The 112,733-nt window shown below is 75.0% G+C and carries 99 protein-coding genes and 1 tRNA gene; 61 read left to right on the top strand and 39 right to left on the bottom strand.

The window, feature by feature from the left end; all coding sequences use genetic code 11:
• Positions 1–363 precede the first annotated feature (363 nt).
• The 4 genes from ACFC0B_RS28395 (at position 364) to ACFC0B_RS28410 (ending at position 3,529) form a co-directional block, all read left to right on the top strand.
• On the top strand, positions 364–1,332 hold the full coding sequence (locus ACFC0B_RS28395) for an ABC transporter ATP-binding protein (RefSeq protein WP_376091736.1): 969 nt from the start codon (positions 364–366) through the stop codon (positions 1,330–1,332).
• Positions 1,329–2,051: an ABC transporter permease gene (locus ACFC0B_RS28400; protein ID WP_376091739.1), complete on the top strand. Its 723-nt coding sequence runs from the start codon at positions 1,329–1,331 to the stop codon at positions 2,049–2,051. Before ACFC0B_RS28395 ends, ACFC0B_RS28400 begins: the two co-directional genes overlap by 4 nt.
• 8 nt (positions 2,052–2,059) lie before the next feature.
• Positions 2,060–3,304, top strand: a complete 1,245-nt coding sequence (locus tag ACFC0B_RS28405) for a sensor histidine kinase (protein ID WP_376091742.1) — start codon at positions 2,060–2,062, stop codon at positions 3,302–3,304.
• Between the two features lie 84 nt (positions 3,305–3,388).
• Positions 3,389–3,529 carry a hypothetical protein gene (locus ACFC0B_RS28410; protein ID WP_376091745.1) on the top strand — a complete coding sequence of 47 codons (141 nt, stop codon included), beginning with the start codon at positions 3,389–3,391 and terminating at the stop codon, positions 3,527–3,529.
• Here ACFC0B_RS28410 and ACFC0B_RS28415 read toward each other — a convergent pair.
• Together ACFC0B_RS28415 and ACFC0B_RS28420 are read right to left on the bottom strand one after the other, a co-directional pair.
• The gene (locus ACFC0B_RS28415) at positions 3,489–4,340 is read right to left on the bottom strand and encodes a GNAT family N-acetyltransferase (RefSeq protein WP_376091748.1); all 852 of its coding nucleotides are present in this window, start codon (positions 4,338–4,340) and stop codon (positions 3,489–3,491) included. The two genes, ACFC0B_RS28410 and ACFC0B_RS28415, sit on opposite strands and share 41 nt — an antisense overlap.
• Positions 4,341–4,467: 127 nt before the next feature.
• Complete coding sequence (locus tag ACFC0B_RS28420; protein ID WP_376091751.1) at positions 4,468–5,415, bottom strand: MerR family transcriptional regulator; 948 nt, start codon at positions 5,413–5,415, stop codon at positions 4,468–4,470.
• Positions 5,416–5,480: 65 nt separating this feature from the next.
• Here ACFC0B_RS28420 and ACFC0B_RS28425 point away from each other — a divergent pair, with 65 nt between their 5' ends.
• Both ACFC0B_RS28425 and ACFC0B_RS28430 read left to right on the top strand, forming a co-directional pair.
• Positions 5,481–6,110 carry a hypothetical protein gene (locus ACFC0B_RS28425; RefSeq protein WP_376091754.1) on the top strand — a complete coding sequence of 210 codons (630 nt, stop codon included), beginning with the start codon at positions 5,481–5,483 and terminating at the stop codon, positions 6,108–6,110.
• Between the two features lie 20 nt (positions 6,111–6,130).
• Entirely contained in the window at positions 6,131–6,754 is a 624-nt protein-coding gene (locus ACFC0B_RS28430) for a response regulator (protein WP_376092158.1), read from the top strand.
• A gap of 12 nt (positions 6,755–6,766) precedes the next feature.
• On the opposite strand, the gene ACFC0B_RS28435 is transcribed toward ACFC0B_RS28430, so the two are convergent.
• Both ACFC0B_RS28435 and ACFC0B_RS28440 read right to left on the bottom strand, forming a co-directional pair.
• Positions 6,767–7,648, bottom strand: coding sequence for a transglutaminase family protein (locus ACFC0B_RS28435; RefSeq protein ID WP_376091757.1), 882 nt, complete (start codon positions 7,646–7,648; stop codon positions 6,767–6,769).
• A 59-nt stretch (positions 7,649–7,707) separates the two neighbouring features.
• Positions 7,708–8,697 (bottom strand): GNAT family N-acetyltransferase, encoded by a 990-nt coding sequence (locus tag ACFC0B_RS28440; RefSeq protein WP_376091760.1) that lies wholly within the window; start codon positions 8,695–8,697, stop codon positions 7,708–7,710.
• A 187-nt stretch (positions 8,698–8,884) separates the two neighbouring features.
• On the opposite strand from ACFC0B_RS28440, the gene fdxA reads away from it, so the two are divergent.
• On the top strand, positions 8,885–9,211 hold the full coding sequence (fdxA, locus tag ACFC0B_RS28445; RefSeq protein ID WP_030061559.1) for a ferredoxin: 327 nt from the start codon (positions 8,885–8,887) through the stop codon (positions 9,209–9,211).
• A gap of 20 nt (positions 9,212–9,231) precedes the next feature.
• Positions 9,232–10,395, top strand: a complete 1,164-nt coding sequence (gene dapC / locus ACFC0B_RS28450; protein WP_376091763.1) for a succinyldiaminopimelate transaminase — start codon at positions 9,232–9,234, stop codon at positions 10,393–10,395.
• 70 nt (positions 10,396–10,465) lie between these two features.
• Here dapC and ACFC0B_RS28455 read toward each other — a convergent pair whose 3' ends face one another.
• The gene (locus ACFC0B_RS28455; RefSeq protein WP_376091766.1) at positions 10,466–11,251 is read right to left on the bottom strand and encodes a hypothetical protein; all 786 of its coding nucleotides are present in this window, start codon (positions 11,249–11,251) and stop codon (positions 10,466–10,468) included.
• A gap of 301 nt (positions 11,252–11,552) precedes the next feature.
• Complete coding sequence (locus ACFC0B_RS28460; protein ID WP_376091769.1) at positions 11,553–12,581, bottom strand: hypothetical protein; 1,029 nt, start codon at positions 12,579–12,581, stop codon at positions 11,553–11,555.
• A gap of 182 nt (positions 12,582–12,763) precedes the next feature.
• On the opposite strand from ACFC0B_RS28460, the gene dapE reads away from it, so the two are divergent.
• Both dapE and ACFC0B_RS28470 read left to right on the top strand, forming a co-directional pair.
• The gene (dapE, locus tag ACFC0B_RS28465) at positions 12,764–13,837 is read left to right on the top strand and encodes a succinyl-diaminopimelate desuccinylase (protein WP_376091772.1); all 1,074 of its coding nucleotides are present in this window, start codon (positions 12,764–12,766) and stop codon (positions 13,835–13,837) included.
• Between the two features lie 99 nt (positions 13,838–13,936).
• Positions 13,937–14,746, top strand: coding sequence for a TIGR00730 family Rossman fold protein (locus ACFC0B_RS28470; RefSeq protein WP_376091775.1), 810 nt, complete (start codon positions 13,937–13,939; stop codon positions 14,744–14,746).
• A gap of 15 nt (positions 14,747–14,761) precedes the next feature.
• Here the strand turns inward: ACFC0B_RS28470 and folP are convergent, their stop codons facing one another.
• Positions 14,762–15,574, bottom strand: coding sequence for a dihydropteroate synthase (gene folP, locus ACFC0B_RS28475; RefSeq protein WP_376092161.1), 813 nt, complete (start codon positions 15,572–15,574; stop codon positions 14,762–14,764).
• Between the two features lie 156 nt (positions 15,575–15,730).
• On the opposite strand from folP, the gene ACFC0B_RS28480 reads away from it, so the two are divergent.
• Positions 15,731–16,180 carry a DivIVA domain-containing protein gene (locus tag ACFC0B_RS28480; protein WP_376091778.1) on the top strand — a complete coding sequence of 150 codons (450 nt, stop codon included), beginning with the start codon at positions 15,731–15,733 and terminating at the stop codon, positions 16,178–16,180.
• Complete coding sequence (locus ACFC0B_RS28485; protein ID WP_376091781.1) at positions 16,177–16,770, top strand: DNA-3-methyladenine glycosylase I; 594 nt, start codon at positions 16,177–16,179, stop codon at positions 16,768–16,770. Before ACFC0B_RS28480 ends, ACFC0B_RS28485 begins: the two co-directional genes overlap by 4 nt.
• Positions 16,771–16,783: 13 nt before the next feature.
• Here ACFC0B_RS28485 and ACFC0B_RS28490 read toward each other — a convergent pair whose 3' ends face one another.
• Positions 16,784–17,584, bottom strand: a complete 801-nt coding sequence (locus ACFC0B_RS28490; RefSeq protein ID WP_376091784.1) for an enoyl-CoA hydratase-related protein — start codon at positions 17,582–17,584, stop codon at positions 16,784–16,786.
• 297 nt (positions 17,585–17,881) lie between these two features.
• Between ACFC0B_RS28490 and ACFC0B_RS28495 the strand changes: the two genes are divergently transcribed.
• On the top strand, positions 17,882–18,049 hold the full coding sequence (locus ACFC0B_RS28495; protein ID WP_014137929.1) for a DUF3117 domain-containing protein: 168 nt from the start codon (positions 17,882–17,884) through the stop codon (positions 18,047–18,049).
• Positions 18,050–18,173: 124 nt separating this feature from the next.
• Here ACFC0B_RS28495 and ACFC0B_RS28500 read toward each other — a convergent pair whose 3' ends face one another.
• Positions 18,174–18,806, bottom strand: coding sequence for an O-methyltransferase (locus tag ACFC0B_RS28500; protein WP_376092164.1), 633 nt, complete (start codon positions 18,804–18,806; stop codon positions 18,174–18,176).
• 330 nt (positions 18,807–19,136) lie between these two features.
• Between ACFC0B_RS28500 and sigE the strand changes: the two genes are divergently transcribed.
• The 4 genes from sigE (at position 19,137) to ACFC0B_RS28520 (ending at position 22,336) form a co-directional block, all read left to right on the top strand.
• Positions 19,137–19,874, top strand: coding sequence for an RNA polymerase sigma factor SigE (sigE, locus tag ACFC0B_RS28505; protein WP_376092167.1), 738 nt, complete (start codon positions 19,137–19,139; stop codon positions 19,872–19,874).
• Entirely contained in the window at positions 19,871–20,875 is a 1,005-nt protein-coding gene (locus ACFC0B_RS28510) for an anti-sigma factor family protein (protein WP_376091787.1), read from the top strand. The genes sigE and ACFC0B_RS28510 overlap by 4 nt, the downstream gene beginning before the upstream one ends.
• A gap of 139 nt (positions 20,876–21,014) precedes the next feature.
• Positions 21,015–21,461 (top strand): sec-independent translocase, encoded by a 447-nt coding sequence (locus ACFC0B_RS28515; protein ID WP_376091790.1) that lies wholly within the window; start codon positions 21,015–21,017, stop codon positions 21,459–21,461.
• 200 nt (positions 21,462–21,661) lie between these two features.
• Positions 21,662–22,336, top strand: a complete 675-nt coding sequence (locus ACFC0B_RS28520) for a hypothetical protein (protein WP_376091793.1) — start codon at positions 21,662–21,664, stop codon at positions 22,334–22,336.
• 70 nt (positions 22,337–22,406) lie between these two features.
• Here the strand turns inward: ACFC0B_RS28520 and ACFC0B_RS28525 are convergent, their stop codons facing one another.
• The 4 genes from ACFC0B_RS28525 to ACFC0B_RS28540 all read right to left on the bottom strand — a co-directional run bounded on the left by ACFC0B_RS28525 (position 22,407) and on the right by ACFC0B_RS28540 (position 26,283).
• Complete coding sequence (locus tag ACFC0B_RS28525; RefSeq protein ID WP_376091796.1) at positions 22,407–23,567, bottom strand: Mrp/NBP35 family ATP-binding protein; 1,161 nt, start codon at positions 23,565–23,567, stop codon at positions 22,407–22,409.
• A gap of 56 nt (positions 23,568–23,623) precedes the next feature.
• A complete protein-coding gene (locus ACFC0B_RS28530) occupies positions 23,624–24,259 on the bottom strand; it encodes a DUF1003 domain-containing protein (RefSeq protein WP_376091799.1) in 636 nt (211 codons plus the stop codon).
• 3 nt (positions 24,260–24,262) lie between these two features.
• Positions 24,263–25,534, bottom strand: coding sequence for a magnesium transporter MgtE N-terminal domain-containing protein (locus ACFC0B_RS28535; protein ID WP_376091802.1), 1,272 nt, complete (start codon positions 25,532–25,534; stop codon positions 24,263–24,265).
• Positions 25,535–25,722: 188 nt separating this feature from the next.
• A complete protein-coding gene (locus ACFC0B_RS28540; RefSeq protein ID WP_376091805.1) occupies positions 25,723–26,283 on the bottom strand; it encodes a hypothetical protein in 561 nt (186 codons plus the stop codon).
• A 184-nt stretch (positions 26,284–26,467) separates the two neighbouring features.
• Between ACFC0B_RS28540 and ACFC0B_RS28545 the strand changes: the two genes are divergently transcribed.
• The gene (locus ACFC0B_RS28545; protein WP_376091808.1) at positions 26,468–27,409 is read left to right on the top strand and encodes a DMT family transporter; all 942 of its coding nucleotides are present in this window, start codon (positions 26,468–26,470) and stop codon (positions 27,407–27,409) included.
• A 29-nt stretch (positions 27,410–27,438) separates the two neighbouring features.
• Here the strand turns inward: ACFC0B_RS28545 and corA are convergent, their stop codons facing one another.
• Positions 27,439–28,563: a magnesium/cobalt transporter CorA gene (gene corA / locus ACFC0B_RS28550; protein WP_376091811.1), complete on the bottom strand. Its 1,125-nt coding sequence runs from the start codon at positions 28,561–28,563 to the stop codon at positions 27,439–27,441.
• A gap of 496 nt (positions 28,564–29,059) precedes the next feature.
• On the opposite strand from corA, the gene ACFC0B_RS28555 reads away from it, so the two are divergent.
• Complete coding sequence (locus tag ACFC0B_RS28555) at positions 29,060–29,701, top strand: suppressor of fused domain protein (protein ID WP_376091814.1); 642 nt, start codon at positions 29,060–29,062, stop codon at positions 29,699–29,701.
• 29 nt (positions 29,702–29,730) lie between these two features.
• Here the strand turns inward: ACFC0B_RS28555 and ACFC0B_RS28560 are convergent, their stop codons facing one another.
• The 5 genes from ACFC0B_RS28560 to ACFC0B_RS28580 form a co-directional block, all read right to left on the bottom strand.
• A complete protein-coding gene (locus ACFC0B_RS28560) occupies positions 29,731–30,591 on the bottom strand; it encodes a PHP domain-containing protein (protein ID WP_376091817.1) in 861 nt (286 codons plus the stop codon).
• 100 nt (positions 30,592–30,691) lie between these two features.
• On the bottom strand, positions 30,692–31,330 hold the full coding sequence (locus ACFC0B_RS28565; protein WP_376091820.1) for a DUF6758 family protein: 639 nt from the start codon (positions 31,328–31,330) through the stop codon (positions 30,692–30,694).
• A gap of 375 nt (positions 31,331–31,705) precedes the next feature.
• The gene (locus ACFC0B_RS28570) at positions 31,706–31,852 is read right to left on the bottom strand and encodes a hypothetical protein (RefSeq protein WP_350563393.1); all 147 of its coding nucleotides are present in this window, start codon (positions 31,850–31,852) and stop codon (positions 31,706–31,708) included.
• A gap of 371 nt (positions 31,853–32,223) precedes the next feature.
• Positions 32,224–33,129, bottom strand: a complete 906-nt coding sequence (locus ACFC0B_RS28575; protein ID WP_376091824.1) for an alpha/beta fold hydrolase — start codon at positions 33,127–33,129, stop codon at positions 32,224–32,226.
• 259 nt (positions 33,130–33,388) lie between these two features.
• Complete coding sequence (locus ACFC0B_RS28580) at positions 33,389–35,137, bottom strand: DEAD/DEAH box helicase (RefSeq protein ID WP_376091827.1); 1,749 nt, start codon at positions 35,135–35,137, stop codon at positions 33,389–33,391.
• A gap of 655 nt (positions 35,138–35,792) precedes the next feature.
• On the opposite strand from ACFC0B_RS28580, the gene ACFC0B_RS28585 reads away from it, so the two are divergent.
• Positions 35,793–36,524, top strand: a complete 732-nt coding sequence (locus tag ACFC0B_RS28585; protein ID WP_376091830.1) for a ferritin-like fold-containing protein — start codon at positions 35,793–35,795, stop codon at positions 36,522–36,524.
• Between the two features lie 21 nt (positions 36,525–36,545).
• Here the strand turns inward: ACFC0B_RS28585 and ACFC0B_RS28590 are convergent, their stop codons facing one another.
• The 3 genes from ACFC0B_RS28590 to ACFC0B_RS28600 all read right to left on the bottom strand — a co-directional run bounded on the left by ACFC0B_RS28590 (position 36,546) and on the right by ACFC0B_RS28600 (position 38,070).
• The gene (locus tag ACFC0B_RS28590; RefSeq protein WP_376091833.1) at positions 36,546–36,878 is read right to left on the bottom strand and encodes a hypothetical protein; all 333 of its coding nucleotides are present in this window, start codon (positions 36,876–36,878) and stop codon (positions 36,546–36,548) included.
• Between the two features lie 170 nt (positions 36,879–37,048).
• The gene (locus ACFC0B_RS28595; protein WP_376091836.1) at positions 37,049–37,276 is read right to left on the bottom strand and encodes a DUF3107 domain-containing protein; all 228 of its coding nucleotides are present in this window, start codon (positions 37,274–37,276) and stop codon (positions 37,049–37,051) included.
• Positions 37,277–37,407: 131 nt separating this feature from the next.
• Entirely contained in the window at positions 37,408–38,070 is a 663-nt protein-coding gene (locus ACFC0B_RS28600; protein ID WP_376091839.1) for a TetR/AcrR family transcriptional regulator, read from the bottom strand.
• A 233-nt stretch (positions 38,071–38,303) separates the two neighbouring features.
• Between ACFC0B_RS28600 and ACFC0B_RS28605 the strand changes: the two genes are divergently transcribed.
• The 5 genes from ACFC0B_RS28605 (at position 38,304) to moeZ (ending at position 44,604) form a co-directional block, all read left to right on the top strand.
• Positions 38,304–39,233, top strand: coding sequence for an alpha/beta fold hydrolase (locus ACFC0B_RS28605; protein ID WP_376091842.1), 930 nt, complete (start codon positions 38,304–38,306; stop codon positions 39,231–39,233).
• 406 nt (positions 39,234–39,639) lie between these two features.
• Positions 39,640–41,208 carry a DUF3492 domain-containing protein gene (locus tag ACFC0B_RS28610; RefSeq protein WP_376091845.1) on the top strand — a complete coding sequence of 523 codons (1,569 nt, stop codon included), beginning with the start codon at positions 39,640–39,642 and terminating at the stop codon, positions 41,206–41,208.
• Positions 41,208–42,044, top strand: a complete 837-nt coding sequence (locus ACFC0B_RS28615; protein WP_376091848.1) for a hypothetical protein — start codon at positions 41,208–41,210, stop codon at positions 42,042–42,044. The genes ACFC0B_RS28610 and ACFC0B_RS28615 overlap by 1 nt, the downstream gene beginning before the upstream one ends.
• Positions 42,045–42,171: 127 nt before the next feature.
• Positions 42,172–43,173 carry an NAD-dependent epimerase/dehydratase family protein gene (locus tag ACFC0B_RS28620; RefSeq protein WP_376091851.1) on the top strand — a complete coding sequence of 334 codons (1,002 nt, stop codon included), beginning with the start codon at positions 42,172–42,174 and terminating at the stop codon, positions 43,171–43,173.
• Between the two features lie 252 nt (positions 43,174–43,425).
• The gene (moeZ, locus tag ACFC0B_RS28625; RefSeq protein ID WP_376091854.1) at positions 43,426–44,604 is read left to right on the top strand and encodes an adenylyltransferase/sulfurtransferase MoeZ; all 1,179 of its coding nucleotides are present in this window, start codon (positions 43,426–43,428) and stop codon (positions 44,602–44,604) included.
• 74 nt (positions 44,605–44,678) lie between these two features.
• Here the strand turns inward: moeZ and ACFC0B_RS28630 are convergent, their stop codons facing one another.
• The gene (locus ACFC0B_RS28630) at positions 44,679–47,570 is read right to left on the bottom strand and encodes a flippase-like domain-containing protein (RefSeq protein WP_376091857.1); all 2,892 of its coding nucleotides are present in this window, start codon (positions 47,568–47,570) and stop codon (positions 44,679–44,681) included.
• 134 nt (positions 47,571–47,704) lie between these two features.
• On the opposite strand from ACFC0B_RS28630, the gene ACFC0B_RS28635 reads away from it, so the two are divergent.
• The 4 genes from ACFC0B_RS28635 (at position 47,705) to ACFC0B_RS28650 (ending at position 56,370) form a co-directional block, all read left to right on the top strand.
• Positions 47,705–48,061, top strand: coding sequence for an MGMT family protein (locus ACFC0B_RS28635; protein WP_376091860.1), 357 nt, complete (start codon positions 47,705–47,707; stop codon positions 48,059–48,061).
• Positions 48,062–48,186: 125 nt separating this feature from the next.
• Positions 48,187–51,615 carry an ATP-dependent helicase gene (locus tag ACFC0B_RS28640; protein ID WP_376091863.1) on the top strand — a complete coding sequence of 1,143 codons (3,429 nt, stop codon included), beginning with the start codon at positions 48,187–48,189 and terminating at the stop codon, positions 51,613–51,615.
• A gap of 95 nt (positions 51,616–51,710) precedes the next feature.
• Entirely contained in the window at positions 51,711–54,923 is a 3,213-nt protein-coding gene (locus ACFC0B_RS28645; protein ID WP_376091866.1) for a UvrD-helicase domain-containing protein, read from the top strand.
• Positions 54,924–55,113: 190 nt separating this feature from the next.
• Positions 55,114–56,370, top strand: a complete 1,257-nt coding sequence (locus tag ACFC0B_RS28650; protein WP_376091869.1) for a PP2C family protein-serine/threonine phosphatase — start codon at positions 55,114–55,116, stop codon at positions 56,368–56,370.
• 73 nt (positions 56,371–56,443) lie between these two features.
• Here ACFC0B_RS28650 and ACFC0B_RS28655 read toward each other — a convergent pair whose 3' ends face one another.
• Positions 56,444–57,415 carry an endonuclease/exonuclease/phosphatase family protein gene (locus tag ACFC0B_RS28655; RefSeq protein WP_376091872.1) on the bottom strand — a complete coding sequence of 324 codons (972 nt, stop codon included), beginning with the start codon at positions 57,413–57,415 and terminating at the stop codon, positions 56,444–56,446.
• Positions 57,416–57,509: 94 nt separating this feature from the next.
• On the opposite strand from ACFC0B_RS28655, the gene ACFC0B_RS28660 reads away from it, so the two are divergent.
• From ACFC0B_RS28660 to ACFC0B_RS28685, 6 genes are all read left to right on the top strand, one after another.
• Entirely contained in the window at positions 57,510–58,160 is a 651-nt protein-coding gene (locus tag ACFC0B_RS28660) for a PadR family transcriptional regulator (RefSeq protein WP_376091875.1), read from the top strand.
• 155 nt (positions 58,161–58,315) lie between these two features.
• Positions 58,316–59,089 carry an ABC transporter ATP-binding protein gene (locus tag ACFC0B_RS28665; RefSeq protein WP_376091878.1) on the top strand — a complete coding sequence of 258 codons (774 nt, stop codon included), beginning with the start codon at positions 58,316–58,318 and terminating at the stop codon, positions 59,087–59,089.
• Positions 59,086–61,968: an FtsX-like permease family protein gene (locus tag ACFC0B_RS28670; RefSeq protein ID WP_376091881.1), complete on the top strand. Its 2,883-nt coding sequence runs from the start codon at positions 59,086–59,088 to the stop codon at positions 61,966–61,968. Before ACFC0B_RS28665 ends, ACFC0B_RS28670 begins: the two co-directional genes overlap by 4 nt.
• 136 nt (positions 61,969–62,104) lie before the next feature.
• Positions 62,105–63,517 carry a dipeptidase gene (locus ACFC0B_RS28675; protein ID WP_376091884.1) on the top strand — a complete coding sequence of 471 codons (1,413 nt, stop codon included), beginning with the start codon at positions 62,105–62,107 and terminating at the stop codon, positions 63,515–63,517.
• A 105-nt stretch (positions 63,518–63,622) separates the two neighbouring features.
• Entirely contained in the window at positions 63,623–64,573 is a 951-nt protein-coding gene (gene nudC, locus ACFC0B_RS28680) for an NAD(+) diphosphatase (protein WP_376091887.1), read from the top strand.
• Positions 64,574–64,792: 219 nt separating this feature from the next.
• A complete protein-coding gene (locus ACFC0B_RS28685) occupies positions 64,793–65,647 on the top strand; it encodes a GntR family transcriptional regulator (RefSeq protein ID WP_376091890.1) in 855 nt (284 codons plus the stop codon).
• Between the two features lie 132 nt (positions 65,648–65,779).
• On the opposite strand, the gene ACFC0B_RS28690 is transcribed toward ACFC0B_RS28685, so the two are convergent.
• Entirely contained in the window at positions 65,780–66,037 is a 258-nt protein-coding gene (locus ACFC0B_RS28690) for a mycoredoxin (protein ID WP_376091893.1), read from the bottom strand.
• Between the two features lie 292 nt (positions 66,038–66,329).
• On the opposite strand from ACFC0B_RS28690, the gene ACFC0B_RS28695 reads away from it, so the two are divergent.
• The 4 genes from ACFC0B_RS28695 to ACFC0B_RS28710 all read left to right on the top strand — a co-directional run bounded on the left by ACFC0B_RS28695 (position 66,330) and on the right by ACFC0B_RS28710 (position 70,244).
• Entirely contained in the window at positions 66,330–68,588 is a 2,259-nt protein-coding gene (locus ACFC0B_RS28695; RefSeq protein ID WP_376091896.1) for an ATP-dependent DNA helicase UvrD2, read from the top strand.
• Between the two features lie 250 nt (positions 68,589–68,838).
• Complete coding sequence (locus tag ACFC0B_RS28700; RefSeq protein WP_376091899.1) at positions 68,839–69,315, top strand: hypothetical protein; 477 nt, start codon at positions 68,839–68,841, stop codon at positions 69,313–69,315.
• Between the two features lie 168 nt (positions 69,316–69,483).
• Positions 69,484–69,849 carry a WhiB family transcriptional regulator gene (locus tag ACFC0B_RS28705; protein WP_376091902.1) on the top strand — a complete coding sequence of 122 codons (366 nt, stop codon included), beginning with the start codon at positions 69,484–69,486 and terminating at the stop codon, positions 69,847–69,849.
• Positions 69,850–69,998: 149 nt separating this feature from the next.
• Positions 69,999–70,244: a hypothetical protein gene (locus ACFC0B_RS28710; protein WP_376092170.1), complete on the top strand. Its 246-nt coding sequence runs from the start codon at positions 69,999–70,001 to the stop codon at positions 70,242–70,244.
• Positions 70,245–70,382: 138 nt separating this feature from the next.
• On the opposite strand, the gene ACFC0B_RS28715 is transcribed toward ACFC0B_RS28710, so the two are convergent.
• From ACFC0B_RS28715 to ACFC0B_RS28725, 3 genes are all read right to left on the bottom strand, one after another.
• Positions 70,383–71,903, bottom strand: a complete 1,521-nt coding sequence (locus ACFC0B_RS28715; RefSeq protein WP_376091905.1) for an ABC1 kinase family protein — start codon at positions 71,901–71,903, stop codon at positions 70,383–70,385.
• A 126-nt stretch (positions 71,904–72,029) separates the two neighbouring features.
• Positions 72,030–73,574, bottom strand: coding sequence for an FAD-dependent oxidoreductase (locus ACFC0B_RS28720; protein ID WP_376091908.1), 1,545 nt, complete (start codon positions 73,572–73,574; stop codon positions 72,030–72,032).
• A gap of 703 nt (positions 73,575–74,277) precedes the next feature.
• Positions 74,278–75,366 (bottom strand): ThiF family adenylyltransferase, encoded by a 1,089-nt coding sequence (locus ACFC0B_RS28725; protein WP_376091911.1) that lies wholly within the window; start codon positions 75,364–75,366, stop codon positions 74,278–74,280.
• 255 nt (positions 75,367–75,621) lie between these two features.
• On the opposite strand from ACFC0B_RS28725, the gene ACFC0B_RS28730 reads away from it, so the two are divergent.
• Positions 75,622–76,341: a SprT-like domain-containing protein gene (locus ACFC0B_RS28730; RefSeq protein WP_376091914.1), complete on the top strand. Its 720-nt coding sequence runs from the start codon at positions 75,622–75,624 to the stop codon at positions 76,339–76,341.
• 69 nt (positions 76,342–76,410) lie between these two features.
• On the opposite strand, the gene ACFC0B_RS28735 is transcribed toward ACFC0B_RS28730, so the two are convergent.
• Entirely contained in the window at positions 76,411–77,001 is a 591-nt protein-coding gene (locus ACFC0B_RS28735; protein WP_376091917.1) for an NUDIX hydrolase, read from the bottom strand.
• Entirely contained in the window at positions 76,998–78,551 is a 1,554-nt protein-coding gene (locus tag ACFC0B_RS28740; RefSeq protein ID WP_376091920.1) for a zinc-dependent metalloprotease, read from the bottom strand. Before ACFC0B_RS28740 ends, ACFC0B_RS28735 begins: the two co-directional genes overlap by 4 nt.
• 209 nt (positions 78,552–78,760) lie before the next feature.
• Between ACFC0B_RS28740 and ACFC0B_RS28745 the strand changes: the two genes are divergently transcribed.
• From ACFC0B_RS28745 to ACFC0B_RS28760, 4 genes are all read left to right on the top strand, one after another.
• Positions 78,761–79,909, top strand: coding sequence for an NAD-dependent epimerase/dehydratase family protein (locus ACFC0B_RS28745; protein WP_376091923.1), 1,149 nt, complete (start codon positions 78,761–78,763; stop codon positions 79,907–79,909).
• Positions 79,910–80,046: 137 nt separating this feature from the next.
• On the top strand, positions 80,047–80,487 hold the full coding sequence (locus ACFC0B_RS28750; RefSeq protein WP_376091926.1) for a molybdenum cofactor biosynthesis protein MoaE: 441 nt from the start codon (positions 80,047–80,049) through the stop codon (positions 80,485–80,487).
• A gap of 185 nt (positions 80,488–80,672) precedes the next feature.
• Positions 80,673–80,861 (top strand): hypothetical protein, encoded by a 189-nt coding sequence (locus ACFC0B_RS28755; protein ID WP_376091929.1) that lies wholly within the window; start codon positions 80,673–80,675, stop codon positions 80,859–80,861.
• A gap of 64 nt (positions 80,862–80,925) precedes the next feature.
• Entirely contained in the window at positions 80,926–82,002 is a 1,077-nt protein-coding gene (locus tag ACFC0B_RS28760; RefSeq protein ID WP_376091932.1) for a PDZ domain-containing protein, read from the top strand.
• Positions 82,003–82,015: 13 nt separating this feature from the next.
• On the opposite strand, the gene ACFC0B_RS28765 is transcribed toward ACFC0B_RS28760, so the two are convergent.
• Positions 82,016–82,579 carry a PPA1309 family protein gene (locus ACFC0B_RS28765; protein WP_376091935.1) on the bottom strand — a complete coding sequence of 188 codons (564 nt, stop codon included), beginning with the start codon at positions 82,577–82,579 and terminating at the stop codon, positions 82,016–82,018.
• A 223-nt stretch (positions 82,580–82,802) separates the two neighbouring features.
• Between ACFC0B_RS28765 and ACFC0B_RS28770 the strand changes: the two genes are divergently transcribed.
• From ACFC0B_RS28770 to ACFC0B_RS28780, 3 genes are all read left to right on the top strand, one after another.
• Positions 82,803–85,793: a UPF0182 family protein gene (locus ACFC0B_RS28770; RefSeq protein WP_376091938.1), complete on the top strand. Its 2,991-nt coding sequence runs from the start codon at positions 82,803–82,805 to the stop codon at positions 85,791–85,793.
• A gap of 69 nt (positions 85,794–85,862) precedes the next feature.
• Positions 85,863–85,936, top strand: a tRNA-Met gene (locus tag ACFC0B_RS28775).
• Positions 85,937–86,293: 357 nt separating this feature from the next.
• Positions 86,294–88,264, top strand: a complete 1,971-nt coding sequence (locus ACFC0B_RS28780; RefSeq protein WP_376091941.1) for a sel1 repeat family protein — start codon at positions 86,294–86,296, stop codon at positions 88,262–88,264.
• Between the two features lie 55 nt (positions 88,265–88,319).
• Here the strand turns inward: ACFC0B_RS28780 and ACFC0B_RS28785 are convergent, their stop codons facing one another.
• Positions 88,320–88,742 carry a Fur family transcriptional regulator gene (locus ACFC0B_RS28785; protein WP_376091944.1) on the bottom strand — a complete coding sequence of 141 codons (423 nt, stop codon included), beginning with the start codon at positions 88,740–88,742 and terminating at the stop codon, positions 88,320–88,322.
• Positions 88,743–88,846: 104 nt separating this feature from the next.
• Between ACFC0B_RS28785 and ACFC0B_RS28790 the strand changes: the two genes are divergently transcribed.
• Positions 88,847–90,325, top strand: coding sequence for a catalase (locus ACFC0B_RS28790; protein ID WP_376091947.1), 1,479 nt, complete (start codon positions 88,847–88,849; stop codon positions 90,323–90,325).
• A 100-nt stretch (positions 90,326–90,425) separates the two neighbouring features.
• Here the strand turns inward: ACFC0B_RS28790 and hisN are convergent, their stop codons facing one another.
• From hisN to ACFC0B_RS28815, 5 genes are all read right to left on the bottom strand, one after another.
• Complete coding sequence (gene hisN / locus ACFC0B_RS28795) at positions 90,426–91,223, bottom strand: histidinol-phosphatase (RefSeq protein ID WP_376091950.1); 798 nt, start codon at positions 91,221–91,223, stop codon at positions 90,426–90,428.
• Positions 91,224–91,284: 61 nt separating this feature from the next.
• On the bottom strand, positions 91,285–91,608 hold the full coding sequence (locus ACFC0B_RS28800) for a DMT family transporter (protein WP_376091953.1): 324 nt from the start codon (positions 91,606–91,608) through the stop codon (positions 91,285–91,287).
• A gap of 129 nt (positions 91,609–91,737) precedes the next feature.
• Positions 91,738–92,793 (bottom strand): ribosome small subunit-dependent GTPase A, encoded by a 1,056-nt coding sequence (gene rsgA / locus ACFC0B_RS28805; protein ID WP_376091956.1) that lies wholly within the window; start codon positions 92,791–92,793, stop codon positions 91,738–91,740.
• Positions 92,794–92,809: 16 nt separating this feature from the next.
• Entirely contained in the window at positions 92,810–94,141 is a 1,332-nt protein-coding gene (aroA, locus tag ACFC0B_RS28810; protein WP_376091959.1) for a 3-phosphoshikimate 1-carboxyvinyltransferase, read from the bottom strand.
• A 122-nt stretch (positions 94,142–94,263) separates the two neighbouring features.
• A complete protein-coding gene (locus ACFC0B_RS28815; protein WP_376091962.1) occupies positions 94,264–94,980 on the bottom strand; it encodes a M50 family metallopeptidase in 717 nt (238 codons plus the stop codon).
• Positions 94,981–95,115: 135 nt separating this feature from the next.
• On the opposite strand from ACFC0B_RS28815, the gene ACFC0B_RS28820 reads away from it, so the two are divergent.
• The 8 genes from ACFC0B_RS28820 to def all read left to right on the top strand — a co-directional run bounded on the left by ACFC0B_RS28820 (position 95,116) and on the right by def (position 103,075).
• Entirely contained in the window at positions 95,116–95,874 is a 759-nt protein-coding gene (locus ACFC0B_RS28820) for an SOS response-associated peptidase (RefSeq protein ID WP_376091965.1), read from the top strand.
• A 30-nt stretch (positions 95,875–95,904) separates the two neighbouring features.
• Entirely contained in the window at positions 95,905–96,591 is a 687-nt protein-coding gene (locus ACFC0B_RS28825) for an alpha/beta family hydrolase (RefSeq protein ID WP_376091968.1), read from the top strand.
• Positions 96,592–96,838: 247 nt separating this feature from the next.
• The gene (locus ACFC0B_RS28830; RefSeq protein WP_376091971.1) at positions 96,839–97,582 is read left to right on the top strand and encodes a sigma-70 family RNA polymerase sigma factor; all 744 of its coding nucleotides are present in this window, start codon (positions 96,839–96,841) and stop codon (positions 97,580–97,582) included.
• Positions 97,579–97,950, top strand: a complete 372-nt coding sequence (gene rsrA / locus ACFC0B_RS28835) for a mycothiol system anti-sigma-R factor (RefSeq protein ID WP_376091974.1) — start codon at positions 97,579–97,581, stop codon at positions 97,948–97,950. Before ACFC0B_RS28830 ends, rsrA begins: the two co-directional genes overlap by 4 nt.
• 370 nt (positions 97,951–98,320) lie before the next feature.
• Positions 98,321–99,754 (top strand): HD-GYP domain-containing protein, encoded by a 1,434-nt coding sequence (locus tag ACFC0B_RS28840; protein WP_376091977.1) that lies wholly within the window; start codon positions 98,321–98,323, stop codon positions 99,752–99,754.
• 104 nt (positions 99,755–99,858) lie between these two features.
• Entirely contained in the window at positions 99,859–101,151 is a 1,293-nt protein-coding gene (locus ACFC0B_RS28845; RefSeq protein WP_376091980.1) for an HD-GYP domain-containing protein, read from the top strand.
• Between the two features lie 271 nt (positions 101,152–101,422).
• On the top strand, positions 101,423–102,412 hold the full coding sequence (locus ACFC0B_RS28850; RefSeq protein WP_350549846.1) for a hypothetical protein: 990 nt from the start codon (positions 101,423–101,425) through the stop codon (positions 102,410–102,412).
• 51 nt (positions 102,413–102,463) lie between these two features.
• Positions 102,464–103,075: a peptide deformylase gene (def, locus tag ACFC0B_RS28855; protein ID WP_376091983.1), complete on the top strand. Its 612-nt coding sequence runs from the start codon at positions 102,464–102,466 to the stop codon at positions 103,073–103,075.
• Positions 103,076–103,140: 65 nt separating this feature from the next.
• On the opposite strand, the gene ACFC0B_RS28860 is transcribed toward def, so the two are convergent.
• Positions 103,141–104,154, bottom strand: a complete 1,014-nt coding sequence (locus ACFC0B_RS28860) for a LacI family DNA-binding transcriptional regulator (RefSeq protein ID WP_376091986.1) — start codon at positions 104,152–104,154, stop codon at positions 103,141–103,143.
• A gap of 183 nt (positions 104,155–104,337) precedes the next feature.
• On the opposite strand from ACFC0B_RS28860, the gene ACFC0B_RS28865 reads away from it, so the two are divergent.
• The 5 genes from ACFC0B_RS28865 (at position 104,338) to ACFC0B_RS28885 (ending at position 111,436) form a co-directional block, all read left to right on the top strand.
• A complete protein-coding gene (locus ACFC0B_RS28865) occupies positions 104,338–106,149 on the top strand; it encodes a glycoside hydrolase family 13 protein (protein WP_376091989.1) in 1,812 nt (603 codons plus the stop codon).
• Positions 106,146–107,552 carry an alpha/beta hydrolase gene (locus ACFC0B_RS28870; RefSeq protein WP_376091992.1) on the top strand — a complete coding sequence of 469 codons (1,407 nt, stop codon included), beginning with the start codon at positions 106,146–106,148 and terminating at the stop codon, positions 107,550–107,552. The genes ACFC0B_RS28865 and ACFC0B_RS28870 overlap by 4 nt, the downstream gene beginning before the upstream one ends.
• Positions 107,553–107,623: 71 nt before the next feature.
• The gene (locus ACFC0B_RS28875) at positions 107,624–108,928 is read left to right on the top strand and encodes an extracellular solute-binding protein (RefSeq protein WP_376091995.1); all 1,305 of its coding nucleotides are present in this window, start codon (positions 107,624–107,626) and stop codon (positions 108,926–108,928) included.
• Positions 108,929–108,977: 49 nt separating this feature from the next.
• The gene (locus tag ACFC0B_RS28880; protein WP_376091998.1) at positions 108,978–110,579 is read left to right on the top strand and encodes an ABC transporter permease subunit; all 1,602 of its coding nucleotides are present in this window, start codon (positions 108,978–108,980) and stop codon (positions 110,577–110,579) included.
• Positions 110,576–111,436: a sugar ABC transporter permease gene (locus ACFC0B_RS28885; protein ID WP_376092001.1), complete on the top strand. Its 861-nt coding sequence runs from the start codon at positions 110,576–110,578 to the stop codon at positions 111,434–111,436. The genes ACFC0B_RS28880 and ACFC0B_RS28885 overlap by 4 nt, the downstream gene beginning before the upstream one ends.
• A gap of 21 nt (positions 111,437–111,457) precedes the next feature.
• On the opposite strand, the gene ACFC0B_RS28890 is transcribed toward ACFC0B_RS28885, so the two are convergent.
• Complete coding sequence (locus tag ACFC0B_RS28890) at positions 111,458–112,528, bottom strand: ferritin-like protein (protein WP_376092004.1); 1,071 nt, start codon at positions 112,526–112,528, stop codon at positions 111,458–111,460.
• Positions 112,529–112,733: the final 205 nt, after the last annotated feature.

Consider the following 112,733-nt stretch of genomic DNA (forward strand, 5'->3'; position numbering starts at 1 on the left):
CCGCACGGGCCCGCGCCCCTCCCGCCGTCCGGGCGCCGGCGAGTGCTTCAGCCGGTGAGCTCGCGGGCGCGGGGGGCGGGGGGGCGCCCCGCCGGGGGGGGGGGGGGGGGGCCGGGGGCGGGGTCGGACCCGCGCCGGTCGAGCGCAAACACCCAGGAAAGCCCCCGGGCGGGGCGCGGGGGCGCCGGGGGGTGGGGGGGCGCGCGGGGCCGGGGCTGGCCGCGGGCGCCCGGGGGGGGGGGGGGGGGCGCCCCCCCCCCCCCCCCCCCCCCCCCCCCCACGACGGCGGCCACTGCCGCCGCACCCGGGACCGGCGGGACTCTGGTGGTGCGGGAAACAGCACCGGCAGGGAGGACCAGGGACATGGACACGGGAGAGGTCGCCGCCTTCCGGGGCGTCACCAAGAGTTACGGACGGGTACGGGCCGTGGACGGCCTCGACCTCGTCCTGCGGCCGGGCGAGACCGTCGCCCTGCTCGGCCCGAACGGCGCCGGCAAGTCCAGCAGCCTCGACCTGCTGCTCGGCCTGCGCGAGCCCGACCGCGGCAGCGTCACCCTGTTCGGCGGCGCCCCGCGCGCCGCGATCACGGCGGGCCGGGTCGGCGCGATGCTGCAGAGCGGCGGCCTGATGGCCGACGTCAAGGTCCGCGAACTGGTGCGGCTCGCCTGCGACGTGCACCCGCGCGGCCGGGCCGTCGCCGAGGTGCTCGACGACGCGGGGATCACCGAACTCGCCGAGCGCCGGGTCGACCGGCTCTCCGGCGGCCAGGAGCAGCGGGTCCGCTTCGCGCTCGCCGTCGCGGGCGCCAACGACCTCATCGTCCTGGACGAGCCCACCACCGGCATGGACGTCTCGGTCCGGCAGGCCTTCTGGGCGAGCATCCGGGCGCAGGCCGACGCCGGGCGCACCGTCCTGTTCGCCACCCACTACCTGGAGGAGGCGGACTCGATCGCCGACCGCGTCCTCGTCCTGCACCGCGGCCGGCTGATCGCCGACGGCAGCTCCGCCGAGATCAAGGCCCGGGCCGGCGCCCGCCGGATCACCTTCGAGTTGCACGAGGCGGACGGCGCGTTCGACGAGGCCCCGCTGCGCGGGCTGCCCGGTGTCCAGGGCCTGGACGTCGCGGCCCGCGTCCCCGGCGTGCGGACGGTGCGGATCCGCACCGCCGACGCGGACGCCGCCGTCGCCGCGCTCTACCGGACGGGCCTGTACCCGCGCGGCCTGGAGGTCACCGGCCTGGGCCTGGAGCAGGCCTTCCTGACCATCACCGGCGAGCAGGACGCCACCGGGTCCGCACCGTCCGCCGAGCCCGCCCTGGAGAGTGCGCGATGACCACCCTGATCCGCCTGGAGATCCTGCGGACCTTCCGCAACCGCCGCTACCTGCTCTTCACGATCGCCTACCCGGCGCTGATGTACGTCTTCTTCATCCACGCCTACGACAGCGCGAACTTCGCCGGGGGCCTGCCGGTGCAGACCTACTTCATGGTCTCGATGGCCACCTTCGGCGCGGTCGGCGCGGTGCTGACCGGCAGCGCGCAGCGGATCTCGCTGGAGCGCGGGAGCGGCTGGGTGCGCCAGCTGCGGCTGACCGCGCTGCCCGGCCGGGCGTACACCCTCGGCAAGATCGCGGCGAGCTCGGTGACGACGCTGCCCGCGATCCTGGTGGTCTTCGCGGTCGGCGCGAGCCAGGGCGTCTCGCTGGGCGCGGGGCAGTGGATCGGCCTGGCCGCCGCCCTGTGGCTGGGCAGCTTCGTCTTCGCGGCGCTCGGCGTGGCGCTCGGGTACGCGGCCGCGCCGGACTCGGTGCAGACCATGGTGATGATCACCTACATGGTGATGGCGCTGTTCGGCGGGACGTGGTTCCCGGTGAGCGGCTCACTGGAGAGGTTCGCCCGCTTCGACCCGGTGTACCTCTACAACCGGCTGGCCACCTTCACCCGGCCCGGGCACGCCCTGGACCTCGCCGCCGTCGCCGGGCTGGCGGCCTTCCTCGCGGTGTTCGTCGCCGCCGCGGCGGCCCTGTACCGCCGCGACACCCGGCGGGCATGATGATCGGTATGAGCGACCCGCGCCGGACCGGCCCCGCCGACGAGCAGGCTCAGGCGGGTCCGGCGCGGGCGTCGTTCATGAACGTCCCCGGCGCCCCGGTGGAGACCGGGCGGCAGCTGCTGGTCAAGGTCGCCTGGATGCTGCTCTGGATGATCTACCTGGCCTACCCGGTGGGCAACCTGCTGGACGGCGGCCACGGCACCGGCGCCAGGGTGCTCGGCTGGAGCTGCCTGGCGGCCTTCGTGGCCGGCTACGTCCTGCTGGTGGTCTTCCGCTCGACGGCCGGCATGCGGCCGAGGGCCTGCCGGGTGGTCGTCGCGGCGATGGTGGTGCTCGCCATCGCGTCCGCCTTCGTGCTCGGCGACGCCTTCCTGACCCTGTTCATCTACGCCTCGGTGTGCGTCGCGATCATCACGCCGGCGCGCCACGCCCTGCGCGCGCTCCTCGCGATGGCGGCGCTCACCGCCGGCGTCGGCCTGCTGACCCACGCCGACGCCGGCAACGTGGTGACCTTCACCCTCAGCGCGTTCCTCTCCGGCGCCGCGATGACCGGCCTGCAGCGCCTGGTCGCCACCATGCGGGAACTGCGCGAGGCCCGCGCCGCCGTCGCGCAGCTGGCCGCCTCGGAGGAGCGGCTGCGGCTCGCCCGCGACCTGCACGACCTGCTCGGGCACTCGCTGTCGCTGATCACGCTGAAGAGCGAGCTGGCCGGCCGGTTCATGGACGCGGGCAAGGACGAGGCGGCGCGGGCGCAGGTCGCCGACATCGAGACGGTCGCCCGGCAGTCGCTGATCGACGTCCGGGAGGCGGTCACCGGCTTCCGCCGGCCCACCCTGCCGGTCGAGCTGGCCGCGGCCCGCACCGCGCTGGCGGCCGCCCGGGTCAGGCTGGAGGTCGCGCCGGAGCTGCTCGACGCCTGGCCGGGCCTGGCCGGCGAGGAGGCGGGCGCGCTGGCCTGGGCGCTGCGCGAGGCGGTCACCAACGTCGTCCGGCACGGCGAGGGCGCCACCGTCTGCACCGTGCGGGCCGACGAGACCTGGGAGGGGAACGGCGAGCGGTACGCCGTCCTGGAGATCGCCGACGACGGCCCCGGCCCGGGCAAGTCCCACCCGGGCAACGGGCTGTCCGGCCTGCAGGAGCGGCTCGCGCTGGTCGGCGGCCGGCTGGAGACCGGGCCGGGGGAGCGGGGCAGGGGTTTCCGGCTGCGGGCCTCGGTGCCGCTGCGGACGGCCTCCGTCACCACCACGCCCTGAGGGCTGGTCCGGGCGGAGGAACTCGGCCGCCCCGACCGCCCCGGAGCGGCGGCGCCGGTTCCGGCCGCGGGCAGCATGACGGGCATGCCGAAGCCTGTCGCGCTGGTGCTCGTCGTCCTGCTCCTCGCGCTGATCCCGTGCGCCGCCCTCACCGAGGCCCGCGGCGCCGTCGCGGGGGCGGCGCCTACGGACGCGCGAACCGGGCCCGCCGGGCGACCCGGGTGAGCCCCAGGCCCCGGAACAGCGCCGCCGACGCCGGGTTGTCCACGTTCACGTCCAGGAACACCTCCGCGTCCCCGGCCGCCCGCAGCCGCTCCAGCGCCGCCACCGCCAGCGCCCGCCCGAGACCCCGCCGCCGCCACGCGGGCACGGCCCCGACCTGCACCAGGAACCCCTCGGCGCACACCACGAACCCGACCGGCGTGCCGTCGGCGTCCCGGGCGAGCAGCGAGGCCCCGGGCCGGAACCCGTCGTCGACCAGCCAGGCCGCCCACTGGGACCGCGTCCGGCCCGGGAACCCCGGCCGGTCGGCGAAGGACCCGCGGTACGCCGCGTGGAAGGCGTCCGCGGTCCCGTCGCCCCACTCCTCGGGCCACTCCTCGATCCGTGCCCCGGCCGGCCACCCGACCGCCGGCAGCGACACCTCGGGCCCCAGCCGGAACACGTCCTCCGCGAAGACCTGCCGCAGCCCCCGCGACCGGAACAGCTCCTCGGCGGCGGGCGTCAGCGCCTCCGTCTCGACCTGGACGACGGTCTCCGCCGCCGTCATCAGCCGGTCCAGCAGCTCCCCGCCGAGTCCCCGGCCCCGGAGGTCCGGGTCCACCGCCCCCACCAGCGACCAGTGGCCGGCACGGGGCCGCGCCGCCCCGCAGGCCACCAGCCGGCCGTCCTCGTACGCCCCGATCCGGACGGTCCCCGGCCCGGCGTAGCGCCGGTCCACGAAGAAGGGCTCGCCCGCCACCGGCAGCCCGCCGTCCACCGCCAGGCAGCGCCGCACCACCTCCAGGACCGCCCCCAGCTCACTGTCCGGGAGCATCTCCCGCCACTCCACGCCCATCCCCGGCCGCCTCCCTCTGTGGTCCCTCCCGCATGCCACCCCGAAATCCCGGTGAGCGCAACCGGGTTGCGGCCGTGCGGAGCGGGAGGTCGGCCGGTCCGACGTCCTACTCCAGCGAGGCCCGCAGGGCGGCGGTGAACCAGGCGACGACGTCGTGGAGGCTCTCCTGGACCGGCCAGCCGTTGATGATGGCGAGGAGGTGCCAGTAGCGCTCGGCGCGGGGCTCGTCGGCGGTCTCGACGCGGTCGAGGATCCAGGCGCGGAGGGCGGCGTCGTCGGGGCGGGCGAAGGTGGCGGCGTAGGCGGCGGTGAGGGAGTCGAGGACCGGAGCGGCGGCGGGGGAGCCGGGGTCGATCCCCTCGGTGACGGCGGCGGTCACGGTGGTGCGGACGGTCTCGGAGAGGGCGGCGTGCAGACCGGTGTCGTCGCCGGCCGCCCGCTCGGCCGCCTGGTGGACGGCCATCCGTCGGACCGCGCCGCGGAAGTCCTCGTCCTGCACGAGTTCGCCCAACTCCACCCAGGCGTCGATCTGTTCGGGGGTCGGATCGTCCGGCAGCTCCGGCATGGCGGAGCGCATCATGGCGACGAACGCCGGATTGGCGTCCAGGCCGCCGAAGACGGCGTCGATGAAGTCGTGGACCAGGCGCCGGCGTTCGGCGTCGGACAGCTTCGCGAGTTGGTGCATGCGTCTCATCTCCTCGGTCGTGGAGCCGCGTTCGGCGATCGCCCGCAGCACCGTCCGGCGCAGCCGGAGCGTGCGGATCTGCACGTCCAGCGCGTCGGCGTGCGCGGCGGCCACCTCGCGCAGCGGGGCGGAACGGTCCAGCACCCGCCGGACCGTGGCCAGGTCCAGCCCCAGTTCCCGCAGGGTGCGGACCAGGTCGAGCCGGGCCAGGGCGTGCACGTCGAAGCGGCGGTAGCCGGCCGGCGTGCGGCCGGTGGGCGGGACGAGCCCGGCGTCGGCGTAGAACCGGACGGCCTTCACCGTCAGACCGGTGCGCCGGGCCAACTCGCCGATGGAGTACAGGGTGGTGTCGAGCTCGTCGTCCCGCATGGCCCCAGCTTGGCGTCTCCCCCGGGGGGAGACTCAAGGGGCCGCCGCGAGTAGGCTGCGGCGGCATGGGGGTGGACGAACGAGCCCGGCGCGCCGGGCTCTCAGGGATCCTGCTGGTGGTGCTGTCGGGGGCGGCGGGCTGCGGCTGGTCGCGGCCGGAGGCCGGGCCACCGCCGACGGCCCCGGCCGCGGTGAGCGCCGCGCCCGCGCCGTCGCCGACCCCGCACTGGGACGGCGAGCGGCTGCCGGGCCCGATCGCCGGGGTCCTGGCGGGACAACTGCGCTCGCGGTGGGGCTTCGAGGTCCACTCGGCCGTGCTCACGCCGCCGCCGTCGGCGCCCGGCGGTCCTCCGCGGCACGTCGAGTACGAGGGGCGGACGGCGCGACCCGGCGGGTACGAGCTGGCCTTCATGATCACGGCGGAGCCGGAGGGCCGTTCGCGCTTCGTGCAGTTCACCGTGGCCGGCGCCATGTCCGCGGCGGCGGCGAACGACCTCGCGGACGCCGTGGACCTCGCCCTGGACGGGAGGCTGCCGGCACCGGAGCGGGCGTCGCTGATCGCTCGGTTCACCGGGGCGCCGGAACAGGCCCCGGCCCGGCCGGCGGTGGTGGACGGGACCGAGATCCGGCTGGACGTCACCGGCCGGGAACCGGGGGTGTATCTGGTCCGGCCGCTTTCCGCCGGAACGCCGTAGGGTCGGGCGCCATGAGTGACATGCGGAACGACCGGCCCTCCGTGCGGGTGCTGCTGGCGGAGGACCAGGGGATGGTCCGGGAGGCGCTGGCCGCGCTGCTCGGGCTGGAGGGGGACATCGAGGTCGTCGCCCAGGTGGGGCGCGGCGACGAGGTGGTCGACGCGGCGGTCGCGCACGACGTGCAGGTGGCGGTGCTGGACATCGAGATGCCGGGGATGACCGGCATCGAGGCGGCGGCGCTGCTGCGCGAGCGGCGGCCGCAGACCAAGGTGGTGATCGCGACCACCTTCGGCCGCCCCGGCTATCTGCGGCGGGCGATGGAGGCGGGCGCGGACGCCTTCCTGGTGAAGGACGCGCCGGCCGCCGAGCTGGCCGAGGCGATCCGCCGGGTGCTGCAGGGCGAGCGGGTGATCGACCCGGTGCTGGCCGCCGCCGCGCTGGCCGAGGGGGCGAACCCGCTGACCGCCCGCGAGCGGGACGTGCTGGCGGCCGCGGCGGACGGCGCGGTGAACGCGGACATCGCCGGGCGGCTGCACCTGTCCGAGGGGACGGTCCGCAACTACCTCTCGATGGCGATCCGGAAGACCGGGGCCCGCAACCGCACCGAGGCGGTCCGGATCGCCCGGGAGAAGGGCTGGCTCTGAGGGGCGAGGGGCTCAGTTCAGCCGGTGGCGGGCGGCCCGGGCCTCCTGGCGGACCTTGGCGGCGGAGTCCGGGTCGAAGGCGTCCAGGATCCCGGCGTACTCGTCCATCTCCGCCGCCCCGCCCAGGAAGTCGCCGGTGCGCACCAGCAGCTCGGCGCGTTCGAGGCGGAGCTGGGCGGGGTGGCGGGGGAGCAGCAGGGCGAGTTCGGTGGCCCACAGCTGGGTGCGGGCGTGCTCGGGGCGGTCGGCGGCCCAGCCCCGGATGTTGCCGAGCACCCGCAGCACGACGTCCAGCGGCTGGGCGGGCGTGAGCAGCTCCGGCGTGAACACGTTCCCGGCGGCGCGCACCAGCCGGGCCACGTCGTCGAGGTCGAGCAGCCGGCCGCCGTGGAACGGGTCGGCCAGGACGAACTCCTCGCCGTCGGCGGGCCCGCCGACCGCGACGATGAAGTGGCCGGGCAGGGCGACGCCGTGCACGGTGAGCCCGGCCCGCCGGGCGACCGCCGACCAGACCAGCGCGAGCATGATCGGCAGTCCGCGGCGGCGCCGCAGCACGTCGGGCAGCAGCGAGGACTCCAGCCGCCGGTAGTCGGACTGCCGCCCGTGGAACCGCTCGCGCCCGCCGAGGACGGCGGCCAGCAGCGCCGCGGTCTCCTCGGGCCCGGCCGGGGCCCGGTCCGCTACGGCGCGCCGGACGGCGGCCGCGTGCCGGTCCAGGGCGGCCGAGCAGGCGGCGAGCAGGGCGTCGACGGAGGGCGGGCCCTGGAGGCCGTCCGGGTCCGCCGGGTCGGGGGCGGGGAGGTGCTCGGCGGCCGCGAGCAGGCAGAGCAGCACCGGATCGGGGTGCTCGGCCCGGGCCTCGGTCCGGAAGCGTGCTCTGCTCTGCTCGGTCACGGCGGTGGCGGCGGCTTTCGTAGGGCGGGCGGACAGACAGGCGGTTCCAGGGCGGCGCCCTAGCCCTGGGGCAGGAGCGCGTAGTGGTAAGTGTGACTGGTCGTGAAGCCCAACCCGTCATAGAGCGCGATCGCCCCGGCGTTCTCCGCCTCCACCTGGAGGTAGGCACCGGTCGCGCTCTCCTCGGCGGCCCGGGCGGCGAGCACCGCCATCACCGCCGTGGCCAGGCCTCGGCGGCGGGCCGGCGGCGCCACCTCGATGGCGCCGAAGCAGGCCCACGGCCCGTCGATGACGCAGCGTCCGATGGCGAGCACGGGCGGGGTGCCGCCGTCCCCGGCCCCGCCGCCGCGGGTGTCGTGGACGGTCGCGAACCAGACCGAGGGGCCGCCGTGGATCACCGCGCGGGCGGCCTCCTCCACCGCCGGGTCGCCGGTCACCCGCCGGTAGAGCGACATCCAGTCGGCGGAGGCGGTCCGGGCCAGCCGCACCCGGTCCCGGCCGGCCGGGTCGCCGATCCTGGTCAGCGGCGCCAGCTCGGCCACCCGGACCAGGGTGGGCGCGTACGCGGCGCCCAGCCGGTCCAGCTCGGCGCGCAGCGCCTCCGGCGAGCCGGGGGTGGTGACCTCCACCCAGGCCGGCAGCCCGCGCGCCGCGTACCACCCGCGCGCGGTGGCGAGCGCCTCGTCGAGCGGCACACCGGGGTCGCCGAGCGCCTGCACGGAGTTGGCGCGCCGGGTGAAGCCGGCCGAGGCGCGCAGCGTCCACGCGCCCAGCGGCTCCTGTTCGACGGCGGGCCAGCCGCGGGCGGCGATCCGCTGGAGCTCGGCCGGACCGGCCTGGGGCAGCGGCGCGCGCCGGGCCGGGAAGAGCGGCACGGTCTTGCCGGCGACCAGCAGTTTCTCGTCGAAGGAGACCGGCTCGCCGCTCCTGGGCACCACCGTGAGGCCGGAACCGTCCCAGGATGCGAGCACACCGATCACATCGCGGAACACTGGCCGGTTGTCGTCGGCGAAGCCGTCGAGCCGCCGGACAGAGACCCTGCGGCCCACGTCAGAGCGGTCTATCCGGACCTCCGGACGGTCCTGAACCGGCCCTTCGGCGGCCATCTGGGCACCTCCTGTGCATTTGCGGTCTCCGACCCGCGATACTAGGGGCGGGCATCGACGACGCCGCGCTCACCCGCGCACGCGAGAAAACAGAATGGGCCGCCGAGCCCTTCCGAGGAGGAACGACAGCGTGACCTACGTCATCGCGCAGCCTTGTGTCGACGTCAAGGACAAGGCCTGCATCGAAGAGTGCCCGGTTGACTGCATCTACGAGGGCGAGCGATCGCTCTACATCCACCCGGATGAGTGTGTCGACTGTGGCGCTTGCGAGCCGGTCTGCCCGGTCGAGGCGATCTTCTACGAGGACGACACGCCGGAGGAGTGGAAGGACTACTACAAGGCCAACGTCGAGTTCTTCGACGACCTCGGCTCGCCCGGCGGTGCCTCGAAGCTCGGTCTGATCGAGCGCGACCACCCGTTCATCGCCGCTCTGCCGCCGCAGAACGCCGACCACTGACGACTGGTGGCAACTGAGCTGTGAGTACCAAGAACAGCACGCACGCGCCGTTCCCGGGCCACCCGGGGGCGGCGCGCCGCGTTTCGGATCTGCTGCCGGTGTTCCCCTGGGACAAGCTGGAGCCGTACAAGGCGACCGCGCTGGCCCACCCCGGCGGGCTCTGCGACTTCTCCGTCGGCACCCCGGTCGACCCGGTCCCCGAGGTGATCCAGAAGGCGCTCGCCGCGGCCACCGACACGCCCGGCTACCCGACCGTGTGGGGCCCGCTGGAGCTGCGCGAGGCGATCGCCGGCTGGCTGCGCCGCCGGCTCGGCGCCGAGATCGGTCCGCAGGCCGTCCTGCCGACCGTCGGCTCCAAGGAACTGGTCGCCTGGCTGCCGACCCAGCTGGGCCTCGGCCCGGGGGACCAGGTCGCCTACCCGCGGCTGGCCTACCCGACGTACGAGGTGGGCGCGCGGCTGTGCGGCGCCGAGCCGGTCGCGTACGACTCGGTGGACGAGCTGGACGGCTCCCGGGTGCGCCTGCTCTGGGTCAACTCCCCGTCCAACCCGACCGGGCGGGTGCTCGGCGCGCCGGAGCTGCGGCGCGCGGTGGAGTGGGCGCGCGAGCACCGGGCGCTGCTGGTCAGCGACGAGTGCTACCTGGAGCTCGGCTGGGAGGCCGAGCCGGTCTCCGTGCTGCACCCCGAGGTGTGCGGCCACGGCGGCCACGAGGGCCTGCTCGCGGTGCACTCGCTGTCCAAGCGCTCCAACCTCGCCGGCTACCGCGCGTCCTTCGTGGCGGGCGACCCGGTGGTGGTCAAGGAGCTGCTGGAGGTGCGCAAGCACGGCGGCATGATCGTGCCGGCCCCGGTGCAGGCGGCGACGGCCGCCGCGCTCGGGGACGACGCGCACGTGGCCGAGCAGCGGGAGCGCTACGCGGCCCGGCGCGCGGAGCTGCGGGCGGCGCTGGAGGCGTACGGCTTCCGGATCGAGCACTCGGAGGCGAGCCTCTACCTGTGGGCGACCCAGGACCGGCCGTGCTGGGAGACGGTGGCCGAGCTCGCGGGGCTGGGCGTCCTGGTGGCGCCCGGTGACTTCTACGGTCCGGCCGGCGACCGGTTCGTGCGGGTCGCGTTCACCGCGACCGACGAGCGGGTCGCGGCGGCGGTGGAGCGGCTGCGCGCGGCGGCCGCCGCGCGGTAGCCCGAGGAGCGCACGAGGGGCCGGCGTCCGGAACACCGGACGCCGGCCCCTCGCCGCTGCGCGGGCGGGCTCAGCCGATCGGCAGGCCGCCGAGGCCGCCGCCGTTGACGCCGCCGAGCAGGCCGCTGAGCGGGCCGAGCGCGCTGGTGAGGCCGGACAGGCCGTTCAGCGGGCTGTTCTGGCCGAGGTCGGCGCCGCCGAGGCGGTTGGCCGACCCGTGCTCGGCGAGGCCGAGCACGTCGGCGGCGGGCAGGTCGGCGGGCAGCGCCCGGGTGACCGAGCCGATCGGCAGCGCGTCGGTGACGGTGGTGGTGCTGGGGATGGCCTGGACGACCCCGCTGCCACCCGGCACGGCGCTGGTGAGGGCACCGGCCGGGGCGATCTCGCCGACCGGGCCGAGGCCGGCGTGCGAGCTGCGCTGCGGGGTGGCGCTCTTGCCGGTGACGGCCTCGCCGAGCTTGCCGGCCAGGGCCCGGGCGACCTTCGGGGCAACGCCGGAGAGCTCGCCGGTGGTGGCGGCGGTCTGGTCGATCGGGGCGGTCAGCGAGCCGGCCTTCTCGTTCGCCTCGGGGAGCTGCTGGGCGACGATGTTGCCGGTCGCGTCGGCGGCGGCGGGCACGCCCGCGGCGACCGTGGCGGCGCCGGTGTTCCCGGCGGCCTGGCCCAGCTGGTGGGTGGTGTGCTGCAGAGTGGAGCCCGCGTCGGTGTTGGTGAGCTGGCCCAGCGGGGCGGCCAGGTCGCCCTTCGGCAGCAGGGAGTCGGCGGCGGACGCGGAGCCGGCCGCGACCAGCGGGGTCGCGCCGGCCGCCACGAGAAGTGCGGCCTGGGCGATCCGGCGCGTGAGGGGGTGAGACATGGGGCTCCTCGGAGGGTCTGGGTCCGTCCCGTCCGCCGGGCGGACGACGTTGTTACCGCTTGAGAAGCCAGAAGGTTGCGGCCCGCGCAAGGAAAGCGTCGGCGCGACGATCGGATGGTAGGACCGCACGGAGGCGCGTCCCGGGCGCCGGGCCGGGAGGCGGAGGCACGGCGGGCCAAGGGGAGTGACGGTTCTGCGCCCCGCCCGCCCCGGCCGGCCCGCCGTCCACCCGGATTGACGCGAATCACCCGGGCGGCGGCAACCCGGACACCAGTGCGTCAACGGTCCGGGGCCGCCGGTTTCAGCCCTTCGCCGGGGCGGTCAGCGAGACCAGCACCAGCTTGGTCGACGTCCCGGTCGGCTGCGGCTTCCAGCCGTCCTCGGACTTCGCCTTCCGCCAGATCTTCCCGTCGTAGGCGACGGTCTCGATGCCCAGCCGCTGAGCCTGCGTCACCGCCCAGTGCGCCACCGCCCAGCCGTTCTGCCGCTCGGCGTCCGGGCCGGAGTCGGTCGACGCGGTCGGGTCCGGGGTCAGCGAGACGGCGTTCTCCGCGCCCTTGACGGTGGACGTGTAGCCGGCGGCCGGGGTGACCGTCCGGCCGAACTCCCGGCGCACCCGGTCGCTCAGCACCTGGGCCCGGTCCGGGCGGGCCGGCGCCGCGGTGCCGGTGGCGGGCGCGGCCCCGGCCGGGGCGGCCGACGGGGTGCTGTCCTCGTCGGTGTCCGGCTCGGCGAAGTCGTGCACCACGCAGTTCAGCGAGGCCGCCTCGCGGCCGGTCAGCGCGGAGGCCAGCAGGGTGGCCTTGGTCTCGTGCTTGGCGTAGGCCTGCGGGTAGCCGCTCTTCTGCACCTGCTGGGCCGCGTCGGTCAGCGGCAGCCGGGTGTAGCCGGGCACCTTCACCAGGCCGTCCAGGAACTTGTTGGTCGCGTAGACCGGGTCCATGATCTGCTGCACGGTGCCCCAGCCCTGCGAGGGCCGCTGCTGGAACAGGCCCACCGAGTCCCGGTCGCCGCCGGACAGGTTGCGGATCTTGGACTCCTGCATCGCGGTGGCCAGCGAGATGGTCACCGCCCGGTCCGGCAGTCCGCGGGCGTGCGCGACGGCGGCGATGGTCGCCGCGTTGGCCGCCTGCGGGACCTCCAGGGTGCCCTCGCCGGCCGGCGTCTTCACCGAGCAGCCCTCGGGGGTCAGCAGCTTCTGGTCGCGCAGCCAGTACAGCGTCACCGCGGCCACGGCCAGCACCAGCACGCCGATCAGCACCACCCGCAGCGGCCTGCGCCGCCGCGGCGGCGCGTCCTCACCACCGCCGCCGCCCTCTCGCCTCGCCACCGCCGCCCCTCTCCGCCGAGCACTCCGAACCGACACCGTACCCACTCGGACGGATGTGCGGTGCCGGGCGGTTGCCTCTGCCGCGGTCTTCTGCCGCTGCCCGCCACCCGCTGCCCGCTGCTCGCCCGTTCGCCTCCGGGCGCAACGGCCCCCCGCGGCCGGCGGGACTAGGCTGGGCAACCATGAGCAGCCCGAAGACGCCCCTGGACCTCACCCTCGACGGCGGCGCGCTGACCGCCCAGCTGGTCGACTTCCCCTCCGTCAGCGGCGACGAGCAGGCGCTCGCCGACGCCCTGGAGGAGGCCCTGCGGGCCTACCCGCACCTGACCGTCGACCGGTACGGCAACAACGTGGTCGCCCGGACGAACCTCGGCCGCGCCGAGCGCGTCGTGCTCGCCGGCCACATCGACACCGTGCCGATCGCCGACAACGTGCCCTCCTGGGTCGAGGGGGACCTGCTCCACGGCTGCGGCACCTCGGACATGAAGTCCGGCGTCGCCGTCCAGCTCCGGCTCGCCGCCACCCTGCCCGAGCCCAACCGGGACCTCACCTTCGTCTTCTACGACTGCGAGGAGGTGGAGGCCCACCGCAACGGCCTCGGCCACCTCGTCCAGGCCCACCCGGACTGGCTGGCCGCCGACTTCGCGGTGCTCATGGAGCCCAGCGGGGCGGTCGTCGAGGGCGGCTGCCAGGGCACCCTGCGCGCGCAGGTCCGGCTCGGCGGCGTCCGCGCCCACTCGGCCCGCAGCTGGCTCGGCGACAACGCCATCCACAAGGCCGGCGAGGTGCTGCGGCGGCTCTCCGCGTACCGGGCGCGGCTGGTCGAGATCGACGGGCTGGAGTACCACGAGGGCCTCAACGCGGTGCGCATCGACGGCGGCGTGGCCGGCAACGTCATCCCCGACGAGTGCGTGGTGACGGTCAACTTCCGCTTCGCGCCGGACCGCGACGAGGCCGGAGCCGAGAAGCACGTGCGCGAGGTCTTCGACGGATTCGAGGTCACCGTCACCGACTTCGCCCCGGGGGCGCTGCCCGGCCTGAACCAGCCCGCCGCCCAGGCGTTCCTCGCCGCGACCGGCGGCACCGCCCGCGCCAAGTTCGGCTGGACGGACGTGGCCCGGTTCAGCGCGCTCGGCGTCCCGGCGGTCAACTACGGCCCCGGCGACCCGAACATGGCGCACAAGCGGGACGAGCACTGCTCGCTGAGCGCCATCGCCGCGACCGAGGAGCGGCTGCGCGCCTGGCTGACGGCCTGATCCGGCCCCGCGGCCATCGGCCGGGGGCCATCTTCCGGTCGCCCAACCGACCTTCCGGCGTTGCCTGAAAAAGGGGAGGGGCGGGCGTAGGGTTTCGTCATGACAGGCACTGGAGACGAGAAGCACTACGGGCACGGCCCCGAGCAGGTGGGCGAGCCGCGCCCGAAGAAGGCGTGGCCCGAGAAGCAGAAGGGCCCGGTGCTGGTGCGCCGGGACCAGGTCGGCGAGAGCACCACGGACCAGCGCCTGCTGGACACCACCGGTCCCACCGACTGGCTGCACACCGATCCGTGGCGGGTGCTGCGGATCACCTCCGAGTTCGTCGAGGGCTTCGGCGCCCTCGCCGAACTCCCGGCCGCGATCAGCGTCTTCGGCTCCGCCCGGACCCCGGTCGACTCGCCCGAGTACGCGGCGGGCGCGGCGATCGGCCGGGCGCTGGCCGAGGCCGGCTACGCGGTGATCACCGGCGGCGGACCGGGCGCGATGGAGGCCGCCAACCGCGGCGCCTCGGACGCCGGCGGGCTCAGCGTCGGCCTGGGCATCGAGCTGCCGTTCGAGCAGGGGCTCAACGAGTTCGTCGACCTCGGCCTGAACTTCCGCTACTTCTTCGTCCGCAAGACGATGTTCGTGAAGTACTCGCAGGGCTTCGTCGTCCTGCCCGGCGGCCTCGGCACCCTGGACGAGCTGTTCGAGGCGCTCACCCTGGTGCAGACGAAGAAGGTCACCCGCTTCCCGGTGATCCTCTTCGGCAGCGCCTACTGGGGCGGGCTGGTCGACTGGCTGCGGAACACCCTGGTCGCGCAGGGCAAGGCGGCCCCGCACGACCTGGAGCTGTTCCACGTCACCGACGAGATCGACGAGGTCATGAAGATCCTCGCCGAGGCCCGCCGCCCGGCGACCGAGATCTGATTCTCCTCGCCGGCCTCAGGCCAGTCCCCGGCGGGCGACCGCCGGGGGGCGGGTGCCGCGGATCGAGGCGACCATGTCGAGCACCTGCCGGGTCTCCGCCACCTGGTGCACCCGGTACACCCGGGCGCCCAGCCAGGCGGAGACCGCCGTGGTCGCCAGCGTGCCGAGCAGCCGCTCGTCCACCGGCTTGTCGAGGGTCTCGCCGACGAAGTCCTTGTTGGACAGCGACACCAGCACCGGGAACCCGGTCGCGGTCATCTCCGGCAGCCGCCGGGTCGCCTCCAGCGAGTGCCGGGTGTTCTTCCCGAAGTCGTGCCCCGGGTCGATGATCACCGCGTCCCGCCGCACGCCCAGCTCCACCGCCCGCTCGGCCAGCCCGACGGTCACCCGCAGGATGTCCGCCATCACGTCCTCGTAGCCGGTCCGGTGCGGCCGGGTGCGCGGCTCGGCGCCGCCCGCGTGGGTGCAGACCAGCCCGGCGCCGTACCGGGCGGCCACCTCGGCCAGCCGCGGGTCCACACCGCCCCAGGCGTCGTTCAGCAGGTCGGCGCCCACCTCGCAGACCGCCTCGCCGACCTCGTGCCGCCAGGTGTCGACGCTGATCACGGCCTCCGGGTGGCGCTTGCGCAGCTCCGCCACGAACGGCACGGTGCGCCGCAGCTCCTCCTCGACGGTCACCTCGTCACCCGGCCCGGCCTTCACCCCGCCGATGTCCAGGATCGCGGCGCCCTCGGCCATCGCACGGTCGGCCGCGGCGAACGCGGCCTCGTCGGCGAAGGTCGCGCCCCTGTCGAAGAACGAGTCCGGCGTCCGGTTGACGATCGCCATGATCACCAGCTCGTCGTCGCCGAATTCCCGTGGTCCCAGGCGCAGTGCCACCGATGTCTCCTCCACAGCTGCTTCGGGTGCGATGATGGCCCCCGGCCCATCGGGACCATGATCCCACTCCAGTCGGGGCCGGCCGGGAAATCGGGAGGACCGCTCGTGTTCTGGGTGATCGTGGCGGCGATGGCCGTGGTGGTCGGCGGTGCCGCGCTGGTGGCGCTCGGCGGCGGCGGTTCGCTGCCGGAGGCCGTGCAGGACCGTATCTCCGCCCGGCTGCCGCAGGACCGCCGGCTGGACCAGGGCGACGTCGAGGCGCTGCGCCTGCCGATGGCGGTGCGCGGTTACCGGATGGACGAGGTGGACGACGTCCTCGACCGGCTGGGCGCCGAACTCGCCCACCGCGACGCGCGGATCGCCGAACTGGAGGGGCTGGCCGCGGTGCGCGGCGCGGTCGAGGCCGACGACCGCCCGGAGTTCGGCGGCGACCCGCTGCCCGGCCTGGAGGAGTTCGCCCGGATCGTCGAGCCCGCCGTCGCCCTCACCAAGGCCCCTTCGGCGCAGCCCGCCCCGGCGGGCCCCGAGGACGCCAGGCCCGAGGAGCGCCCGTGAGCACCGAGCCCGGCGGCGCCGTCCTCGGCGCGGACGGGCTGCGCCGCTGCGGCTGGGGCGATTCGACGGACGACTACCGGGTCTACCACGACACCGAGTGGGGCCGCCCGGTGCACGGCGACGACGCGCTGTTCGAACGGGTCTGCCTGGAGGCCTTCCAGTCCGGCCTGTCCTGGATCACCATCCTGCGCCGCCGCGAGGGCTTCCGGGCGGCCTTCGCCGGCTTCGGGATCGCGGAGGTCGCGGAGTTCGGCGAGGCCGACGTCGAGCGGCTGCTCGCCGACACCGGCATCATCCGCAACCGGGCCAAGATCGAGGCGGCGATCGCCAACGCCCGGACCGCCCGCGACCTCGACGGCGGACTGGACGCGCTGATCTGGCAGTTCGCCGGCGACCCGGACCGGCCGGCGCCCCGCACGCTCGGCGAGGTGCCGGCCGTCACGCCGGAGTCGACGGCGCTGGCCAAGGCCCTGAAGAAGGCCGGCTTCCGGTTCGTCGGCCCGACCACCGCGTACGCGCTGATGCAGGCCTGCGGACTGGTCGACGACCACCTCGCCGACTGCCACGTCCGGACCGCCCCCGCGCGGTAGCCCGGCCGCGGCGCTACCGCCCGAGGTACGCCGGCTTCTCCTTGGCGATGAAGGCGCGGACCGCGATCCGGTGGTCCTCGCTCTCGCCGGCCATCGTCTGCAGCTCGTCCTCCTTGTCGAGCAGTTCGCTCAGCGAGTGCGACGCGCCGTAGGCCAGCGACTCCTTGATCGCGCCGTACGCGACCGTCGGGCCGGCGGCCAGCTCCTTGGCGAACGCCCGGGCGGTGGCGGCCAGTTCGGCGGCCGGCACGACCCTGGTGGCCAGGCCCAGCTCCCTCGCCTCGGCCGCCTTCACGGTGCGCGGCAGCATCAGCAGCTCGGTCGCCCTGGCGTGCCCGACCAACCGCGGCAGCGTCCAGGACGCCCCGGAGTCGGCGGTCAGCGCGATCCCGGCGAACGCGGTGTTGAAGCCGGCGGTGTCCGCGAGGATCCGGAAATCGCAGGCGAAGGCCAGCGAGGCACCCGCCCCGGCCGCCACCCCGCCGACCGCCGCCACCGTCGGCTTGCGCATCCCGGCCAGCGCCCGCAGCAGCGGGTTGTAGTGCTCGGCGACGGTCTTCAGCGCGCCCTCGCCGGTCTCCTCGGCCCGCTTCAGCAGGCCCAGGTGCTCCTTGAGGTCCTGCCCGACGCAGAACGCGCGGTCGCCCGCGCCGGTCAGCAGCACCGCCCGCACCGCCGGGTCCTCGGCGGCGGCGGTCACGGTGTCGCGCAGCGCCACCTTGGTCGCCACGTCCAGCGCGTTCATCGCCTCGGGGCGGTTGACGGTGATGACGGCCAGGCCGCCGTCCAGCTCGTACAGCACGGAATCGGACATGGGCGAGGGCTCCCTGCTCGTGATCGGCTCTGATCGTCGCTGCCAGGATGCCGGAGTGCCGGGCCGCCTGGGGAGTGTGAGGTATCGCACCTTTCGGCGGCGTACGGACCGGCGCCGCGCCGGGGCTTATGCCGGAAATTGTGCGGGATTGAGGTGGTCCGGACGAGGTTGCACCGAGAGTGATGTTGGTCATCAGGCCGTGGCATGCGGGATAATGGCTTCCGATCAATGCGTTCGATACCGGCGGTGGACGGACTGCCGGTGCGTAGCTGAGCGGTTGCAGGAAGGGGAACGAGCATGGCGGCCATGAAGCCGCGGACGGGTGACGGCCCGCTCGAAGTCACCAAAGAGGGGCGGGGCATCATCATGCGCGTTCCGCTCGAAGGCGGCGGACGCCTCGTGGTGGAGCTCACGCCTGACGAGGCCGACGCCCTCGGCGAGGCCCTGAAGAAGGCCTGCGGCTGACCGCAGCAGGTGCTCGCCATCTCCTGGAGATGTGCTGCCGGGCCCGGGTACGACCATCGTGTCGGCCCGGGCCCCGTACTTTTCCGGGCCGTACGCCTGCGGGCCGTACTCCTCGGGGCCCGGCCTAGCGCTTCACGGCGCAGAGCAGCCCGTCCGAGACCGGGATCAGCGCGGGCAGCAGCGCCTCGCTCTCCCGGACGGCCTGGACCAGGTCCCGCACCGACTGGGTCCGCGGGTCCTGGAGCTCCGGCTCGGCCAGCCGTCCCTCCTGGAACACGCCCTCGAAACAGACCATCCCGCCCGGCCGCAGCAGCCGCAGCGACTCGGAGAGGTACTCCCGGGACTCCGCCGGGTCGCCGTCGCAGAACACCAGGTCGTACTGGCCGTCCGCGAGCCGCGGCAGCACGTCCAGCGCCCGGCCCGGTATGAACCGCGACCGGTTGGCCGCGAACCCGGCCGCCTGGTAGGCCTCCTTCGCCAACTGCTGGCGCACCGGCTCGGAATCGACGGTGGTGAGCACCCCGTCCGGCCGCATCCCGCGCAGCAGGTACACCCCGGAGACCCCCGTGCCGGTGCCGATCTCGGCCACCGCCTTGGCGTCCAGCGCGGCGGCCAGCAGCCGCAGACAGGCGCCGCCGCTCGGCCCGATCGCCCGGATCCCGGTCCGCGCGGACTGCGCCCGGGCGTAGGTCAGCACCGCGTCCTCGCCGACGTAGGTGTCGGCGAGAGCCGCACGTGCGGGCCCGAACTCGCTGATGGCTGCCTCTTTCGGAGCCCCGGGTGACGGCCCGGCGCCGAGCGGATGTCGATATTTCCTGCCACAGATTACTGGCCGGACGGGAACCGCGTACGGCGGCGGGCCGTTGGTGGAGCAGGGACCGCGCGAACGGGACGTCCCGGACACCCTCCGGGCCGGTCGTCCGGTCGGCCGGTCCCGGACGCTTCTTATCCGGGCTTGACGGGCGAGGTGGATATGGTGGTGGCCCTGCTGGGCAGAAGAGCCGACCGAGGAGGTGTGGCCGAGGGCGACGTCCCTGTGCGGCGGCACTTCCGCGGCACCGCGTCGACCCGTACGCCGAAGCCCGTGATGAACCAGCCTGCGCACTCCACCCTGGACCAGCCGGCCGCCGCGCCCGAGGCGCCCGCCGCCGGCACCGCCGAGGCCCCCGCCCTCGCCACCTTCGCCGAGGGCCCCGACGCGCAGACCTGGACTCCCCCCACCTGGGAGGAGATCGTCGAGGCCCACAGTGCCCGCGTCTACCGCCTGGCCTACCGCCTGACGGGCAACCAGCACGACGCCGAGGACCTCACCCAGGAGGTCTTCGTCCGGGTGTTCCGCTCGTTGTCGACCTACACCCCCGGCACGTTCGAGGGCTGGCTGCACCGGATCACCACCAACCTGTTCCTGGACATGGTCCGCCGCCGCCAGCGCATCCGCTTCGACGCGCTCGGCGAGGACGCGGCCGAGCGGCTCGCCTCCCGCGAGCCCAGCCCGGCCCAGCACTTCAGCGACACCCACTTCGACGCCGACGTCCAGCACGCGCTGGACTCGCTGGCGCCCGAGTTCCGTGCCGCCGTCGTCCTCTGCGACATCGAGGGCCTCTCCTACGAGGAGATCGCGGCGACGCTCGGCGTCAAGCTCGGCACCGTCCGCAGCCGCATCCACCGCGGCCGCTCGCACCTGCGCGCCGCGCTCAAGCACCGCGCCCCCGGCTCGGCCCCCGGCCGTGAGCGCCGCGGCGGCGGAGCCGAGGAGCAGCCGGTGCCGGTCGGCGCCGGCGGGGCCGCGGTCGCGCCGGGCGGGCGCGGACGGAGGCGATCGTGAGCGGAACCGGTCGATCGGAGCCGGGCCACCCGGAGACGCCCGGCCGCACCGCCACCCGCCGTGGCGGCTGGCCCGCCCTGGGCCGCCGGAACCAGGACGGGCCCGTGGCGGCCGACGCGCCGCACGCCGCGCCGCAGGCCGAGCCGGCGCTGCGCGCCGTCGCCGTGCGGGCCGTCGAGCCCGCCGCCGAGGAGCACCACCTCGGGGAGCGGCTGTCCGCCTTCGTGGACGGCGAACTCGGCCACGACTCGCGCGAGCGCGTCCAGGCCCATCTGGCGACCTGCCCGCAGTGCCTCGCCGAGGCCGACGAGGGCCGCGCCGTCAAGCACCTGCTGACCCGCACCGACACGCCCGGCCCCTCCTCCGCGCTGATGGCCCGGCTGATGGCCGTCGGCGCGCTTCCGGAGGACGAGCGGCAGCCGCGCGCCGACCGCCCGCACCGGGACGACGACGACCTGCCCGGCGGCGGCGTCGCCGCCCCGGGCACCCTCGGCGGCAGCCGGCTGAACGGCGGCTCGTTCGGCCGCGGCGCCGGGGCCTCCTTCGGCGCGGGCGCGCTCGGCGCCGACACGCCGGTGCCCGGCGTCGACCCCCGGGCCTTCGGCCGCGGCTCGGTGCTGCGCCCGCTGATCGGGCGGCGCTCGCCGCGCCCCGACGCCCCGGTCCAGCCGCTGGCGGCCGCCGCGGCCGTCCCGGTGGTCCGGCAGGCCCCGGCGCGCGGGCGGCGCTTCGTCTTCGCCGCGGCCGGCGCCTTCTCGGTCGCCGCGGTGACGCTCGGCGGCGTCGGCAACATCGCCGGCCCGGGCGACGATCAGCACGGCACCACGGTCAGCCCGGCCGGCGGAGGCCGGGGCGGGCTGGTCCCGATGAACGCCCAGCTGCCGGCGGTGGACCTGCCGCTGCGCCCGGTGGCGGTCACCCGGGGCGCGACGCCGCCGTACGAGCTGCCGGAGCGCTCGCCGAGCTCCGGCGTCGCCGGTCTGCACCACGAGAACAGATAGGCCCCACCGGCCCCTCGCGGACCGGATCATCGGCGGGTCTTCACCACGGCTTCATCACACCGGGGGTCATGGACCCGCCGATGGCCATTACGCTGTGAGGAGCGTCTGTCCGATCCGATCGCGAGCTTAGGGAGCTTTGGTGTTCAGCGACGTGGGCACACTGGAGATCCTGACCCTGGCCATCATGGCCATCGTGGTCTTCGGTCCGGACAAGCTGCCGAAGCTGATCCAGGACACCATGGGCTTCATCCGGAAGATCCGGTCCTTCGCGGACACCGCGAAGGAGGACATCCGCAGTGAGCTGGGTCCGGAGTTCCAGGACTTCGAGTTCGAGGACCTCAATCCGAAGACCTTCGTGCGCAAGCAGCTGATGGGCGGCGAGGAGGACCCGCTGGGCCTCAAGGAGATGCGGGACACCCTCGACATCCGCTCGGTGCTGGACGACAAGCCGGCCGCCCCGGTGAACGGCACCGGCCGCGCGGGCAGCGTCTCCTTCGACAAGTCCGCCGCAGCCCCGGCCGCCGCGGCCGCCGGAGCCCCGCTCGCCCCCGGCGAGCGCCCCCCGTTCGACCCCGACGCGACCTGAATCCCGAACCCCACCGCCCCGCCGACCCCACGGTTGAGCGGGGCGGTGGCGTGTGCGCCGCTATTGTGCTGATTGTTCCCACCGTGCCGTCGGTCACGTTCCGGTCCCGTCCGGGCCGAAGACGGTCGGCGGGGGCGCCGCGGTACGCCACGATGGGAGCGCGCCACGGCAGGCAAACGTCGTTTGAGGAGGCCCCGGGGATGGACGCGACGAGTCAGGCGGTCGGGACGGCCACGGCCGGCGGACCCGTGGTCGGCGGACAGGCCGGCCCGGCGGACCCGCTGGTGCCGTACCTGTCCGCGGACTTCCCTTGGTACGGCCTGGACGAGGGCTGGTCGGGCCGCCGCTTCCTGCTGCCGAGCGGCTTCGGCGGACCGCGGGCCGGCGCCCACGGCACCGTCGACTACGGCAGCCTCGGCCACGGCGAGGAGCCGGCCCGCCAGTACGAGCCGCGCGACGTGCGGAAGTTCGCCGTCGTCGTCACGGTCGCCCGGCGGGAGAGCCGGCGCAGCGCCGACAACACCGGCACCCTGGAGGCGACGTCCGCCTCCTCCGCCGCCTGGCTGGCGGGTTCCGGCCTGCTCGCCGCCACCTGGCCGGGCCAGCTGGACCGCGCGCGGCGCCAGGACTGGCTGGACCAGCAGTCCACCCTCGCCTGGGACCTCGCCGACGACCTGGAGGGCCCCGGCTGGTCCACCCTCAGCCTCCCGGTGAACGGGCTGCCGCAGCCGTTCCGCTACCGCGAGTCCGAGTACGGCTGGGTGCTCGCCGGCGAGGCCCCCGGCGTCCTGCTGGGCGCCTACGGCCGGGGCGTCAGCGCCTACGGCGCCGGCTTCGCCGCCGTCCCCGACCTGGTCGCCTACACCCGCCCGTAGCCCCGCACGGACGCCGCAGGGGCCCGCCGGATCTCCCGGCGGGCCCCTGCGGGCTTCGGCCGGCGGCGTATCAGAACTTGTTCTTCGGGGTGAGCCCGAGGGACAGGCCGGACAGGCCGCGCTGGCGGCCGCCGAGCTTGCCGGCGACGGCGCGCAGGGCGGCGCCGGCGGGGGAGTCGGGCGCGGCCAGGACGACCGGGCGGCCGTCGTCGCCGCCCTCGCGCAGGCGGACGTCGATCGGGATGGATCCGAGGACCGGGACGGTGGCGCCGACGGTGCGGGTGAGCGCGTCGGCGACGGTCTGGCCGCCGCCGGTGCCGAACACGTCGATCATCTCGTCGCAGTGCGGGCACGGCATGCCGGACATGTTCTCGATCACGCCGACGATCTTCTGGTGGGTCTGCACCGCGATGGTGCCGGCCCGCTCGGCGACCTCGGCGGCGGCCATCTGCGGGGTGGTGACGATCAGGATCTCCGCGTTGGGGACCAGCTGGGCCACCGAGATGGCGATGTCGCCGGTGCCGGGCGGCAGGTCCAGCAGCAGGACGTCCAGGTCTCCCCAGTAGACGTCGGCCAGGAACTGCTGCAGGGCGCGGTGCAGCATCGGGCCGCGCCAGACCACCGGGGCGTTGCCCGGGGTGAACATGCCGATCGAGATGACCTTCACGCCGTTCGCCTGCGGCGGCATGATCATGTCCTGGACCTGGGTGGGCCGGCCCTCGACGCCCAGCATGCGCGGCACGCTGTGGCCGTAGATGTCGGCGTCCACCACGGCGACCTTCAGGCCGTCCGCGGCCATCGCCGCGGCCAGGTTGACGGTCACCGAGGACTTGCCGACGCCGCCCTTGCCGGAGGCGACCGCGTAGACGCGGGTCAGCGTGCCGGGCTTGGCGAACGGGATCTCCCGCTCGGGGGCGCCGCCGCGCAGCAGCTGGGAGAGCTCCTTGCGCTGCTCGTCGCTCATCACGTCGAGCTCGACCTCGACGCCGGTCACGCCGGGGACGCGGCCGACGGCCTCGCGGACCCGGGTGACGATGGTGTCGCGCATCGGGCAGCCCGAGACGGTCAGGTAGACCGCGACCCGCACGGCGCCGCCCTCGCCGATCTCGACCGATTTCACCATGCCGATCTCGGTGATCGGGCGGTTGATCTCCGGGTCGTTGACGGTCGCCAGCGCCTGGCGCACGGACTCCTCCGTGGCGCCGGCCGCGACCTCTGTCTCGTTGGCCATGCCTTGATGGTACGGCGCCGCGCGGGGTGCATAACCGGTCGGTAGGGTGCCGCAGGTCACAGCGCTTCGGGGGCCTCCCGGCGCTCGTCGATCTCCCTCAGCAGCGACTGGAGTTCGGAGCGCACGAAGTCGCGGGTGGCGACCTCGCCGAGGCCCTGGCGCAGCGCCGCGACCTCGCGGGTGAGGTACTCGGTGTCGGCGATGTTGCGGTCGCTGCGGGCCCGGTCCTGCTCCATGTTGACCCGGTCCCGGTTGTCCTGCCGGTTCTGCGCCAGCAGGATCAGCGGCGCCGCGTAGGAGGCCTGGAGCGAGAGCATCAGGGTCAGGAAGATGAAGGGGTAGTCGTCGAACCGGGCGGCGTCGGGCAACAGGGTGTTCCAGGCGACCCAGAGGATGATCACCACCGTCATCCAGACGATGAACCGGCCGGTGCCCAGGAAGCGGGCGATCCGCTCGGAGAGCTTGCCGAAGGCCTCCGGGTCGTAGGACGGCAGGGTGATCAGCCCGGGGCGGGCGGTGCGCGGCTGGTCGAGGCGGGTGCGGGGGGACGGTCCGCCGGCGGCGGGCTCGGCGCGGCGGTCCCGGGCGCCCTCGCGGGCGCGCAGCTCGCGCAGCTGGCGCAGCTCCCGCAGCTCGCCCTGGAGCCGCTGGCGCGGGGACTCGTCCCGCCGGCCCTTGCGGTCAGCGTCCACCGGTCACTCCCTCTCCTCGGCGGGACCGCCGTGCAGCGCGGCCTCCCGCCAGTCCTCCGGCAGCAGGTGGTCGAGCACGTCGTCCACGGTGACCGCGCCGACCAGGTGGTCCGCGTCGTCGACGACCGGCGCGGCGACCATGTTGTACGTCGCCAGGTAGCTGGTGATCAGCGAGAGCGGGGTGTCCGGCGGCAGCGGGTCGAGGTCGTCGTCGACCAGTGAGCCGACCAGCGTGTACGGGGGCTCGCGCAGCAGCCGCTGGAAGTGGACGGTGCCCAGGTACTTGCCGGTCGGGGTCTCGTTCGGCGGGCGGCAGACGAAGACCTGCGCGGCCAGCGCCGGCTTGTGGTCGGAGACCCGCACCCGGGCCAGCGCCTCGGCCACCGAGGCGTCCGGCTCCAGCACGATCGGTTCGGTGGTCATCAGACCGCCGGCGGTGTTCTCCTCGTAGGTCAGCAGCCGGCGCACCGGCTCGGCCTCGTCCGGCTCCATCAGCTGGAGCAGCCGTTCGGCCTCGTCGCCGGGCAGCTCGGAGAGCAGGTCGGCGGCGTCGTCCGGATCCATCGCCTCCAGGACGTCGGCGGCCCGTTCGTCCTTCAGCTTGCCGATGATCTCGACCTGGTCGTCCTCGGGCAGCTCCTCCAGGACGTCGGCGAGCCGTTCGTCGTCGAGCGCGGCGGCGACCTCGGCGCGGCGCTTGGCGGACAGGTGGTGCATGACGTTGGCGAGGTCGGCGGCGCGCAGCTGGTCGAAGGTGGCGAGCAGGTTGGCGGCGCCCTGGTTCTCCTCGGGCAGGGTGAAGCCCGTGACGTCCTGCCAGTCCAGGGTGAGCGACTCGCCGCGCGCCTTGCGCAGCCGGCCGACCCGGCCGACCTGGACGAAGACCTTGCCGATCTCCCACTCGCGCAGCCGGGTCTGGGTCATCGCGACGTCCAGGACGGTGACCTCCTGGCCGGTCTTGGTCCAGGTGACGGTGCGGTCCAGCAGTTCGGCGAGGACGAGCGTCTCGGCGGGGCGCTGTTCGAAGCGGCGCATGTTGATCACGCCGGTGGTGATCACCTGGCCGGACTCCAGGCTGGTCACCCTGGTCATCGGCAGGAAGATCCGGCGCCGGCCGACCACCTCCACCACCAGGCCGAGCACCCGCGGCGGTCGGCCGCCGACCCGCAGGGTGACCACGACGTCCCGGACCCGGCCGACCTGGTCGCCGTTCGGGTCGAAGACGGCGATGCCGGACAGGTGCGAGATGAAGACCCGGTTGCCTGGCCCTGCCATGGACTTCTGGACTCCCTCGCCTCGCTCGACGCCTGGTCGGGCGCGCGGGCACGCCCCGAGGCCCAGGCTACTCGGGCATTCCCGCCCGGGCTCGGCGAAAGCCGGGCGAATCGGGCGACGGGGGCGGTGGGGCGGCGGTGGAGGAGGGGCGGCGGTGGAGGAGGGGCGGCGAGCGGTGTGGCGGGGCGTCAGCCCTTGCGGCGCTTGAGCAGCAGCTTCGGCAGGCCGGCCGGGATCGGGCGGCGGGTGGTGGCCGGGGTGGGCATCGGGGCCGCGACGTGCGAGTCCTCCGGCATCGCGCCGGGCCGCTCGGCGAGTTCGGAGCCCGCCGGGCCGGCCGGCTCCAGCCGCAGCACCCGGCACTCGCGGGCCCAGCGGTCGGCGATGGTGTCGGTGTCGGGCGCGTTCAGCCGCTTGCCCTTCAGCTCCTCGACGGCGCCCAGCCAGGCCTCGCCGCCCGGCGCCAGCTCGACCACCCGGGCCGGCCAGCCGGTCAGCCGGCCGCCCTTGTCCTTGCTGCGGACGGTCACCGTCGCGTCCGACCCGCCGGCCAGCCCGTGCAGCGGCTGCTCGGCGCCGTCGCCGACCACCACCACCGCGCCGTCGTGCCAGGCGTGCCAGAGCGCCCGCGCGTGCTCCTGGCCGTCCGCCCGGACCCAGAGCAGGCCGGACTTCTTCGCGGCCTCCTCCAACAGGGCCCGGTCGAGGAAGTCGTCGGCGGTCGCGGCTGCGGCAGGCGTACGGTCCATGGCGCACAGCGTAAGGCCTGCGCCGACCGGGTGAGGGTCCACGGTTCGGGCGACAGTTCCGTGGACGGCGCACGGGCCTTACCGTAGGAGCCGCCCAGCCCAGCCCAGCCCAGCCCGGTCCGAACCAGCCCGGCCCGGACCAGCCCGGTCCGCCCGGACCGGACCCGCCGACCCGAGGAGTGCCGTGCCCGCCGCCCGGCCCGAGACCGCCGCCACCGCGGTCCCCGCCCCCGCACCCGCCGTCGCCGCAGGCCCGGCACGCCCGCTCCCCAGGACGGACCTGCTGCTGCTCGCCGTCTCCATCGCGGGCATCTCGCTCTCCGCCCCGCTGATCAGCGCCACCGCCGCGCCCGCCCTGGCCATCGCCTTCTGGCGCAACCTCATGTCGGTCGGCGTGCTCGGCCCCTACGCGCTGCTGCGCCACCGGGCCGAGCTGCGCGCCGTCTCCCGCCGCGCGCTGCTGCTCGCGATGGCGGCCGGAGCCCTGCTCGCCGTCCACTTCGCGCTCTGGATGCCCAGCCTGCGGATGACCTCGGTGGCCTCCGCGACCGCCCTGGTCACCACCACCCCGCTGTGGACCATCGTGCTGATGCGGCTGCTCGGGGTGCGGGCGCCCCGGATGGTGTGGCTCGGGACGGGCGTGGCCTTCGCCGGCGTCCTGGTGCTCACCGGGGTCGACCTCTCGCTCTCGCCGCGCGCCCTGGCCGGCGACGCCCTCGCGCTCGGCGCCGGCCTGGCCGCCGCCGGGTACATGCTGCTCGGCGCCGAGGTCCGGCGCACCGTCAGCACCACCGCGTACACGCTCGTCTGCTACGCCACCACGGCGGCCGTGCTGCTGGCGGTCTGCCTGGTCGCCGGGACGCCGCTGTCCGGCTGGTCCGCCGGGGCCTGGTGGCAGATCGTGCTGCTGATGGTCACCGCCCAGCTGCTCGGCCACTCGCTCAGCAACCGGGTGGTGCGCACCCTCGGCCCCTCGGTCACCTCGACCGCGATCCTGCTGGAGACCCCGGGCGCCGCGCTGATCGCCGCGCTCTGGCTCGGCCAGTGGCCCCCGGTGGCCGCCTACCCGGCGGTGGTGCTGATCCTGGCCGGCCTGGTCCTGGTCGCCCGCGCCGACCGGCGGTAGGCGGACGCCCCGGACACCCGGACGCCGCCCTACAGCCAGCCGTTGCGGCGGAAGCCCCGGTACATGCCGACGCAGATCAGCACCACGCTGCCGAGCACCATCGGGTAGCCGTACTTGTGGTGCAGCTCCGGCATGTAGTCGAAGTTCATCCCGTACACGCCGGTGATCATGGTCGGCACCGCGAAGATCGCCGCCCAGGCGGTGATCTTGCGCATGTCCTCGTTCTGGGCCACCGACACCTGCGCCAGGTTGGCCTGGAGCAGCGAGTTGAGCAGCTCGTCGAATCCGTGCACCTGCTCGGTGACCCGGGCCAGGTGGTCGGCGACGTCCCGGAAGTACTTCTGGATCTCCGGGTCGACCAGCCGCTGCAGCGGCTCCGACAGCTGCTGCATCGGCCGCAGCAGCGGCGCCACCGCGCGCTTGAACTCCAGCACCTCGCGCTTGAGCTGGTACACCCGCCCGACGTCCGCGCCCCGGCCGCCCCGGTTGGAGAAGACCTCGAACTCGATCTCGTCCACGTCGGTCTGCAACTGGTCCGCGACCAGCAGGTAGTTGTCCACCACGTGGTCGGCGATCGCGTGCAGCACCGCCGACGGGCCCTTGGCGAGCAGCCCGGAGCCGTCCGCGTCGGCCTCCAGCCGGTGCCGCAGCTCCTTCAGCGAACTGTGCCCGCCGTGCCGCACGGTGATGACGAAGTCCCGCCCGGCGAACACCATCAGCTCGCCGGTCTCGACCACCTCGCTGGTCGGGGTGAGCTGGTCGTGGTCGAGGTACCGGATCGTCTTGAAGACGGCGAACAGCACGTCGTCGTACCGCTCGACCTTCGGCCGCTGGTGCGCGTGCACCGCGTCCTCGACCGCCAGCGGGTGCAGTCCGAACCGCTGCGCGATGCCCTCGAACTCCGCCTCGGTCGGCTCGTGCAGCCCGATCCAGCTGAACGATCCTTCGCCGTCCGGCAGTTGCTTCGAGGCCTTGACCAGCCGGGCCGCCTCGCGCGGGCTGCACGTCTCGCCGTGCCGCCGCCCGTGCTGGTAGACCGCGCAGTCGACCACCGCGGACGGGGTCTTGCCCGGGTGGATGGAGTCGAACAGGGCCGCGGCGGACCGGCGGCGGTTGGTGCGGACGGCTGCGCGCAGGCTGCTGATCATCGACATGGCAGGCTCCCTTGGGCAGGAACCGAGGCACGGCGGCGCGGCGACGGGCGGCCGCGGTGCGACGGCGGAGGAACACCGATGGACTCCGGCGCCTGCGGCCGTCCCCGGGTGCCTTGCCGGGGCACAGGGGTACGGAACGGCCGGACGTCGGTGGGGTGCTCTCCCGGCCGGACCGGAGTTCCGCCGCGCGTCGGCACGGGGAGGCTGGGGTCCGCGGTGCTGGGGAGGAGCCCCGGCAACTGCCGAGGTCTCTCAGGCCCGCTGTTTCAGCCCGCGCGTCGAGGGGTACGGGGAAGGCGTCCGGGCCGGGTAGAGCTGCCGGTACTGCATGGTCGGCTGGTATCCACCGCAACCACCTCCTTCGCGCCGCTGCCCCGGAGGAGTGGGATCCCCGGTAGCCAGTCGCTCACACTAACATCCGGGCGGCCTCTGCCGCGCCCGCGTTCGCGTAAAGGCCGTGCCAACAGCCCGCGGTGCGCGGGTTACGCTCACCGGCATGGCCCACGACTTCCCGCTCTTCGGCGACCCCTCCGGCGGCAGCCCGCACGGCCCCTCCCGCGCGGAGGTGCTGGCCGCGGTCGAGGCCCGGCTGCTCACCGTCTTCGGCGAGCCGAGCGGCCGCGCCGCCGTCACCTTCCTCGGCGCCGACCGCATCGAGGTGCTGCGCTTCGGCCCCGACGCCGAGGGCCTGGTCCGCTACGCGACCCTCGGGATGTCCGCCGCGCCGATGGCCGACCCGACCGCGGCGGTCGTCGACCAGGTCCGCGGCCCGCGCGCCGAACTGGTCCTGACGATCCGCGGCGGGCGCGACGGCGTGCTCCGGCCGCTGGCCACCTTCGGCGCGGCGCCCCAGGTGGAGGGCCTGGTGGTGGCCCCCGGCGGCTCGCTGGACCTCGGCGCCCCGCTCTGGGACGGCGCGCCGTTCACCTCCGTCCTGGCGGCCGAATCCGGCGGACTGGTGGAGGACCTGGAGCTGGACGCGCCGGCCGACCCGGTCCGCTTCCTGCCGCTGCTGCCGATGACGCCCAACGAGGCGGGCTGGAAGCGGGTGCACGGCGCGGCGGCCCTGCAGGAGCGCTGGCTCCAGCACGGCACCGACCTGCGCGACCCGGAGCGCCGGGGCGTCCGGTTGGACTGACCCGGCGTCACGGCGCCCGCGCGGGGTGCTCAGCCGCCGATCGGCTTGGCGCCGGTCGCCTGGCCCACGAGCGCCTCGTAGACCGCCGGGTCGGTGGTGAACTCGCCGAGGCGGACGGTCTTGCGGGCGCCGTGGTAGTCGCTGGACCCGGTGGTCAGCAGCCCCAACTCGGCGGCCAGGCCCCGCAGGTGCTCCCGGGCGGGCTCGTCGTGGTCGACGTGGTCGACCTCCAGCCCGGCCAGTCCGGCCGCCGCGAGGTCGGCGATGACCTGGTCGGAGACGGTCCGGCCGCGCTTGACCGCCCCGGGGTGGGCGAAGACCGGCACCCCGCCGGCCGCCCGGACCAGCCGGACCGCCGTCACCGGGTCGGTCTCGTGCTTGCGGACGTCCGCCCGCCCGCCGTTGGCCAGCCAGTCCGCCGTGAACGCGTCCGACACCGAGGCCACCACGCCCGCCTCCACCAGCGCGCTGGCGATGTGCGGACGGCCCACCGAGCCTTCCCCGGCGATCCGCCGCACCTGCTCCCAGCTGATGTCGGCGCCCAGTTCGCGGCAGCGCTCGACGATCGCCCGACCGCGCCGGAACCGGTCGGTGCGCACCAGCTCGCGCTCCGCCGCGAAGACGGGCTCGGCCGGGTCGAAGAGGTAGGCGAGCATGTGCATCGAGATGCCGTCCACCACGCAGGACAGCTCCGCGCCCGGGACGAGCGTCAGCCGGGTGCCGGCCGGCAGCGCGTCCACCGCGTCGGCCGCCTCGGCGTGGCCCGCCACCGTGTCGTGGTCGGTCAGCGCCACCACGTCCAGCCCGGCCACGACGGCCGCCGCGACCAGTTCGGCCGGGCTGTCCGTGCCGTCGGAGGCGTTGCTGTGGGCGTGGAGGTCGATGCGCACGAGTGGTGCTCCTCGGGGGTCGGCGCGGGGCGGCGCTGGCGCCGGCACGGCCTGCCGGCGGGGTGACGCCCAGGATAGTGCGGTGGCGGCGGGGGGCCGCTCAGCCGAGCAGCCGGGGCGAGAGGGCTCCGCAGGGCAGCAGGTCCAGCTCCGCGCCGGCCTCCCGCAGGTCGGTCAGCACGAGTTCGTCGTACATCACCAGCGCGGACTGCTCCGGCCAGGCGACCGCCCAGAGCCAGAGGCCGCGGGCCTCGCCGACGAACACCGCCCGGTCCGCCGGGGCCTGCGGCACGTGGAACATCGGCGTCGGCCGGCCGGCCGCCATCAGCTTGGCGTCGGCGGGCTTGTAGAGCCCCACCGACTCGCCCGGGTCCGGGCCGGCCATCCCGGCGTACCGGGCGCCGAGCCCCACGCCCAGCTCCTCGGCGACCAGCACCAGTTCGCCGAAACCGCCCAGCGGGGCCGGTCCGGAGCAGGCGACGGCGGTGGCCCGGGCCCCGGAGAGGTCGTCGCCGACGTGCGCGATCCCGGTGTACAGCCAGCCGACCGGCAGCGGCCAGGGCATCCAGACGGGGACCTGCGAGCGGGCGACGGCGACGCCGAGCGCCTCCACGCTCGGGGGCAGCACCGGTTGCATCGGGTGCACGGCGCCGTGCCGGTCGCATTGCCATGTGTCTGAGAACAGACCGGGGGCGCGGACCCGACCGGCGCACCTCGGGCAGCTGGGCTCGCCCCTCATAGCCGTCAACGCTCCTCCCTCCGGACCACCGCGTCAAGGACGATCACCCGTACGGAGGGCGGTTCGGCGGCACCTGTCGGTGGCGGGCGCCCGCGCGGCGCGGGGTGGGCGCGGTGCGGGCGGCTCCCGTTGGGAAATGTCCCGTGGCGGGCGGCGGCAAACGTCGGCGGCGTACGCCGGGGTGCGCCGTCCCGGCGGCGTTCGACGCGCTGTTCGAAGCCGGTGCGGCGGGCACCGTTCGGGCCCGGACGCACTGACGCCCCGCGCTCGCTGCTGCGATGACGGGGCGTCAGTCGGGTATCGGAACGTCCGGATCGGACGGGCCGGGCTCGTCGGCGGCGGGGGAGTGTTCGGGCTCCCGGGTGCCGCGCCCGGTCAGACGGTCGGGCACGGACGGATGAGCAGGCGTTCGCCGGTGCGGGCGGCGGCCTGGACGAGCTCGCGGACGGTCTCGGCGTCGGCGATGAGGCGGTCGGTGGCGGTGCCGTGGGCGTCGTCCAGTCGGAGGATCTCGAAGCGCATGGGCCTGTCCTTTCCTGGCCCCGCCGAGCGGGGCGGTCGCGGCTGAGTCGGTATCAGCCCTGTCGGGGTCCGTCGGGTCGAAGCGTCGACCGAACGCTGTCGCGGCAAAGAGGGCTCCCCCCTGCTCGCCCAAGGCGCGTGGTCCCTCGTGAACCACACTGCGGTGGCGCTGCTACCGGGTCGTTGCCCGTCCGTGAAGTCCTGGTTTCGGATGGATCGCGTCGACGGGACGCCGACGGCACTGTCGACGATGTTTCCAGGACCGAATCAAATATTACCGCAACTAACGAATTTTGTCGCCCCCCTTGTACCAGGAACCTCCGGAAACCGTCCAGGTGGGGCCCCGGTACCGGCCCCGAAGGGCCGGGGAGTCAGCCCCAGAGGGCCAGCAGGGCCTCGGCGGTGCGGGCCGGCCGCTCGGCGTTCGGGGAGTGCCCGGCGTCCGCCACCACCACCCGGCGGGCGCCCAGCCGCCGCGCCATCGCGGTCTGCTCCGGCACCGGCCACGCGTAGTCCCGCACGCCCGAGAGCACCAGGGCGGGCAGGCCGGCGGCGACCACCGCGGCCAGCTCGGCCACCCGGTCCGGCGCGGCGACCAGGTGGCCGCCGGTGGTGATCAGCGCCTGCGGCACGTTCGCCAGCCAGCGGCGGTGCAGGAACCCGGCCACCTCGGGGGCCGGCCGGCGGGCGCGGTCCCCGCTGCCCTCCTCCATCTGCTGCATGACCTGCCAGATCTCCTCCAGGCCCATCGTGGGCAGGACGCCGATCAGCAGCCGGGTCCGCTCCGCCTCGGCCGGGTCGATCGCCCCGGGGCCGGTGGACATCAGCGTCAGCGACGCCCAGGGCAGCGCCGCGCCGTCCGCCGCCCCGGTCGCCTCGGCCGCCTCGGCCAGGACGGCCTCGCGGACCACGTGGCCGCCGAAGGAGTGGCCCAGCAGGTGCAGCGGCCCGGTGCCGCCCTCGGCCAGCAGCGCGGCGGTGAGCGCCCGCACGTCCGCGCCCAGCGCCGCCACCGCGTAGGCGGCCGGGTCGTCCGGCCCGCCGGTCTGGTACTGCCCGCGCTGGTCGACGGCGGTCACCCGGTAGCCGGCCGCGGCGAGCGGCTCCAGCAGCGCGATGAAGTCCTCCTTGCTGCCGGTGAACCCGGGCACCAGCAGGGCCGAGCCGCGCACCGCCCCGGCGGGCTCGGCCCGCAGCGCCGCGAACTCCCCGCGGGCCGTCACCACCCGCAGCGCACGCGCACCGGGCGGGAGGGTGAGGAAGGGCGGCGTGCTCATCGAACGGACCTCCGGCGGCCGGTGCGAACTGGCGGGTAACCCCGAGCCTATGACCCGTCCTCACACCCCCGCCTGCCGGGCGGCGCGCCCCGGCCTTCGGCCCGGGAGGCACCCCCTCTCCGCGTTGCCGCCGGTCGCCGATGGCCGGGGGGGCCGCGCGCTGATCCGGCGCGGAGGGGCGGACACGCCCTGGACGCCGCCCGGGAACGCCGGAAGGGGCGGCCCGGGGTGTCCGGGTCGCCCCTTCCGGGAACGCGGGTCAGCTCTCCGGGGTCGCCTCGGGGGCGGCCGCCGGGCGGCGGGTCCGGGTGCGGGTGCGCTTCGGCTTCTCGGCGGCCGGCGCCTCCGCGGCGGCCTCGGCCTCGGCGGGGGCTGCGGCCTCGGCCTCGGCCGGAGCCTCGGCCTTCGCCCGGCGGGTCCGGGTGCGCTTGGGCTTCTCGGCGGCTGGGGCCTCGACGGCGGCCGGCTCGACGACGGCGGTCTCCTCGACGGCGGTGGCGACGGCCTCGGCGGCCGTGCCCTCGCCCGCCGCCGCGGCGCGCGAGCGGCGGCGACGGCGGCGCGGGGCGGCCTCGTCCTCGGCGCCCTCGACGGCGGGGGCGGCCGGTGCCTCCGGCGCGACGGGAGCGTCGGGCGCCCCGTCGACGACGCCCGCGGCCCCGTCGACCGACGTGCCCCGGCGGGTGCGCCGGCGCTCGCGGGTCTTGCGGGCCGGCTTCTCCTCGGCCTCGGCCGGCTCGGCGGCGGCACCGCTGCGGCCGGAGCCGCTGCGACCGCCGCGCCCGCCGCGACCGCCGGCGCGCGAACCGCGCCCGCCGGTCTCGCCGAGGTCCTCGACCTCCTCCGCGCCGAGCCCGGCCCGGGTCCGCTCCGAGCGCGGCAGGATGCCCTTGGTCCCCGGCGCGATCTTCAGCAGCTCGTACAGGTGCGGCGAGGTGGAGTAGGTCTCCTCCGGCTCGTTGAACGGCAGGTCCAGCGCCTTGTTGATCAGCTGCCAGCGCGGGATGTCGTCCCAGTCGACCAGGGTGACGGCGGTGCCCGAGGCGCCGGCCCGGCCGGTGCGGCCGATCCGGTGCAGGTAGGTCTTCTCGTCCTCGGGGCACTGGTAGTTGATCACGTGCGTGACGCCCTCGACGTCGATGCCGCGGGCCGCGACGTCGGTGCAGACCAGCACGTCGACCTTGCCGTTGCGGAACGCCCGCAGCGCCTGCTCGCGGGCGCCCTGCCCGAGGTCGCCGTGCACCGCGCCGGCCGCGAAGCCGCGCTGGGTGAGCTGGTCGGCGACGTCGGCGGCGGTCCGCTTGGTCCGGCAGAAGATCATCGCCAGCCCGCGGCCGTCGGCCTGCAGGATGCGCGAGACCATCTCCACCTTGTCCAGCGAGTGGGCGCGGAAGATGTGCTGCTCGATGTTGGCGACGGTGGTGCCGGTGTCGTCCGGCGCGGCGGCGCGGATGTGCGTCGGCTGGCTCATGTACCGGCGGGCGAGGCTGATGACCTGGCCCGGCATGGTCGCCGAGAACAGCAGGGTCTGCCGCTTGGCCGGCAGCATGGTGATGATCTTCTCGACGTCCGGCAGGAAGCCGAGGTCGAGCATCTCGTCGGCCTCGTCCAGGACCAGCGAGCGGACCTCGGAGAGGTTCAGCTTCTTCTGGCCGGCCAGGTCGAGCAGACGGCCGGGGGTGCCGACGACGATGTCGACGCCCTTCTTCAGCGCCTCGACCTGCGGCTCGTAGGCGCGGCCGCCGTAGACGGCGAGCACGCGCACGTCGCGGACCTTGCCGGCGGTCTGCAGGTCGTTGGTGACCTGGGTGCACAGCTCGCGGGTCGGCACGACGATCAGCGCCTGCGGGCAGTCGGAGAGCTGCTCCTCCTGCGCGCGCCCGGCGTCGACGTCGGCCCGCACGACGACCCGCTCGATCAGCGGGAGGCCGAAGCCGAGGGTCTTGCCGGTGCCGGTCTTGGCCTGGCCGATGACGTCGTGGCCGGTCAGCGCGACCGGCAGGGTCATCTCCTGGATCGGGAACGGGTGGACGATGCCGACGGCCTCAAGGGCCTCGGCGGTCTCCGGGAGGATCCCGAGGTCCCGGAAGGTCGTCTTCGTGGGTTCAGCGGTGGTGGACAGGGTGCTGCCTCTTCCGTGTGGAGGGGCCGAGAGCGAGCGGCGGGCGGGCAGCCGCGCGGCTGCGTACGGGCCCGGAGGGCCCCGAATACAGCTGCGCGGACGCACAACCGCGCCGGTCCCTGCGGCCGGCCGGTGCGCGCGGCCCGGTCAAGGGGGCGCGTCGCCGGCGGCGTCGGGGAGGATTCCCGTGAGGGACCTGCGCGGGACCTGCGCCGACTGGCGCGGTCTCGGCGGCCCTCGCTCGGCCACATGCGGTGCCAAGGCTTGAGGTCCAAACCCTGGTCGGAGCCGATCGGCTCTCCGACCGGGCATCCGCGTACGTTGAGAACCCGGCTTCCGTACGGCGCGTCCGTGGGGGACGGAGCCGCTGCGGAGCGGGCTTGCCCGGCACACCGAGACGGCGGTGACACCGTGCGAGCACGACGGGCCTCCGTACCACCATACAGTCACCCGACGACTCGAACACGTGACGCGGACGACATCGCAGGTCGGAGCGGTGGAAGAGGTGACCCGGGACGGACCGGCACTAAGGTGGCGGGTCATGGAGAACCGTGGTGAGACGCAGGACGACGTGGCGGCCGGCTCGATCGGCGACTGGGCGGCCTGCTCGGCCGATCCGGGCTACCGGGCCGCCGTACTGGACCTGCTCGGCGCCCTCGCCTACGGCGAGCTGAGCGCCTTCGAGCGGCTCGCCGAGGACGCCAAGCTCGCGCCCGACCTGGCCGACAAGGCGGCGCTGGCCCGGATGGCCTGCGCCGAGTTCCAGCACTACCAGCGGCTGCACGACCGGCTCGCCGAGGTCGGCGCCGACCCGCAGGAGGCGATGCGGCCGTTCGTCGAGCCGCTGGAGCTCTTCCACCGGATGACCGCGCCCTCGGACTGGCTGGAGGGCCTGGTCAAGGCCTACGTCGGCGACGCCATCGCGACCGACTTCTACCGCGAGGTGGCCGTCCGGCTCGACGACGACACCCGCGAGCTCGTCCTCGGCGTCATGTCCGACACCGGTCACGCGCAGTTCGCCGTCGACAAGGTCCGCCGGGCCATCGAGGCCGACCCGCGGGCCGGCGGCCGGCTCGCCCTGTGGGGCCGGCGGCTGATGGGCGAGGCGCTCAGCCAGGCGCAGCGGGTGGTCGCCGAGCGGGACGCGCTCTCCAACCTGCTGGTCGGCGGCGTCCGGGTGCAGGGCTTCGACCTGGTCGAGGTCGGCAAGATGTTCAACCGGATCACCGAGGCGCACACCCGCCGGATGGCGGCGCTCGGCCTGGCGTCCTGACCCGCCGCCGGTCCGGGCGGCTCAGGCGGGCCGGTGGCGCCGGTGCGCGCCCGCCCGGTGCGCGCCCGCCCGGTGCTGGCGGTGGCGGTGCGCCGGCGCCCGCCCGGCGGCCAGGTCGGGCCGGGCCAGCACCGAGGTGAGCAGGGCCGAGGCGACCGCCGAGGCGGCGATGCTCGCCGCCGGGTACCGGCCGTCCAGCACGAAGTGGGCGACCACCCCGGCGAGCAGCGCCGATCCGAGGGCCGTGCCCAGGGTCATCGGCCGCCCGGCCGGGAAGTACGCGGGCCACGACAGCAGCGCGGCGGCGCCGACGACCACGCCGACGAGGACGAAGGCGAACGTCTCGACCAGCAAGGATGCCTCCCCGGGGACGGGCGCCCGGCGCGAGGCCGACCGCACTGTCGCCGTACCCCGGCCGCCCCGCCCGTACACCAGGCCCCGGCCGCACCGGGCGCCCGCCCCCGGGGACGACGGTGCCCCGCCCCCTCGGCCGAGGGGACGGGGCACCGGGCGAGGCCCGTGGCTCAGAGCGTGCCGAAGCCGACCTTGCGCGCGGCCGGCTCGCCGATCTCCACGTACGCGAGGCGCTCGGCCGGAACGATGATGCGTCGGCCGTGCTCGTCGCTCAGGGAGAAGAGCTTCTCGGTGCCCTCCAGCGCCTTCGCGACCGCGTTCTGGACCTCATCGGCAGTCTGCGAGCTCTCGATCACGATCTCGCGAGGCGCGTTCTGCACGCCGATCTTGACCTCCACGGCTTCCGTCCCTCCGGGGTTGCAGCCATCCACGCGCGGCACCGCACCGCCTGGGACAAGCGGGCCCGGCGACCGCGCCGTACGGCTTCACCATAGAGCACCGGATCGGCGCCGAGGCGAAGGCCGGTGGATCACCGGTCGGCCGCGGGGGCCTCCGGGGCGTCGGTGTTCGGGTGCATCGGGAAGCCCTTCAGCCCGCGCCAGGCCAGGCTGGCGACCAGCCGGACGGCCTCGTCGCGGGGGATCTCCAGGCCCTGCGACAGCCAGTACCGGGCGGTGATCTGGGCCAGGCCGCAGACGCCCGCGGCCAGCAGCTTGGACTCCGCCTCCGGCAGGTCGGTGTCCTCCTGGATCACCTTGCTGACCAGCGTCGCACTGGCCTCGGCGGCCCGCTCGACCCGCTCGCGCACGGCCGGCTCGTTGGTCAGGTCCGACTCGAAGACCAGCCGGAAGGCGCCGGACTCGCTGGAGACGTAGTTGAAGTACGCCTCCATCGTCGCCGCGACCCGGAGCTTGTTGTCGGTGGTGGTCTCCAGCGCCTCGCGGGTCGAGTCGACCAGGGCGTCGCAGTGCTTGTCCAGCAGCGCGAGGTAGAGCTCCAGCTTCCCGGGGAAGTGCTGGTACAGGACCGGCTTGCTCACCCCGGCGCGGTCGGCGATGTCGTCCATGGCGGCCGCGTGGTAACCCTGCGCGACGAACACCTCCTGGGCGGCACCGAGCAGTTGTTCACGGCGGGCGCTTCGCGGCAGGCGGGCACCGCGCGGGCGCTCCTGCGCCTCCTGGATGGCCGTCACGGCGCTCCTCACTTCACGGGTCGTACGAGGTCGGCAAGATGACCGATTCTACTTTCGGGTAACCGCGTTCGCGCTTGCCAGGCGCGAGAAAAGCGGCGGTCCCCCTTGTCAGGAGCCCACAATACGGCGCCCACCACGGCCCTCGGCAGTGCTGAGCACGAGGCAATGGGGAACCCCGCGGGACCGGGCGACCCGTGGGCCGCGGCGGCACCGGCTCACTACCATCGTCCCCCATGGACAGCGCTGAGCAGCAGATACTCCCGGAACCGGCCGCCCTGGCGCCGCTGCGCACCGTCGAGGTGCCCGGCGCGACCCTGGCCGTGCACCGGCCCGCCGGGGACCCCGCCCCGGGCGGCGGACGGGAGCCGGCGCTGTTCGTGCACGGGCTCGGCGGCTCCGCCGCCAACTGGACCGAGCTGATGGCCCGGCTGGCCGGACGGCTCGACGGCGAGGCCGTCGACCTCCCCGGCTTCGGCGACTCCGCCCCGCCCGCCGACGGCAACCTCGGCCTCTCCGGGCACGTGCGCGCCGTCATCGGCTACCTGGAGGCCACCGGCCGCGGCCCGGTCCACCTCTTCGGCAACTCGCTCGGCGGCGCGGTCGCCGTGCGGCTCTCCGCCCTGCGCCCCGACCTCGTCCGCAGCCTCACCCTCGTCTCGCCCGCACTGCCCGAGCTGCCCCCGCAGCGCACCGCCTGGCCCACCGGGCTGCTCGCCGTCCCCGGCCTGCCCGCGCTGCTGCGCCGGCTGCCGGCCGGCCGGCGCGGACCCGAGCAGGCCACCGACGAGCTCCTCCGGCTGGTCTACGGCGACCCGGACCGCCTCTCGGCGGCCACCCGCGCCGAGGCCCTCGCCCAGTACCGGCGGCGGATCGAGCTGCCCTACGCGATGCAGGCGCTGGCCGGATCGGCGCGCGGGATCGTCTCCGCCTACACCGAGCGCGGCGACCAGGCCCTCTGGCGGCAGGCCGCCCGGGTGCGGGCCCCGGTCCTGCTGGTGTACGGGCTGCGCGACAAGCTCGTCTCCTACCGGTCCGCCCGCCGGGCCTGCGCGGCCTTCGCGGACTCCCGGCTGCTGGTGCTCCCGGAGTCCGGGCACGTCGCCATGATGGAGCACCCCGACGCCGTCGCGCGTGCGGTGCGCGAGCTGCTCGGGCGGGCCTGACCGCCCGCGCCACGGCGGGGTGCGACGGCGGGGCGCGACGGCAGGGCGCGACGGCGGGACACGACGGACACCCGGTGATCGGCCGCCGTTAACGCCATGATCGGGACGAGGTCACTCCGGTTCACTCGTTCAGGTGGCAGCCAGGCATGTGACCGATGGATTGCCCCGGGCCGGACCTACCTTTCTGCTGTCGGACCGAACAGGTGTGGGGGGAGTCGCGGCCGCCGGAGTGTCCGGAGGGCGGCCGCACGGGGGACGCCGGCGCCGGTGACGGTCGCCGGCCCGGTCGCGGTGCCGTGCCGCGGAGCACGCGCCGGACGCGTCGCCCGCTCGGCCTGAACCAGCCCGCTCGGCCCGCCAGGTCCGCCCAGCCGTCCGTCGATCCGCTCTGCTCTGGAGGTCCCCCGTGCGCGTTGCACTGCTCACCGAGGGTGTGCGCCCGCACGCCCCGCGTGGCACCGGCGGCTGGTGCGACCGGCTGGTGGACGGCCTGCGCGAGCACGACTTCACCCGGTACGTCCTCACCGGAGCGGCCGGCCGGGAGCCCGCCGAGTCCCGGCCCGGGCTCCGGGAACTCGCCCTCGGGGGCCGCCCCCCGGCCGGCCGCGCGCCCGGCGCGCTGCGCCGCCGCCAGTACGCCGCCGCCTACGAGCAGCTCGTCCGCGCCCTGCTGCGCCCCGGCGAGCGCGCCGCCTTCGGCCCCGGCCTGTACCGGCTCGCCGACCTCGCCCGCGCGGGCCGCGACCTGCCCGCCTTCCTGGTCTCGGTGCACGCCCGGCGCGTCCTGGAGCGGGTCTGGCGCTCGCCCGGCGCCGACACCTCCGCCGGGCAGCCCCTGGTCCGCGACGTCCTGGTCGCCGCCGACCTCCTCGAACAGTGCCTGCGCCCGCTCTCCGCCCCCTGGTACGGCGCCGCCCCCGGCGAACTGGGCGCCGCCGACCTCTGCCACGTCGTCGGCGGCGGTCCGGCCGCCCTGCCCGCGCTGGTCGCCGAGCGGCTGCACGGCGTCCCGTTCGTGGTCACCGAGCACGGGCCGCACCTGCGCGAGCAGTACCTCGGCCACCGCGAGGCCCGCTACCGGTGGCCCGTGCGGGCCCTGCTGCTCGCCTTCTTCCGGGCGCTCACCGAGGAGACCTACCGGCAGGCCGCGATACTCACCCCGGGCAGCGCCCACGACCAGCGGTGGCAGCTGCGCTGCGGGGCCGACCCGGCGCGCACCCGGGTGGTGTACGAGGGCACCCCGGCGGTCGACCGCCCCGCGGCCGGCCCCGAACCGGCCGCGCCCACCCTGGTCTGGGCCGGCCCGCTGGAGCCGGGCCGCGACCCCGAGCTCGCCCTGCACGCCTTCGCCCTGGTCCGCGCCGAGCTGCCCGGCGCGCGGCTGGTCGTCCACGGCGAGGAGGACGCCCCCGGCTACCGGGCGCACTGCGCGGCCGTCGCCGAACGGCTCGGGGTGGCCGGGGCGGTCGAGTTCGCCGGCCGGCCCCGCTCGGCCGCCGACGCCTGGGCGGGCGGCACCGTCGTCGTCTTCTCCGCGCTCTCCCAGCGCCGCCCCCGGCTGCTCGCCGACGCGATGCTGAGCGGCCGCGCGGTGGTCGCCACCGACGTCGGGGTGGTCCGCGAGGTGGTCGGCCCGACCGGGCTGCTCGTCCCGCCCCGCGACCCGAGGGCCCTGGCCGGGGCCTGCCTCGCGCTGCTGCGCGACGAGGAGCGGCGGGCCCGCCTCGGACTGGCCGGCCGGCTGCGGGCGCAGGAACGCTTCGCCGTCGAGCCGGTGACCGGGGCCTTCCGGGAGATCTACCTGGAACTCGTCTCGCACTGGCCGGCCTTCCCGACCGCCGACCCCGGCCCGCGCCCGCGCCCCTTCGCCCGCCCCGCCGAGTACTGGCTCACCGACCGCGGCCGTCCCGTCCCGTCCCCGTCGGCCTCCCCGTCCCCGTCCCCGGACGCGGACGCGTTCGCGGAGGCGGTCTGATGGCGGGGAGCGGGGGTGCGGGGGTGGGCGACCCGGTCCGGGCGGTGATGGCCGAGCACCGGCTGCTCTGCGAGCGGGCCGTCGACCCGCTGGAGATCGCCGCCGGGCTGGAGGAGGCCGGGCTGGGCCCGGCGGCCGCGGCCCGCTGCCGGCACGCGGACCTGTTCTCGCTCGCCGAGGAGCTGTACGCCAGGGTGCCGCGCCGCCCGCCCGCCGAGGATCCGGCCAGTCCGGCCGAGGTCCGGCAGCGGCGGTCCGGTGCGGCGGCGCGGCGGGCGGGGACGGCCGCGCTGCTGCTGGCGCCGCTGGCCGCCGCGGCCGGAGGGCCGGAGGAGCGGCGGGTGACGGCGGCGCTGGTGCTGGCGGCGGCGCTGTCGGCCGGGTCGGCGCAGTGGGCGGCCCGGTGGTTCCGGCAGGTCGGCCGGGGACACCTGGGGGAGGCGGCGACGCTGGCGGAGTTCCGCTCCCGGATGCGGCCGGTGCTCCCGGTGGCGCTGGCGCTGCACCTGGCGGTGCTGGCCGTACTGAGCTTCGCGGCGCTCGCGGTGCTGACCGCCCTGGCGCCGCGTCCGGGTCCCGGCCACGGCGGCGGCCTGCTGCACCTGGCGGCCGAGCGTGCCGGGCCCGCGCAGTGGGCGGCCCAGGGGGTGCTCGGGCTGCTGCTGGTGCTGTCCGCGCTGCTGGCGCGCTGCGGCCGGACGGGCGCGGCCGCACTGGGCGCGCCGGCGGGGGCTGCGGCCGCGGCGGTGTCCGCACCGCTCGTGGGGGGCATGGTGGCGCTGGCGCTGCTGGTGTACGCGTGGTCGGTGCTGGGCCGTCCCGAGGCGCACCGGTGACCCTCCGGGCGCACACCGGTGCGCGCCGACCGTTCGATCCCCCCGCCTCCGATCCGCTCGATTTCCCGTTGTTCACTCGGACCCGCCAGGCCGTGCCTCGGTCTGGCTTCGTGGAAGGACGCCCCCGATGAGGGTGCTGCTGCTGGGCGCCGACGGCTTCATCGGCCGTCGGGTCACCGACCGCCTGCTCGTGGATCCGGAGTTGCAGGTGACGGTGCTCGGCCGGCGTGACTCCGCCGACATCCGCTTCGACCTGACCACCGGCAGTCCGGGCGCGCTGGCCCGGTTCCTGGACGCGGTCGCGCCGCAGGTGGTGATCAACTGCGCCGGTGCCACCTACGGCAGCTCGCGCACGCTGATCCGGGCCAACACGCTCGCCGTGGCGACGGTCTGCGAGGGGATCCGGCGCAGCCGGGAGCCCGCCCGGCTGGTGCACGTCGGCTCGGCCGCCGAGTACGGACCGGTGCCGGGCGGGGTCCCGGTGTCGGAGAGCGCCGAGCCGCGCCCGGTGGGCCCGTACGGGGTGTCGAAGCTGGCCGGTACGGAGCTGGTGCTGGCCTCGGGGCTGGACGCGGCGGTGCTGCGGGTGTTCGACGTGGTGGGACCGGGGGCGCCGACCGCCTCGCTGTTCGGGAGGCTGGCGGAGGGCCTGCGGCGGGCGCTGGAGCGCGAGGAGTCCCAGGTCCGGATGCCGGACCTGTCCGGATACCGGGATTTCGTCGACGTGCGGGACGTCGCGCGGGCGATCCAGGCGGCGGCGGTGTCGGCCGCGACGGGCGTGATCAACGTCGGCAGCGGGCACGCCGTGCGGGCGCGCGAGGCGGCCCAGCTGCTGGTCCGGGCGTCCGGCTTCGAGGGGACCGTCGTGGAGGAGAACCGGCAGGTCGTGCTGCCCGCCCAGGCCGGCGGACCGGTCGAGCACGTGCCGGGGCACGTGTCCGCGCACCACCTGCCGGGCCACCGTCCCGCGGAGCCGCGGCCGGGGGAGGGGCGGGTGGCCCCGGGCGAGCCGGTGCCGTGGCGGCAGGCGGACGTGCGCACCGCCCGGGACCGTCTCGGCTGGCGGACGCAGGTGCCGCTGGAGGAGTCGCTGGGCGACGTCTGGCTGGAGACGGCCTGCCGGGTCTGATCCCCCGGCCGCGCGGTCCGGCAGGGCCCCGAAGGCCCGCGCACAGGCCCCGGACGCCCCCTGCGGGGGTCTGTCCGGGGCCTGCTCCGTGGTCCCACCATCCGGCTCGGGCCGTCTCGCCCATCGGACGAGCTGTCTCGGAATACCGGAGCGGCGTGACACTGTTGGCGTAGCAGAGCCACCTCGGTGGCGGAGCAACATGCCCCTAGAGGTTGGCCCTGGCCACCTGAACTGACGACCATCGGAGTCCCCGTGTCGCTGCCACCCCTGGTCGAGCCGGCCGACGAGCTCACCGTTGACGAGGTCCGCAGGTACTCCCGCCACCTGATCATCCCCGACGTGGGCATGGCCGGGCAGAAGCGGCTGAAGAACGCCAAGGTGCTGTGCGTCGGCGCCGGCGGTCTGGGCTCGCCCGCGCTGATGTACCTCGCGGCGGCCGGGGTGGGCACGCTCGGCATCGTCGAGTTCGACGTGGTCGACGAGTCGAACCTGCAGCGCCAGATCATCCACGGCCAGTCGGACATCGGCCGCTCGAAGGGCGAGTCGGCGCGGGACTCGGTCAAGGAGATCAACCCCTACGTCGACGTGATCCTGCACGAGGAGCGCCTCGACAACTCCAACGTCATGGAGATCTTCTCCGGCTACGACCTGATCGTGGACGGCACCGACAACTTCGCCACCCGCTACCTGGTGAACGACGCCGCGGTGCTGCTCGGCAAGCCGTACGTGTGGGGCTCGATCTACCGCTTCGACGGCCAGGCGAGCGTGTTCTGGGCCGAGCACGGCCCCTGCTACCGCTGCCTCTACCCGGAGGCGCCGCCGCCGGGCATGGTCCCGTCCTGCGCCGAGGGCGGCGTGCTGGGCGTGCTCTGCGCGTCGATCGGCTCGATCCAGGTCACCGAGGCGATCAAGCTGCTGGCCGGGGTCGGCGACCCGCTGGTCGGCCGGCTGATGATCTACGACGCCCTGGAGATGAACTACCGCCAGGTGAAGGTCCGCAAGGACCCGAACTGCGCGCTCTGCGGTGAGAACCCGACCGTCACCGAGCTGATCGACTACGAGGCCTTCTGCGGCGCCGTGTCGGAGGAGGCGCAGGCGGCGGCCGCCGGTTCGACGATCACCTCGAAGCAGCTCAAGCAGTGGCAGGACGACGAGGAGGACATCTTCCTGATCGACGTCCGCGAGCCCGGCGAGTACGAGATCGTCAACATCCCCGGCGCGGTGCTGATCCCGAAGAACGAGTTCCTGATGGGCAACGCGCTGGAGCAGCTGCCGCAGGACAAGAAGATCGTGCTGCACTGCAAGTCGGGCGTCCGCTCGGCCGAGGTGCTGGCCGTGGTGAAGTCGGCCGGCTTCGCCAACGCCGTCCACCTGGGCGGCGGCGTGCTCGGCTGGATCAACCAGATCGAGCCGCACAAGCCGGTGTACTGATCCGGACCGCGTACAGCCGGAAGGGCCCGCTGCGGCGGGCCCTTCCGCGTGTCCGCGTCCGGCCCGCCCCGGGGCTAGAGCGCGCCCTTGCGCTGGAGCACGTTGTAGGAGATCCAGCCGGGCAGCACCGGCAGCCAGAAGGTGAGCGCCCGGTAGAGGAAGACCGCCGGGGTGGCGACGGAGGTCGGCACGTCGGCGAAGGTCAGCGCACTGATCAGCGCGACCTCGATCGGGCCGATGCCGCCCGGGGTGGGGATCGCGGAGCCGGCCGCGTTGGCGGTCAGGAAGACCACGGCGACCGCCGAGAAGGAGATCGAGCCGCCGAAGGCCCGCACCGAGGCGTCCAGGCAGGCGGTGAAGGAGAGCGTCAGCAGCAGGATGCCGCCGAAGCCGGTGATCAGCTTGCTGGGCGTCTGCATCAGGTCGAGCATCCGGGGCACCACGCCGAAGAACAGCGAGCGCAGCCGGTTCAGCACGAACCGCCGCAGCGGGGCGACCGCCGCGATCACCATGGCCAGCACGGCGGCGCTCAGCACGCCGATGATCACCGCGCGGGAGGCGGAGAGGTCGCCGTTGGTCTGGCTGCCGGTGATCAGGCCGAAGCTGAACAGCAGCAGCAGGTGCCCGGCGAGGCCGGCCAGCTGGGAGGCGCCGACCGAGGCGACCGCCTGGCCGGAGCGGATGCCCGCCTTCTGCAGGTAGCGGGTGTTCAGCGCGATGCCGCCGATCGCCGCCGGGGCGACCAGCTTCACGAAGGACCCCGCGAGCTGGGCGGCCACGGTGCGGCGGAACGGCAGCTTCTCCGGGACGAAGCCGGTCAGGCTCATCGACGCGGCGACGTAGGAGAACGCGGCCGCGGCGAGCGCCACCGCCGCCCACGCCCAGTCCATCTGGGAGAGCTTGAGCTGGGCCGGCTTGACGGTCGTCAGCGTCAGGTAGGCGGCGAAGGTGAGCGCGATCACCATGATCAGGCTCTTCGGCCTGAGCCGCTCCAGCTTGGCCGGCTCCATCGGCGCCTCGGGGGCGATCTGCAGGATCTGGGCGCGGATCCGGCTGAGCAGGTCCTCGCCGGCGACCGCGATGTCCTCCTCGGCCTGCTGCTGGGTGCGCTCGCCGGCGGCGACCTGCTCCAGTGCCTGCGCCTGGGCGGCGGCCTTGCGCTCCTTGGTGACCTTCTTCAGGTCGACGCGGGTCGAGCGGCTCATGCCGACCGGCTGCAGCAGCGGCAGCGCCTGGGCGACGCGTTCGGCGCCGAGCACCGCGTTGGCGGTGGCGACCGTCCGCTCGGGGCCGATCCGCAGCGCGAAGGTGGTGAGCAGCTGGGCGACGTCGATGCGCAGGGTCAGGTCGGTGGCGGCGATGTCGCCGCCGGAGAGGTTGACCAGGCAGGCCGTCTTCCCGTCGACGACCAGCAGCGACTCGCCGGTCAGCCGGCGGTGGGCGATCCGGCGCTCGTGCAGGGCGGCGACCGACTCCCAGAGCGAGGCCATCACCTGGTCGGTGACCTCCTCGTCGGCGAGGTCGTCCAGGGTGCGGCCCTCGACGTTCTCGTAGACCAGGATCGCGGCGTCGGGGCCCAGCTCGGAGGTGGCGACCAGCTGCGGGGCGCGGGCACCGGAGGCGGCGGCCGCGTAGGCGATCAGCGCCTCCTGCTCCAGCGCCTGGCGCAGCGACTGCGGGCTGCGCCGCACCGCCACCGAGCGCAGCCGCAGCCGCCGCCAGGCCCGGTAGAAGAAGCCGGAGGCCTGCTGCTCGCGGTCGACGATGTGGACGTCCAGCGGCGGGCCGCTCTGCTGGGCGACCAGGTAGCGGCGGGTGCCGCCGGGGGCGTCGGGGGCGCGGTGGGCGCTGGCCGGGGTGAAGCCGACCTTGCGCAGGCCGATCATCAGGTGCTGGCCGGTGGGCCGGATGTTCGGCGAGCCGATCGCGTACAGGGTGCCGTAGGCGACGGACCAGCCGATCAGGACGGTGAGCAGCAGGGACAGCGGGGTGGTGTAGCCGCCGAGCAGTTCGGTGATGCCGCTGAAGACGACCACCACCCACAGGGCGACCCGCCACCGGGGTCTGCTCGACATGCCGACCGCGGTCATGTAGGCGATCACCGGGGCGAGGTAGCCGTGCACCGGGTCGGTGAGGGTGCCGACGGAGTCCAGCGGGAAGCGGGTCAGGGCGTCCCTGATGTGGTCGGAGGCGCCCTCGGCGACCCACCAGTCGATGCCCAGCGAGACGCCGTAGGCCAGCACCGAGGCGAGCACGCCGTCGGCGACCCGCAGGCCGTCGCGCTTGATCAGCCGTTCGACCGCGAAGGCGAGCGGCACGGCCAGCACCGCGACGTTGGAGATCAGGCCGGTGATGGTGGTGAGCACCGGGGAGAAGCGGGGCGCGTTCTCGGCGATGTCGATCTCGATGCCGGTGGTGGTGGAGGTCGCCACCCCGGCGAGCACGAAGACCGCGACGATGCCGAGGACGCCGGCCAGGAAGCGGATGAGGTCGGAGGGCCGGTGCGCGCGGGCGGCGAGCAGCGGTTCGTCGACGTCCAGGTGCGGGGCGTCGTCCAGCGGGTCGTGGCCGGGACGCGGGCCGGGATCGCGCGGCGGGCCCGCCGGAGTCGTGGCGGGCCCGGTCGCCGCGGGCCGGTGCGCGGACGGCTCGGGCGCGGAGGGCCCGGTCGCGGACGGCCCGGGCGCGGACGGCTCGGGAAGGGGCGGCTCGGGAAGGGGCGGCTCGGGAAGGGGCGGCTCGGGAAGGGGCGGCTCGGCCCCCGTCCCGGGAGCGGTCGGCTGGTTCGGTACGACGGCGGGGGCCCCGGTCGCGGGGCGGGCCGGCTGCGGGCTCTTGATCATCCGGTCCTTGATCAGGGAGACTTCCGGTGGCGCCTCGGTGGCGGCGTCGCCGCCGTCCGCGGGCATGCTGTCGGAGGACTCGTCGGAGTCCTCGTCCACACCCACGTCAGCCGTCCCGGTCATCTGGTCTTGTCCTCGTATCACCACTCACCGCCCCGAAGATGGTGGCATGCCGCGGCGCCCCGCGCTGGACAGGGGCCGGATCGGGCGCGGCGGATCGTTCGCCCGGGGCCCGCGGACCGGCCGGATGCGGAAGAATGCCGCAGGTGACGGACGCCCCCGACGACACCGGCCCCGATGTGCTGCCGCCCTTCGCGGAACTGGTGCTCGACCTGACCGAGCGGATTCCACCCGGCCGGGTGATGACCTACGGAGACGTCGCCGAGTACCTGGGCCAGGGCGGCCCCCGGCAGGTCGGCCGGGTGATGGCCCTGTACGGCGGCGCCGTGCCCTGGTGGCGGGTGATCCGCGCCGACGGCCGGCTGCTGCCCGGCCACGAGCACCGCGCCCTCGCCCGCTACGGCGAGGAGGGCACCCCGCTGCGCGAGCTCGCCGACCCGCCCCGGGTCGACCTGCGGCGCGCCCGCTGGGACGGCCGGCCCGCCGGGGAGTGAGCCGGGCCGGGATCCGCGTCACCCCGTGCGCGGACGGGAATGACGGGGCAGGATCGTAGGCTCGATACGGCGGGCCCCTCGGCGGGCCCGCCCGCAGTTGCCCGAGTACGACCCCCAGGACGTCCGTGACCTCCCCCTACCGTCTGGTGCGCAGCCCCCTCGTGCCGCCCGCCCCGCCCGAGCTCGACGCGTACCAGCGCGCCGTGGTCGCGCACGCGGGCGGCCCGCTGCTGGTGCTCGCCGGGCCGGGGACCGGCAAGACCACCACCCTGGTCGAGGCGGTCGCCCGGCGGATCGAGGACGGCGCCGACCCGGAGCGGATCCTCGTCCTCACCTTCAGCCGCAAGGCCGCCATGGAACTGCGCGACCGGATGGCCGGCCGGCTCTCCGCCGCCGGCGCCGGCTCCCGCGCCGCCGCCCCGCAGGCCACCACCTTCCACTCCTTCTGCTACGCCCTGCTCCGCGCCCACCAGGACCCGGCCGACTACGCCGAGCCGCTGCGCCTGCTGTCCGGCCCCGAGCAGGACGTCATGGTCCGCGAACTGCTCGCCGGAGGCGCCGAGGACGCCCGGCGCGGCCGCTCCCGGATCGCCTGGCCGCTGGACCTGCGGGCCTGCCTCACCACCCGCGGCTTCGCCGACGAGGTCCGCGCCGTGCTCGCCCGCAGCCGCGAGCTCGGCCTCGGCGAGGCCGAGCTGGCCCGCTTCGCCGAGGGCGTCCAGCGGCCCGACTGGGCCGCCGCCGCCCACTTCCTCGCCGACTACCTCGACGTCCTGGACCTGCGCGGCGTCCTCGACTACGCGGAGCTGGTGCACCGCGCGGTGCTGCTCGCCGACCGCCCCGAGGTCGAGCGCGGCCTGCGCGAGCGCTACGACGCCGTCTTCGTCGACGAGTACCAGGACACCGATCCGGCCCAGGTGCGGCTGCTGCGGCGGCTCGCCGGCGGCGGGCGCGAGCTGGTCGCCGTCGGCGACCCCGACCAGTCCATCTACGCGTTCCGCGGCGCCGACATCAACGGCATCCTGGAGTTCCCGCAGACCTTCCGGCACACCGACGGCCGCCCCGCCGACGTCAAGGTGCTGCGGGTCTCGCGCCGCTCCGGCGCCGTGCTGCTCGCCGCCGCCCGCGAACTGACCCGCCGGATGCCGATGGGCCGGCTGCCCGCCGACAAGCTCGCCCAGCACCGCGCCCCGCTGCCCGCCCGGGAGGGCGGCCGGGTCGAGGTCTACACCTACCCGACGCCCGGCGCCGAGCTGGACTCGATCGCCGACCTGCTGCGCCGCGCCCACCTGGAGGACGGCGTGCCGTGGGGCGAGATGGCCGTCCTGGTCCGGGCCGGCGCCCGGTCCATCCCGGGCGTGCGGCGGGCCCTCGGCGCGGCCGGCGTCCCGCTGGAGATCGACGGCGACGACCTGCCGCTGCGCGAGGAGCCGGCCGTCGCCCAGCTGCTGCTCGCCCTGCGGGTCTGCGCCGAGCAGGCCGTCCGCGCCCGGCGGGACGACCGGGACGACCGGGACGGCCTGGACGACCGGGACGGTGGGGAGGGCGCGGACGCCTCGGACGGCGCGGACGCCGCGGGCCCGGGTGCGCCCGACCCGCTCACCACCGACCTCGCCCACGCCCTGCTGACCGGCCCGCTCGGCGGCCTCGACGGCGCCGACCTGCGCCGCCTCGGCCGCACCCTGCGCGAGGAGGAGCGCGCCGCCCTGCGCACCGGGGCCGCGACCGGCGCCGGCGCCCCGGCCGCCGTGCCCCGCCCGGCCGGCGAACTCCTGCGCGAGGCCCTCGCCGAGCCCGAGCGCCTCGCCGTCGTCGACGCCCCGTACGCCCGCCGCGCCCACGACCTCGGCACCCTGCTGCGCAAGGTCCGCGAGTCCCTGGCCGGCGGCTGCACCGCCGAGGACGCCCTCTGGCAGCTGTGGGACGGCTCCCGCCGCTGGCGCGAACGCCTGGAGCGGGCCGCCCTGCGCGGCGGCGCCGCCGGCCGCAACGCCGACCGCGACCTCGACGCGGTCTGCGCCCTGTTCGAGACCGCCGCCCGCGCCGAGGAGCAGGTCACCGGACACCGCGGCGCCCTCGACCTGCTCGCCGAGCTGGAGGCCCAGGACATCGCCGCCGACACCCTCACCGTGCGCACCGTGCGCCCCGAGGCCGTCCGGCTGATGACCGCCCACCGCGCCAAGGGCCTGGAATGGCGGCTGGTCGTCGTCGCCGGCGTCCAGGACGGCCTCTGGCCCGACCTGCGCCGCCGCGGCTCCCTGCTGGAGGCCGACCGGATCGGCCGCGACGGCCTCGCCGAACCGCTCACCCCCGCCGCCCTGCTCGCCGAGGAGCGCCGCCTCTTCTACGTCGCCGCCACCCGCGCCAGGGACCGGCTCGTCGTCACCGCCGTCAAGGCCCCCGCCGACGACGGCGACCAGCCGTCCCGCTTCCTGCGCGAGCTCTACCGCGAGGACGTCGACCCCAGGACCGGCCGCGTCCTGCGCCGCACCCCGGCGGTCACCGTCGAGGACGTCACCCACCGCCCGCGCCGCCCGCTCGCCGTGCCCGCGCTGGTCGCCGAGCTGCGCGCGGTCACCGTCGACCCCGCCCGCTCGCCCGAGCTGCGCCGGGCCGCCGCCGAACGGCTCGCCACCCTCGCCCTCGCCACCGACGACGAGGACCGCCCGCTGGTGCCCGCCGCCCGCCCCGAGACCTGGTGGGGCCTGGACGACGCCACCGCCGCCCCCGACCCGCTGCGCTCCGCCGACCTGCCGGTGCGGCTGTCCGGCAGCGGCCTGGAACAGCTGGAGGACTGCTCGCTGCAGTGGTTCCTCGACAAGGAGGTCAAGGCCCGCGGCACCTCCTCCGCCGCGCAGGGCTTCGGCAACGTCGTGCACGCCCTCGCCGACGAGGTCGGCTCCGGCCGCAGCCCCGCCGACCTCGCCGTCCTGATGGAGCGCCTGGACACCGTCTGGGACGCGCTGGCCTTCGACGCGCCGTGGAAGTCCCAGCAGGAGAAGACCGAGGCCCGCGCCGCGCTGGAGCGCTTCCTCACCTGGCACGTGATGGCCCGCGGCCGCGACGTCGTCGCCACCGAGCACGGCTTCGACGTCACCCTCGACGCCGGCGGCGTCCAGGTGCGCATCCGCGGCTCGATGGACCGCGTCGAGAAGGACGAGGCGGGCCGCGCCTACGTCGTCGACTTCAAGACCGGCAAGCAGACGCCCACCGACCGGTCCCTGCCCGAGCACAAGCAGCTCGCCGTCTACCAGCTCGCCGTCCGCTCCGGCGCCCTCAACGGGCTGCCCGGCTTCGACGCCGCCGCCCCCGCCGAGTCCGGTGGCGCCGAGCTCGTCCAGCTGCGCAAGCCCGACAAGGCCGTCGCCGACGCGCCCAAGGTGCAGCGCCAGGACCCGCCCGAGGGCGAGCCGTGGATCGAGAACCTGCTCGCCGACGCCGCGGGGCGGATCCTCGCCGAGCGGTTCGTCCCGCAGACCGGCGGCGGCTGCGACCGCTGCGCCTTCCGCCGCAGCTGCTCCGCCCAGCGCGACGGCGCCCAGCTCGTCGAGTAGCCGCCCGGGGAGCCCCGGCCCGGTGTGGCGCACGCGGCACGTGGCCGTCGCCACAGCGGTCCCCGGCTGTCGGCGCCCCCGGCTACCGTTGCGTGGTGACCGCCGTGCTCAGCCATCCCGACCAGCTCAAGGAGCTGCTGGGCATCCCCTTCAACCGGGAGCAGATGGCCGCCGTCGGCGCCCCGCTGCGGCCGGCCGTCATCGTCGCTGGCGCCGGCTCCGGCAAGACCACGGTGATGGCCGCCCGGGTCGTCTGGCTGGTCGGCTCCGGCGCCGTCCGCCCCGAACAGGTCCTCGGCCTCACCTTCACCAACAAGGCCGCCGGCGAACTCGCCGAGCGCGTCCGGTCCGCGCTGCGGCAGGCCGGAGTGGACGACCCCGAGGACGGCGAGGCGCTCGGCGAGCCCGAGATCTCCACCTACCACGCCTTCGCCGGCCGCCTGCTCAAGGAGCACGGCCTGCGCATCGGCATCGAGCCCGACACCCGGCTGCTCGCCGACGCCACCCGCTTCCAGCTCGCCGCCAAGGTGCTGCGCACCGCCCGCGGCCCGTTCCCCGCCCTCACCGGCACCTTCGCCAACCTGGTCGCCGACCTCACCGCCCTCGACGGCGAACTCGCCGAGCACCTCGTCGAACCCGCCGCCCTGCGCGCCTTCGACGAGGACCTGCTCGACACCCTCGCCGGCGTGCGGCTCAGCAACGAGGACCTGCGGGCCGTGCCCGCCACCGCCCGCGCCCGCCTGGAACTGCTGCGCCTCGTCGAGGACTACCGGCGCCGCAAGACCACCGCCGGCCTGATGGACTTCGGCGACCAGATCGCCGCCGCCGCCCGCCTCGCCCAGCAGCGCCCCGAGGTCGGCGCCCTGCTGCGCGAGCAGTACCGGGTCGTGCTGCTCGACGAGTACCAGGACACCTCCGTCGCCCAGCGCCTGATGCTCGCCGGCCTGTTCGGCGCCGGCCCGGACGGCACCGCCCCCGGCCACCCGGTCACCGCCGTCGGCGACCCCTGCCAGGCCATCTACGGCTGGCGCGGCGCCTCCGTCGCCAACCTCGACGAGTTCCCCCGCCACTTCCCGAACGCCGACGGCGCCCCCGCCGACCGGTACGCGCTCAGCGAGAACCGCCGCAGCGGCGGGCGGCTGCTCGCCTTCGCCAACGGGCTCGCGGCGCCGCTGCGCGCCATGCACGAGGGCGTCGAGGCGCTGCGCCCCGCGCCCGGCGCCGAGACCGACGGCCTGGTGCGGGCCGCGCTGCTGCCCACCCACGCCGAGGAGGTCGACTGGCTCGCCGACGAGATCGCCCACCTGGTGCGCACCGGCACCGCCCCCGGCCGGATCGCCGTGCTGTGCCGGGGCGGCGCGGCCTTCCCCGACGTGCACGCCGCCCTGGTCGCCCGGGACGTGCCGGTCGAGGTGGTCGGCCTCGGCGGCCTGCTCCACCTGCCCGAGGTCGCCGACCTGGTCGCGGTCTGCGAGGTGCTCCAGGACCCGACCGCCAACGCCGCCCTGGTCCGGCTGCTGATCGGCCCGCGCTGGCGGATCGGCCCGCGCGACCTCGCCCTGCTCGGCCGGCGCGCCGCCGAACTCGTCCGCACCGAGCGCCCCGAGGGCGTCGAGGCGCTGGCCGCCGCCGTCGCCGAGACCGACCCCACCGAGGTCGTCTCGCTCGCCGACGCCCTGGAGACCTTCCTGGACGCGAAGGAGGCCGACGAGCTGCCCTTCTCCGCCGAGGCCCGGGTCCGCTTCGCCCGGCTCGCCCGCGAGCTGCGCGAGCTGCGCCGCTCGCTCGCCGAACCGCTGATGGACGTGCTGCACCGGGTCCTCGCCGTCACCGGCCTGGAGGTCGAACTCGCCGCCTCCCCGCAGGCGCTGGCCGCCCGCCGCCGGGAGACCCTGCACGCCTTCCTCGACGTCGCCGCCTCCTTCGCCGACCTCGACGGCGACCCCGGCCTCGCCGCCTTCCTCGGCTTCCTGCGCGCCGCCCAGGAGCACGACCGCGGCCTGGACGCCGGCCTGCCCGGCGGCGAGGACACCGTCAAGGTCCTCACCGCGCACAAGTCCAAGGGCCTGGAGTGGGACGTCGTCGCCGTCCCCGGCCTGGTCAAGGGCGCCTTCCCGTCCTCGTCCCCGCGCGAGCGCTGGACCAGCGCCAAGCGCGTCCTGCCGCACGCCCTGCGCGGCGACGCCGCCACCCTGCCCGATGTGCGGGGCGGCTGGACCGCCAAGGCCGTGAAGGAGTTCAAGGCCGCCCTCGCCGAGCACTCCGCCACCGAGGAGCTGCGCCTGGGCTACGTCGCCTTCACCCGCCCGCGCGCCCTGCTGCTCGCCTCCGGCCACTGGTGGGGGCCCAGCCAGAAGTCCCCGCGCGGTCCGTCCGCCTTCCTGGAGCAGGTGCGCGAGCACGCCGAGCGGCCCGGCAACGGCGAGCTCGCCGTCTGGGCCGGGCCGCCCGCCGAGGGGGAGGAGAACCCGGCGCTGGCCGCGCCCGTCGAACGCCCCTGGCCGCTGCCGCTGGACCCGGACGCCCAGCGGGCCCGCCGCCGGGTCGCCGAGGTCGTGCACCGCCGGCTGGCCGGAGCGCCCGCTCCCGAACCCGAGCCGATGGCCCCCGAGGACCGCCGGCTGGTGGAGTCCTGGGACCGCGACCTGACCGCGCTGGTCGGCGAGTTGGAGCGCTCCCGCACCCGGGTGCGGCAGGTGCCGCTGCCGGCCTCGCTCTCCGCGACCCAGCTGATGCGCCTGGCCGCCGACCCGGACGGCTTCGCGCACGACCTCGCCCGCCCGATGCCCCGCCCGCCGCAGCCCGCCGCCCGGCGCGGCACCCGCTTCCACGCCTGGGTGCAGTCCCGGATCGAACCGCTGATGCTGATCGGCCCCGGCGCGCTGCCCGGCGCCGACGACGACGGCATCGAGGACGAGCAGGACCTCGAACGCCTCAAGGAGGCCTTCCTGCGGACCCCGTACGCGCACCGCGAGCCGCTGCGGGTCGAGGCGCCGTTCCAGCTGGTGCTGGCGGGACGGGTGGTGCGCGGCCGGATCGACGCGGTCTATCGTGGGGGTGACGACGGGTCAGAAATCGGCGGCGCGTCACGCTACGAAGTGGTGGACTGGAAGACGCACCGCGAGGAGACCGCCGATCCGCTCCAACTCGCCGTCTACCGGCTGGCCTGGGCCGAACAGGCGGGCGTTCCGCCGGAGCAGGTCACGGCCTCGTTCCTGTACGTCCGCAGCGGCCGGATCGAACAACCCGCAGGACTTCCCGGCCGAAAAGAGTTGGAACGGCTCCTGATCGGGAACAGTGAAGAATGAGTCACGGAGAGCATTCAAGTCATCACGGCATCGGGCGAAACCTGTGCGTAGTGCACGTTTCGCGCATATTGTGGGGTCGGTAACCGGTCAACCCCCGTGCTCCGGCCGCCAGCGAGGCCCGCATTCCCTAACCCTCAGTCATCACCGCAGGTGCCCACGGGCATCGGCGTCTTCTGCTGGAGAACCGAAGTTGAGCGCGACCGGATGGATCAGAGAACGGTTCGCCGGGCCGACCCCGGGGGCCGCACCGGGCGCGACCGGCACCTGGCCGAGGACGGCACTGTCGCTGCCGTTCATCGGCATGGCGCTGGTCGTCGTCCTCGACTACTTCACCGACGCCGCGGTGACCGTCGAACCGGCACTCACCGCAGTCCCCGCGCTGGCCGCCGTGGTCAGCCGCCGCACCTGGTACCCGCTCGCCATCGGCGCCTGCACCGAGGCGGCCGCCTTCCTGATGGCCTTCCGCAACGACGTGCTCGGCGAGTCCGTGCACAGCGCCACCGTCTTCGCCATCGTCCTCGTCGCCGCGATCGGCTGGGTCAGCGCCACCCTGAGGCTGCGCCAGGAGCGGCTGCTCGCCGACGCCCAGCTCGTCGCCTCGATCGCCCGGCGGGTCCTGCTGCGCCCCGTCCCCGACCGGGTCGGCACCGTCCGCGCCGCCGTCCACTACGCGGCCGCCGCCGCCCACGCCCGCATCGGCGGCGACCTCTACGAGGTCGTCAACACCCGGCACGGCGTGCGCGCCGTCGTCGGCGACGTGCGCGGCAAGGGCCTGGGCGCCGTCGAGACCGCCGCCGCCGTGCTCGGCGCCTTCCGCGAGGCCGCCCACCAGGAGGCCGCGCTCGACAAGGTCGCCGGCTGGCTCGCCGACAGCCTCGACCGCGCCCTGCACGAGAACGACCACCCCGGCGTCGAGGAGGAGTTCGTCACCCTCGTCCTCATCGGCGTGGGCCACGACGGCACCGCCGAGATCGTCAACTGCGGCCACCCCGCCCCGCTGCTGCTGCGCGGCACCGAGGCCGCCCGCCCGCTCGAACTCGCCGAGACGGTGCCCCCGCTCGGCGTCCTCGACCCCGCCGACGTCCGCCCCCCGGTCCTCCGGGTCCCGCTGCACCCCGGCGACCGCGTCCTGCTCTTCACCGACGGCGTCATCGAGGCCCGCGACCGGGCCGGCGCCTTCTACCCGCTCGCCGAACGCCTCCCGCGCTGCGCCCACGGCGGCGGCCCCGTCGACGTGCTGCGCCGCCTGCACGAGGACGTGGTGCGGCACGTCGGGCGCCAGCTCGGCGACGACGCCGCCATGCTGCTCCTCCAGTACGAGCCGCCCCCGGTCGCCGACCGGCCGGAGGCCGCCTCGGCCTCCGCCGACCCGGCCCGCCCGGTCACCCCGCCCGCCTCGACCGTCCCGCACGTGCCCCAGCAGAACGGGCACCTGTCCCGGAAGTGACCGGGCCCGCGCGGGACTCCCGCAACCCTCGCAGCTCCTACGGCTCCCGCAACCCTCGTAGCTCTCGCAGCTCCTACAGCGACACCCGCACCACCAGCGGCCGGTGGTCCGACACCTCCGCGCGCGGGGCGGACGCCGCCCCCACCGCGGAGCGCGGCACCCCCACCGCCAGCACGTGGTCGAACTGCACGGCCGGACGGTGCGACGGGTAGGTCGGCGTGCGGACCAGGTCCGACCAGCCCTGCAGCCGCGCCCGCGGCTCCCGGACCCGCCGCCGGCGCGGCTCCACCAGCGCCGGCCGGGCCCGGCGGGCCGCCCGCAGCTCCCGCACCCGCGCCCGCGGCGCCGACCGCTCCAGCGCGCTAGCCCCGCCCAGCACCGTGCGCGGCACCGCGCCCACCAGATTGAAGTCCCCCAGCACCAGGTACGGCTGCGGCAGGTCGGCGATCCACCGGCGGATCGCCGCCAGCTGCGCCATGTTCCAGCCCGGTACGAACGACAGGTGCGCGGCCACCACCGTGAACGGACCGTGCTCGCCCTCCAGGACGGCCGCCAGCGCCGCCCTGGGCTCGTCCGGCACCGGCGTCAGCCCGCGCCGACCGGCCACCCGCAGCGGCAGTCCGAACGGGGCGGGGGCGAACCGGCGGGCCCGCCAGTGCCGCACCGGCAGCCGCGTCAGCAGCGCCGTGCCGTACGCGGGCGGGGCGTCGTCGCCGACCTCGCCCGGCCCGTACACCCGGATCCCGGCGGGCACCGAGGCCTCCGGCAGCCAGCCGGCCACCGGCGCGGGCCGGCCGTGCAGGGCGGCGGCGAACCGCCAGTCCGCGGCGCCCATCGCCTTGGCGGCGACGGCGGCCTGGTCGGTGCCGCCGGAGCGGGCCTGGCCGCGGTCCACCTCCTGGAGCGCGAGCACGTCGGCGTCCAGCGCGGCCACCGCCTGGGCGAGCGGTCCGCCGGGGTCGGCCGGGAAGGGTCGCGGGGCGCCGTCGGGCGCCAGCGGCTGACCGTGCAACAGATTGAAGGTGGCGATGCGCAACTGGCTCACGCCCCCCGACGTTACCCGCCGCCGGTGACGGTCCGACCCCCGGCCGGGCCCCTCCGGCTTGACCCGTCGAGCATACCGGGTATACATACTCGGTATGTCCATCCGCCACGGCCTGCTCGCCCTGCTCGACCAGGGGCCGCGCTACGGCTACCAACTGAGAACCGAGTTCGAGGCGCGCACCGGCGCCACCTGGCCGCTCAACGTCGGCCAGGTCTACACCACCCTCGCCCGCCTGGAACGCGACGGACTGGTCGTCCCCGCCGGGGAGGACGAGGAGGGGCACCAGTTCTACGCCGCCACCGACGCCGGCCGGGCCGAGCTGCGCGCCTGGTTCGACACCCCGGTGCCGCGCACCAACCCGCCCCGCGACGAACTCGCCATCAAGCTCGCCATGGCCGTCACCGTGCCCGGCGTCGACGTGCCCGCGGTCGTCCAGGGCCAGCGCCGGCACAGCATCAAGGCCCTCCAGGACTACACCCGGCTGAAGGGCCGCGCCCTGGCCGGCGAGGCCCGGCCCGGCGGTGCCGCGGAGCCCGGATCCGACCTGGCCTGGCTGCTCGTCCTCGAACAGCTGATCTTCCAGACCGAGGCCGAGATCCGCTGGCTCGACCACTGCGAGACCCGGCTCACCCAGCACGCCGAGGTCGAACAGGCCCGCGCCGCCGAGAGCCGCGCCGCCGAGGCCCGCCCGGACGACAGCCCGCCGGCGCCCAGCCGGTTCGGGCGCCGCCGCAGCAAGGCCTGAACCGTCCGGGGCCCCGGATCCGTGCGAACTACTCGAACCACGCGAACCACGCGAACCACCTGAACCACCTGAACCACCTGAACCGTACGAACCACGCGAACCACCGGCCCGCCCCGCGCCTCCGCGCGACGGGCCCCACCACAGCAGGGGGAAACGTGTCCCACACCGGTCCGAGCACGAACGGCGCCGACGCCGTTCTGCACCTGGACAACGTCACCCGCGTCCACGGACACGGCGCCGCCGAGGTCCAGGCGCTGCGCGGCGTCGACCTCAAGGTCCACCCCGGCGAGTTCGTCGCCGTCATGGGCCCCTCCGGCTCCGGCAAATCCACCCTGCTGACCCTCGCCGGCGGCCTCGACACGCCCAGCACCGGCCAGGTCCTGGTGGAGGGCGTCGCCCTCGGCGGCCTCAGCCGCAAGCGGCTCGCCGAGGTCCGCCGCCGCTCCGTCGGCTACGTCTTCCAGGACTACAACCTGATACCGGCCCTCACCGCCGCCGAGAACATCTCCCTGCCGCGCGAACTCGACGGCCTGTCCACCCGCGCCGCCCGCCGCGAGGCCCTCGTCGCACTGGAGGAGCTCGGCATCCCCGAACTCGCCGACCGCTTCCCCGACGACATGTCCGGCGGCCAGCAGCAGCGCGTCGCCATCGCCCGCGCCCTCATCGGCGACCGCCGCCTCGTCCTCGCCGACGAGCCGACCGGCGCCCTCGACTCCACCACCGGCGAGGCCGTCCTCGCCGTGCTGCGCGCCCGCTGCGACGCCGGCGCCGCCGCGATGATGGTCACCCACGAGGCCCGGCACGCCGCCTGGGCCGACCGCGTCGTCTTCCTGCGCGACGGCCGGATGGTCGACGAGAGCGCCAGCCAGGACGCCGGCAGCCTGCTCGTCGCCGCCGCCGCCAACGCGAAGGGCCCGGTGGGGGAGTGAAGCTCGGTTCCTGGCGGGTCGCCCTGCGCATCGCCCGCCGCGACGCCCTGCGCGCCAAGGGCCGCAGCGCCCTCGTCGTCGCCATGGTCGCCCTGCCCGTCCTCGGCGTCACCGGCGCCGACGTGTTCTTCCGCAGCGCCGAACTCGACCCCGTCGAGAAGATCGAGCGCAGCATGGGCCGGGCCGACGCCTCCCTGGAGATCCTCGACCGCGGCGCCATCGTCCTGCAGACCCCCGACCCCGACGTCGACCGCAGGATCACCACCGTCGACGACGCGAAGAAGGAGAACGGCAAGCCCGTCCTCACCCCCGAGCAGCAGCGCGGCCTCGACACCGCGCCCGCCGAGCTCGCCCGGCAGCTGCTGCCCGGCGCCACCCTCGTGCCGCTGCGCGAAGGCCCCTACGTCACCACCAGCACCGCCGAGGGCCTCGTCAACGTCCGGGTCACCGAACTCGACCTCGCCGACCCCGTCTGGCACGGCCGCTACGACATGGTCAAGGGCCGCGCCCCCAGCGCCGACCACGAGATCGCCGTCACCCAGGCCTTCCTCGACAGCTCCCGGCTGAAGATCGGCGACCGCACCTCGCCGCGCGGCCTCGAAGCCACCCCGTACACCATCACCGGCGTCGCCGAGCACCCCGGCGACCTGCGCGGCCTCGGCCTGTTCGCCCGCCCCGGCGCCCTGATCGACCCGCTCGCCAAGCTGCCCGGCGCCGAGTCCTCGCAGCGCGGGCGCACCTCCGTCAGCGAGGAGGTCAACAACTGGCTCGTCCAGCTCCCGGCCGGGGCCACCCTGGACTGGGCCAAGGTCGTGGAGCTCAACAAGTACGGCTTCCTCGTCGGCTCGCGCACCGTGATCCTCGACCCGCCGCCCCGCTCCGAGGTGCCGTTCTACGTCTACCAGGACAGCCAGGGCGGCGGCAGCTCCACCCCGTTCCTCGACCGGACCTCCGTCGTCGTCCTCGGCACCGTCATGGGCATGGCCCTGCTGGAGATCGTGCTGCTCGCCGGCCCGGCCTTCGCCGTCGGCGCCCGCCGCTCCCGCCGCCAGCTCGGCCTGCTCGCCGCCGGCGGCGGCGACCGCGCCCAGGTGCGCGCCGTCGTCCTCGGCGGCGGTGTCGTCCTCGGCCTCTCCGGCGCCGTCGTCGGCCTCGTCCTCGGCACCGGCCTGGTCGCCCTGCTGCGCACCCGGGCCGAGGAGTTCTCCGGCGAGCGCTTCGGCCACTTCGACCTCCAGCCGCTCGACCTGCTCGGCATCGCCCTGATCGGCCTCGTCACCGGCCTGCTGGCCGCCGTCGTGCCCGCCGTCCAGGCCTCCCGGCAGGACGTCGTCGCCGCCCTCACCGGCCGCGACACCCTGAAGCCGCCCAGCCGCAAGCTCGCCCTGCTCGGCCTGCTGATGCTCGGCGGCGGCTCCGCCCTCGCCCTGCTCGGCGCCACCGGCGGCTTCGGCGGCCGCTCGCTCAGCGTCCTCGGCGGCTCGGCCGTCGCCGAACTCGGCATGGTCGCCCTCGCCCCCTACCTGGTCGGCCTCTTCGGCCGGCTCGGCCGCTGGCTGCCGCTCGGCCCCCGGCTCGCCCTGCGCGACTCGGTGCGCCACCGCGGCCGCACCGCCCCCGCCGTCGCCGCCGTCATGGCCGCCGTCGCCGGATCCGTGGCCGTCGGCGTCTACACCGTCAGCTCCGACGAGGAGTTGCGCCGCGAGTACGTCGCCTCCGGCCCCGACCACTCCGTCGTCCTCTCCGCCGGCTGGGGCGCCGGCTCCGACGGCTCGCTGCTCCCGCAGATGCGCGGCGCCGTGCAGAACACCGTCCCCGGGCTGGGCACCCGCGCCGACGTCCAGCGCGTCAACTACCGGGGCGACTGCATGGTCAGCCGCAACGGCAACTGCGGCTGGGCCACGCTCGTGATGCCCGAGGAGCGCCGCTGCCCCACCTGGGGCCGCCACGGCCTCCAGGTCGGCCCGGGCGATATCGACCGGCTCAGCCGCGAGGACCCGCGCTGCCAGGAGGACCGCATCTCCCGCGGCAGCCCCTTCGGGATGGTCCAGGCCGGTGACGCCGCCCTGCTGCGCAACCTCTACGACGTGACCGACCAGGCCACCGCCCAGGCCCTCGCCGCCGGCAAGGCCGTCGTCTTCGACGAGCGCTACATCAAGGACGGCAAGGCCATCCTGGAGCTCACCGAGCCGAGGGACGACAACAACCCGGAGGCCGAGCCGGTCGTCCACCCCGTCACCGTCGACGCCCACCTCGCCGCCTCCCCGCTGGGGCCCACCAGCCAGGTGGTCCTCAACCCCGACACCGCGCAGCGCCTCGGCCTCACCACCCGCGACATCGGCTCGGTGTGGCGGCCCGGCGGCGCGACCGCCGACACCGCGGAGCAGAAGGCCCGCGCCGCGCTCGCCAAGCTCTCCGACGGCGTGCAGTTCGACATCGAGCGCGGTTACCAGTCCCCGGGCAACCTCATCACCCTGGGCCTGACCCTGTTCGCCGGCCTGGTCGCCCTCGGCGCCGCCGGCATCGCCACCGGCCTCGCCGCCGCCGACTCCCAGCGCGACCTGACCACCCTCGCGGCGGTCGGCGCCGCGCCCGGGATCCGGCGCACCCTGTCCGGCTTCCAGTGCGGTGTCATCGCCGCCATGGGCGCCGTGCTCGGCGCCGTCGCCGGCATCGTGCCCGCGATCGCGCTGCGCAAGGTCGAGGCCGCCGCGTCGAGCTACCCCGGGATGACCCTGCAGGAGAAGGCGGCCAAGGGCATCGTGGTGTTCCCCTGGCTCAACATCGGGGGCACCGTGATCCTGCTGCCGCTGCTCGCGGTGGCGCTCGCCGCACTGCTCACCCGCTCGCGGATCTCGCTGCTGCGCCGCACCGGCTGAGCCGCTGGCGCCGCCCCGCCCCCGTCACCCCGGACGCCCGCGCGCGTCCGGGGTGACGGACGTAACAGGCCCCGGGGGTCCCACCCTTCGGGACCGGGGCCGCTGGGGGGCGTCCGGGCGAACTAAAGTCGTCCGTATGACGAGAACTCCGGACAGTGTCGTCCGCTCCTTCATCGACCAGCACCGGCCCGCCTTCCTCGCGGACCTCGCGGACTGGCTCCGCATCCCCTCGGTGTCCGCCGACCCCGGCCGGGCCGGGGACGTCCGCCGCTCCGCCGAGTGGCTGGCCGCCAAGCTGCGCGACACCGGCTTCCCGGTGGCCGAGGTCTGGGAGACGGACGGCCTGCCGGCGGTGTTCGCCGAGTGGCCCTCCGGGGACCCGGACGCGCCGACCGTCCTCGTCTACGGCCACCACGACGTGCAGCCCGCCGCCCGGGAGGACGGCTGGGCGACCGAGCCGTTCGAGCCGACCGTGGTCGGCAACCGGCTGTACGCCCGGGGCGCCGCCGACGACAAGGGCCAGGTCTTCTTCCACACCCTCGGCGTGCGCGCCCACCTGGCCGCCACCGGCCGCACCGCGCCGGCCGTCAACCTCAAGCTGCTGGTCGAGGGCGAGGAGGAGTCCGGCTCCCCGCACTTCGCCGACCTGGTCCGCCGCGAGGCCGGCCGGCTGGCCGCCGACGTCGTGATCATCTCGGACACCGGCATGTGGTCCGAGACCACGCCGACCGTCTGCACCGGCATGCGGGGCCTGGCCGACGCCCAGATCGACCTGTACGGGCCGGACACCGACATCCACTCCGGCTCCTTCGGCGGCGCCGTGCCCAACCCGGCCACCGTCGCCGCGGAGCTGGCCGCCGGGCTGCACGACGCCGACCACCGGGTCGCCGTCCCCGGCTTCTACGACGGCGTGGTCGAGCTGACCGACCGCGAGCGCGCGCTCTTCGCCGAGCTGCCCTTCGACGAGGCGGCCTGGCTGCGGACCGCCAAGTCGTACGGCACCCGCGGCGAGGCCGGCTACTCCACCCTGGAGCGGATCTGGGCCCGCCCGACCGCCGAGGTCAACGGCATCTGGGGCGGCTACACCGGCCCCGGCGGGAAGACCATCGTGCCCGCCTCGGCGCACCTGAAGCTCTCCTTCCGGCTGGTCGCCGGGCAGGAGGTGGAGAAGGTCCGCGAGGCCGTCCGCGGCTGGGTGGCCGACCGGGTGCCCGAGGGCATCCGGTACGAGCTGGTCTTCCCGGGCGCGACCCGCCCGTGCCTGACCCCGCTCGACCACCCGGCGCTGCAGTCCACCGTCCGGGCGATGGGCCGGGCCTTCGAGCAGAAGATCCTGTTCACCCGTGAGGGCGGTTCCGGTCCGGCCGCCGACCTGCAGGACGTGCTCGGCGCGCCGGTGCTGTTCCTCGGCATCTCGGTGCCCTCGGACGGCTGGCACTCGGTGGACGAGAAGGTCGAGCTGGACCTGCTGGCCAAGGGCGTCGAGACCGCCGCCTACCTGTGGGCCGACCTGGCCGAGAACTGGCGGCCGGGCGGCGAGCGCGCGTGAACCGCGGGCGAGCGCGGGCGGGCCGGTGGCGGGCGCGCCCCGGACCGGCCGCCGCGCCGGCCCGACCGTGGGACCCGAACCGTCCGGAAGACTCATCACGTGGGGATGGAACAGTTGAGCACCGTGCCTGAGACCGAACGCCCGCTGAACCTGGCGCTGGCCCGGGCCGGGGTGGACCGGGCGGCCCAGCACCGGTTCGACGAGCCCTGGCTGGCGGCCGCCTGGAGCCACCCGTCCACCAAGGTGCTGCCGATCGCCGGCGGCGAGGCGTTCGTCGTGGACACCGGGCAGGGGACCGAGCTGGTCCTGATGCCCTCCTTCGAGGCGCCGCAGACCGGCGACCGGTACTTCCTCGGCACCGACGAGGACGGCGTCTCCTACTTCGCGCTGGCCGGCGAGAGCCTGCCGGGCCGGCTGGACGGCGACGCCCGCCCGGCCGGGCTGCGCGAGGTCGGCGCGCTGCTCTCCGACCGGGACGCCGGGCTGCTGGTGCACGCCGTCGCGCTGGAGCACTGGCACCGGCTGCACAGCTTCTGCTCGCGCTGCGGCCACCCGACCGAGAAGGCCGGCGCCGGGCACGTGCGGCGCTGCACCTCCTGCGCGGCCGAGCACTACCCGCGCACCGACCCGGCGGTGATCATGCTGATCACCGACGAGCAGGACCGCTGCCTGCTCGGCCGCCAGGCGCTGTGGCCGGAGGGCCGCTGGTCGACGCTGGCCGGCTTCGTCGAGCCGGGGGAGTCGATCGAGCAGGCGGTGGTCCGCGAGGTCGGGGAGGAGGCCGGGGTGCGGGTCGCCGAGGTCTCCTACGTGGCCAGCCAGCCGTGGCCGTTCCCGTCCAGCCTGATGCTGGGCTTCCTGGGCCGGGCGCACCCGGAGGGCACCACGATCACCGTGGACGGCGAGGAGCTGGCGGAGGCGCGCTGGTTCTCCCGGGAGGAGCTGCGGGCGGGCATGGCGGCGGGGGAGATCCTGCCGCCGTCCGGGATCTCGATCGCCCGGCACCTGGTCGAGGTGTGGTACGGCGAACCGCTGCCGGCGGCGGCCCGCTGGTAATTCCGGCGCCGCCCCGGGCGTTCTGCGGATTGGGGGGCGTGCGGAGTTGATCCGCGCGCCCCCAATTTCCTTTTCGAACCCGTCTCCCCAGGATGTTCGTAACCGGAGCGGCCATGTCCAGTACGGGCCCCGGGTCCTCCTCGGGCGGAGTCACCGATCCCGGTCGACTTTGCCGCAAACGCCTGAAAGCCCCTCACCCGTCTCGCTACATTCACTCGGGTGACAATCCCCCGGGGCACCGCCCAATCCCCCAAATACCAGCGCCTCGCCGCCGACCTGCGCCGCCGGATCGCCGAGGGCGAGTTCACCGCCGCGGCCGCCCTCCCGGTCGAGAGCGAACTGGAACGCCAGTACGGCGTCGCCCGCAACACCGTCCGCCTCGCCGTCGACGTCCTGGTCAACGAAGGCCGGCTGGTCCGCCTCCAGGGCAAGGGCACCTACCTGCGCGAGCACCCCGTGCTCGACCACCGCGCCTACGGGCCCGCCTCCCGCCTCGACCCGCAGGACGCCGCCCCCCGCGACTGCCTGGCCGTCCCCAGCGCCGTCTACCGCGGCGAGGCCGCCGAGAGCGGGCGCGAACTCACCGTCGACTTCGAGATGATGATCGTCCGGGCCCGCGTCGACATCGCCGAACGGCTCGGACTGCGCCCCGGCGAGGCCATCGTCGTCCGCCGCCAGCTGCGCATGCTCGACCGCGAGCCGTACTCCATCGAGGAGAGCCACTACCGGGCCGGCCTCGCCGCGGGCACCCCGCTGATGGAGCCGGACCAGATCGACGGCGGCGACGAGGCGGTGCTCGCCGCCCTCGGCCGCACCGAGGTCGGGGCCGTCGACCACCTGGTCGCCCGGATGCCCGGGCCCGAGGAGGCCCAGTGGTTCCAGGGCGGGCCCGGGGTGCCGCTGATGGTCCAGACCCGGGTCACCTACGACCGGCGCGGGCCGGTCCGGGTCATCGAGACCCGCTACTCGGCCGACCGCAGCCGGCTGGTCTACGGCGTCGGCGACCTCGGCGCCCGGGCCTCGCTGCCCGCGCCCGCTGCGCCCGTCGACCCGGCCCGGGCCGACGCGCCGTAGCGGGTGTCCGGCCGATCCCGCCGGGCGGGCGCACCGGCCCGGCGCCGCGGGGGGCGCCGGGCGTTCGGCGTCAGGCGTTCGCGGGGCCGGGCGTCGCGGGGTCGGGCGTTCGCGGGCCGGGCCTTCGCGGGGTCAGGCCGCCAGGGCCTTCTTCACCTGCAGCAGGCTCGGGTTGGTCATCACGACCTGCTCGCCGCCGCCGGTCGGCTTCACCAGCACGGTCGGAACGGTCTGGTTGCCGTTGTTCACCGACTCGACGAAGGCCGCCGACGCCGGGTCCTCCTCGATGTTGATCTCGGTGTAGCCGATGCCCTCGCGCTGCAGCTGGCTCTTGAGCCGGTTGCAGTAGCCGCACCAGGTCGTGCTGTACATCGTCACGCTGCCGGACATCGAGGGGACTCCTTCGGATCGGGAGGGCCTGTCACTGGGGGCGCCGCGCACGTCGCACGGCTCCGGGGGGAGAACGCGCGCCGCCCGGCGGTCATTCCGCGACCGGAGGCACCCGGACGCCACCGGACCGCACGGCCGCTCCGGCGCGCACCCACCCGCACCGGCGCGGGGCCCACCGCGCGCGCCGTCGAGTGCCACAGTCCGCCGTCCACCACGCGATCATCCGGCGATCACACCGCACCTGTGGACAACCCCGCCCGCGATGTCCGCCCGGGCTGAGAGGATGGAACGCATGCAGGAAGACCTCTTGAGCGGCAGCCCGTTCGACGGACACCAGGACGCCCACCGGTCCGGCCACCCCGCCGCCGACGGCGGCCCCGACGCCGTCCTCGCCGGACTCGACCCCGAACAGCGGGCCGTCGCCACCGCCCTGCACGGTGCCGTCTGCGTCCTCGCCGGCGCCGGCACCGGCAAGACCCGCGCCATCACCCACCGCATCGCCTACGGCGTGCGCAGCGGCGTCTACCAGCCCCAGCAGGTCCTCGCCGTCACCTTCACCGCCCGCGCCGCCGGCGAGATGCGCGGACGCCTGCGCCAGCTCGGCGCCGAGGGCGTCCAGGCCCGCACCTTCCACGCCGCCGCCCTGCGCCAGCTCCAGTACTTCTGGCCCCGCGCCGTCGGCGGCCCCGTCCCCCAGCTGCTCGAACGCAAGGTCCAGCTGGTCGCCGAAGCCGCCGGCCGCTGCGGCCTGCGCGTCCAGCGCACCGAACTGCGCGACCTCACCGCCGAGATCGAATGGGCCAAGGTCACCCAGACCGGCCCCGACGACTACCCCGCCGCCGTCGCCAAGTCCGGCCGCGAGGCCCCCCGCGACCCCGCCGAGACCGCCCAGGTCTACCGCGTCTACGAGGAGACCAAGAGCCGCCGCGGGAACATCGACTTCGAGGACGTCCTGCTGCTCACCGCCGCGATCCTGGAGGACCGCCCCGACATCGCCGACCAGGTCCGCGCCCAGTACCGGCACTTCACCGTCGACGAGTACCAGGACGTCTCCCCGCTCCAGCAGCGCCTCCTCGACCAGTGGACCGGCCCCGGCGGCGGCGCCAGCCTCTGCGTCGTCGGCGACGCCAGCCAGACCATCTACTCCTTCACCGGAGCCACCCCCGACTACCTGCTGGGCTTCCGCACCCGGCACCCCGAGGCCACCGTCGTCAAGCTCGTCCGCGACTACCGCTCCACCCCCCAGGTCGTCCACCTCGCCAACGGACTCCTCGCCCAGGCCCGCGGCGAGGCCGCCCGCCACCGCCTCGAACTCGTCTCCCAGCGCGAGGCCGGCCCCGACCCCGTCTACACCGAGTACGAGGACGAACCCACCGAGGCCGAGAACACCGCCCGCCGGATCAAGGACCTCCTCGCGGCCGGCGTGCGCGCCAGCGAGATCGCCGTCCTCTTCCGCACCAACGGCCAGTCCGAGGTCTACGAGCAGGCCCTCGCCGACCTCGGCGTCCCCTACCAGCTCAAGGGCGCCGAGCGGTTCTTCGAACGCCCCGAGGTCCGCGACGCCGGCGTCCTGCTGCGCGGCGCCGCCCGCGCCGCCTCCGACCCCGTCACCGACGGCGCCCCCGACCTCGCCGGACAGGTCCGCGCCGTCCTCGCCACCCGCGGCTTCACCGCCGAACCCCCCGCCGGCTCCGGCGCCGTCCGCGACCGCTGGGAGTCCCTCGCCGCCCTCGTCCGGCTCGCCGAGGAATTCGAACGCGGCCGCACCGCCGCCGGCCAGGGCACCGACCTCGCCGCGTACGTCGCCGAGCTCGACGCCCGCGCCGCCGCCCAGCACGCCCCCGCCGTGGAAGGCGTCACCCTCGCCTCCCTGCACGCCGCCAAGGGCCTGGAGTGGGACGCCGTCTACCTCGTCGGCCTCACCGAGGGCACCCTGCCGATCATCTACGCCAAGACCGACGAGCAGATCGAGGAGGAGCGCCGCCTCCTCTACGTCGGCGTCACCCGCGCCCGCAAGCACCTCACCCTCTCCTGGGCGCTCTCCCGCTCCCCGGGCGGCCGCGCCTCCCGCAAGCCCAGCCGCTTCCTCGACGGGCTGCGCCCCGGCTCCAGCGCCCCCGGCGCCCGCCCCGCCGGGCGCGGCGGGCGCGGCGGCGAGGCCGGCGAGCGCTCCGCCGGGCGCCGGGTCCGCGGCCCGGTCACCTGCCGGGTCTGCGGGCGCGCCCTCACCGAGGCCGTCGAACGCAAGCTGCGCCGCTGCGAGAGCTGCCCCTCCACCATGGACGAGGCGCTCTACGAACGGCTGCGGGAGTGGCGCGCCGCCCAGGCCCGCGAGCAGGGCGCCCCCGCCTACGTGGTCTTCACCGACGCCACCCTGATGGCCATCGCCGAGGACGTCCCCGCCAACCGGCAGGAGCTCGCCGGCATCTCCGGGGTCGGCGCCATGAAGCTGGACAAATACGGGGCCGCCGTGCTCTCGTTGTGTGCGGGGGAGGAGCCCGTCAGGGATCCGGTGGACGTCACGGACGACCAGCCGGACGAACCGGCCTGAGCCGGTCCGGGGCGATCACAGCCGGCGCCGAGGGGCGCCGCGGAGACCGTCGGGAAACTCGCCGGAAAAATAGTTTGCGCGCCGTGCCGGGAGCGCAATAGCCTGCCGGAGCGGTCAAGGGGACGCGATCGCCCGGGGTGACGCCTGTCGCCGCATCCCCTGCACCCACCAGCTTCACCGAGACAGACATCCGAACAGTTCGGAGCCCGGGAGACCAGGCTCCGCTAGGCGCCGAGAGGAGGCGAAGGCAGTGGAAACCATGATCACCAAAATGACTGGCCAGACCGTCGACGCTGCCTCCCTGCGTGCCGCCAGCCTGCGGCTCGCCGCCGAGCTGTGCGGAACCGGTCTGGGTCTCGACACCACCGGTGTCTCCGTCGTTCCCGCTTCCCCCGCCCCCGCTGTCAGTGGCCTCGGACACACTGGCCTCGGCAGCAACGGCATCCAGGGCGGCAGCCTCGACGGCACCCGTATCGAGACTGGTCTGTCCCGCGACTGGGCGTCGGCCGATGCTTCGCGCTCCCTGCGTGATGAGCGACCGACCCAGGCACCGAAGACGGCTGTAGCCATTGCCCTGCATGGCGGCTATGCGCAGGTCATCGGTGCCGGAAACACCCAGAAGCAGAACGAGCAGCAGATCACGCAGGCCATGGCTGTCTTTGCCGACGCCACGGCCGTCCGGATGAGGGCCTTCCGCGGCCCCGAACCCTGGAGAGAACGAACCTGAGCCAGCCTCAGGTCGGCGCCTCCAGGGCCGCGGAACCCCACACACCGGGATCCGCGGCCCTTCTGTTTTGTCCGGTACGCAAGACCACCCAGGCCCCCCGGGGCCTCCGGCCCAGCCCCACCAGTCAGCTGAGCCGGACCCACTGAGAAGACGAGGAAGACGCCCACAGTGTCCACGGTCATCACGCCGCCCACCCCGTCCGTACCGCAGACAAGCCAGACCAAGGCCGACCAGGCCGACCCCCCGGAGGTTCTCCCCATGCAGTTCACCTCGATCGACCAGGCCGAGGAGCTCGGTCTCCCCATCCCGTGCCGTGCCTTCGACCCCGAGGTCTTCTTCGCCGAGACGCCCGCCGACGTCGAGTACGCGAAGTCCCTCTGTGGCACCTGCCCGGTCAAGGACGCCTGTCTGACCGGCGCGCTCGAGCGCCGCGAGCCCTGGGGCGTCTGGGGCGGCGAGCTGTTCGTCCAGGGTGTCGTCGTGGCCCGCAAGCGGCCGCGTGGCCGCCCGCGCAAGACCGAGGTCGCGGCGTGAACCCCGCGTCCGGAGCCGGAACCGTCCGCCGGGGAGAGCAGCCCCCGCCGGACAACGCCCTCCGCCGCTCCGTACGCCTCGCGGCCGCCAAGGCCGACGCCGCCCGCATCCGCCCCTTTCCGACCACGCACCACGAGCAGGACCACCACATGACCGCCGCCGCCATCGATCCGACCGTCCGCGCCGAGCAGACCACCGAACTCCAGATCCAGAACAGGACCCTCGAAATGCAACTCCTCCACGAATCCCTGGCCAGGGCGCATATGCAAGAGCGCCTCCAGGAGGCCGAGCACCAACGGCTCGTCGGCCGACTCGCCCGGGCCCACCGGCTCAAGCGCAAGGCCGAACGCGCCTCGCTGCGGGCCCGCAAGGCCCTCGCCGTCGCCCTGATGTGACCTCTCCGAGGTGACCCGGGCGCCGGCGCGCCGCCATGCCCGGCCCCGGCGGCACCCGGACCCGACGTACCCCCGTCGCGCCGCAGGCCGCCCCCCGACACCGGGGGGCGGCCTGCGGCCGTTGCGGCGGACGGCGGATCAGCCCTCCGCCGACGGGCTCCGGCGCCTGGCCGGGGCCGCCTTCTTGGCCGCCGGGCTCTTCGCGCCCGCCTTCTTCGCCGGCTTCGCCGCCGCTGTCTTCGCCGCCGCTGTCTTCGCCGTCGTCGACGTCTTCGCCGCCTGCTTCGTGGCCGCCGCCGGCTTCGCGGCCGGCCGCTTCCCCGGCGAACCCGCCTCGGCGAACTCCGGCAGCCACTCCAGCATCTCCGCCCGGAACGGCGCCTTCGCACCCAGCTGACACAGCACCCCGATGGTGCTCAGCGTCACCCGGTGGATCAACAGGTACGACGGCGGCAGGTTCAACTGCTTGCCCAGGTTGTACGCGGGCGACCGCGGATCGGCGATCCGCGCCGCCTGCGCCCGCATCCACGCCCGGGTGAAGTGGAACGTCTCCACCGCCGCCGGCTCGATGATCGGCAGCAGGTAGTCCAGCACCGCGTCCGCGTCCAGCTCGACCGAGGGCTTCACGAAGCCCTCCTCGCGCAGCATCGCCAGCACACCCGCCGCGTCCCCGGCCAGCGCCATCCGCAACGACGCCCCGATCGGCGCCGGCAGACCGCCCGGCAACCGGTCGACCGTCCCGAAGTCCAGCACCCCCAGCCGCCAGCCCTCCACCGGGCCGTCGTCCTTCAACAGCCGGAAGTTGCCCGGATGCGGATCCGCGTGCAACAGGCCCGTCCGCGACGGACCGGCGAACAGGAACCGCGCCAGCAGCCGGCCCGCGACGTCCCGCTCCTCCTGCGAACCGGAGGCGATCACCTCCGCCAGCGGCGTGCCGTCCATCCACTCCGACACCAGCACCTGGTCCGCCTGAGCCACCACACCCGGCACCACGATCTCCGGATCGCCCGCGAACTCCTCCGCATGACGGCGCTGCGCCTGCGCCTCCAGCTCGTAGTCCAGCTCCTCGGCGACCCGCTCCCGCAGCTCCGTGATCAGCGGCTTGATGTCCAGGCCCGGAATCAGCGGACCCAGCAGCCAGGCCACCCGGCTCAACTGCGACAGGTCCGCCAGCAGGGCGTCCCCCGCCCCCGGGTACTGCACCTTCACCGCGACCGCGCGGCCGTCGTGCCACACCGCCCGGTGCACCTGGCCGATCGAGGCGGCCGCCGCCGGACGGTCGTCGAACTCCCGGAACAGGCTCCGCCAGTCCTCGCCCAGCCGCTGCGCCAGCGCGGCGTGCACCTTCGCGGCCGGCATCGGCGGCGCGGCGTCCTGCAGCTTGGTCAGCGCCGCCCGGTAGGGGCCGGCCACCTCCTCGGGCAGGGCGGCCTCGAAGACGGACAGCACCTGCCCGAACTTCATCGCCCCGCCCTTGAGCTCACCCAGGACCTTGAACAGCTGGTCGGCGGTGGCCTGTTGCAGCTCGGCGGTCACCACCTCGGCCGACCGTCCGCCGATCCGCTTCCCGAGGCCGAGGGTGGCCCGGCCGGCTATCCCCAGCGGCAGGGCGGCGAGCCTTGCCGTGCGGGTCATTGCCTTGCGCGGAAGATCGCTCACCCGGGCCTCCAAGTCGACACGCCCAAGGCCCCCGGGGCGGGAGCCGACCGTCATACGCCATTGTGCCCGCTCGGCGGCGCGGCCCCGGCCGGATTACGCCGCCCCGCCGGGGCCGAACCCGGCGGGTCAGCCCCGGGGGGCCGGGGCCGCGCCGACGGCCTGCGGGAAGGAGAACAGCCGGTACGGGTCGTAGCGGCGTTTCACCGCGACCAGCCGCGGATAGTTCTCGCCGTAGTAGGCCTGCCGCCAGTCCGGCAGGCCGGGGTCGACGAAGTTCTGGTAGGTCTCGCCGGCGGAGTGCGGGTCGAGCAGCGCGAACCCGGCGTCCGCCCAGCGGCGGGCCGCCGCCACCGCGGCCTCGTCCACCGGGCCGGTGGCGATCACCGCGCCGAAGCTCGCGTTGAACAGCGCGTCGCGGTGGACGTACGCGGTGGCGGTGCGGGCCGGGTCGTTGGCGGCGCCGCCCAGTGCGCTCAGCTGCACCATGCGCTGCTGCCCGGCCTGCCGGTCCCGGTCGAACAGGCCGAGCGCGGCGTCCCAGAGCGCACGCGGCGGCGGGGCGTCGAACAGCCGGCCCCGGTCCACGGCGGCGGTCGGCCGGGCCAGCGCGGCCGCCGGGCCGGTGCCCGCCCGGTGGCACTGGTCCCTGGTGGAGGAGCCGCAGCCGTAGAGGCCCATCATGACCGAGAGGTAGGGGGCGGTGAAGCTGCTCCCGGTGGCCGGCGGTGCGCCCACCAGATCGGTCAACCGGGCGATCTCGGCGGTGAGTTCGGCCTCGGCGCCGACCGAGCCGATCAGCACCGAGACGAACGGGGTCGCACCGGGCGCGGCGTCCCGCAGGCCGACCACGGCGCCGCCGCCCAGCGTCCGCGGGGCGTCCGGCAGCCAGTGCGACCAGGCGTCCAGCAGGTCCACCGCGTGGTCGTAGGACCAGGTCAGGCTGGCGAGGGTGAGGGCGGCCAGCGGGACGGGCGTCATCGTGTAGGAGGTGACGACGCCGAAGTTGCCACCGCCGCCGCCGCGCAGCGCCCAGTACAGGTCGTCGTGCTCGTCGGGCGAGGCGGTGACGGTCCTGCCGTTGGCGAGCACCACGCGGGCCGCCGTCACCTTGTCGCTGGAGATGCCCGCGTGGCGGGTCAGCAGGCCGATGCCGCCGCCCTGGAGGAAGCCTCCCAGCGAGACGGTGGGGCAGAAGCCGCCCGGGACGGCGAGCCCGTGCGGGGCGACGGCGTGGGTGACGTCGACCAGCTGGGTGCCGCCGCCGAAGGTGGCGGCGCCGGGGGTCACCGCGGTGGAGGAGAGCCGGGAGACGTCGATCACCAGGCCGGTGCCGGTGGAGTAGCCGCCGCCGCTGTGGCCGCCGGCGCGGACGGCGATCGGGAGGTCCCGGTCCTGGGCGTAGCGGAGACAGAGGGCGACGTCGGCCTCGTCGGCGCAGTAGGCGACGGCGGCCGGTTCGACGGAGTCGAAGCGGGCCTGGCCGATCTGCTTGGCGGTGCCGTAGGCCGGGTCGCCGGGGAGGACGAGGGTGCCGTGCAGGTGGCCGGAGAGCCGGGACCAGCGTCGTGGCCGGGCCTCGGCCGCCGTGGCGACGGCGGGGGCGGTGGAGACGGCGGTCAGCGGGAGGGCGAGGGCGCCGGCGGCGCCGATGAGCGATCTGCGAGTGATCATGTCGATACCTCTCGGTGAGGTCGTGCACGAGCGTTGCGATCGTTGAGCCGGGGCCGCCCGGGCCGCGTCGGCCGGATGGCCGACGTCACAGTAATCGCTCTGCGCCCCGCCGAGGCGCCCTTTCCTCTCTTCGGGGGGGCCCTCCCCCCCACCCCCCTCCCCACCCCCTCCCTCCTCCTCGGCGCCTCGGCCACGGCCGAGGCGCCGAGGCAGCCCGAGCCGCTTCGGGACCGTCACCGGGGCACGTTGGCCGAAGCCCGAGCCGCCACCGCCGCCACTCGGCCGTGCAGCGTCCACTGCCCTCCGCCGCTCCGGCAGCTGCCCGGAGCGGTGCCGCAGTCGTCGCCCCGGCGCCGTACGGGCGGGCGCCCGAAGTGGCGTCTCGGAGCCGTCGCCCCGGGCACAGCGGTCGTCGGCCCGCTGCCGCTCCGGCAGCTGCCCGGAGCGGTGCCGCTTTCATCGCCCCGGCGCTGTACGGGCGGGCGCCCGGAGCGGTGCCGCAGGTGCTATCCCGGGGCGGAGCCGTCGCCCCGGGCGCAGCGGTCGTCGGCCCGCCGCCGCTCCGGCAGCCGTCCGGAGCGGTGCCGCAGTCGTCGCCCCGGCGCCGTGCGGGCCGGCGCCCGAAGTGGTCTCTCGGAGCCGTCGCCCCGGGCGCACCGGTCATCGGCCCGCCGCCGCTTCGGCAGCCGCCCGGCGCGGTGCCTCAGTGCGGTGGTGTCGGCTGCCAGAGGCAGCCGCAGTCCGGGTGGCCCTTGAGCCGTAGGCGGCGGGGCATGCCGTCCACGGCGGACAGCTCGCACCAGCCGTCCACGCTGGGTGGCCGGCCGCCGTCCAGGAAGACCTGGACGTGCAGGGCCGCGAGCCCGGCGACCGCCGTCGCGAGGGCGGTGTCGCAGGCCGGTGTCGGCGCCCGCCCGGAGCCGCCGTCGGCGAGCTGGGCGAGGATCCGAGGCCAGGCGGCGTCCTCGTCCTCCCGGGCCAGGACCAGGCAGTGGCCGCAGGCCGAGACTCCCGGCAGGACCAGCGGCCCGACCACCCCGTACTCCTCCACCACGCCGACGTACAGGTGCGGGACCCCGGCCCGGAGCAGCTCGCGGGCCTGGGGCGTGCCGCCGGCGAACGCGCCGCTGCCGTCCCGGGGCGCGAGCACCACCAGGTCGGGCAGGCCCGGTCTCGGTTTCCGGTCGCGCCGGCCCGGGCGCCGGGCGGTGGCCCGGTCGACGGCCTCGCGGGCGGCGGTGGACCGGAGCCGGCCGACGTCGGCCGGTGGCAGCCCGGCGGGGGAGCAGTCGGCGGGGGTGACCCGGCCCGAGTCGGCCACGGTGACCGTCCCGATGCCGCCCGCGGCGAGGACGGCGGCGACGGCCGCGCCGATCCGGCCCGCGCCGCGGACCTCGACCGCGTGCTCCGGCCGCCGGGCCAGCACGGCGGGGGCGGCGCCGGGCGGTGCGTGGATCAGCGACAGCGAGGCGAGGTCGGGGCCGAGCAGGTCGCGGTGCGGCTGGGGGAAGCGGGCCAGGGCGTGGTCCGCGGCCTCGGCGTCGTCGAGCACCCCGGCCTCCTCCAGCAGGTCGAGCAGCGAGTCGGCGGGATCGCTGCCGAAGCCGATCCGCTCGCCCTCGGCGAGGAGCGCGGGCCGGTCGCGCGTTCCGTCGACGAGGCCGAGGAACTCGCGCAGGGCCGTGTCGGCGGCGTTGCCGAGCACCCCCGCGTGCTGCGGGATGGTGCCGAACTGGAGGGTGTCCGAGTCCCGCCAGCTGCGGGAGAGGGCGGGCTTGAGGGCGAGGCGCACGGCGGTCTTCCTTCCGATCGTTTCCGGACGGCTGACGGCAGCATGCCCGATCGGGGCGGCGGGGTGCGGTGCGTTGTCCACAGGGACGGGCTCATGATCGGATAAGCCGTTCGCACACCCTGTGGATAACTTGGCGTCCGGTCCGATGTCGGATTCCGGACACCCTCCGTAGGCCTTTCGTTCCCGATCGCTCCACGAAACATTTCGGCCATGGCAGCGGACTTCTGTCAGGGGGAACGGGTAACGTCGTGTGCCATGGCAGCCGAACGGGACTCCCATCCCTCGGCGTCGCCTCGGCGTGCCCGTGCAGCGTCCGGGTCGCACACGGCGGCGCCGAGTACGCGCGGGCGTCCGGAGCAGCGTCCCGAGCAACGGCCCGAGCAGCGCCCGGAGCCGCAGCCGGGGGCCGCGCTCGACCGGTCCCGGGTGGAGGTGCGGCGCAGTGCCCGCCGCAGCCGGACGGTGTCCGCCTACCGCGAGGGCGACCGCACGATCGTGCTGATCCCGGCCCGGATGTCGCACGCGGAGGAGCAGCGGTGGGTCGCCCAGATGCTGGAGAAGCTGGCCGCGCAGGAGAGCCGCCGGGTGCTCGGTGACGATGCGCTGGTGGCCCGGGCGCGCGAGCTCTCGGGGGCCTACCTGGGCGGTCGCGCCCGGCCCGCCCAGGTCCGCTGGGTGACCAATCAGAACTCGCGCTGGGGGTCGTGCACCCCGAGCGAGCGGACGATCCGGCTCTCGCACCGCCTGCAGGGGATGCCGGAGTACGTGGTCGACTACGTGCTGCTGCACGAGCTGGCGCACCTGCTGGTGCCGGACCACGGCCCGGACTTCTGGGCGCTGCTGGAGGCGTATCCGCGGACGGAGCGGGCGCGCGGCTATCTGGAGGGCGTGGTGTCGGCGGCCCGGCTGCCGCACATCCCGGGGGCCCGGCACGAGGCCCCGTCGGAGCCCGGTCCGGCGGAGTCCTGCGGCTGAGCGGTCACCCGGGGCACCGCGGAGGAGCGGGCGGAACGGGTGGAGCGGGCGGAACGGACGGCGAGTGCTTCAGCCGGTGAGCTCGCGGGCGCGCGCGACGAGGTCGCGCACGGACTGGTCGGTGAGCTCGGGCAGGCGGTCGTAGTCGAACCAGCGCAGGTCGAGCGACTCCTCGCTGATCAGCGCCTGGGCGCCGGGCGGGGCCAGCGCGATGTACTGGACGTCGAGGTGGGTGTTCTCGGGCCGGTCCTTGCCGGTGCAGCGCACCTGGTGGCGGTCGAGCTTGACCGGGACCGGCGCGCCGTCGCGGGCGAGCAGGACGAGGTCGGGGATGCCGGACTCCTCGGTGGCCTCCCGCAGCGCGGCCGAGGCGAGGTCGCGGTCCCCGGGTTCGCAGTGGCCGCCCATCTGCAGCCACCGGCCGACCTTGGGGTGCAGGGTCAGCAGGACGCGTCCGGCGGCGGGGTCGACGACGGCGGCGCTGGCGGTGACGTGGGCGGGCAGGCAGGAACGGTACAGGCCGTCGGGCTGCTCCGCGAGGTGCCGCAGGTAGGCCAGCCGCAGCTGCTCCTGCTCGGGCTCGGCGGGCCGCCAGTCGCCCAGGGCCCGGACGGCGTCGGCGTGCAGGGCTCCGGCGCGGTCCGTCTCGGTGGCCGTCATGCGGTGGGCTCGCCCTTCCCGTGCTCGTCGTCGCCGTCGTTCTTCGTCAGGTCGGGCTTCGGGTCGCCCGAGCCGGTGCCCGGGGCGCCGCCGGCGGCGGCTTCGCCGAGCAGCTTGTCGAGGGCGTCGAAGTCGATGCCGCCCTCCAGGTCGTCGCCGCTGCCCCGGTGCACGAAGGCGTCCGGGTCGTCGAGGTCGGCGGCGGTGGGGAGCATGTCGGGGTGCTGCCACAGGTCGTCGCGGCCCTCGGTGCCGCGGGCGTCGGCCAGCAGCGCCCAGAGGCGGGCGGCGTCGCGCAGCCGGCGCGGGCGCAGTTCGAGGCCGACCAGGGTGGCGAAGGTCTGCTCGGCGGGCCCGCCGGCGGCGCGGCGGCGGCGGACGGTCTCGCGCAGGGCGCCGGCCTGCGGCAGGTGGGGCTCGGCGGCGGCGTGCACGACGGCGTCGACCCAGCCCTCGACGAGCGCGAGCGCCGTCTCCAGCCGGGCGAGCGCGGCCTTCTGCTCGGGGGTGTCCTCGGGCTGGAGCAGGCCGCCGGCGAGGGCCTCCTGGAGCGCCTCGGGGTTGCTCGGGTCGAGCTGGCCGACGAGCTCCTCCATGCGGGAGCTGTCGACCTTGATGCCGCGGGCGTAGGCCTCGACGGCGCCGAGGAGGTGGGCGCGCAGCCACGGCACGTGGGCGAAGAGCCGCTGGTGGGCGGCCTCGCGCAGGGCGAGGTAGAGGCGGACCTCCTCGGCGGGCACGCTGAGGCCCTCGCCGAACTCGGCGACGTTCTGCGGCAGCAGCGCGGCCTTGCCGGCGGGGGCGAGCGGCAGGCCGACGTCGGCGGAGCCGACGACCTCGGCGGCGAGGGCGCCGAGCGCCTGGCCGATCTGGGTGCCGAACATGGCGCCGCCCATGGAGCGCATCATGCCCAGCAGCGGGCCGGCCATGGCCTGCATCTCCTCGGGCAGGACGCCGCCCATGGCGTTGCCGACGCGCTCGGCGACCGGGTCGACGAGGTCCTTCCAGACCGGGAGGGTGGCCTCGATCCACTCGGCGCGGCTCCAGGCGACGGCGGTGCCGGCGCCGGACGGGAAGGTGGTGACGCCGTCGAGCCACAGGTCGGCGAGGCGGACGGCCTCGGCGACGGCGGTGCGCTCGACGGCGCTGACCGAGCGGTCCTTGCTCTTGCCCTCGACGGGCTCGGCGACGACGGTCTGCCGGGCGATGTCCTTGGCGAGGTCCCAGTTGACCGGGCCGCCCTCGAACGAGAGCATCTGGCCGAGCTGCTGGAAGGCGGCGCCGAGGTCGTTGGGGTTGAGGCCGCCGAACATCGCGGCGAACGGGTTGTCGCCGGCGCCGGGCCCGCCCGCACCGGGGGTGCCGGGCATGCCGGGCAGGCCCATGCCGAACAGGGCGCCGAGCGGGTTGCCGCCGGAGAATCCGAAGGGCTGCGGGCCGCCGGACTGCGCGCCGCCGCTCTCCTCCTTCTTCTGGTCGTCGTCGGGCTTGGCCTTGCCGTCCTCGGGCTCCTCGGGCGGAACGCCGAATCCGAAGGGAAGGTCGCTCACGGGGTCCTCGATCCGGTCGGCCGTCATACGGGTGGTGGCGGTGAAGTCTGCGCGCCCGGGGCGGTCGGCGGAGTGGGGGACTCCCGGCCGGTGGACGGCTCCCGCGCGGCCGGACCGCGCCGGGTGCACCGCCGGGCCTCCGCCTCGGGCAGGATGGACGTACGTGACACACGTACGTACGCACATAAGCTAACCGTGGAGGATGGCCGGTGAGTTCCCCGCCCTCGGACGTTCGCTCTGGGCTGACCGGAGGAGAGGACGCCCCGGACATCACGGCGTCGCCGCCTCCAGCCTATGCCGGAAGACCGCTGACCGTGGCCGTCACGGGCGCCGCCGGGGTGCTCGGCGAGCGGGTCGCGGCCCGGCTGGTCGCCTCGCCGGGGGTGAAGCGGGTCCTGGCGGTGGACGACCGGCGCGGCGAGGTGCCGGGGGTGCAGTGGCGGGTCCTGGACGTCCGGGACCCGGCGGTCGCGGAGCGGCTGGCCGGGGTGGACGTGGTGGTCCACCTGGCGATGGACCTGGGCATGGAGTCGGACCCGCGGGCGCGCAGCGCCTACAACGTGCGCGGCGCGCAGACGGTGCTGACGGCGGCCGCGGCGGCCGGGGTGCACCGGGTCGTGCTCTGCACCTCGGCGATGGTCTACGGCGCGCTGGCCGACAACGAGGTGCCGCTGGCGGAGGACTCCGAGCTGCGGGCGACCGAGGAGGCCTCGCTGGTCGGGGACCTGCTGGAGATCGAGCGGCTGGCCCGGCGGGCCCCGCGCGCGCACCCGGGTCTCCAGGTGACGGTGCTGCGCCCGGCGGTGGTGGTCGGCCCCGGGGTGGACACGGTGCTGACGCGGCACTTCGAGGCGCCTCGGCTGCTGGTGGTGGCGGGTTCGCGGCCGTGCTGGCAGTTCTGCCACGTGGACGACCTGGCGGCGGCGCTGGAGTACGCGGCGCTGGGCCTGGTCGAGGGCGAGGTGACGGTCGGCTGCGACGGCTGGCTGGAGCAGGAGGACGTGGAGCGGCTGTCGGGGATCCGGCGGATGGAGCTGCCGGCCTCGCTGGCGCTGGGCACGGCGGCCCGGCTGCACCGGCTGGGGCTGACGCCGGCGCCGGCCGGGGACCTCGCGTACACGATGTACCCGTGGGTGGTGTCGGGGAGCCGGCTGCACGAGGCGGGCTGGCGTCCGACGCACACCAACGAGGAGGTGCTCGCGGAGCTGCTGGCGCAGGTGGCGGGCAAGCACGCGGTGGCGGGCCGGCGCCTCGGCGGCAAGGAGGCGGCGACGAGCCTGGGCGCGGCGGGGGCGACGGTGGCGCTGGTGGGTACGGCCGCGCTGGTGCGGCGGGCGCGCAAGCGGCGCCGGTTCTGACGTCCGGAGCCGGTCCCCGCTGCGGCGGTGCCCCGGGCGGTGGTCCGGGACACCCCGGTTCCCGTGACGCGGAATCCCGTCCGCGTGATGCGGAAGGCGCTTGCCGCCGTCCGCCGCGGATGGGCCATCATGAGGGCATGCCCGAGAACCACGACCCGATCCGCCTGCTCGCGATCCGTGACACCCCGCTCTCGCTCGACGAGGTGTACGCGGCGGTGGGCGACGACGCGGCCGGCGGGACGACCGTCTTCGTCGGGGCGGTCCGCGACCACGACGGGGGCCGGCCGGTCTCCGCGCTGGAGTACAGCTGCCACCCGTCGGCGGAGCGGGAGCTGCGCCGGGTCGCCGAGAAGGTCGTCGCCGACTTCCCGGTCCGGGCGCTGGCCGCCGTGCACCGGGTGGGCCGGCTGGGGATCACCGACAAGGCCGTGATCGTCGCCGTGTCCTGCGCGCACCGCGGCGAGGCGTTCGACGCGGCCCGCCGGCTGATCGACGACCTCAAGCACGAGGTGCCGATCTGGAAGCACCAGGTCTTCGCCGACGGCGGCGAGGAGTGGGTCGGCGCCGGCGACTGCTGAGCACCCGCCGGACCCCCCGTGTCGTGCAGGCACGCCGGTCGCTCACTCGAACGGGTGTGGGACGGTGCGCCGGATACTCCCTGGCAGTGAGCCGATCGGCCGTGCCGTAACCCGGACGGCGCCCGAAGCGTTGTCCGGCCGGGTGGTTAATCTGCTCATAGACACGACGAGCTGGGAGTACTGAGATGGCTGTGCTCGCCTGGTTGATCATTCCCTGCGTCGCCGGGGTGCTGGCCACCGTGTGGGCGGGTTGGGCCCAGCGGGCCCCGCGGGCGACGGGGGACCCGGCCTCGCTGGCCGAGCACCAGCGGTTCATGGCCGCGATGGAACGCACCACGGCCTCCGGCGCCCCGCGCGAGCGCCCCGAGCGGTAGCGCCGGGCCCGGCGGCGCCCGGCCCGCCGGGCGCGCCGTCACCGGCGTCCCGTACTGTCGAGGCATGCCACGCCGCTCTGCGACGATGCTCGCCGCCACCCTGCTGCTCATAGCGCTGCTCTGCGCCTCGGTGCTGATGAAGGTGCCGTACACCGAGATGAGCCCGGGTCCGACGTACAACACGCTCGGGGTGCAGGAGAAGACGGGGACCCCGGTGATCACCATCACCGGGCACGAGTCGTTCCCGGCGAGCGGGAACCTCAACATGACGACCGTCCAGGTCACCGGCGCCAAGTACGAGCCGAGCCTGGTCAACGCGGTGGTGGGCTGGCTGCGCGACGACGTGCTGGTGGTGCCGCACGACAACGTCTACCCGAAGGGCCAGACCGACGCCGACGCGAAGCGGCAGAACGCCGAGGAGTTCGCGCTCTCCGAGGACCACGCCCGCACCGCGGCGCTGAGCCAGCTCGGCATCCCGATGGGCAGCGAGCTGATCGTCCAGAGCGTCACCGCCGGCGCCCCGGCCGAGGGCCGGCTGCACGCGGGGGACCAGATCGTCGCGGTGGACGGCACCCCGGTCGCCGACGCGGACGCGGTCGCCAAGGCGGTCACCCGGCACCAGCCCGGCGAGCCGGCGGTCTTCACCGTGGTGCCGCGGGTCAAGGAGGGCTCGGCCGAGCCGGGGGTGCGCACCGACATCAGCGTCCCGACCGTGAAGTCGCCGGACACCGGCGCCGCGATGGTCGGCATCCGCCCGGGCCTGCGGCACACCTACCCGTTCCGGATCGACATCGGCCTGCAGGACGTCGGCGGGCCCAGCGCGGGCCTGATGTTCTCGCTCGGCATCATCGACAAGCTGACCCCGGGCGACCTGACCGGCGGGCGGTTCGTGGCCGGCACGGGCACCATCACCGACGCCGGCGAGGTCGGCCCGATCGGCGGCATAGCGATGAAGCTGATCGCCGCCCGGGACGCGGGCGCCGAGTACTTCCTCACCCCGGCGTCGAACTGCGCCGAAGCCTCCAAGAACACCCCGTCCGGCCTGCGGCTGGTCAAGGCGGAGACGCTGGACGGCGCGCTGAAGGCGCTGGAGCAGATCCGCTCCGGGCAGACCTCCGCGCTGCCGTCCTGCGCCCCGTAGGGCCCGGCGGGCCTCAGGAGAAGGTCGCCAGCAGCGCCTCGGTCAGGCCCGGCACCAGGTCGGGGCCGGTCAGCACCTCGCGGGCGGTGTCCTTGGAGCGCAGCCGCAGCGCGATCTCCTTGCCGCCGTCGCGCAGCACGGCGGCGGTGATCCGCACCTCCTCGCGCTTGGGGTGGTTGGCCACCCACTCGGCGAGCTGGGCGTCGCTGGCGTTGCGCGGGCGGGACTGCTCGGCGCCCGGCGGCAGCATCAGGCGCTCGACGACCAGGGCGCAGCCGGCCACGGCGTCCGGCCAGGCGATGGTGCCGAGGAACTTGTCCAGCTCCATGCCGGCGGGCAGCTCGTCCTGCTCGACCGGGGTGAGGCCGGGCTCGGTGCCGTCGGCGAGGCCGAGCTGCTTGGCGATGCGGGGGTCGGCCTTGCGCAGGGCGGCGCTGTCCACCAGGGCGAAGAGGCGGGCCGGGAGGTCCCAGCCGAGGGTGGCGGCGTACTCGTCGATCTCCAGCGCGGCCCGGGTCAGCGGGCTGCCGGCCGGGAGGGTGGAGACGTCGTCGGGGAGGTTGGATCCATCGGACATGTCTCAATCCTCACACGCCGGGCGCCCCGCGCGCGGCCTCCGCCCGCCGGGGGCCCGGGCGCGGGCACGGTGCGGGCCCGGGCGGGACCGGGGGAGGGCCCCGGTTCCCGAGTTGTCGTAACCGTCTGCTAACGGTGGGAACTCGGCCAAAGACTGGTTAAGTTGCACTGAGGACCGACCGACTACACGACGACACAGCTGAGGTGCCACCGTGGTATTCCAGATGCCGGAACGCTCAGGACCGGGGTTCCGGCGAAGAGGAGGACCGCCCTCCCGGCGGGCGCGGGTGGGCCTGCTGACCCTGGGCGTGCTCGCGGTGCTGTTCCTGCTCTTCGTCATGTTCGCCGGGTTCTGGACGGACTGGCTCTGGTTCAGGTCGGTGCACTACTCGTCGGTCTTCACCACCCAACTGTGGACGAAGATCGGCCTGTTCGCGGTGTTCGGCCTGCTGATGGCGGTGATCGTCGGCTTCAACGTGTGGCTGGCGCACCGGCTGCGGCCGCCGCTGTCGGCGATGTCGGTGGAGCAGCAGAGCCTGGACCGCTACCGCTCGGGCCTGGCGCCGTTCAAGCGCTGGGTGCTGCTCGGGGTGTCGCTGGTGATCGGGCTGGTGGCGGGTGCCGCGGCCTCGGGGCAGTGGCGGACCTGGCTGCTGTGGACGAACGGGACGCCGTTCGGCACGAAGGACCCGCAGTTCGGCAAGGACGTCTCGTTCTACGCCTTCGACCTGCCGTTCTACGAGTTCCTGCTGGGCTTCGCGTTCAGCGCGGTGATCGTCTCGCTGCTGACCTCGGTGATGGTGCACTACCTGTACGGGGGCCTGCGGCTGCAGGGGCCGGGCCGCCGGGCGAGCGTCGGCGCGCAGGGGCACCTGGCGGTGCTGCTGGGCGTGTTCGTGCTGCTGAAGGCGGTGGCGTACTGGCTGGACCGGTACGCGCTGGCGGTGAAGACCGGCTCCTACAAGGGCGTGTCCGGCTGGACGGGCCTGCGGTACGTGGACGCCAACGCGTTCCTGCCGGCGAAGACGATCCTGTTCTTCGTCGCGGTGATCTGCGCGGTGCTGTTCTTCCTGACCCCGGTGCGCCGCACCTGGGCGCCGGCCCTGATCGGGCTGGGGCTGATGGTGCTGTCGGCGGTGCTGATCGGCGGGGTGTACCCGGCGATCGTGCAGCAGTTCCAGGTCAAGCCGAACGAGCAGGCCAAGGAGACGCCGTACATCCAGAAGAACATCGACGCGACGCGTGAGGCGTACGGGATCGCCGACAGCCAGGTCGTGCAGTACGAGCCGGCGAACGGGACCAACGCGGACGCGCTGAAGCCGGACGCGCAGACCATCTCGGACATCCGGCTGCTGGACCCGAACGTGGTCGGCCCGACGTTCCAGCAGAACGAGGCGCTGCGCAAGTACTACGCGTTCCCCAAGTCGCTGGACGTGGACCGCTACGGCGACCAGGACACCGTGCTGGGCGTGCGCGAGCTGGACCTGAACGGCATCCAGCGGAACTGGATCAACGACCACTTCAACTACACCCACGGCTACGGCGTGATCGCGGCCAAGGGCAACCAGGTGGACGCCAACGGCAACCCGGTCTACACCGAGTCGGCGCTGCCGACCAAGGGCGCGTTCGGCGACTACCAGCAGCGGATCTACTACGGCGAGAAGACCTCGACGTACTCGATCGTCGGCGGCGGCTACCAGGACATCGACTACACCGCGGAGGACGGCACCCCGGTGCACTTCTCCTACGACGGCGACAGCGGTGTCGGGCTGGGCAACCCGCTGACCCGGGCCGCGTACGCGGTGAAGTTCGCCGAGCCGCAGATCCTCTACTCCAGCGCGATCCGGGACGGCGCGAAGATCATCTACGACCGCACGCCCAAGGAGCGGGTCGAGAAGGTCGCGCCGTGGCTGTCGATCGACGCCGACCCGTACCCGGTGGTGGAGAACGGCCGGGTGGTGTGGGTGCTGGACGGCTACACCACCTCGGACGGCTACCCGTTCTCGTCGAAGACGACGCTGGGCGACGTCACCAAGGACTCGCTGACCAACCAGCGCGGTGAGCTGCTGACCGCCGCGAACCAGGTCAACTACATCCGCAACTCGGTCAAGGCCACCGTGGACGCGTACACCGGCGAGGTGACGCTCTACCAGTGGGACGAGACCGACCCGGTGCTGAAGACCTGGATGAAGGCGTTCCCGGGCACGGTGAAGGCCAAGGCCGACATCCCGTCGGAGCTGGCACCCCACCTGCGCTACCCGCAGGACATGTTCAAGGTGCAGCGCGACCTGCTCGCCGAGTACCACATGACCGACGCCGGCGGCTTCTTCAACGGCACGGACATCTGGCAGGTGCCGACCGACCCGACCACCAACAGCAACGAGGTGCAGCCGCCGTACTACCTGACCGTCCGGATGCCGGACGCGAAGGAGGCGTCGTTCTCGCTCACCACGACCTTCGCCCCGCAGGGCCGGGACAACCTGGCCGCGTTCATGTCGGTCAGCGCCGACCCGGGCCCGGACTACGGGAAGATCCGGATCGCCAAGATCCCGACCGGTGCGGGGGCGCTGGGCCCCAAGCAGGTGCAGGCGAAGTTCAACTCGGACCCGCTGGTCGCCAACCAGCTGACCCTGCTGAAGACCGGCACCGACTCCGACATCGAGTACGGCAACCTGCTGACCCTGCCGGTCGGCGGCGGCCTGCTGAACGTCGAGCCGGTCTACCTCATCGGCCGCAGCGCCAAGGTGCCGGTGCTGAAGAAGGTGCTGGCGACGTACGGGAACGAGAACGCGGTCGTCGCGGTGGAGGACAACCTGGAGAAGGCGCTGGCCAAGGTGCTCGGCGGCGCGGTGACCGGTGCGCCGGCCACGCCCACGGCGCCCGGCACCACGCCGACCGCTCCGACGACGCCCACCACGCCCACCACGCCGACCACCCCGACGCCGGGCGGCACGGTGACGCCGGAGCTGCAGAAGGCGATCGCGGACGCGGTGAAGGCCAACAACGACAGCCAGGCCGCGTTCAAGAACGGCGACTGGGTGGCCTGGGGCCAGGCCCAGAAGGCGCTCAACGACGCGCTCAAGGCGGTCGAGGCGGCCGAGCAGAAGGCCGGGATCACCCCGGCCCCGACGCCGACGGGAACGGCACCGGCGACCCCGCCCGCCACCCCGCCGGCCACCGGAGCGGCCTCGCCCGCACCGAGCGGCAGCCCCTGAGCTGCGGCGATCCCGCGGTAACCGATTTCCGCTCCACCCCGCGCCCGTGCTATGGTTCAACCACAACGACGCGGGGTGGAGCAGCTCGGTAGCTCGCTGGGCTCATAACCCAGAGGTCGCAGGTTCAAATCCTGTCCCCGCTACTCAGTAGCCCGAAGGCCCGGAGGATTCTTCCTCCGGGCCTTCGGTGTTTGCGCGCGCGGACGGGTGGGGGCGCTCCGGTACCATCGAGCGTCGCCAAGGACGACGGCAGCGGGGTTTGTGGAGGCCAAGAGTCGGGAAGTCGACAAAGCGCCGAAGCAATTTCGTCGGCTTCGGGTCCGCCCCGCCGAAATCGGCCGGGGCAGGTGTACGCGGGTTGCGGGTGATGCGACGATGGGACACATGGGGGACGCCGCCCGGCTGCTGACCGGCCGTCGGGTCCGCGGGCTCCCCGTGGGGTCCCCCCGGCCCCGGGCCGGAGGACGACGCCGCGACACTCGGGGGGAGTGGGAGTCGGCATGAGGCTGATCGGCAGGAACGGGGCAGGGGCGAAGCCGGCGGCGACCACCGAGTCGGACACCGAGGCCTGGGCGGAGAGCCCCGAACGGCGGCCCGGCGCCCTGCCCTCCCAGCGCACCAGCGGACTGGCCGAGCGCCGTCCCGGCGGCGGCTGGGGCCCGGACTCCCTGGTGCACGTCCCGGCCGGCGGCCTGGCCGCCGCGCCCGTTCCCCGCGGCGCCTCGTCCGACGGCCCCCCGGGCCCCGGCGTCGAGAGCGACACCGGCTTCGACTCGGCGAGCTTCGAGACCGCACTGGCCGCGCGCGAGCAGGCCGCCCTGGAGGCCCGGCACCGGCGCGCCGCCGACGACGGCGACCCGGACGCCGCCGCCCGGCTGGGCACCCTGCTGCTGCGCCGCGGGGACCTGGAGGACGCCGAGCCGTACCTGCGCGGCGCCGCCGCCGCCGGGCTGCGCGCCGCCGCCAACAACCTGGGCGTGCTGCTGCACCAGCGCGGCCACCGGGCCGAGGCCGCCCAGTGGTGGCGCCAGGCCGCGGTGGCCGGCAGCGCGCCCGCCGCCCACGCGCTCGGCCTGCAACTGCGCGACCAGGGCGAGGAGGAGGCCGCCGAGTACTGGCTGCACTTCGCCGCCGACCACGGCCACCCGCTGGGCGCCTACGCGCTGGGCGACCTCATGGAGCACCGCCGGGACGTGCGCGCCGAGCGCTGGTTCAAGGTGTCCGCGGACGCCGGGCACCGCGAGGCCGCCTACCGGCTGGCCCGGATGCGCGAGGCCGCCGGGGACAAGGAGACCGCCGAGGCCTGGTACCGGATCGCGGCCGCCCGCAGCCACGCCCGCGCCGCGCTGCGCCTGGGCGTGCTGCTGGAGGACCGGGCCGGCGGGGAGCAGTCGCTGCTGGACGAGGCGGCCCGCTGGTACCGCCAGTCGGCGCAGAACGGCGAGCCGCGGGCCGCGTGCGCGCTGGGCTACCTGCTGCGCGACGGCGGGGACCTCGCCTCGGCCGCCGAGTGGTGGCAGGAGGCGGCCGAGGCCGGCGACGGCAACGCGGCCAACGCGCTGGGCGCGCTGCACGCCTCGCGCGGCGAGGCGGCCGAGGCCGAGCGCTGGTACCGCGGCGCGCTGGAGGCCGGCGACCAGAACGGCGCGTTCAACCTGGGCCTGCTGTGCGCCGGGGCGGGCCGCGACCAGCAGGCCGAGCAGTGGTACCGCCGGGCCGCGTATGCCGGGCACCGGGAGGCGTGCAACGCGCTGGCCGTGGTGCTGCTGCAGCGCGGCGACGAGTCGGGCGCCGAGCCGTGGTTCTCCAAGGCCGCCGAGGCCGGCAGCGTGGATGGCGCGTTCAACCTGGGCGTGCTGCACGCCGGGCGCGGCGAGCACCGGCAGGCCCAGGAGTGGTACGCGCGCGCCGCCGCGGAGGGGCACGGCGAGGCGGCGCTGCAGCTGGCGGTGGTGCAGGAGCAGCGCGGCAACGCGGCGGGCGCGCTGGAGCGCTACCGGCAGGCGGCGGCGGGCGGATCGGCGGAGGGCGCGTTCCGGCTGGCCTCGGTGCTGGACCGGCGCGGGGACGCGGACGCGGAGGCCGAGCACTGGTACGCGGTGGCGGCGGACGCCGGGCATCGCCGGGCGCAGGTGCGGATGGGGGTGCGGGCGGCCGAGCGGGGGGCGCTGGAGATCGCCGAGAGCTGGTACCGGCGGGCGGCGGAGGCCGGCAGCCGCAGTGCCGCGTTCAACCTGGGGCTGCTGCTGGCCCGGCAGGACAGCGAGGCCGAGGCGATGCTCTGGTACACCCGGGCGGCGGACGCCGGGCACGGGCGGGCGGCGCTGCGGCTGGCGCTGCTGGCGCTGCGGCGGGGGGAGCCGGTGCTGGCGGAGGGCTGGTGCCGGCGGGCCGCGGACTACGGTCCGGCGGAGGTCGCCGAGCGGGCGGGCCGGCTGCTGGGCGCGCTGCACGCGGAACTCAGCGCGTAACCGGGCGCGCGGCCGTGGGCCGCGGCGTGCGCCGCGTCGCGCGCGCCGGGAAGGTTCAGGCGGTGGCGGCGGAGCAGTCCGGACACAGGCCGCGGTAGGTGATCTCGGCGCCGGAGAGGGTGAAGCCGAACCGCTCGGCGTCGGGCAGCGCGGCCAGCGGGTCGCCCTGCGGGTGGACGTCGCGGATGGCGCCGCAGCCGTAGCAGACCAGGTGCTGGTGCGCGTGGTGGGCGTTGGGGTCGTAGCGCTTGGCGCGGCCGTCCGTGGCGACCTCCAACACCTCGCCCAGGCCGACGAGTTCGCCGAGGGTGTTGTAGACGGTGGCGCGGCTGATCTCGGGCAGGCGCTCGACCGCGCGGGAGTGCACCTCGTCGGCGGTCAGGTGGACGTGCTCGCCGTCGAGGACCTCGGCCACGACCCGGCGCTGCGAGGTCAGCCGCCATCCACGTCCGCGCAGTCTCTCCAGCAGGTCGCTCATGGGATCAGGGTAAGTGACACGCCGAGTCTGGTTCCAGTGTTGACTTAGACAAAGTCCAAGTTAGGATCGGTTCGTCACGACCGGATCACGCGGAGGCCCCTCACATGACTACCCAGGACGAGCTGCGCCCCACCCTCACCACGGAGGCGGGTGCCCCCGTCGCCGACAACCAGAACACCGAGACCGCCGGTGTCGGCGGTCCGGCGCTGATCCAGGACCAGCAGCTGTTCGAGAAGCTCGCGCACTTCAACCGCGAGCGCATCCCGGAGCGCGTGGTGCACGCCCGCGGCGCCGGTGCCTACGGCACCTTCACCGTGACCGCGGACGTCACCGCGTACACCCGGGCCGCCTTCCTCTCCGAGGTCGGCAAGCAGACCGAGACCTTCCTGCGCTTCTCGACCGTCGCCGGCAACCTCGGCGCGGCGGACGCGGTGCGCGACCCGCGCGGCTTCGCGCTGAAGTTCTACACCGAGGAGGGCAACTACGACCTCGTCGGCAACAACACCCCGGTGTTCTTCATCAAGGACGCGAGCAAGTTCCCGGACTTCATCCACACCCAGAAGCGCGACCCGTACACCGGCTCGCAGGAGGCGGACAACGTCTGGGACTTCTGGGGCCTGTCGCCGGAGTCCACCCACCAGGTGACCTGGCTGTTCGGCGACCGCGGCATACCGGCCTCGTACCGGCACATGAACGGCTACGGCTCGCACACCTACCAGTGGCAGAACGAGGCCGGCGAGTACTTCTGGGTGAAGTACCACTTCAAGACCGACCAGGGCGTCAAGAGCCTCACCCAGGCCGAGGCCAACCTCCTCGCCGGCGAGGACCCGGACAGCCACCAGCGCGACCTGCGCGAGTCCATCGAGCGCGGCGAGTTCCCGACCTGGACGGTGCAGGTCCAGATCATGCCGGCGGCGGACGCGGCGAACTACCGCTTCAACCCGTTCGACCTGACCAAGGTCTGGCCGCACGCGGACTACCCGCCGATCGAGATCGGCAAGCTGGAGCTCAACCGCAACCCCGACAACGTCTTCGCCGAGGTCGAGCAGTCGATCTTCTCGCCGTCGCACTTCGTGCCCGGCATCGGCCCGTCCCCGGACAAGATGCTGCAGGGCCGCCTGTTCGCCTACGCGGACGCGCACCGCTACCGCGTCGGCATCAACGCCGACCACCTGCCGGTCAACCGCCCGCACGCCACCGAGGCGCTCACCAACCACCGGGACGGCCACCTGTACGACGGCCGCCACGGACGCCGCAAGAACTACGAGCCGAACAGCTTCGGCGGCCCGGTGCAGACCGGCCGCCCGCTGTGGGCGCCGCTGCCGGTCGAGGGTGCCACCGGCACCCACGAGGCGCCCTCGCACGCCGAGGACAACGACTTCGTGCAGGCCGGCGACCTCTACCGGCTGCTGGGCGAGGACGAGAAGCAGCGGCTGATCGGCAACCTGTCCGGCTTCATCGCCAAGGTCTCCGCCGACCGCGAGGACATCGTCGAGCGCGCGGTGGGCAACTTCCGCCGGGCCGACGCGGACTTCGGTCAGCGGCTGGAGACGGCGGTGCGGGAGCTGCGCAAGCAGCGCTGACGCACCCCGGCGCGGGGCCCGGTGAGGGGCCCCGCCGAGCGGCGGGCCCCGAGTGCCGTTGGAGAACCGGCACCCGGGGCCCGCACCACGTCCGCGGCGGTCAGACGCTCAGGCGGCGCAGCGCCTCCTCGTGGAGCACGCCGTTGGAGGCGACGGCGTCGGCGCCGCCCGGGCCCGGGACGCCGTCGAGGCCGGTGAAGCGGCCGCCGGCCTCCTCGACGATGATGCAGTTCGCCGCCATGTCCCACAGCGACAGCTCCGGCTCGGCGGCGATGTCCACCGCGCCCTCGGCGACCATCATGTACGACCAGAAGTCGCCGTAGGCGCGGGTGCGCCAGCAGGCCCGGGTGAGGTCGAGGAACGGGTCGAGGCGGCCGCGCTCCTCCCAGCCGGTGAGCGAGGAGTAGGAGAAGGAGGCGTCCTCGATCCGCGAGACGCCGGAGACCCGGATCCGGGACGCCTTGGCGAGGCTGCGGCCGGCGAACGCGCCGAGGTCCTTGGCGGCCCACCAGCGGCGGTTCAGCGCGGGGGCGGAGACCATGCCGACGACGGGGCGCTCCACGCCGTCCGGGCCGTCCTCCATCAGCGCGATCAGGGTGGCCCAGACCGGGACGCCGCGGATGTAGTTCTTGGTGCCGTCGATCGGGTCGATCACCCAGCGGCGCGGACCCGAGCCCTGCAGGCCGAACTCCTCGCCGAGCACCGCGTCGCGCGGGCGGGCCCGCTGCAGGACGCCGCGCACCAGCTCCTCGGCGGCCTTGTCGGCGTCGCTGACGGGGGTGAGGTCGGGCTTGGTCTCGATCCGCAGGTCGAGCGCCTTGAAACGCTCCAGGGTGACCGAGTCGGCCGAGTCGGCGAGGACATGGGCGAGTCGGAGGTCGTCGTGGTAGTCGGCCATGGTCGAAACCCTAGCGCTCCGCTCCGCCCGACGGGTGGATCCGCCCGCCGGGCGGCTCGGCTCAGTGGGCGGATCCGCTGAGCTGGAGGCCGATGACCCCGGCGATGACCAGGGAGATCGAGACGAGCTTGAGCACCGAGCTGGACTCGCCGAGGAAGAGCATGCCGTAGATGGCGGTTCCGGCGGCGCCGATGCCGGTCCACACCGCGTAGGCGGGGCCGACCGGGAGGGTCTTCAGGGAGAGGGTCAGCAGGCCGAAGCTCCCGAGGGCGAAGACGCAGAAGCTGATGGTGGGCCAGAGCTTGGTGAAGCCCTCGCTGAGCTTGAGGTTGATCGCGAAGCCGGTCTCCAGCAGGCCGGCCAGGATCACCAGGGCCCATGCCATCGCGTGCTCTCCCTGTCGGTCGGCGGGATCGGTCGGTGGACCGGGCCGTGAACCGGCCCGACTTTCCTATGATCACCACGAGAGGGCGGTCCGACACCTCGAATGCCGAAACCGGTGCGGCGGCGGCGGTCAGTCGCCCTCGCGCGCCTCCTTGCTGGCCAGCAGGCGGCGCAGCGAGTAGAGCCGCGCCGGGTCGGCGTGGCCGTCGGCCACCCAGGCGTCCAGCGCGCAGTCCGGCTCGTCGTGGCTGCACGCGCGCGGGCAGTCCTCGGTGCCGGGCTCCAGGTCGGGGAAGGCGTGGATGACCCGGGACGGGTCGATGTGCGACAGGCCGAACGAGCGGAAACCGGGCGTGTCGATCACCCAGCCGGCGTTCAGCGCCTTCTTCGAGCCCGGCTTGGCGCCGGGCGGCGGCGGCAGCCGCAGCGCGAGCGCGGAGACGGTGGTGTGCCGGCCGCGGCCGGTGACGGCGTTGACCTGGCCGGTGGTCCGCTGCCGCTCCGGGACGAGGGCGTTGACCAGGGTGGTCTTGCCGACGCCGGAGTGGCCGATGAACACGGTGCGCAGACCGCGCAGGTGCTCGCGGACGGCCTCCGCGCCGGTGGTCTCCAGCTCGTCGCGGCGGGTGACGACGTACTGGATGCCGAGCGGCGCGTAGGACTCCAGCATCGGCGCGGCCGGGGCCAGGTCGGCCTTGGTGAGGACGAGCAGCGGCTCCATGCCCGCGTCGTAGGCGGCGACCAGGCAGCGGTCGATCAGCCGGGGCCGCGGCTCCGGGTCGGCCAGCGCGGTGACGATGGCGAGCTGCTCGGCGTTGGCGACGACGATCCGCTCGTAGGGGTCGTCGTCGTCCGCGGTGCGCCGCAGCACCGAGGCGCGCTCCTCGACCCGGACGATCCTGGCCAGGGTGTCGGCGTCCCCGGAGAGGTCGCCGACCAGTGAGACCGTGTCGCCGACGACGACGCCCTTGCGGCCCAGCTCGCGGGCCTTCATGGCGACGACCTCGTGCTCCTGCTTGGTCCCCGGGTCGACCAGGCAGGTCAGCCGGCCGCGGTCGACGGTGAGCACCATCGCCTCGGCGGCGTCCTCGTGCTTGGGCCGGATCCGGGTCCGCGGCCGGGAGCCCCGGCGCGCGGGGCGGTTGCGGATGTCGTCCTCGTCGGCGTCCTTGCCGTAGCGGCGCATGTGCCCAGTCCCCCGCTCAGCCGCCCGCCACCGGTCCGGCGAGCAAGTCGTCCCACATGGCGGGGAAGTCCGGCAGGGTCTTCGCGGTGGTGGCCACGTTCTCCACCTGGACGCCGGGCACGGCGAGGCCGATCACCGCGGCGGCGGTGGCCAGCCGGTGGTCCTCGTAGGTGTGGAAGACGCCGCCGGTCAGCTTGCGCGGGCGGATCCGCAGGCCGTCCTCGGTCTCGCTGACGTCGCCGCCGAGGCCGTTGATCTCCTTGGCGAGGGCGGCCAGCCGGTCGGTCTCGTGCAGCCGCAGGTGGGCGATGCCGTAGAGGTGGGACTCGGAGTCGGCGAGGGCGGCGACCGCGGCGATCACCGGGGTGAGCTCGCCGACGTCGTGCAGGTCGGCCTCGATGCCGTGGATCCGGCCGGTGCCGGTGAAGCGCAGGCCCTCGTCGGTGAACGTACAGCTGCCGCCCATCCGGGTGTAGAGGTCGCGCAGCTGGTCGCCGGGCTGGGTGGTGTGCTTCGGCCAGTCGCGCACGGTGACCTGGCCGCCGGTGACCAGGGCGGCGGCGAAGAACGGCGCGGCGTTGGAGAGGTCGGGCTCGACGACCAGGTCGCGGCCGAGCAGAGCGCCGGGGGTGACCCGCCAGACGTCCTTCTCGCCGCCGTCCCCGGGCGCGTCGACCTGGACGCCGGCCAGGCGCAGCATGTCGACGGTCATCCGGATGTGCGGCAGCGAGGGGACGGGTCCGCCGACGTGCCGGACCTCGACGCCGTTGTTGTAGCGGGCGCCGGAGAGCAGCAGGGCGGAGACGAACTGGGAGGAGGCGGAGGCGTCGAGTTCGACGGTGCCGCCGTCGAGGGCGCCGGTGCCGTGCACGGTGAGCGGGAAGGTGCCGCGCCCGTCGTCGTCGATCCGGGCGCCGAGCACCCGCAGGGCGTCGATGACGCCGTGCTGGGGGCGCTCGTGGCTGCGCGGGTCGCCGTCGAAGTGGACCGGGCCGTCGGCGAGGACGGCGAGCGGGGGCAGGAAGCGCATGACCGTGCCGGCGTTGCCGACGTCGACCGAGGCGGGGCCGCGCAGCACGGGGGCCGGGATGACCCGCCAGGCCTCGCCGCCGCCGGTGCCGCCGGTGTCGTTGTTGACCTGCTCCTCGATGGTGACGCCGAGCGCGCGCAGGCCGTCGGCCATCAGCTGGGAGTCGCGGCTGCGCAGTGGGCGGCGGACCCAGCCGGGGCCGTCGGCGAGTGCCGCCAGCACCAGGGCCCGGTTGGTGACCGACTTGGAGCCGGGGATGGTGACGGTGGCGTCCACGGGGGTGGTCGCGACGGGAGCGGGCCACAGGGTCTCGGTCATGGGCCCAAGTCTAGGGGCCGTGCCGCGGCTCGCCCGTTCGCCTCCGATGCGGGGGCCGGGCGGTGGCCGGGGCGGGGTACGGGCCGGGGTGCGGGGCGCGGTGCGGTGGCGCGCGGGAGCCGTCAGAGGGGGCGCAGCAGCCAGCTCGCGCCGAGGGCGAGGGCGGCGAGGGCGACGACGAGGAACAGGGTGGTCCAGGCGAGGCCGGGGATGCCGGTGAGGCGGGCGAGCTGGTCGGCGTCGGAGTCGCCGCCCTGGCCGTACCGGCGCTGCTGCTGGAGTTCGAGGACCGGGCGGACGGCGCCGAGGAGCAGGAACCAGGTGCCGAGGTAGGCGAAGCCGGCCTGGACCTCGGGGGAGCCGAACCAGGAGACGAGGAAGAAGGCGCCGCCGGCGAGCAGCACCACGAGGAAGCCGAAGGCGTTGCGGACCCGGACGATCAGGGCGAGCAGCAGGGCGATCGCGAGCCACAGCAGCAGGGTGATCCGGTCGGCGGCGAGCAGGGCGGCGCAGCCGAGGCCGAGCAGGGCGGGGGTGGTGTAGCCGGCGGCGGAGACGAGGACCATGCCGGGGCCGGTGGGGCGGCCGTAGGTGAGGGTGAGGCCGGAGGTGTCGGAGTGCAGCCGAATGCCGTCGAGCCTGCGGCGGGTGGCGAGGGCGGCGAGGCCGTGGCCGCCCTCGTGGGCGATGGTGACGGCGCCCCGGGCGACCAGCCACAGCGGGCGGGCGAGGACGGTGAGCAGCGCGGCGGCGCCGGTGGCGAGGACGAGCCAGCCGGGCGGGGCGGGCTGGGTGCCGGTGACGGCGGTCCACAGCTCGTCGAGGGTCCTGGCGTCCATGGGTCTCCTCCGCCTCGTCTCGGCCGTCCCTTCCGGGGTGGCAGCCTGCCATGGGGAGGACGGCGGGCGGGGGCCGGGTGGTTCTGCGCGGCGGCCGGGGGACGGGGGCGGTCGGGGCCGTGGCAAGCTGACGGTATGTGTGGTCGCTTCGCCGCGAGTACCCGGCCCGAGGACATCGTCGAGCTGTTCGGCGTCCAGCAGTGGGATCCGGCCGAGACGCTGGACCCGAGCTGGAACGTCGCGCCGACGCAGAGCGCCTTCGTGGTGCTGGAGCGCCTGGCGAAGGGCGCTCCGGGGCCGGTGCGCCAGCTGCGGGTGCTGCGCTGGGGGCTGGTGCCGCAGTGGGCGGGGTCGCCGGAGACGGCGGTGAAGATGATCAACGCCCGGGCGGACACGGTGCACGAGAAGCCGGCGTACCGGCAGGCGTTCGCCTCGCGCCGGTGCGTGCTGCCGGTGGACGGCTACTACGAGTGGCAGACGGTGCCGGGGGAGCGGGGGAAGGCGCGGAAGAAGCCGTTCTTCGTGTCCCGGGCGGACGGCGCGCCGCTGGCGCTGGCGGGGCTGTACGAGTTCTGGCGCAACCGGGCGGTGCCCTCGGACCACCCGGAGGGCTGGCTGGTGACGTTCACGGTGGTGACGACCGAGGCCGAGGAGCTGCTGGCGCCGATCCACGAGCGGATGCCGCTGTTCCTGGACCCGGGGTCGTTCGACGCGTGGCTGGACCCGGGGCTGGACGACGGCGGGTCCGAGGAGCTGCGGCGGCTGCTGATAGCGCCGCCGCCGGGCGCGCTGCGGGTGGTGCCGGTCTCGCCGGAGGTCGGCAGCATCCGCAACAACCACGCCGGGCTGACCGAGCCCCACACCGAGGCCGAGTACGAGACCACCCTGTTCTGACCGTCGTCCGCCGCCGAGAGGACCACCGCCATGACCGCCGACGAGCCCGTCGAGGAGCCCGCCGACCGGGAGCCCGCCGCCGTGACCACGGAGTCGGTGCCCACGCCCGCCGGGGACGCCCGGATCACCCTGCACCCGGCGGCCGCGCCGCGGGCGGTGCTGGCGCTGGGGCACGGCGCCGGCGGCGGGATCGAGGCGCGGGACCTGGCGGCGCTGGCCGCGGCCCTGCCGGCCCGCGGGGTGTCGGTGGCGCTGGTGGAGCAGCCCTGGCGGGTGGCGGGGAAGAAGGTGGCGCCCGCGCCGCGGACGCTGGACGCGGGCTGGCTGCCGGTGGCCGAGCGGCTGGCCGGCCCGGGCCTGCCGCTGGTGGTGGGCGGGCGCAGCGCCGGGGCCCGGGTGGCCTGCCGGACCGGGGCGGCGAGCGGGGCGGTGGGGGTGCTGGCGCTGGCGTTCCCGCTGCACCCGCCGGGGAAGCCGGAGCGGAGCCGGGCCGAGGAGCTGCTCGGCTCGGGGCTGCCGACGCTGGTGGTGCAGGGGGCGAAGGACCCGTTCGGCGGGCCGGCGGAGTTCCCGGAGCTGCCGGCCTCGCACGGGCTGGTGGCGCTGCCGGCCGGCAACCACGGGTTCGAGGTGCCGAAGCGGTCGGTGACGGGGCAGCGGGAGCTGCTGGACCTGATCGTCTCGGCGGTCGGGGACTGGGTGCTGCGGGTGGTGTGAGCCGGGCCACCGGGGGCCGGGAATGCACGCGGGGCCGCCGTGGTTGACACGGTCGTCAGTCGGAGTCCCGTGGAAGGCAGGGCAGATGGGTTCGATCGCGTGCCCCGAGCGGCCGGAGGAGCGCGAGGCCGCGTCGGCGTTCACTCCCTCCTGGTCGGACTGGGTTGTCGGGAGCGAGAAGTCCGTCGGCCCGATATCCTCGCTTTCGGGGCGGCCTGCCGTGGGCCGCGACCGTCATGCCGAGGAGGTGGGTCCGGTCGTCGGGACCGAGCACGAGACCGAACCGGGCCGGGGCCCGGAGGAGGGCCTGCCCGCGGGCGGGGCGCTCACCGGTGAGGAGCTGGCCGAGGCGATCGGTGAGGACACCTTCCGGGTGTCGGCGGAGGAGACCGAGGAGGCCCGGCGGGAGCGCTTCGAGCGCGACGCCCTGGGCTACCTGGACCCGATGTACTCGGCGGCGCTGCGGATGACCCGCAACCCGGCCGACGCGGAGGACCTCCTCCAGGAGGCGTTCGCGAAGGCGTACGCGTCGTTCCACCAGTTCCGCGAGGGCACCAACCTCAAGGCGTGGCTGTACCGCATCCTGACCAACACCTTCATCAACTCGTACCGCAAGAAGCAGCGGGAGCCGCAGCGCACCGCCGCCGAGGAGATCGAGGACTGGCAGCTGGCCCGGGCCGAGTCGCACATGTCGACGGGTCTGCGCTCGGCGGAGACCCAGGCCCTGGACCACCTTCCGGACAGTGATGTGAAGGACGCCCTCCAGGCCATTCCGGAGGAGTTCCGCATCGCCGTCTATCTCGCGGACGTCGAGGGCTTTGCGTACAAGGAGATCGCGGACATCATGGGTACTCCCATCGGTACGGTGATGTCCCGGCTGCACCGCGGCCGCCGACAGTTGCGCGGCATGCTGGAGGACTACGCCCGTGAGCGCGGGCTGGTCCCGGCCGGCAGCGGGGCAGGGCAGGAAGCGAAGGGCTCGGGCTCATGAGCTGCGGCGATCCGCACGACACCGAGTGTGGCGAGGTCCTCGACCACCTCTACGAATTCCTCGACAACGAGATGGCCGAGGGCGACTGCGTCAAGCTGCGCGTGCACTTCGAGGAGTGCTCGCCGTGCCTGCGGCAGTACGGACTGGAGCAGGCGATCAAGGCGCTGATCAAGCGTTCCTGCGGCTGCGACGACACCCCGGCGGACCTGCGCGGCAAGGTGCTGGCCAGGATCGACTCGATCCGGGCCGGGCAGCGGTCGGGCGAGGCCGTGGTGGTCGCGGTCGAGACGACGGTCGAGGTGCACGCCGAGGCGACCGGCGAGCCGGCCGGGCCGGGCCGTGCCGCGGAGGCGGCGGCCGGGACCTGACGGCGGGTGCGCCGGACGGCGCACACCCGACGACGGACCGGGGCGGCCCCGGGAGCGGATGCTCCCGGGGCCGTTCGCTGTCCGCGTCCCCTCCGCCCGCGCGACGCCGTCACTCGTTCGAGTGAGTTGGCGGTGTGCCAGCAGCGGCATTGCGCGATCACGCGTCCCCGTGCCGGAGTGGCGCCCTATCCTCTGACGGACGCTCACCACCGCCCGCCCGCCGCCGTTCCGGCGCGCACCCGGGCGGGCGGCGGGCCGGGACGACGGGCCAGGGCGGCGCGGGCCAGCACGCGGGGAGGTCGATATCGCCATCGCTACCGACAGTGGAGACGCGGACCTGCCGCCGGGCGCCGCGCGCTACCTCGTGGCCGTGCCGGTGCTGGCGGCCTGCTGCCTGCTGACCCTGCTGCCGTTACCCGCCCCGGCGGCCGCGGCGCACTGGCCGGGCGGGCCGGTGGACTGGCCGAAGGTCGGGCTGCTGGCCTTCCTGCACACCTGCTGGGAGTCGCTCGCCCAGGGCCTGGCGACGCCCTGCCTGCGGCTGACGCTGCTGCTGCTGCGCCGCCCGCCGCTGCGCGCCCGCAGGCCGGTCCGGCCCGGTGTCAACGCCTTCTTCCCGGTGCTGTTCGCCGGGGTGCTGATGCTGCCGCCGGCCGCCGCCGGGCTGGTCGCCGTCCCGGCCGCGCTGCTCGGTGCCGCCGAGGCGGAGGGCCGGCGGCGCCAGGTGTGGAACGGTGCGCAGCTCGCGCTGTCCGCCTTCGCGGCCGCCGCGGTGTTCCACCTGCTGGCCGGGCCGCAGCTGCTGCTCGGCTCCCGCTTCCCGGCCGCGCTGCTGCCCGCGTTCGCCGCGCTCGGCGCGTTCTGCCTGGTCAACGGTGTGCTGGTGGGCGGGATGCGGGTGCTGGCGGAGGGCCGGCGGCCGACCGTGCTGCTGCGCGGCGCCTCCGCCGCCCTGGGGGTGCCGGTGCTGGTGCACGCGGCGGGCGGGCTGATGCTGGCCGTGCTGTGGCAGGGGCCGTACGGCGCGTTCGCGGCGCTGCTGGCCCTGCTGCCGCTGACCATCTCGGCCTGGGTGTTCGCCCAGGGGCACCGGGAGCGCGACGCCCACCAGGCGACCGTCCGGGCGCTGGTCCAGGCGGTGGAGATCAAGGACGCCTACACCCGGGGCCACAGCGAACGGGTCGGCCGGGCGGCGGTGCTGATCGCCGATCAGCTGGGCATGGAGGCCGAGCGGCTGCGGACCCTGCGGTTCGCGGGCATCCTGCACGACGTCGGCAAGCTGGGCGTCGCCACCGAGCTGCTGCGCAGAAACGGTCCCCTCACCGAGGCGGAGCGCCGGGCCGTCGAGGTGCACCCGGTGCACGGGTACGAGCTGGTGCGCGGGATCGCCTTCCTGGGCGAGGCGCACGCCGGGATCCTGCACCACCACGAGCGGATGGACGGCCGCGGCTACCCGGCGGGGCTGGCCGGCGAGCAGATCCCCGAGTTCGCCCGGATCATCTCGGTCGCCGACGCCTTCGACTCGATGACCTCCACCCGCTCCTACCGGCGCGGGCGGCCGGTCGGCGAGGCGGTCGCCGAGCTGGAGCGCTGCTCGGGCAGCCAGTTCGACCCGGTGATGGTGCGGGCGCTGGTGGACGCGCTGGCCGTGCACGACTGGCAGCCGGTGCTGCCGCCGTCCCCGGACTGCATCAAGGCGGTGCCGGACATCCCGCTCGGCGTCCCCGAGCCGGCGCCCCGGGCGGCCCCGCGCGGGGTGCCGGTCCAGGGCGGCGGCAGCGTGCCGACGACCGGACCCTCGTGAGCGCGCGGCGGGGTGCGCGAGCGGGCGCGAAGGTTTCACCGGGGAGCGCGCGGTGGCTTCCGGGCGCCGGGCGCGCGGGTGCACCGCAGGCTCGCGCCGGTGCGGTGCGCGCGGTGCACGGGGCGGCGCTCGCGCTGCTGGCGGCGGCCTTCGGGGCGGTGGCGGTGCGCGGCCCGGCCCAGCCGGGGGTGGCGCTGGCGTTCACGGCGCTGATCGCCGTCGGCGAGTGCGTGCGGATCACTCTTCCGGGCGACCGCGAGCAGGCGCCGATCGGGGCGGCGGGGGCGCTGGCGTACGCGCTGCTCGGGCCGCTGCGCGGGCTGCCGGCCGGACCGGGAGTGCTCCAGGTGGTGGCGGTGACCGGGGCGGGCCTGCTGCTGGCACTGCTGCCCGCGGCGGTGCGGGCGGCGGGCCGGGCGGCTTCCCGCCCCGCCGGCGCCGGGCCCGTCGGACCGGCGCCGTGGCGCGAGCGGGCCCGGTGCGACGGCGCGGCGCGGCGGCTGCTCGGCGCCGGGTTCGCGGCCGCCGTGTTCCAGCCGCTCTACAACAGCGGCGTGGTGGACCGCTTCTCCGCCGACGGTCCGGCGTACGGCGTGTTCCTGACGGCGGTGGCCGCGCTGGCCGCGCTCTGCGACGCGGTGCTGGCGGCGCTGCTGCGCCGGGCCCGCAGCGGGCTGCGGTTCCCGGCGGCGCTGGAGGACGAGCTGCGCTCGCTGTTCGGGATCGGCTCGGCGATCGCCGCCACCGGCATGCTGGTCAGCCTGGCCGCCGGGGAGGTGGGGCTGTGGGCGCTGCCGCTGTTCTGCGCGCCGCTGCTGCTGGCCCAGGTGTCGTTCCGGCGGGCGGCGGCGGTACGGGCCACCACCGGGCAGGCCATCGCCAGCCTGGCCAAGGCCACCGAGGTGGCCGGGTACACGCCGCCGGGACACGCCCGCCGGGTCGCCGACACGGCCTGCGCGGTCGGCCGCGAGCTGGGGCTCGGCACCCGGGAGCTGGCCCTGCTGGAGTACGCGGCGCTGATGCACGACGTCGGGCAGCTGTCACTGGTGGAGCCGGTGCCGGGCGGGGCGACGGCGCTGCTGCCGGACGAGGAGCAGCGGCGGATCGCCCGGCTGGGCAGCGAGGTGATCCGGCGCACCGGGGTGCCGCGGCGGGTCGCCGAGCAGGTCGCCCGGCTGGCCGACCCGTTCCCCGGGCCGGACGGCGGGCGGGCGGTGCCGCTGGCGGCGCGGATCATCCGGGTGGCCAACGCGCACGACGACCTGCTGACGGCGGCCCGCGGGCGCGGGGTGGGGGAGGCGGTGGGCCGGCTGGAGGTGCTGGAGGCGCTGCGGCTGGGGCGGGGGCGGGTGTACGACGCCAGGGTGGTGGACGCCCTGGTGCGGGTCCGCGGCTGACGGCGCCCGGCGGCCGCGGGCGGGGCCGGCCGGCCGGGTCGGGGGGCGGGGAGGGGGTGTCCGGGGTTGAGGCGGCGGGGCCGGGCGGGCAGGCTGGGGGAGGGGCCGGAAACGGGCCGGGACGGAACCGGGCAACCCCGGCGGTGGGGAGCGCGGGCGGCGGCCGTCGTGGTTGGATGCGGTCGTAGCGTGGAAAACCGACCCGGGACACCGGGCCCGTGACGCGGGAGCGGTCGCGGGACTCGAGCGGACGACGACGGCAGGGACGAACGTGAGGATCTTCCACCGGGCACGGCACCGGCCGTCCGCCACCTGGCGGCAGACGACCGACCGGGCTTTCACGTTGATCGGCGACGGCCGGTACGAGGACGCCGGCGCCCTGCTGGTGATGGCGGCCGACCTGGAGCCGTGGCTCTCGGACTCCTGGTTCAACCTGGCGCTGCTGCACAAGTTCCGCCGCGACTGGGAGCAGGCCCGGGCGGCCGGGCTGCGGGCGGTGGCGCTGCTGGACCGCGAGCAGGGCGCCCCGGACTGGTGGAACCTCGGCATCACCGCGACCGCGCTGCAGGACTGGCCGCTGGCCCGCCGGGCCTGGCAGGCGTACGGGCTGAAGCTGCCCGGCGGCCCCGGCGCGCGCGAGGAGGGGCCGGTCAGCCTGGACCTCGGGACGACCCCGGTGCGGCTCTCCCCGGACGGCGAGTCCGAGGTCGTGTGGGGCCGCCGGCTGGACCCGGCCCGGATCGAGGTGCTGTCGATCCCGCTGCCGTCCTCCGGCAGACGCTGGGGCGAGGTGGTGCTGCACGACGGCGCCCCGCACGGCGAGCGGGTCACCGACGGGGTCGCCTACCCGGTGTTCGACGAGATCGAACTGTGGGCGCCGTCCCCGGTGCCGACGTACGTGGTGCTGCTGCAGGCGGCGACCGAGGCGGACCGGGACGCGCTGGAGCGGCTGGTCGCGGACGCGGGCTACGCGGCGGAGGACTGGACGTCCTCGGTGCGGCTGCTGTGCCGGGCCTGCTCCGAGAGCCGGATGGCCTCGGACGACGGCCACACCGCCCACCACGACCCGCACGACGACGGGGACGCCGCGCACCCCGGCCACCTGAGCCACCTGAGCCCCGGCGCGGGCGGGATGTCCTGGCTGGCCGAGCGCGAGTGCGGGATCGCCGCGCCGGCGCACCTGGTGCGGGTGCTGCTGGACCGCTGGGCCGCGGCCTCGCCGGGAACCCGGGTGTACCGGGATCTCGAAGAAGTGTGCTGAGTCCGCTGAGTACCCTGGTGCGGTACGCGTAGGCCTATGGAAGCGGAAGACATGGCGGAGCAGGAGCAGCACGAGCACGACGAGACCCCGAAGGTGGTCGGCGAGCAGCCGGACCCCTCCAAGGGCACGGCGCGCCCGATCACCGTCTACGGCAACCCCGTGCTGCACCGCGAGGTGAAGGACGTGACGGCCTTCGACGGCGAGCTGTCCGCGCTGATCGACGACATGTTCCAGTCGATGTACGCGGCGGAGGGCGTGGGCCTGGCCGCCAACCAGATCGGCGTGGATCTGAAGGTCTTCGTCTACGACTGCCCGGACGACGAGGGCGTGCGCCACATCGGCCACGTGGTCAACCCGGTGCTGGAGGAGTTCCCCAAGGACCGCCGGCGGGTGCTGGACGACGGCAACGAGGGCTGCCTGTCGGTGCCGACCGCCTACGCCGAGCTGCCCCGCCCGGACTACGCGGCGGTGACCGGCCAGGACAAGGACGGCAACCCGATCCGGGTCGAGGGCACCGGCTTCTTCGCCCGCTGCCTGCAGCACGAGACCGACCACCTGTTCGGCTTCCTCTACATCGACAAGCTGTCGAAGCGGGACCGCAAGGACGCCCTGCGGCAGATGGCCGAGGGCACCGCGCGCTACGCGACGGTCGCGAACGACTGACGCCGCCCGGGAACTGACGGAGGGCCGGTGGGCAGCAGCCCGCCGGCCCTCCGCCGCGTCCGGACTCAGCCGCGGGCGCGGGCGGTGGAGTCGCGGGCGACCAGGACGGGGGTGAACAGGTAGTCCCGGGCCCGGCCGCCGTGGCCCTCCAGCTGGCGCCAGAGGGCGTCGGCGACGGCGGCTCCCATCTCGTCGATCGGCTGGCGGACGGTGGTGAGCGGCGGGTTGCTGTGGGCGGCGAGGTAGCAGTCGTCGTAGCCGATCACCGAGAGGTCGCCGGGGACGCTGCGCCCGGCCTCGCGGGCGGCCTGGACCACGCCGAGGGCCATCAGGTCGCTGCCGGCGATCACGGCGGTGACGTCCGCGTCGAGCAGCTGGCGGGCGGCCGCCGCGCCGCCGGCGATGGAGTAGGCGGACTCGGCGTACCAGTCGGCGGGGGGCTCCCCGCCGAGCAGTTCGCGCATCGCCCGCCGGTAGCCGTCCAGGCGGTTGAGCGAGGGGCGCAGGTAGCCCTGGCCGCCGGCCAGGCCGATCCGGCGGTGGCCGAGTTCGCGCAGGTGGGCGACGGCGATCCGGGCGCCGAGCGCCTCGTCGGTCGCGACGGTGGGGACGGCCAGGCCCTCCACCCGGCCGCTGACCAGCACCATCGGGATGCCGCGCTCGTGCAGCAGCCGGTAGAAGCCGTGGTCGGCGTTCGGGTTGGCGTGCCGCCCGGAGACCAGGACCAGGCCGGAGACGCCCTTGCGGAGCAGGACGTCGATGTAGCCGAGTTCGGCGGTGCCCTGGCGGGTGGAGGTGCCGACCACGGCGGTGAGGCCGTGCTTGGCGAGCTGCACCTCGATCGCGGAGGCGAGCAGCGGGAAGACCGGGTTGTCGAGTTCGGGCACGACGATGCCGATCAGCGCGCCCTGGTGCGGGTCGTAGCCCTGGTCGGGCTGCCAGCCGAGCTCCCGCATGGCCTCGGCGACCTTCACCTTGGTGTCGTCGGAGACGCCCGGCCGGTCGTTGATCACCCTGCTCACCGAGGCGGCGCTGACGCCCGCCCGGGCGGCGATGTCGCGCAGTGACGGGCCGCTCAATTGGTCCTCCGGTCTGGTCCGGCCTGCATCTTACAAAGCCCGGCGCGGCAGGCCGCGCACCAGGATGAAACGATCTTAGCAACATATTGCGCAACAGTTTCATCGCCGTTACGGTTCCCTCGTCGGCTCCGATAAGCGGAATGCCGCCATCCGTTAACCTGTCCACCCGCCCCGAGGAGCCCCATGGACCCGGCCAGCAGCCACCGCCTCGCCGCCCGCCACCAGCCGCACCACGACGGGTCCGCGCGGTACGTCGGCGACCTCGCCCCTCGCCTCGGGCAGCACGTCGACCTGCTGGTCCGGGTGCCCGCCGGGCAGGAGGTCGAGCGGGTGTTCCTGCGCTCCGTCCCGGACGGCGAACCGCACTTCACGGCCGCCGCCGTCGACCGCGTCGACGACACCGGGACCACCTGGTGGCGGGCCGCCCTGGAGATGGTCAACCCGGAGATGAACTACCGGTTCTGGCTGCACACCCCGGACGGCGGGCGCTGGCTCACCGCCGCCGGCCTGCACGACCACGACCTGCCGGACGCCACCGACTTCCGCCTCACCGCGCACCCCGCCCCGCCCGCCTGGGCCGCGGACGCGGTGGTCTACCAGATCTTCCCGGACCGCTACCACCGCTCCGGCGAGGCCCCGCTCGCCGCCTGGGCCCGCCCGGCCGACTGGGACACCCCGCTGCGCACCGGCGACGCCGAGGCCCTCCAGCAGATGTACGGCGGCGACCTCTGGGGCGTGGTGCGCAAGATCGACCACATCCAGCGGCTCGGCGCCACGGTGATCTACCTGACCCCGTTCTTCGAGGGCCGCTCCAACCACCGCTACGACGCCGTCTCCTTCGACCGGGTCGACCCGGCGCTCGGCGGCGACGAGGCGCTGATCGCCCTCACCGCCGAGGCGCACCGGCGCGGCATCAAGGTGATCGGCGACATCACCCTCAACCACTCCGGCGACGAGCACGCGTGGTTCCGCACCGCGCAGTCCGACCCGGCGAGCCCCGAGGCCGGCTTCTACTTCTTCGGCGACGGCGGACCGGACGACTACGCGACCTTCCTCGGCGTGCGCACCCTGCCGACCTTCGACCACCGCTCGGCCGAGCTGCGCCGCCGCCTCTACGAGGGCCCCGACTCGGTGATCGCCAGGTACCTCGGCGCGCCCTTCCACCTGGACGGCTGGCGGGTCGACGTGGCGCAGATGGCCGGCCGGCGCGGCGACGTCGAGCTCAACCGCCTGGTCGCCACCACCACCGCGGCCACCGTGCGGGCCGCCAACCCCGACGCCGTCCTGCTCGCCGAGCACCAGCACGACGCCTCGCTCGCGCTGGCCGGCGACGGCTGGCAGGGCACCATGAGCTACGCGGGCTTCACCCGGCCGGTCTGGAGCTGGCTCGTCGAGAAGCACGACCAGAAGGACTTCTGGGCCGTCCCCGGGCCGATCCCCGACTACGACGCCGCCCGGGTGCGCGCCACCATGACGGCCTTCGGTGCCGCGCTGCCCTGGCGCAGCCGCGCCCACAACCTGACCCTGCTGGACTCGCATGACACCGCCCGGTTCCGGACCTTCGCCGGTCCGGAGCGCCAACTGCTCGGCGCGGCGCTGCTGTTCACCCTGCCCGGCATCCCCATGGTGTTCTCCGGCGACGAGGTCGGCGTGCTGGGGGAGGGCCTGGAGGAGGGCCGCAAGCCGTTCCCCTGGGACGAGTCCGCCTGGGACCAGCACACCTGGCGCACCTACCGCGACCTGGTCCGGCTGCGCCGCAGCCACAGCGCGCTGACCGGCGGCGGGCTGCGCTGGCTGGTCGCCGAGGGCGACGTCCTGCTGTTCGAGCGGGAGGACGAGCGGGAGCGGATCCTGGTGCAGATCAGCCGGGCCGACCACCCGCCGGTGGCGGGCGAGTGGCACGCCACCCACCTGCTCGGCGGGCCGCAGCTGGTCCCCGGCCGCGACCTGCCCTGCGAGGGCCCGGCCGTGCACGTCTGGTCGGTGGCCCGATGAGCGCCGACACCGCCTGGGCCGCCGCGCAGGACGGCACCGCCCCGCAGGACGGCACCTGGGCGCACGGCCGGACCGCCCCGCGCGGCCGGATCGAGCGGGTCCCCGGCTTCCGCTCCGAGCTGCTCGGCAACGAACGGGACCTGCTGGTCCACCTGCCGCCCGGCTACGACGACCGGCCGGACGCCGACTACCCGGTGCTCTACCTGCACGACGGCCAGCAGGTCTTCGACCAGGGGCAGCAGCCCACCTGGGCGGTGGACCGGACCCTGGAGGCGCTGTACGCGGAAGGGCTGATCCCCGAGCTGATCGCGGTCGCCGTGCCCAACGCCGGCGCCGACCGGGGCGTCGAGTACTCCCACGTCGCCGAGTACTGGCGCACCCCCGGCACCCCGCTGAAGGGCCACCGCTACGAGGCCTTCCTGACCGACGAGGTCAAGCCGTTCGTCGACGCCCGCTACCGGACCAGGACCGGTCCGGAGCACACCGCGCTGATGGGCTCCTCGATGGGCGGGCTGGTCACGTACCACATCGCCTTCCGCCGCCCCGAGGTCTTCGGCCTGGCCGCCGTCCTCTCCCCGTTCCTCGCCCACGTCGACCCGGACGGCCTCGGCGAGCGGGTGGTGCACGAGCGCTACCGGCGGCGCGGGCCGCGGCGGATCTGGCTGGACATCGGCGGCCGGGAGGGGCTCATCATGGCCCGGCCCGCCCGCGAGCTGGCCGGCCGGCTGGTCGACGAGGCCGGCTACACCTCCGGCGCCGACCTGCTCTACTACGAGGACCCGGCCGCGCCGCACCACGAGAACGCCTGGCGCCCGCGCGCCCGGCACGCGCTGCTGCACCTGTTCGGCGCGCCCTCGCCGGTGCGCTCGCTCACCGTCGAGCCGGAGATCCTGCTCGCGCCCGGGGAGACCTGGAGCGCCGTCAACCCGGTCGCGGTCCGCGCCGACGGCGTGCGCTACACCGCGCTGGAGGCCGGCTACCGGGTCGAGCGCCCCGAGGTGGCGGCCGTCTCGCCGCACGGCGGGCTGCTCCCGCTGGCCGCCGGGCGGACGGCGGTCACCGTCCGGGCGCACGGGCTGGCCGCGAGCACCGAGGTCGCGGTCGACCCGGAGCTGCCGGCCCACCCGGTCCTGGAGGTCACCGTGACCGTCCCGCCGGGAACCCCCGACGACGCCCCGGTGATGTTCGGCCCGCTGCCCTGCGCCCCGGCCGGCCCGGGCCGGTTCCGCGGGCGGATCGCCGTCCCGCGCGGCACCGGCTTCGACGGCGGCGTCTCGCGCGGCTGGGGCCTGGACGCCGTCGACGCCGACGGCCGGCGGGTGCTGCACCCGCTGCGGGTCGACCGCGACACCCGGCTCGACCTCACCGTCGACCGCTGGCACCGGCCGGCGGACGGCATCTGACCCCCCCACCCCCCGGCGATCCCCCCTGCGGCCCACCCCCGCACCCCTCCCGGACGAAGGAGTCTCGGACCATGCGCCACCGGATCATCAGCCCCCGCAGAACCGCCGCCCTCGGCCTGCTCGCCCTGCTGGCCACGGCCTGCGGCGGCACCTCCCCCTCGGCCGGCCCCGCGCCCGCCGGCGGCACCACCGCCGCGGACGGGCCGATGACCGCCCCGCCGCTCGGCGCCGCCGAGGGCGACCTGGTGATCTGGGCCCAGACCCAGCAGGCCGCCGCCCTGCAGCCGCTCGCCGAACGCTTCGGCAAGGAGCACGGCGTCAAGGTCACCGTCACCCCGCAGTCCGTCAACACCCAGCAGTCGTACGTCACGGCCACCAACGCGGGCAAGGGCCCCGACCTCGTGGTCGGCGCCTCCGACTGGCTCGGCAACCTGGTGCAGAACGGCACGGTCGCCCCCGTCCCGCTGACCGCGCAGCAGAAGGCGCTGTTCCAGCCCGCCGCCCTGGCGGCCGTCGCCCAGGGCGGCCAGCAGTACGGCCTGCCGTACGCGACCGAGACCCTGGTGCTGTTCCGCAACACCGACCTGGCCCCGGCCGCGCCCGCCACCTTCGAGGACCTGGCCGGCACCGCCCAGGAGGCCGTCCGGGCGGGGAAGGCCGAGGTCCCGCTGGCGCTGCCGATCGGCCAGCAGGGCAACGCCTACGCCCTGCAGCCGCTGTTCACCTCGGCCGGCGGCTACCTGTTCGGCGGCAAGCCGGACGGCGGCTGGGACACCGCGGACCTCGGCGTCGGCGGCCCCGGCTCGATCGCGGCCGGCGAGCTGTTCAAGCAGTACGGGGAGAAGGGCACCGGGCTGTTCAACCGCTCGGTGGACACCAACGCCATCTCGCTGTTCACCGGGCGCAAGTCGCCCTACCTGGTGGCCGGGCCCTGGGCGCTCGGGCAGGTCAAGCAGGCCGGCCTGCCGTACGCGATCTCCGCGGTGCCCGGCTGGGCCGGCAAGGGGCAGGCCCGCCCCTTCATCGGCGTGCAGGCGTTCTACCTCTCCGCCAAGGCGAAGAACCAGCCGCTGGCCCAGGAGTTCCTGCTGCGCGCGATCGGCTCGGAGGAGGGCCAGCTGGCGCTCTACCAGGCCTCGCCGGAGCCGCCCGCGCTGACCTCGGCGCTCGCCAAGGCCAGCGCCGGCGACCCCGACATCGGTGCCTTCGCGGCCGCCGGCGAGGCCGGGCAGCCGCTGCCGACCGTCCCCGCGATGAACGCGATCTGGGGCCCGCTCGGCCAGGCCGAGGCGAGCATCGTGGCCGGCGCCGACCCGGCCGAGACCATGCGCCAGGCCGGCGAGGCCATCCGCGCCGCCCTCGGCGCCGGCCACTGACACCCCCCGGCGCCCCGCGCCCCTCCCGGACGGACCAGGGACCATCCCCATGACCTCCCCCACCCTTCAGGACAGCAGGCGTCCGGCCCGCCCCGCCGACGCCCCGATACGCCCGCCCCGCCGGGCCGGCGCCCTGACCGCGCACCTGGTGAAGCTCGCCCTGCTGTCCGGGGTCGCCGCACTCGCCCTGTTCGCCGCGCCCAAGCTCTACGGGGCCGGCCACTGGGCCGGCCTCGGCGTCCTCGCCGCCGGGACCGCGGCCACCTTCTGGATCTACCTCTCGCCCCGCCGGCTCGCCGCCAAGTACCTGTGGCCGGCCACCGTGCTCTTCCTGGCCTTCGTGGTCTACCCCGTGCTCCACATCGTCGCGGTCTCCTTCACCGACTACGGCGACGGGCACCTGCTCACCAAGGACCAGGCCGTCCGCACCCTGGTCGACAACTCGGTGGAGCCCGTCCCCGACGGGGCCTCGTACACGCTCACCGTCGCCACCGAACAGGCCGGCGGCCCGCTCGTCCTGCTGCTCACCGACCCGGCGACCGGCCGGACCGAGGCCGGCACCGCGCGCGGCCTGGCCCCCGCCCCGGCCGGCACGGTGACCGCGCCCGACGGCCGGGTGACCGCCGCCCCGGGCCTGCGGATCCTCACCCTGGGCCAGGTCAACGGCCGCGCCCAGGAGCTGAAGGAGCTGAGGGTCCCGGTGGACGGCGGCTTCGTGATCGGCCAGGGACTCTCCTCGGCCACCACCGCCCGGCCCGCCCTGGTCCACGACGGCCGGGCCGACACCCTCACCGACACCCGCACCGGCACCGTCTACCGCGCCGAGGACGGCCGGTTCACCGCCGACGACGGCTCCGGCCGGACCCTGCCCACCGGCTGGCACCGCACCGTCGGCTTCGCCAACTTCACCGCCGTGCTCACCAGCCCGGCCGTGCGCGGCCCCTTCCTCGGCGTGCTCGCCTGGACGTTCGGCTTCGCCGCGCTCTCCACCGGCGCCTCCTTCGCGCTCGGCCTCGGCCTCGCCTTCACCCTGCACCACCCGCGGCTGCGCGGGCAGCGGGCCTACCGCTCGCTGCTGCTGCTGCCGTACGCGATGCCCGCGTTCATCGGGATCCTGATCTGGCAGAGCATGTACAACCGGGACTTCGGGCTGCTCAACCAGCTGCTGCACACCCGGATCGACTGGCTCGGCGACACCTGGAGCGCGCGCTTCGCGGTCGTCCTGACCAGCCTGTGGCTCGGCTTCCCCAACATGCTGCTGATCTGCACCGGGGTGCTCCAGTCGATGCCCGCCGAGCTGAACGAAGCCGCGCGGATCGACGGCGCGGGGCCGTGGACCGCCTTCCGGGCGGTCACCTTCCCGCTGCTGCTGGTGGCCGCCTCGCCCGTGCTGATCTCCTCCTTCGCCTTCAACTTCAACAACTTCAACGCCGTCCAACTGCTCACCGGCGGTGGCCCGTTCGACGGCGCGGGAGGTGCGGCCGGCTCCACCGACATCCTGATCAGCTACACCTACCGGGTGGCCTTCGGCGGGCAGGGCGCCCAGTACGGCTTCGCCGCCGCCCTGTCGATCTTCATCTTCCTGCTGGTCGGCCTGATCACCCTGGTGGGCTTCCGCCGCACCCGGGCCCTTGAGGAGCTGAACGCATGACCACCACCGCCCGATGGCTGCGCCGGTTCGGCTGGCGGCACCTGGTCGCCGTCCTCGCCGTCTGCTTCGCGCTGTTCCCGCTGCTGTTCGTGTTCTCCGCCGCGCTCAACCCGCTCGGCACCCTCCAGTCCTCCACGCTGCTGCCCGAGCACGCCTCCTTCGCCAACTTCACGGCGCTGTTCACCGACGAGCAGTACCCGTTCGGCCGCTGGCTGCTCAACACGGCGCTGATCTGCGGCAGCTTCGCCGTGCTCAACGTGCTGCTCGGGGTCTGCTCGGCGTACGCGTTCTCCCGGTTCCGCTTCCGGGGCCGGCGGGTGGGGCTGCTCACCGTCCTGCTGGCGCAGATGTTCCCGCAGTTCCTCGCGGTCGTCTCGCTCTACCTGCTGTTCGCCCGGATCGGCGACGTGCTGCCGGCGATCGGCCTGGACACGCCCTGGGGGCTGCTCCTGGTCTACCTGGGCGGGTCGATGGGGGTGAACACCTGGCTGATGAAGGGGTATCTGGACACCATCCCGAAGGAGATCGACGAGGCCGCCAGGGTGGACGGGGCCGGGCACGCGCAGATCTTCTTCCGGCTGATCCTGCCGCTGGCCGCGCCGATGCTGGTGGTGATCGGGATCCTCTCGCTGACCACCGCCCTGAACGACGTCATCCTGGCCGGCATCTTCCTGACCTCCAACGAGTCCAAGACGGTGGCGGTCGGGCTCTACGGGATCATCTCCGGCCAGCAGGACCAGAACTACGGCCTCTTCGCGGCGGGGGCGCTGGTCACCTCGCTGCCGGTGATCGTGGTCTACCAGTTCCTCCAGCGCTACCTCGCCCAGGGGCTCACCGCCGGCTCGGTCAAGGGCTGAGCCGGCGGCGGGGCCGCAGCGTCAGGCGGTGACGAACAGCCACTCCGGGCCGTAGGTGAAACGGGGGTTGGCGGGGAGCTTGAGGACGTTGATCTGCTGGGCGGCATCACGCATGTCGCCCATCAGGCCGATCGCCGTGCCGACGAAGCCGCCGCCCTGGCCCGAGGGCTTGCTCCAGGCCTCTTCGAGGGCGTGCAGCATGTCGCTGTAGTGCTGGTTGAACGTGTGCAGGAGATCGGCCGTCGCCTGGTCGGGAGCGTTGTCGGGGTCGTTGGCCCAGCCGCCCCGGGGGACCCGGCCGACCGGCGAGTTGTCGGGCAGCGGCACCGGGTCGCCGGTGAACTCGAACTTCTGCGTCGCCTCGTTGAAGACGAGCCGGTGCCCCTCGGCGATCTCCTTGAAGGCGTAGTAGTGGGCGAGTTCGCCGGGCTTGCCGGGGAAGGGGTTCTCCGGGGAGGCCGCGGTGCCCTCGCCCTGGGCCTTGATGATCTCGATGGCGTGGAGGATGGCGGGGAGGGTGGTCATCGGGATGATGTCGTTGCCGGCGCCGTGGCCCGACCCGAGCCGGAAGGTGACCTGGTTGCGGTCGTGGATGAGGTCCGCGAACTTGGGGAAGACATCGGCGATCCGCTGGTAGAAGGCGCCGATGGTGTTGCCGTCGAGGGCGAACGCGAGCGGGTGCTCGGGCTTCTCGATGTCGGCGAACAGGGCGGCCGACTCGCGGCTCAGCCCGCTGAGGAACACCTCCAGCCCGGGGTTGACGCCGCCGGGCAGCTCGCCGGGGAACTTGGGGACGGTGAGCGGGTCGGTGAGGGTGACGGTGCCGCCGATGCTGGTGAGCATGTTGCAGACGAGACCGAAGTGGGACATCTCGTCGAAGATGATCTCCTTGATGCCGTGGAACACCGGCTCGCTGTCGTCCCGGTTCAGGATCGACCAGAGCGCGGTGGCGTAGGGCGGGATGGTGGAGAGCTCCAGCATGATGGCCCGCTGGAGGGCGTCCTTGAGCTCCTGCTCGGTCCAGTCCTCCTCCGCGATGTTCATCAGCTGGACGATCGCGTCGCTCTCGTAGTCCAGAACCCCGGTGGCCATGGCGCATCCCCTTTCGATCGGTCGTGGCCGGACCGTAGTCGGGAACCGATCGCACATGGACACATTCCGCCAGGTGCGCCCACCGAGTTCATCCGGACAGCCCCGCCCGGCGTGAACGCCGGGCGGGGAGGGGAGAGAAGTGCCGACACGATGGCTCGGGTGCGGCAGGAGTTCTGAACTCTGGGCAAAGGATGGCGAGTCGTGA

It is taken from the genome of Kitasatospora sp. NPDC056184, from assembly GCF_042268405.1.
GTDB lineage: Bacteria > Actinomycetota > Actinomycetes > Streptomycetales > Streptomycetaceae > Kitasatospora.

Bases quoted from the DNA above. Each gene is read 5' to 3' on its own strand.
- ACFC0B_RS28395 (WP_376091736.1), top strand. From the start codon at position 364: ATGGACACGGGAGAGGTCGCCGCCTTCCGGGGCGTCACCAAGAGTTAC.
- ACFC0B_RS28400 (WP_376091739.1), top strand. From the start codon at position 1,329: ATGACCACCCTGATCCGCCTGGAGATCCTGCGGACCTTCCGCAACCGC.
- ACFC0B_RS28405 (WP_376091742.1), top strand. From the start codon at position 2,060: ATGAGCGACCCGCGCCGGACCGGCCCCGCCGACGAGCAGGCTCAGGCG.
- ACFC0B_RS28410 (WP_376091745.1), top strand. From the start codon at position 3,389: ATGCCGAAGCCTGTCGCGCTGGTGCTCGTCGTCCTGCTCCTCGCGCTG.
- ACFC0B_RS28415 (WP_376091748.1), bottom strand. From the start codon at position 4,340: ATGCTCCCGGACAGTGAGCTGGGGGCGGTCCTGGAGGTGGTGCGGCGC.
- ACFC0B_RS28420 (WP_376091751.1), bottom strand. From the start codon at position 5,415: ATGCGGGACGACGAGCTCGACACCACCCTGTACTCCATCGGCGAGTTG.
- ACFC0B_RS28425 (WP_376091754.1), top strand. From the start codon at position 5,481: ATGGGGGTGGACGAACGAGCCCGGCGCGCCGGGCTCTCAGGGATCCTG.
- ACFC0B_RS28430 (WP_376092158.1), top strand. From the start codon at position 6,131: ATGCGGAACGACCGGCCCTCCGTGCGGGTGCTGCTGGCGGAGGACCAG.
- ACFC0B_RS28455 (WP_376091766.1), bottom strand. From the start codon at position 11,251: ATGTCTCACCCCCTCACGCGCCGGATCGCCCAGGCCGCACTTCTCGTG.
- dapE (WP_376091772.1), top strand. From the start codon at position 12,764: ATGAGCAGCCCGAAGACGCCCCTGGACCTCACCCTCGACGGCGGCGCG.
- ACFC0B_RS28470 (WP_376091775.1), top strand. From the start codon at position 13,937: ATGACAGGCACTGGAGACGAGAAGCACTACGGGCACGGCCCCGAGCAG.
- folP (WP_376092161.1), bottom strand. From the start codon at position 15,574: ATGGCGATCGTCAACCGGACGCCGGACTCGTTCTTCGACAGGGGCGCG.
- ACFC0B_RS28490 (WP_376091784.1), bottom strand. From the start codon at position 17,584: ATGTCCGATTCCGTGCTGTACGAGCTGGACGGCGGCCTGGCCGTCATC.
- ACFC0B_RS28495 (WP_014137929.1), top strand. From the start codon at position 17,882: ATGGCGGCCATGAAGCCGCGGACGGGTGACGGCCCGCTCGAAGTCACC.
- sigE (WP_376092167.1), top strand. From the start codon at position 19,137: ATGAACCAGCCTGCGCACTCCACCCTGGACCAGCCGGCCGCCGCGCCC.
- ACFC0B_RS28520 (WP_376091793.1), top strand. From the start codon at position 21,662: ATGGACGCGACGAGTCAGGCGGTCGGGACGGCCACGGCCGGCGGACCC.
- ACFC0B_RS28525 (WP_376091796.1), bottom strand. From the start codon at position 23,567: ATGGCCAACGAGACAGAGGTCGCGGCCGGCGCCACGGAGGAGTCCGTG.
- ACFC0B_RS28535 (WP_376091802.1), bottom strand. From the start codon at position 25,534: ATGGCAGGGCCAGGCAACCGGGTCTTCATCTCGCACCTGTCCGGCATC.
- ACFC0B_RS28540 (WP_376091805.1), bottom strand. From the start codon at position 26,283: ATGGACCGTACGCCTGCCGCAGCCGCGACCGCCGACGACTTCCTCGAC.
- corA (WP_376091811.1), bottom strand. From the start codon at position 28,563: ATGTCGATGATCAGCAGCCTGCGCGCAGCCGTCCGCACCAACCGCCGC.
- ACFC0B_RS28555 (WP_376091814.1), top strand. From the start codon at position 29,060: ATGGCCCACGACTTCCCGCTCTTCGGCGACCCCTCCGGCGGCAGCCCG.
- ACFC0B_RS28565 (WP_376091820.1), bottom strand. From the start codon at position 31,330: ATGAGGGGCGAGCCCAGCTGCCCGAGGTGCGCCGGTCGGGTCCGCGCC.
- ACFC0B_RS28570 (WP_350563393.1), bottom strand. From the start codon at position 31,852: ATGCGCTTCGAGATCCTCCGACTGGACGACGCCCACGGCACCGCCACC.
- ACFC0B_RS28575 (WP_376091824.1), bottom strand. From the start codon at position 33,129: ATGAGCACGCCGCCCTTCCTCACCCTCCCGCCCGGTGCGCGTGCGCTG.
- ACFC0B_RS28580 (WP_376091827.1), bottom strand. From the start codon at position 35,137: ATGACCCTGCCGGTCGCGCTGACCGGCCACGACGTCATCGGCCAGGCC.
- ACFC0B_RS28585 (WP_376091830.1), top strand. From the start codon at position 35,793: ATGGAGAACCGTGGTGAGACGCAGGACGACGTGGCGGCCGGCTCGATC.
- ACFC0B_RS28605 (WP_376091842.1), top strand. From the start codon at position 38,304: ATGGACAGCGCTGAGCAGCAGATACTCCCGGAACCGGCCGCCCTGGCG.
- ACFC0B_RS28615 (WP_376091848.1), top strand. From the start codon at position 41,208: ATGGCGGGGAGCGGGGGTGCGGGGGTGGGCGACCCGGTCCGGGCGGTG.
- ACFC0B_RS28620 (WP_376091851.1), top strand. From the start codon at position 42,172: ATGAGGGTGCTGCTGCTGGGCGCCGACGGCTTCATCGGCCGTCGGGTC.
- ACFC0B_RS28630 (WP_376091857.1), bottom strand. From the start codon at position 47,570: ATGACCGGGACGGCTGACGTGGGTGTGGACGAGGACTCCGACGAGTCC.
- ACFC0B_RS28635 (WP_376091860.1), top strand. From the start codon at position 47,705: ATGCCGCAGGTGACGGACGCCCCCGACGACACCGGCCCCGATGTGCTG.
- ACFC0B_RS28660 (WP_376091875.1), top strand. From the start codon at position 57,510: ATGTCCATCCGCCACGGCCTGCTCGCCCTGCTCGACCAGGGGCCGCGC.
- ACFC0B_RS28675 (WP_376091884.1), top strand. From the start codon at position 62,105: ATGACGAGAACTCCGGACAGTGTCGTCCGCTCCTTCATCGACCAGCAC.
- nudC (WP_376091887.1), top strand. From the start codon at position 63,623: ATGGAACAGTTGAGCACCGTGCCTGAGACCGAACGCCCGCTGAACCTG.
- ACFC0B_RS28690 (WP_376091893.1), bottom strand. From the start codon at position 66,037: ATGTCCGGCAGCGTGACGATGTACAGCACGACCTGGTGCGGCTACTGC.
- ACFC0B_RS28695 (WP_376091896.1), top strand. From the start codon at position 66,330: ATGCAGGAAGACCTCTTGAGCGGCAGCCCGTTCGACGGACACCAGGAC.
- ACFC0B_RS28710 (WP_376092170.1), top strand. From the start codon at position 69,999: ATGACCGCCGCCGCCATCGATCCGACCGTCCGCGCCGAGCAGACCACC.
- ACFC0B_RS28720 (WP_376091908.1), bottom strand. From the start codon at position 73,574: ATGATCACTCGCAGATCGCTCATCGGCGCCGCCGGCGCCCTCGCCCTC.
- ACFC0B_RS28730 (WP_376091914.1), top strand. From the start codon at position 75,622: ATGGCAGCCGAACGGGACTCCCATCCCTCGGCGTCGCCTCGGCGTGCC.
- ACFC0B_RS28735 (WP_376091917.1), bottom strand. From the start codon at position 77,001: ATGACGGCCACCGAGACGGACCGCGCCGGAGCCCTGCACGCCGACGCC.
- ACFC0B_RS28750 (WP_376091926.1), top strand. From the start codon at position 80,047: ATGCCCGAGAACCACGACCCGATCCGCCTGCTCGCGATCCGTGACACC.
- ACFC0B_RS28755 (WP_376091929.1), top strand. From the start codon at position 80,673: ATGGCTGTGCTCGCCTGGTTGATCATTCCCTGCGTCGCCGGGGTGCTG.
- ACFC0B_RS28760 (WP_376091932.1), top strand. From the start codon at position 80,926: ATGCCACGCCGCTCTGCGACGATGCTCGCCGCCACCCTGCTGCTCATA.
- ACFC0B_RS28765 (WP_376091935.1), bottom strand. From the start codon at position 82,579: ATGTCCGATGGATCCAACCTCCCCGACGACGTCTCCACCCTCCCGGCC.
- ACFC0B_RS28770 (WP_376091938.1), top strand. From the start codon at position 82,803: ATGCCGGAACGCTCAGGACCGGGGTTCCGGCGAAGAGGAGGACCGCCC.
- ACFC0B_RS28780 (WP_376091941.1), top strand. From the start codon at position 86,294: ATGAGGCTGATCGGCAGGAACGGGGCAGGGGCGAAGCCGGCGGCGACC.
- ACFC0B_RS28785 (WP_376091944.1), bottom strand. From the start codon at position 88,742: ATGAGCGACCTGCTGGAGAGACTGCGCGGACGTGGATGGCGGCTGACC.
- ACFC0B_RS28790 (WP_376091947.1), top strand. From the start codon at position 88,847: ATGACTACCCAGGACGAGCTGCGCCCCACCCTCACCACGGAGGCGGGT.
- hisN (WP_376091950.1), bottom strand. From the start codon at position 91,223: ATGGCCGACTACCACGACGACCTCCGACTCGCCCATGTCCTCGCCGAC.
- ACFC0B_RS28800 (WP_376091953.1), bottom strand. From the start codon at position 91,608: ATGGCATGGGCCCTGGTGATCCTGGCCGGCCTGCTGGAGACCGGCTTC.
- rsgA (WP_376091956.1), bottom strand. From the start codon at position 92,793: ATGCGCCGCTACGGCAAGGACGCCGACGAGGACGACATCCGCAACCGC.
- aroA (WP_376091959.1), bottom strand. From the start codon at position 94,141: ATGACCGAGACCCTGTGGCCCGCTCCCGTCGCGACCACCCCCGTGGAC.
- ACFC0B_RS28815 (WP_376091962.1), bottom strand. From the start codon at position 94,980: ATGGACGCCAGGACCCTCGACGAGCTGTGGACCGCCGTCACCGGCACC.
- ACFC0B_RS28820 (WP_376091965.1), top strand. From the start codon at position 95,116: ATGTGTGGTCGCTTCGCCGCGAGTACCCGGCCCGAGGACATCGTCGAG.
- ACFC0B_RS28825 (WP_376091968.1), top strand. From the start codon at position 95,905: ATGACCGCCGACGAGCCCGTCGAGGAGCCCGCCGACCGGGAGCCCGCC.
- rsrA (WP_376091974.1), top strand. From the start codon at position 97,579: ATGAGCTGCGGCGATCCGCACGACACCGAGTGTGGCGAGGTCCTCGAC.
- def (WP_376091983.1), top strand. From the start codon at position 102,464: ATGGCGGAGCAGGAGCAGCACGAGCACGACGAGACCCCGAAGGTGGTC.
- ACFC0B_RS28865 (WP_376091989.1), top strand. From the start codon at position 104,338: ATGGACCCGGCCAGCAGCCACCGCCTCGCCGCCCGCCACCAGCCGCAC.
- ACFC0B_RS28870 (WP_376091992.1), top strand. From the start codon at position 106,146: ATGAGCGCCGACACCGCCTGGGCCGCCGCGCAGGACGGCACCGCCCCG.
- ACFC0B_RS28875 (WP_376091995.1), top strand. From the start codon at position 107,624: ATGCGCCACCGGATCATCAGCCCCCGCAGAACCGCCGCCCTCGGCCTG.
- ACFC0B_RS28880 (WP_376091998.1), top strand. From the start codon at position 108,978: ATGACCTCCCCCACCCTTCAGGACAGCAGGCGTCCGGCCCGCCCCGCC.
- ACFC0B_RS28885 (WP_376092001.1), top strand. From the start codon at position 110,576: ATGACCACCACCGCCCGATGGCTGCGCCGGTTCGGCTGGCGGCACCTG.
- ACFC0B_RS28890 (WP_376092004.1), bottom strand. From the start codon at position 112,528: ATGGCCACCGGGGTTCTGGACTACGAGAGCGACGCGATCGTCCAGCTG.